A 110,954-nucleotide genomic window follows, 5' to 3' on the forward strand; every position below is an offset into this window, starting at 1 on the left:
CTGCCTAAAGTGGCGTTTCCGTCTTATACTAGCGGTCTTTGCGTCGAGCCCAGCGCTCGGCGACGGTACAGTCCAAGGAGTTTTTCTATGCGCTGGAGCAATCATCTAGCTCAGTTTTGTGTGTGCGCCAGCGCGATGCTGGTTCCGTTCGTTGCCCAGGCAGCGTCGGAAGATGACCCTTGGGAAAGCATCAACCGCCCGATCTATAAATTCAACGACGTGCTCGATACCTATGCTCTGAAGCCTTTGGCTCAGGGCTACCAGTTCGTGACGCCGCAGTTCCTTGAAGATGGCATCCACAACATGTTCCGCAACGTCGGCGATGTGACCAACCTCGCCAACGATATCCTGCAGGCCAAACCGGCAGCGGCTGGTGTCGACACTGCACGCTTGATCTTCAACACCACCTTCGGCCTGCTGGGTTTCTTCGACGTCGGCACCAAAATGGGTCTGCAACGCAATGACGAAGACTTCGGCCAGACCCTCGGTTATTGGGGCGTAGGCAGCGGTCCATACGTGATGCTGCCGCTGCTCGGCCCAAGCACCTTGCGTGATGCACCTTCGAAACTCGTCGACAGCTACACCGGCCCGTATCGCTATATCAACGATGTGCCGGTGCGCAATTCGGTCTTCGGCCTGAACATTGTCGATACCCGGGCGAACCTGCTGTCCTCCGAGAAACTGATCACTGGCGACAAGTACACCTTCATCCGTAACGCGTACTTGCAGAACCGTGAATTCAAGGTGAAAGACGGCCAGGTCGAAGACGATTTCTGATTTCTACCGGTAAAAAAGAAGGCGGCCATTGTGCCGCCTTCTGCATTTCTTGACCGCGAACGTCCTTACTTTGAGTTTCGGTTTTGGCTGTTCTTATAACTCCCGGTGATTTGACACAAGTGGATGTCAAGCGACCATCGGCGTGAGCTTGAAACGCCTCGCGGATGGGAGTACCGTCTGCGCCTTAGAAGGGCACCTCTGGTGAACCTGTGTGTAGGGCAAGTGCTCGAAAACAGTGCGACAGAGAGGCTAGAAAGCGAATCCAGTAGTTTGAGCCGGGCCAAAATCCCGAGCCGCTACGCCAACCTAATTCTGGCGCCGTTTGCCCACATGCCAAAAACCAGTGCCACGCTGCTGATAATCGATGATGACGAAGTAGTGCGCGCGAGCCTCGCCGCCTATTTGGAAGACAGTGGTTTCAGCGTCTTGCAGGCCAGCAATGGTCAGCAGGGTCTTCAGGTATTCGAGCAAGACAAGCCCGACTTGGTCATCTGCGATCTGCGCATGCCGCAGATGGGCGGGCTCGAACTCATTCGCCAGGTCACCGAACTTTCACCGCAAACCCCTGTGATCGTGGTGTCGGGTGCCGGCGTGATGAACGACGCGGTCGAGGCATTGCGCCTGGGCGCGGCGGATTACCTGATCAAGCCTCTCGAAGATCTGGCTGTGCTTGAGCACTCTGTGCGTCGGGCCCTGGATCGCGCGCGCCTGCTGCTGGAAAACCAGCGTTACCGCGAGAAGCTGGAAAAGGCCAACCGCGAGCTCGCCGCCAGCCTGAACCTGCTCCAGGAAGACCAGAACGCCGGTCGCCAGGTGCAGATGAACATGCTGCCGGTCAGCCCCTGGGCCATCGACGAGTTCAAGTTCGCTCACCAGATCATCCCGTCGCTGTACCTGTCGGGTGATTTTGTCGACTACTTCCGGGTCGATGAGCGTCGTGTCGCGTTCTATCTCGCGGACGTTTCCGGTCATGGCGCCTCTTCAGCCTTCGTCACCGTGCTGCTGAAGTTCATGACCACGCGCTTGCTGTTCGAGTCCAAGCGCAGCGGCACATTGCCGGAATTCAAGCCTTCAGAGGTTCTTGGTCATATCAACCGGGGCCTGATCAGTTGTAAGCTGGGTAAACACGTCACAATGGTCGGTGGAGTCATCGACGAGGAGACAGGTTTGTTGACCTATAGCATCGGTGGTCATTTGCCGTTGCCTGTGTTGTACACACCCGACAGTGTTCGTTATCTGGAAGGGCGTGGCTTGCCGGTGGGCCTCTTCAATGAAGCCACCTACGAAGACCACGTGCTGGAGCTGCCGCCGACGTTCAGCCTGACGCTGATGTCTGATGGCATTCTGGACCTTTTGCCAGAACCCACACTCAAAGAAAAAGAAGCTGCGTTGCCCCAACGGGTCAAGGCAGCGGGCGGCAGCCTGGATGGTCTGCGGCAGGTTTTTGGATTGGCCACGCTAGGGGAGATGCCGGATGATATCGCCCTGTTGGTGTTGAGCAGGAATCTTTAATGAGTACCGGTAGAATCCAGTTCGCCGAGCAGGACGGCACCTTCGTCCTGAAATTCGTCGGTGAAGTTCGCCTGACCCTGTGTTCGGCGTTGGATGCGACTATTGAGAAAATCTTCACCGCGATGAATTTCAACGCGATCGTGATCGATTTGACCGAAACCCGCAGCATCGACAGCACCACCCTTGGGCTGCTGGCCAAACTGTCGATCCTGTCGCGGCAGAAAGTCGGCTTGCTGCCGACGGTCGTCACCACCCACGAAGACATTACCCGTCTGTTGCAATCCATGGGCTTCGAGCAGGTATTCAACATCGTTGACAAGCCTGTGCCATGCCCGGAATGCCTGGACGACCTGCCAGACCAGGATCAGTCCGAAGAAGTGGTGCGGATCAAGGTGCTTGAAGCGCACAAGATCCTCATGGGCCTGAACGACTCCAATCGTGAAGCTTTCCATGATCTGGTGAATGCGCTGGAGCGGCACTGATCGCTTGGCCTCATCGCCAGCAGGCTGGCTCCCACAGTTAAGACGCTATCCCTTGTGGGAGCTAGCCTGCTAGCGATGGCGTCGGCAATGACAGCACATTACCCGGCAGCCACAAAAAAGGGCGAACCCACCAAGGTTCGCCCTTTTTGCATACCAACTCAGATCACAGCTTGGCCTGCAGCAACGCCTCCAACTTCTCCTGGTCGCGAGCGAACTGGCGAATACCTTCAGCCAGTTTCTCGGTCGCCATGGCGTCTTCGTTGGACAGCCAGCGGAACTGCACTTCATTGAGGTTCAGGCGCGCTTCACCGGCATGACCTGGTGCCAGTTTGCGCTCCAGTTTGCCGGTATCTGCCGCCAGCTTGTCGATCAGGTCCGGGCTGATGGTCAAGCGGTCGCAGCCGGCCAGTTGCTCGATCTGGCTCAGGTTGCGGAAACTCGCGCCCATGACCACGGTTTTGTAATCGTTGGCCTTGTAGTAGTTGTAGATGCGCGTCACCGACTGCACACCAGGGTCGTCCGCACCGGTGTACTCGTTTCCGGTGGCTTTCTTGTGCCAGTCATAGATACGACCCACGAACGGCGATATCAGGAACACCCCGGCGTCAGCGCAGGCGGCTGCCTGAGCGAAGGAGAACAGCAGGGTCAGATTGGTCTGGATGCCTTCCTTCTCCAGAATCTCGGCCGCGCGGATGCCTTCCCAGGTGGACGCGATCTTGATCAGTACGCGGTCGCGGCCAATACCGGCCTTTTCGTACAACTCGATCAGACGATGCGCACGCTTGAGCACGGCATCGGTGTCGAACGAGAGGCGCGCATCCACTTCGGTGGAGATACGGCCCGGGATCACTTTCAGAATTTCCTGACCCACTGCAACGCCAAAACGGTCACTGGCCAGGCCCACATCGCCCTTGCAGTCGCTGACGCTGGCGTTCAACAACTCGGCATAGGCGGGAATGGCCGCGGCTTTGAGCAGCAGGGAAGGGTTGGTGGTTGCGTCTACCGGTTTAACGCGAGCGATCGCTTCGAAGTCGCCGGTGTCGGCAACCACGGTGGTCATTTGTTTGAGTTGTTCCAGCTTGGAAGTCATGGGCGTGCTCTGTCCTATGGGTCTGATGACATTACCCGAGCGCTGACAGCCACTCAAGGGCGCGTACGTGTATCAATGGCCCCGATGGCGACAACCTGAAAACGGTTGTTTGAATGGTGGGGGCGAAGTACCGGTAAATACGATGCCAAAACGGCGCGCAGGTTCAAAGCAAATGACCGGTGACGCCGCTGCGGCAACTTTCTCTCACATGGGTCAAGTCGGTGACTCAGCGCCATTTGCCGTTCCAGGCGATATTGGGGCATGCGTAGTGGCATTAACCAACGCACTCAGTCGATGCAAGTTATAACGTTAAAATATGTCAAATAGTCAGGTTCAAATGCCATGTAATGTGAAGCTGATATGTATTTGTACTGGATGGGGTTATGACTTCACAGGGTAAGCGGGTGGCTGGCATTGTGGAGGCCTTCGATGATCTCGTTCTTGGTTATACCTTAAAGAAACTGACTGAGGTTTTTGAGCAGCTGATGGCTGTTTCGAGATGCAATCATCCGGACAATATGGCTGGAATACTTGGAATGGGCCAAGTCAAGGCCGCAAGGAAGATTCCCGTCTGGCTAAAACGTGTGGGATGTAACACGCCCCTCCATGTTACCCATGTGTTGATCAGGCAAATGAACGACTCGCGTAACTTCAAGCAAGATCAGCGCCTTGAGGCGCAAACGGTATTATTGGAAGCCTTGGTCGAGGCAGCATTGGCCATGGATGAGGCGAGTTATACGCAGGCCACTAACAAAGTTAGCGGCCCGTCAGCGGAAATTTGATTGGTTACTGGGGATTCAATATCGCTTGTACGGCAATTGCTGCAGGCTTGGGTTTACCATCCGACGTTACCAAACCAAAATTTCTCTCTCCATCGTTACTCCCTGAGTCGTTATTTTTCCATTCGTAGATTGAAAACAACGGTACGTTCAGCTTTTTAATCTCTGTAATGAAATTTGTGATTTTTGATGCTTGGCCGGCTGTTCCTCCGGTGCCGCTGACTGACGGCACTCCCCACTCGGAAGCGACACCCGGTAACTTGAAGGTGTCCAATATGAAAGTCTGGGTGCGGCTGATTTCTGCGGTCGACATTCCATAGGGGTGATACGAAATCGCGTTCAGGCATTTTGGGTGGTCAGTGAGAATCCTGGTCAGGGCAATCGTGCTCTTGGAGTCTTTGGTTGGTGCCTTTGCGAACCCGAAACCGATGACCGGGGTTGAGGCGGCGCGTTTGTTTAATGAGGTACAGACTGCGCTCATGAAAGGAACAAATGTGGTCTCGAAGTTGCCGGTTGGCCAGTAGGTCGGCAGGTCCGGTTCGTTCCAGATTTCAATAGCCAAAAGCTGAGAGTGATAGGTTTTCTCCAAATCAATGACTGACTGGGCGAAGGATTCTCCTGCAGTCGCGAGGTCGTGGCTGCCGTCGGTGGTGTTGCTGGTCAATGCTTTTAACGAGCGAACCGTCATCAGCACCGGCAAATTCGCGGAGCTTGCAGCGGTAAAGGCATTTTTTAGCTGGGTTTGATATGCAGTGCTTCCCAGGCTGTTGGACCATACATCAAGGCGCACAAACGCAAAGCCGGCGGCCTTGATCTGTTGAGCGTCGGAAGTGGTGAAATTTTGAATCTTTACTTGAATGCCGATCGTTTTGTTGTCTTGTGTAAGTGCGGGAAAGGTTTCACTGGCGAAGGCAGTGCAAACTGCGTTGAGCAAGACAAAGCTTGAGGTTGCGAGCAATCTGGATTTTGTCCATTTCATGTCTGACTCTCCTGGCAAATATATAAGCTTCTCTTTCATATGGGGTGGTAGGAGGATGTTTGCTGTTCGGTTCCCCATATCACTGATTGATTACGGCTAAAAGTAAAAGTTCTTCAATGTTATTTTTTGTCGGGTTTTTTGCTTTTGGGGCGTTCTGGTTATTTTTGGTCCAGATATTCTCTTTGGGCGTTTTTTATAGGTCGTGGTATTTAATGCACCAGCATTGGCAATATTGAGCCATCTCTGAATGCGGGACCGACTGTGTCGGTTCACTCATGTCCCCGAAATACATTGGCCGAATCGACACAGCACGGGAAGAGTAGCCTTGTTCAGAAATATTCTTATTGTTTGCGTTGGCAACATTTGTCGAAGCCCTACTGCCGAACTGTTGCTTCGCGACGCGCTGGAATCTTCAGATATCGTAGTGAGTTCCGCAGGTCTGGCCGCGCGGGTGGGCGAGCCTATGGAGCCCGACGCTCGGCGCGTTCTTGAAGAGAAGGAAGTCGTTGTTGACGGTTTTAAAGCGCGGCAGATTACTCCGGACATTATTGATGAGTCAGACCTCATTCTGGTGATGGAGAACAAGCATGTAAAAGACGTGCTAGGTATCGCATCGCACGCGAGAGGTAAAGTGTTTCTTCTGGGGAAGTGGCAGAGTGAACGCGAAATAAAGGACCCGTATCGTCAAGGAAAAGCTGCTTTTGTCCATGCCCATGCATTGATTGAAGATGCTGTTTGCGCATGGGCGCAGCGCCTTGGACGTTGATGGATGATTTTTCAGATTAGCATTAATGGTAAAGAATATAACTTATGCAGTTACCGTCAGTAGTCAGCGACCGAGATAAAGATAGAGACGAGATTGATCTTCTTGGTTTGCTTGGCACATTGATTGATCATAAGTGGTTAATAGGTGCCATTACCGGAGCATTCATGGTAACCGGTGCCGCCTACTCGATATTGTCGTCACCCGTGTATCTGGCAAACGCCTTGGTACAGGTCGAGCCGAAAAAGAACGACATGTTGGGCTTCTCGGATATCAGCAGCATGCTCGGTGGGCAATCCCCGGCGGCGACCGAGATTGGAATCATCAAGTCCCGTGCGGTCATTGGTAAAACCGTCGATGATCTGCGCCTGGATATTGTGACAACGCCCAAGACCTTTCCCATCGTGGGTGGTTTTATTGCCCGGCGCTATAAAAGTACCCCTGCGCAAAGTGTTTCGCCTCCGCTCTTCGGCATGAACAGCTTTGCCTGGGGTGGCGAGCGTCTTGAAATCGAAAAGCTCAAACTGCCTGATGAACTGTTGGGCGAAAAATTGACCCTGATTGCCGGAGAGCAGAACCGCTTCCAGCTCTACGATGACGATGGCGCTTTGTTGGCCGATGGCACCGCAGGCGCTACCGTCGTAGAGAACGGGGTCGAGGTGCTTGTCGCGCACATGGACGCTAATCCTGGCGCCAAGTTCGAAGTCGTTCGCAATCCACGAATTGTCACCATCCAGAATTACCAGGACATTCTTGAAGTGTCCGAGCAAGGCAAGGAGTCGGGCATTATCAGCCTGGCGCTGGCCAGCACTGACTACGCCCTGGCGGTAAAGATTCTGAACAAAATCTCGTCGCTTTATGTAGAGCAGAATGTGCAACGCACGTCTGCCGAGGCGGCCCAGAGTCTGGATTTCCTGCAGGCACAGCTGCCTCAAGTCAAAGAGGATCTGGCCAAAGCCAGCAATGCGCTAAACAGCTATCAAACCCACGGCAACACAGTAAATATCTCACTCGAAACCAAGTCTGTTCTTGAGCAGATGGTGGTTTTGGATACGCGTATTTCCGATTTGAAACTGCAGCAAGCGGACCTGGATCGCAAGTTCACCCGAGAGCATCCGGCCTACCGCGCCTTGATGGCCCAGCTGGGGGATTTGAACAAACAGCGCCACGGTTTGGAGAAGAAGGTCCAGGATCTTCCTGCAACACAACAGGAGCTTCTGAACCTCACTCGTGATGTGGAAGTGGCGACGCAGATATATACCCAACTACTGAATAAATCCCAGGAACTGGACATCGTCAGGGCAGGGGCGGTGGGCAATGCGCGATTGATCGATACGGCCGATGTCGACATTACCTCGCCGGTAAAACCACGCAAAGCCTTGATCATTCTTGCTGCAACTCTCCTGGGTGGATTTGTCGGTGTTGCCTTGGTGTTGGTGCGTAAATCGTTGGGTCGGGGTATCGAAGGGCCGGATGCTATCGAGAAACTCGGGCTGCCCGTCTATGCCTCCATTCCATACAGCGTCCTGCAGCAGGAAGAAGACAGTAAAAAACTTCGGTTGGCCAATGGCGTCAACAGTCAGTCTTTCCTGCTGGCGCAGCGTAATCCCACTGACCTCTCCATCGAATCGATACGCAGCTTGCGCACCTGTTTGCATTTTGCGGGGCTGGATGCGACCAATAACCGGATCATGATTTCCGGTCCTAGCCCGCAAGTGGGCAAGACGTTTGTTTCCTCTAACCTGGCCGCAGTCATTGCTCAAAGCGGGCAGAGGGTTGTATTGATCGATGCCGATATGCGCAAAGGTCATCTGCACAAGTCCCTCGCTACTCCAATCAGCCACGGTTTATCAGACCTTCTAACCAAGCGCTGCAGTATTGAGCAGGCAATCAATAAACTCGAGGTTGATAACCTGCATTTCATTAGCCGTGGACAGGTACCGCCTAATCCATCAGAACTGTTGATGCATGCCAACTTCAGAGAACTCCTGGCAGAGCTGAGTAAGCTCTACGATGTAGTCATCATCGATACGCCACCGCTCCTGGCAGTTACAGATGCTGCAATCGTTGGGCGTGAAGCTGCCATTAATTTGATAGTGACTCGCTTTGGTGTGAACCCCGCCAAAGAGATCGAATTGACAATTCGTCGGTTTGCGCAGAACGGTATCGAGTTGAAGGGCGCTATTTTTAATGGTGTCGAAAAGCGGGCGTCCAGCTACTACGGCAATGGCAGCTATGCCTATTACAACTATGAGTACGCCTCTGACAAGTCCTGATGTGAGCTCTATTTGCCAGTCAGTTTGATTGAGAGTGGGTTAGCGATAACTGCCCGCTCTCAGCGCTGTTTTGCCTGCGACTAAGTTCATGGAAAAGGTGGATTATGAAAAAAATACTACACGTGGCGGAAACCATTAAAGGTGGCGTTGCAACGGTCATTCGTACGATATCGAGATCCCCTCAAGATGACGCTTCGCAATACGAGTTAGTTTATCTGGTGCCGCTCGACCAGAAGAAAGAACTGCACGGCATTAATGAAGAAAACATCAGAACCTTCTCAAGAAAAAAACGGGATGTGATGTCCCTGTTGCGGTTTGCCTGGCAACTGACCCGTGTGATCTTCAAGGAAAAACCGGATGTCGTGCATCTGCACAGCACCTTTTCCGGTGTCATTGGCCGGTGCGTCTGTCTGGTCATGCGTCCTTGGCGGTCACCGAAAATTGTGTACTGCCCGCACGCTTTTTCTTTCTTGATGGAAGGTTCTCCAGTCAAGCAGAAAGTGTATTCGCTGGTTGAGCGGCTTTTGCAGAAAGTGACGGATGTCATTATTTGTGTCAGTCAGTACGAGCTGGATAAAGCAGCGTCATTTGGCATCGATCGTCACCGAATGAAGCTGATCTACAACGGCATTCATTACAAAAGTGACGAGGCCACATCAAGTGAGGGCGCGAATATTCAGCTCCTGTTTGTGGGGCGACTGGACTACCAGAAGGGCTTCGATGTGTTGCTGAAGGCATTCACGGAAGTCGAGCGAACTGACTTGAAACTCACTGTCGTCGGCAGTGCGGTCAATGATGACTCCGTCGAATGCCCTGATATTGACGCCGTGGAGTACTTGCCTTGGGTGACTCCCGCTGAAGTAAATGAATTGTACAAAACGGCGGATGCCCTGATTGTTCCAAGTCGGTGGGAGGGTTTTGCCATGGTTCCCCTCGAAGGGATGGCCATGGGCGTGCCGGTGATTGCAAGTGACTGCACATCGCTTCCCGAATTGGTGACGAACGACATCACCGGCTACCTGTTTTCGACGGGTGACTATCAGGCGCTTGCCAGCATATTACTGAGTCTCAGGAAACAAAGGTTGTTGGAACTCGGTACCGAAAGCCGCAATAAGGTGCGCGAACGCTTTAGCGCAACGTTGATGATTCGGCAAACCTATGACGCGTATTCTGTTTGAACTTGTTAAGTAGAAGCTCCGATATGAACGTAACTATTGTGCATGGCTACAGTGCGGCCGACTCGGGGGATGGTCTACTCGTGGATTTGGCAATAGACACGGTGCTGCGCAATTTTGGTGCTGCCTTCGATCACATTTTTCTGTCGAATGAAAATATCATCAAAGGGGTTGTTCGATGATATTTCGATTGTTGTTAAGAGGAACTGCACTAGGCGCAAAGTTTTTACTGGTGTTGGCCATCACTCATTATTTGGGTTATGAGGCATTGGGCTTCTACGGCGTCGTGATGGTCGCCCCTATACTGGCTTCAAAGTTTTATAGCGTCGGGTTCAGCTCTGAAATCAATCGGCTGATCAGTATCGGGGGTAGCTCCCGGGTCGTCGTTGATAAAGTATTGTCCTTGTACCTGGCCGTAGGCTTGTTGTTTTCGGTGGTGACGGTCGCACTTTACTCACACTTCAGCGATGTAGAGGCGAGTGCTGGATTGATCGCCTGCGTCATGTTGCTCCTGATTACGGAGCATCTGTCCTTCGAATTGAACTCGTTTGTTTTTTCGGCACAAAAAGCCAACTGGGGAGCGTTGCTGTTCTTTATAAAAACCGGGCTCTGGGCGCTCATTGCTGTTGGAGGGCTGATGACTGGCGTGGTGTCCAGCGTCGCCAGTGTTCTTTGGTTGTGGGTGATCAGCAACCTTCTGGTGATGGTGGCCGGGTACTTTATCGTGGTTGACGTGCATAAGGGGCGGGAGGTCAGGGTCGTTAACACGGCTTCAGTCTGGAGAGCCGGGCTGCCTTTTTATCTGGGTGACGGTTTGATCGCATTGTGTCAGTTCGCCGAGCGTTTTCTCATTGTGAAGCTTGAGCCCTACGACAGTCTTGGCAAGTATGTTTATTCCTGGTCCGCGGCTAACACCTTGCAAGCGCTGTCGTTTGCAGTGGTTGCCGTCATTGGCATTCCCGTTCTCGCCAAGCGTTACAAGAATCACCAACAGGCACTTACGGTTCGGGAGCTATTCTTCAATCAATGGGTGTTGCGATCCCTGGTAGTTTCCTTTGCGGTCGCTGTGCTGATTTATACCTTCTTCAATGTCGTGCTCGATTATGTGGACGTGGCGGTGCCGCGGCCGGATAACGGGATCTTGAGCATTCTGATTTTCTCGTTTGCCCTTCGAGCAGTCGGTGACATTGTCTGGGGAGGTCTTATCGCCTCTAAGAACAATCGGGTATCACTGGCCAGTGCGGTGATATGCCTGATGATTTCAATGCCTGTCAGCTATGTCCTGATTAAACATTATTCAATTTATGGGGCCGCCTGGGGGAATGTTTTCTCGATTGTGGTGCAGCTCCTCGTTATTGCTTTGCTGGCCAGGTTCGCCCGGGCGAAGGGGGCCTTGTAATGGCTTTATCTCTGCCATCCATAGAGTTTCGCGGAAGAAAACTGGATTCGTCGCTTTCATTCCTGATTTTGGCATGCGGTCTATTTCTGTCCGTAGCCATGCCGCTGCTGGTTCACCGAGAACCCGGCCCGGATGCGATGACACTGTGGGGTTCATACGCTCGTGCAGACTACTGCAATTTCTGGAATCCCTTTTCGCCAGACCGGTCTTCCTACGATTGCACCGCTTATGTGCTGCGTCCCACCGGCATTAACCTGGACAATGCGTGGGCTTACGGGATGCTGTGCAATTTTTTTCTCACGTCTATCCCGATTTTCATCTTCAGAAGAATTCCGCTGACGATTTTTCTGAGCTTGTGCCTGTGGGGCGTGGTCAGGTCGTTCTTTCTCGATAACCTGACCAAGGAAATCATTGTCTCGGTGGCGATGATTACGATCCTGCTGTCTTCATTTTCGAAAGGGTACAGAGCGGGCTTTTTTCTTTCGGCGCTGTTTTATGGCGTATTGGTTCGACCCTATTGGATATTGTTTTCACTGGTCTGGGTCGGCGTGTGCGTCATTAAAAAGCATGTGTCGCGTTTCAGCTTTTTCCTGATGTTGTTCATGTTCTATCTGGCGATTGCGACGGCGATTCAGTTAGTGGCTGGCTATTCGGTTTCGTCCATTCGAGCCAATAGCAATGAAGAGCGCACGTTGGGCGAGGAGGGCTCAAGGTCACTGATCATCTCTTGGATCAACGGCGGTGATTTCGTTTCGCAGGCCGTGGATTCGATGAGCATATTTTTCAGGTTGTCTTTCCCTGCTGAGTTGATTCTTCTTTCCGGCTTGGGGCAGATCATCTTTGTGGTCCTGATGATAATGACCTCTTTGCTGATGTTCAAAATGATGACGTCGAGTCACTACAAGGGCGCAATCATCGAGCACAAAGTCAAAGAGCTTGTCGCTATCCCGCTGTCCTTTTTGATGGTCCAGGGTTTGTTCGAGCCCGACTTCGGCTCGTTTGCCCGACATTTCTCCATGGTGGTGCCGGTTCTGTTTGTAGGGCTGGGGTTACAGCTGCGCTCAAAAAAACCTGAGTTGGTTGAATCACGTGTCTTGAACTGAGGTTTGTGGTCTATGCAAAGCAAGAACAAGTCGTTGGAAATAGAAACGCTCAGAGGTCTGGCATGTCTTCTGCTGGTGCTCTACCACGTGATAGGGCCACTGGGCGGTGGATTGAAAATCGACCTGGGCTCGCCTTATCGAGTCCTAGCCGACTCGATGGTGTACGTCAGGATGCCGTTGTTCACCTTTATATCCGGCTATATCTATTCCATTTACAAAATCAGGGGCAATGACTTTTCGGCTTACTGTGTCGGCAAGGTAAGAAGGTTGATCGTGCCGCTGTTTTTTGTCGGCATTCCCTTTTCGGTGCTGCAGGCCTTCGCGCCGGGCGTTAACAAGGATCTGAGTTTGATCGATGCCTTGTTGTCGTTTTATGTGCCGGTCAACCATTTCTGGTTTTTGCAGGCTGTTTTCATCATTTTCATGTTTGTCGGCTTTCTCCAGTGGCGCGGTCTGTTGCGCACACCCCTGCACCTGTATCTGCTGTTTTTGTTTTCGGCAGTCGTGTTTTTATTGCCGGAATTTCCCGTCGATGCGTTTGGCATCAATGGGGCCATCTATCTGCTGCCTTTCTTTGTCACGGGAATGATTTGCCAGGAGAACGTTGGCGCATTGAAACGAGCACTCGGAGTGATCGGGCCTGTCGTGTTCATCGTGATATCGATTGCCTTGCTCTACATCGCCACGGTGGATCGCGAACTCATCGTCGATCGCAGAAGCCTCGTCGGATTGATCGTCGGTTGTGTGTCGTGCATCGCATTGTTATCGAGTGACATGCGCTCAAGATTTCTGATCTGGCTTGGGGCGTATTCCTACGCAATATTCCTTTTCCACGTACTGTTTGCCGTCACGTGGCGGTTTGCCTTGGGCCGACTGGGGGTTACGGATCAAAGTGTCCTGGTCTTTGGCGGGCTGTTGTGCGGATTGTTGGGGCCGGTAGTGCTGGCGAATGTTTTCAGCCGCTTCACGGTGACGTCTGTCTTGTTTTTGGGCGAGCGTGCAGTTCGCAAGCCCATCGCACAACCGGTGTTGAAGGCCTCTCAATCCTGAGTTGCGTCTAGCGGGGAAAGCCATGGTGTCTGTCGATGAGGTACGTCCCGCTCCGATTCCGGTGATCGAAGTCAAAAGTGCGCGCCAACGGCTCGCACAATGGGATGAACACAAAGGCCAGGTATTGGCGATTTCGGTGATCGGCGACAGCTACAGCGCCGGCCAGGATTTTTATCTCAATCGGCTCACTCAGCGGTTGGCGAAAAATTTCGGCTTCGCCGGGCCGGGCTACATTGGTTTCAACCACGGTGCGGCACTGGGCAGTACCAACTACAAATACACCCGCAGCAGTGAAAAGTACTTCGGCGGAGATTGGGCCGTTTCCGCGCTCGGGCAAGCAAGTCCGGACAGTCGCACCCTTACCGGCAAAGCGGGGGCCTATCTTGAGGTCGATGCCAGCGCAACGCCTGCCATCAACACGTCCGTCGCCCAGGCCAGATTACTTTACCTGGGCAATGGAGAGGTCAATGAGCTGCGGTATCGGTGGACCGCGTCAGGTCCATGGCATGCGTTGGCGCTTACCGGTTCTGGCGTTCGAGCGGTGAACCTGAGCGACGTGCCGGCCAGCACTGATTGGGCGTTGAGATTCGAGGTCGTAAAAGGTGCGCCCACGTTGTTCGGCTTGTGGATGGCCAGCGATGGGGGCGGCGTCAGGGTCTCCAAGCTCGCCGCGTCCGGCGCTGCTTCCGCCGATTTTTTTCAGCGTGACAGCCAATGGCAGGTCCAGTGGAAAACGGCAGTTTCAAAGATTCCCGCGGACGTTTACCTGATTATGTTGGGTGGCAATGATCAGGGGTTCGGGGTGAGGCCCGAGGACTATCTGGAGAACATGAAAGGGTTGGTGCGGATGATTCGCGAGGTTCATCCGGTGGCCAGCATCAATGTCATCCTGCGTCAGGACACGACGCGATCCAGCGCCTATCCGATGTCGGACTATGCTCGCAAACTTGAACCCTGGGCACGCTCGCAGAGCATCGGGTACTGGAATCTGCAATGTGCGTTCGGCCCTGACTTCAAGCGCTATGCCAGCGATGGGCCGACACCAATGATCCGCCCCGATAAAATCCACCCCGTCCCAGGAACGGGAGGTCGGCTTATCGCGGATTTTTTCTATGACTTGATTGTGGGCGAGATCAAGGAGGGTTGCCCTGCAGCGATCCAGTGATTTTTCACCGTCGAAGCAGCGTCATGCCGTTCTCGAAGTGTTGCAAATGGCTCAGCAATTCCGCCGTTTTCAGCGGCATCAGATCGGGATCGCGACGTGTCTCGACATTGATGACGATCGCCGCGCCGCTACGGGGAAGGTGCACCCGGAATCGCCAATCATTGAAGATCACTTTGAGGCCGTCACGTTCGTCCACATCCAGGGATTGATGGGCGTACAGGTTTTTCAGGTAGGCCAGAAGCAGTCGCGGGTGGTTGATCCGGCAATGGATGTCGCCCGATGAAGGAAACACCCCGATACGTTCTACCAGCAGGGTCGTGCCTGCGCTGTCGGCAGCTTCGCAGGAAAGCGACGGACTTTTTGACCGCCACGCCATCACCCCGAAGTTGTTCGCTTTCAGTTCTATCTCTACCGAGCTTTTGACTGTGTTCATAGTGGTGGCCTGGATGAAAGAATTGGACGAAGGCTCCGGAGCGGGAGCGGGGAGTGCGTTGCACCGTTTAGGTTAAAGGCCCTTGAGATACAGCTGTTCATAACAAAAGTTGGTCGCGTCGATGTAGCCTTCGGCGCTACCGCAATCAAAGCGCAGGCCATTGAATTTGTAGGCCAGCACGCAGCCGTTTTTCGCCTGCTTCAGGAGCGCATCGGTGATCTGGATTTCTCCGCCTTTGCCGGGTTGCGTGTCTGCGATCAGATCAAAGATGTCGGGGGTCAGGATGTATCGACCGATGATCGCCATGTTGGACGGTGCGTCTTCGGGAGCAGGTTTTTCAACCATGTTGTTGACCCGGTAGATGCCTTCGGAAATCAAGTCGCCGGCAATCACACCGTACTTGTGCGTCTGATCTCGGGGGACTTCCTGGATGGCCACGATCGAGCAGCGGAATTTTTTGTAGAGCTGGATCATCTGCGCCAGCACGCCGTCGCCTTGCAGGTTCAGGCACAGGTCGTCGGCCAGTACCACGGCAAACGGTTCGTCACCGATCAAGGGACGGCCACTGAGAATGGCATGCCCCAGGCCTTTCATTTCGACCTGGCGGGTGTAGGCAAAGGTGCAGGTTTCGATCAGCTCCCGGGTGCTGGCGAGAAATTTTTCCTTCTCGGTACCGCGAATCTGATGCTCCAGTTCATAACTGATGTCGAAATGGTCTTCCAGTGCACGCTTGCCCCGACCGGTAACGATCGCCATATGCTGGAGGCCGGCGTCCCGTGCCTCTTCAACGCCATATTGAATCAAGGGTTTGTTGACGATCGGCAGCATTTCCTTGGGCATGGCTTTTGTCGCCGGCAGGAAACGCGTGCCGTAGCCAGCGGCAGGGAACAAACATTTACGAATCATGGATATATCCTGAAAGTTATTATTCACAGTCACGAATAGTCGCTGGGGACAGTGGTTGTGAATGTCGGGGGTATTACAGTGCTTGTGCTTTAATACATTAAATGTTTGTGTGGTCGCAATTGTTGGTTGTGCTAATGGGGGTGAATGTTATTAGTTGTCTGGATCTATATTGATTGGTTAGTTTTGGTCGGTGTCTGTTCGTAGTTTGGTGTTGGGTAAAGTGTTAATAAGTGCAAAGTTTCGGCGCGCTGATTGTAAGTTTAAGTAAGGCGTCTGATACACGTTATTTAACACTCCAAATACCTTGTATGGACCACTCTATGAAAATTCTGGTAACGGGTGGAACCGGTTATATCGGTTCGCACACAACGCTTGCACTGCTTGAAGCAGGTTATGAAGTGGTTGTGCTGGATAACCTCAGCAACAGTTCGGACGCCTCATTGCATGCGGTGGAGGCCATCTGCGGGAAAACCGCGCTGATGATCCATGGCGATGTCTGTGATCGAGCATTGCTGGACCGGATTTTTCAAGAGCATGCCATTGGTGCGGTCCTGCATTTCGCCGGACTCAAGGCCGTTGGCGAAAGCGTGCGCAAGCCGCTCGAGTATTACCAGGCGAATGTCAGCGGGAGCATTACGTTGTGCCAGGCGATGGCCGCGGCTGGAGTCTTTCGACTGGTGTTCAGCTCATCGGCGACGGTGTACGGCGCGCCTGAGCAGATGCCGATCCGTGAAGACTTCCCTACGGGTACGCCCACCAATCCTTATGGGCAATCCAAGCTGATCATTGAGAATGTCTTGCAAGACCTGTGTGCAGCAGAACCGCGCTGGAGCATTGCGCTGTTGCGCTATTTCAACCCGATCGGGGCTCATCCCAGCGGGCTGATGGGGGAGGATCCCCGCGGTATTCCGAACAACCTTGTGCCTTATATCAGCCAGGTGGCCGTTGGCAGCCTGCAAGAACTGTCGATTTTTGGTGACGATTACCCAACGGTCGATGGCACCGGCGTGCGCGATTACATCCATGTTGTGGACTTGGCTGACGGACATCTCAAAGCATTGCAGGCGATCTCCGGACGTACCGGGATCAATACCTGGAATCTGGGCACGGGAGATGGTTACAGCGTTTTGCAGGTGCTGCGGGCGTTTGAACAGGCGTCGGGTCGCCCGGTGCCTTATCGCGTGATGCCGCGACGTTCGGGCGATATTGCGGAGTGTTGGGCCGATCCATCCAAGGCTGCGCAGGAGTTGGGCTGGAAGGCTTCGCGGGATCTGCAGCAGATGATGATCGATACCTGGCGTTGGCAATCGAGTCATCCGGCGGGATATCAGGGCTAAGACTTCTTCAGCAACGATTCACACGTAGTTTTCGCCTCAATTGTTATATCCGAAGGCGATGTTAAAGAACGTCGGGAAAATTGACTGGTCATGCGTTGGACAAGTCCGTAGATATAAACACTGCCGTTCGACGTGTGTCAGTCATGCGGTGTTGGCGACGAATAACGGATTCGATTCGACACCCTGCGGCTTGATCATGTTCTGCAATTAACTGAGCACCTGGTATCAATCCAAAGAATCGAGCACCAGGGAGGAATTTGATATGAAAAGAATGATGGTAATAGCCTTATTGTCCATGATCAGCAGCTGGACATTCGCCGCAGAAGAACCACTCACGATGGATACCGCAGTGGTGGGTAGCGTGACTGCCACGGAGGCCGTCCTGGCGGGTACAGCGTTGGTTGCGGCTGCAGTTGCAGCATCCAACAGTGGCGGAAGTTCCAATGGTGGCACCGGAACTACCGGAACCACTGGCACTACCGGGACCACCGGTACAAGTAACTGATAAATCCCGCAGGTTTAATTCAAGGTTGCCCGGTCAAAGCCGGGTGATCTTGTTTTGGTTTGCCCTTGACTAGCGTAGTGCCATTATGAATCGCAGTTTTCCTTTTTTAATGCTGGCAAGTATTGCTTTGCAAGGTTGCATGTTTTCTCCAGGTCAACATCTGAGCACGAGTGATATTACTCGCGAGGGCTCCAGTGAAAGCAGCCGGGTTGAACTGATCCCGATTACCCCGAAACTCATCGCCATGGAAAGAGCCATCCCCAAGCGTGAGTCATTGCCCGCGGAACTGTTGAAGGCTCCCGGCGAGTACCTCATCGGTAACAACGATGTGTTGTACATCACGGTGTGGGATCACCCCGAACTCACGGCCCCTTCCGGAGCGCAGCAGCAGATCGACGCGAACGGCCGTCTGGTGCGTTCCGATGGCACGTTGTATTACCCGTATATCAAAGAAATCCAGGCCGCCGGCAAGACCATCCAGCAACTGCGTTCCGATATCGCCGGAAGGTTGTCGACGTTCATTTCCGACCCTCAAGTGGATGTTGCCGTGCTGCGCTTCGCCAGCCAGAAAGTCGTGGTGTCGGGCGCCGTATTGAAGGCCGGTCCGCAACCCATTTCCACCAATCCACTTACGGTGGTCGAAGCCTTGGGTTCCGCCGGCATTGACCCGCTCAACGCCGATCTGTCCGGGTTGCTGTTAACGCGCAACGGGCGGGTCTATACGCTCGATCTCGACGCGCTCAACCAACCGGACTCCGAGTTGCAGAAGGTCTACCTCCGGGGTGGTGACCAGTTGTACCTGCCGTACAACGACAACAAAAAGATTTATGTGATGGGGGAGGTCAACCAGCCGCGTGCGTTGACGTTCAAGACCCGGACCATGAATTTGTCCGATGTCATCGGCTCGGTGGGTGGACTGAATCAGACCACTTCGAACGGCAATGCGGTGTATGTCATCAGGGGTGTGGAAAACCTCGATGTCGAACCGGCGAAAATCTTTCAGCTGCAAGCTGAATCTCCTTCCGCGATGGCCCTCGCCACGCACTTCGATGTTCATCCCAAGGACATTGTTTACGTTGGGCCTGCCAACGTCACTCGCTGGAATCGCTTCATCAGTCAATTGGTGCCATCGGCTTCGATTCTCGGCATTGGCGCAGCCGCGCAAAACAACATGAGCGAAGCCAACAACCGATAAGGTCTGGTCCAACTGTGAGAACGTTGAATGTTAGCGTCTGCTTGATGGCGGCGTTGCTGTTGTGCGGATGCAATCCCCTGATGACGGCCACGCTGACCAACCTGAAAGGGGCGGTCAGCGGGCCCGACGAACTGGACGTGACACCAGACCAGGTGGCTGCGATCCGGTATCCCCAGATCAAGTTGAGCACCCCTTCCGGCGAAGGGGTGTTGGCAATGGTGCGCCAAAGAGGCGATTTGCAGTATTGGGTCGCCTCCGGCAAGCAGGTGCTGTTGTTGCGCGACGGGCTTGCGGTGCGCAGCGTCGGCCTTGGCTTGGGCGGCGACCTGGACGGCACTCGTTTTGCCGCCGTTTCCCCCTTCAAGCAAGGGCTCCACCGGTTGCCCGATGGCTACAGCAGCCAGCGCTTTATCGATCTGTATCAAGGCTATGAAACGGGTGTGGTGTTGAACAGTCGCTTTACGCGCCAGCCCATGGAAACCATCAGGATTCTGGACAAGGAATACGCTTTGCTGCGTGTCGATGAGCATATTGATGCACCGGCTATAGGCCTGCACGCGACCAATCATTACTGGGTCAATCCGGACAACGGTTTCATCCTGCAGAGTGAGCAACAGTTGACGAAGCAGCTGCGGGTGAAGATCGTTCGGTTAACCGCTGAGCGTGAGGTTGTCCGTTGAAGTTTTCCGCCGTGTTATGGACGAGCCTGCTGTTGATTAGCAGCAGTGTGAGTGCGGCAGCGGTGTCCGTCAGTGGTGATGTGCGCAACCCGGGGGCGGTCGACCTGCCATCCGGGGCGCGCGTGCTGGATGTGATCCGTTCCGCGCAACCCAATCCTGAAAGCTACTGGCTGGCCGCCGCCTGGCTACGCCAGCCATTGCTCGACGAGCAGACTCGGCTCAAGGCCGGTGTCCTGTTCGATTTGAAGGTACTGCAACGAACCGCTTTGCTCTTCGAACAAACCCAACGGGCTGCATTGGCGTTGAAGTTGTACGAGCAAGTCAGCCACATGCCGGTCACGGGACGCCAGGTTGCCATTCTGGACCCGGTCGCAATCGAGGTCGGGTTCGCGCGCAACTTCCGCCTCGATGACGGCGACAGCCTGATCTATCCGTCGCGACCCAGTGTGGTCGAGGTATTGGGCGCCGTGGCAGAACCGTGCCGGCTCGAACATCGCGCCATGCAACAGGCGCGGGAATACCTGCAGTCGTGTGCACCGCTGGCCGACGCGGATACCGATTACCTCTGGCTCATTCAGCCCGATGGCGTCACCCGACGTGTCGGCATTGCTCCTTGGAATCGCGAGAGCGGCCAGGTGCCTGCCGCCGGCAGCAAAATCCTGGTTCCCGTCAGAACCGATGATCTAAATCCGCCCATACCTGAACTGAATCAGCAGTTGGCTGAATTTCTTGCCACACAACTGGCTGAGGTGGTTCCTTGAGTTTACGTTTTGCAGCCGTGTTGTTATTGCCCTGTGGTCTGGCGCATGCCGAGCCACGCTTCACTCAAAATGATTTCGGCGGAGTGGGCCTGTTGCAGACGCCGACGGCGCGGATGGCCCCTGCGGGCGAGTTGAGCGTGAATGCCAGTCGCACAGACCCGTACAGTCGCTACAGCATTTCTCTGCAGCCATTCGATTGGCTCGAAGGCTCGTTTCGTTACACCGCGATCACCAATCGCAAGTACGGCCCCGAGTCGCTCAGTGGCGACCAGAGCTATAAAGACAAGGCCGTGGACGTCAAGGTACGCCTGTGGCAAGAAAGCCACTGGGCTCCCGAGCTGGCGTTGGGTTTCCGCGACGTGGGGGGGACCGGTCTGTTCTCCAGCGAATTCCTGGTTGCCAACAAACGCTATGACGACTTCGATTTCAGCGCCGGCGTGGCCTGGGGTTACCTGGGCAACCGGGGAGATTTCGATAACCCGGCCGGTTGGGTCGACGATCGTTTCAAGACCCGGCCAGACAGCGACGGAACCGGTGACGTCAATACCAATGCCTATTTTCGCGGACGACCTTCACTGTTTGGCGGCGTGAGCTACCAGACGCCGTGGGACCCGCTCAGCCTCAAACTCGAATATGAAGGCAACGATTACAAGAATGAGCCGAAGGATAATCAGATCAAGCAGGACTCGCCGATCAACATCGGCGCGGTTTTCAAGCTGACTGATTCGGTGGACCTCAGCGCAGGTTGGGAGCGCGGCAACACCGCGATGTTCGGCATCACGTTGCACACCAACTTCGTCAGCCGCAAGGCGCCGGCCAAGACCTACGACCCACCGGCAGAACGCCTTCCCGCACAGGCTCCCGCTACCGCGCCGGACCAGGTCAACTGGGCCGATGTATCCCGTCGCTTGCAGAAAAATGCCGGCTACAAAGTCGAGCGCATTACCCAGCGTGGCCCGGAGTTGTTTGTATATGGCGAGCAGACGAATTATTTCCACTCGGCAAAAGCCGTCGGTCGCGCCAGCCGGATTCTGGACAACAGCGTCAACGACGACATCGACTGGTTCACTTTGGTGAACAAGCGCTACGACATGCCTTTGGAAGAAACCAGCGTACCGCGCCAGACATTTCGCGAAGTGGTCAACAATGAGGAACCACTGCAAAGTCTGCACCGCACGACGGAGGTCAATGCCGCGATGCCGCACACGGAAACGACGCTATACACGCAGGCGCGCGATCCGTTCAACTATGGCATCGGGTTGGGCTACAAACAGAATATCGGTGGTCCTGACGGGTTGCTGTATCAATTGACTGCCGATGCGGATGCCGAGTATCGCTTCACGCGCAATACCTGGTGGAGCGGCCTGCTCAGTGTCAATCTGGTGAACAACTACGACCACTTTACCTACGACGCACCCAGTGGTTTGCCGCGAGTGCGCACTGACCTGCGCGAGTATCTGACGACGTCCGACGTGACCATGCCGACCTTCCAGTTAAACCATGCCAAACAGTTGGATAAGGATTTGTATGGGATGGTTTACGGCGGTTATCTGGAATCGATGTTTGCCGGTGTCGGTGGTGAAGTGTTGTTCCGTCCGGCGGGGCAGCGTTGGTCTGTCGGTGCGGACCTGAACTTTGTTCGCCAGCGCAATTTTGATCAGGGTTTCGGCCTGCGTGACTACTCGACCGTTACCGGCCACGTCACAGGCTATACCGACTTGCCTTTCGATACCCAAGCGGCTGTGAGCGTCGGGCGTTACCTGGCGCGGGACTGGGGAGGCACGGTCGACCTGTCACGGGAATTCGCCAATGGTGTGCGATTTGGCGCCTGGGTCACACTGACCACCGCGACCAGTGCGGAGTACGGCGAAGGCAGTTTCGACAAGGGTATTTACATGTCCATTCCGTTCGACGAGATGATGAGCATGTCGACCATGCGCCGCGCCAACATCGTCTGGTCGCCATTGACCCGCGATGGTGGTGCGAGACTCAATCGCAGTTACTCGTTGCAGGCGATGACCGACAGCCGTGACAGTGATCTGTTCTATCGCAACTTCGAGAAAATCACTGAGTGACCACAGGCGATCTGCAGGGCGACAAGCGCTGTAGATCGCTTCACGTTCTACCGCAAGCGAACGTGTGTTAGTGGTTGTACCGTGAGCAGCAAACATCGCAGCGTTCGTTGCGATTCCCACCCCTTGGAACACCCCTCGACCGACCGTGCCCGGAGCTGAAATGAGCTCCGGGGTGTTTTGACGCGACAGGTTGATGAGGGGCAGAACCCGAATCTTGCCCACGAAAAAGGGGACTTGCGTCCCCTTGATGTTTGCCTGCGCCTGACTATCCAGCCATCAATAGATGTCTTTAGACAGCAAGGTGAAGGGCGTCTTTACCAGGATCTTCAGATCCAGCCACAGCGACCAGTTGTTGATGTACTTGAGGTCGATCTCGACGCGTTTCTGCATCTTGTCGATGGTGTCGGTTTCGCCGCGGCAACCGTTGATTTGAGCCAGCCCGGTGATGCCCGGTTTGATTCGGTGGCGGGCCATATAGGCGAGAATTTTGCCGGAGTAGTAGTCATTGTGCGCAATGGCGTGCGGACGTGGCCCGACGAGGGCCATATGGCCTTGCAACACATTGAACAGTTGCGGCAACTCATCGATTGAGGTTCGACGGATAAAGCGCCCTACGGCTGTTATCCGTGAGTCATTTCGACTGGCCTGTTTGACTTCCGCATCATCGTGAACGCGCATCGAACGGAACTTCCAGACCTGGATAACCTTGCCGTTCCAGCCATGCCGATCCTGTTTGAAAAATACCGGCCCGTGAGAGGTGAGCTTGACGGCCAGACCGATGGCCAACAGTAGCGGGCTTAGAACGACAATCGCCATCAACGCCACGCATTTATCGAGCAGGCTTTTACTCAGTGCGGCGGTGGGTTGGCTGGTCAGCGGGCTTTCATTCAGATGTATTGCCGGAAGACCGTCCACATCGCTGACCGAGTGATTGAGCAGGGTCAGGCTGTTCAAGTCCGGGACCCACACCACATCTACGTGGGCATCCAGCAAATCGCCATACATGGCTTCGATTTGTACCGCTTCACTCAAGGGCAGTGTGATGTACAGGCGTCGAATGTCATGGGTTTTGATCAGCTCCAACAATTCCTCTTGCGGGCCTACGATGGGGGGGGCACCAACTTCCAATCGGGAAGTGGCATCGGAGCTCACCAGGCCGACCAGTGGGAAATGCTCAAGGGTACGAAGCTTGTTAGCCAGTCCCAGGGCAAGTTCACCCGTCCCGACGATCAACGTTCTGCGCTCTCGTTGAAGTGATCGTTGGTAGTACTTCGAAAAGCCCTGTAGGGGAACATACAACAGCGCTTGGCCAACATAACTGCCGATCGCCCAAACCAGAATGATCTGGCGGGAAAACAGTTCATTGGCCTTACAGAGGAAAGCAACAATAGCCAGTGCCGCCAACGTCATTGACCAACCCATCAACAGCCTGATCAGCCCCTCCAGGTAATTGTCTTTCTTTGCATAGACACCACACCATGTATAAGCGGGAACCGATGCAAGTACGGTCAGTGTTGCGCATACTCGATAATAAAATTCTACCGCTCCTGTTTGGTAATAAACCAATGAAAGTAACAGGGCAACAGCAAAGCCCTGGCCAACTACCCACTGTCCCCAGAAGGTCAATCCTTTGAGAGTGGTATTTCGATTGATACGAAGACTGTTAACCATGCGATATCCCCAAAATACGTCCATTTGCGTGTCGACAGACAAGAGCCAAGTTGATCTGGCAGCGTTATTATTCTTATAAGAGGGCCATGCGTTGACGAGCTGAAACGCCAAGGGGCGGCGCTGTCGTCAGTCAATAGATTAAGTTATCGATGCGAGGGCTGTCTGACGACTTCTAACGACGCGTTAGTGTCGAAGTCCAATATGGCGGGGAGGCAGGGTGTGTTAGAAAAGGTCGATAATTGTGATGGGTGGGGCGTGTCTTAAGGGAGGGAATGGTAGGTAACAAAGTTGGAGGGTGTGCTTTTTTTATTTTTATAGCGCACTGTCGTTGTGACCATGTTAATTGTTCAGGTCAGGCTTCTCCCGCGTACAATTTTTTGTATCAGGCAATACCCACGGTTTCTGACTGCACGGAAAAGCCGTTCGCCATTTGTGGCGCTTTTGAATTTCTCCTGTAGTCGGCTCAGACACATTTCGAGACCGCGATAGCTTTCCGGCTCTCTTCCGATACTGCGGATAAGATCGTCTTTGCTGACCACGCGATCATCATGGTGCAGCATCTTCTTGAGTAATGTGGCCTCCAGGCCAGTCAAGACAATCTCTATGTCATCCTTGATCAACGCGCCACTGCCATTACTAAATCGCCAGGTTTCAGCCAGAGGAATGCGCGGCTCGACCAGGTTGGAGGGGAATTCCCTGGTGGCGTCCTTGGGTTCAATTGCGATAGAGGTGATGTTGTTAATTAGAGGGCTGGGTTGAGCCGCTTGCCACTCGGACTTGAATGTCGAAAGAATGCGCTGTGTATCATGCTTGATAACAGGCGAGATCATTCTGTCCACGTGCGGGAAAATAAACTCCATAAGCTTAGGGGCGGAGGATGGTGGGGCCACGCCTTCTACAAACATCTTGGCTTGTGACGTACCGAACGAGTTATATCGCTTGCTGGAGAGTAGCGTCTCCAGTTCCAACTGTAGCGCGGGGCTATGAGTGACTACTACAAAGTATTTTCTCGGGAGGTTTGTACCGCTTTCCATGTCTCTCTCCTGAATTGCACGCCTGGGTATTGGTTTAAAGGTTGTCGGCAGGGGAGTAATGGCTCCCTTGGAAATAATCGAAGGGCAAGGCTCGCGCCAATACATGGCTTGCAGCATGCTCTACTCTGTCCGCTATAAAGCTGACTTTGGTATTGTGAGCCTGCAGGGTCATACGCTCGTAGAGTCGATTGAATAGTTCTGGGTTGCCCGTGAGTTTGAGGCTCAAGTCTAAGGTGGAAACAGAGATCTTTATATAGTCGAATAGATTCAGGGTTGTAAAGATCTCGATACTTTCGTCGTGAATGTTGAAACCGTCGAATGCGATTTCGATACCGTGATCTTTCAATAGATACACGTTATGGATGATTTTCTTTTTGTCGGTAAAGTTGACCGCTGGAAAAGGTAGCTCATTGAGTGCGACCACCAGTGTCTGACCAAAGCCGCGCAGGGCCTCGTTGCACTGGATCAGCTCTTCGGTGAGGGCAGCATTGATGAGCGCTGACTGTTCGATACAAACAAATCGGCGACTCAAATACTTGTTTTCGCTAGAGGCGTTGCGCTCTTTTAATGAGAAGGCAATCAGCCGAGTCTGCATCAGTGCTTCACTGTAGATGCTGCTCATCTGATGCGTTGCTGGTGCGTAAGATGCAAGAGTGGACAGGAACTGGCTGTCGTCGGTTTTTACTCTGATCTCGCTGCCAAATGGGCGGTCATCGCGTGTAAGAATCAGTTGTCGAGACAAATACTGATTCGCACGGTCGAAGCGAGGCACGCATTCGGTTGCGTTCATAATGCAATAACTCCGTTGCATAAATAATCAGGTGGAAGAAATCAAACCCCTGATTAAGCGATATCCATACCCGCGAATACTTTGAATGGCGTTGGTGCCATACATGCCTTTTATTTTGCCGCGAAGGCGGCTGATCGATTTTTCCAAGGCTCTCGGGTCATAAAAATTAATATTGAGGCCCATGGCTCTGGCGATTTCGTCATGGCTCAATATATGGTTTTTCGTTTCAGAAAAAGCTTCAAGAATTTTCATTTCTGCAAACGATACATCAAGTTTTTTATCATCTCCGATGAGGCACATACGCGTGGGGTCGAGAAGCAGGTTGTCCTTTGACTGCCATTCCTGACTACCAAAAAAATCGGAAAATACCTGGACGTTATCGTCAGGAGCGCTGCTGAATTTTACGCAGTAATCCGCACCGGCAAGATAGTACTTCATCTTGTTGTAAGTGCCTGATCCGGTGATCGCTGCAAAAATTATTGACGCCATATTGTTGGCGCGCAGGCCTTCGATCAATGCAATGCTTTCAATGAACGCCTGAGGGTTGTCAACGACGATAAAGACCGCTCGATACAACTCCGGGTGGATATTCCTATTGAATGAGTTGCTGTAGCACGTTGCATCGACGGGTACTTCATTGCCTGCGTGACTGGCGACTAACTCACGGAAATCCTCAGCTAACATATGGGTCCGCCCAATGGTGAGAATCCCTGTCTGCTCCCTTGCATGGTTGTGGTTTGAGGTGGTTTTGTTACCTGTAAGCATCATGCTTTGACTCGGCTGGGTGCTGACGTTTGGATGTTAAAGCACCGATTCTCATTTGTGACTGACAATTGGTAACATTTCACCGGAATTTGAAGTGGTCGACACGGTTTTTCTAACATTGTTGATGAATCTGACGTGATCGTTTGCTCTCCAGAGGAATGGAGCGGTCAATCATCTGAGACACTCCGGACGATATGATGGCATAGCATTATGCCATCTTTTTTCTCGATATCCCGGATTCACGAACCCATAAGCTGTACGTGTGGCTAGCGCTTCTATCGGTTTTTGTTTTCTGTCGAAAGTTCACCAGGCCTTGAAAATCTCATGTCGATGGAGGGGGCTCATGCAGTTTCGGAGAGCGATATACCCTTTAATAACTTGTATATAACTTCGTGATTACAGCTGCGGAGGCTGGACATTTAATAACAAGCGGTTCTAATGCGCGGCTTGATGCGTTTTACTATTTCTTTCGCCTAATGTTCGAATGGTCAACAGACCTTGCACGCGAGAGTCGCGAGGGTCTACACGGGGGGTTAATGGATTTTTGGACTACGGTAACGGTTTTGATTTTAGGGGCAGTCGAGGGACTCACGGAGTTTCTTCCCATATCAAGTACCGGGCACCAGATTATTGTCGCGGACTTTCTCGATTTCGGTGGTGAGCGAGCAATGGCGTTTAACATCATTATCCAACTAGGGGCGATCCTGGCCGTCGTCTGGGAGTTCCGGCGCAAGATCCTCGAAATCGTCAGTGGATTGCCGACCCAGCGGAATGCGCAACGTTTTACCTTGAATCTATTGATTGGATTTATGCCTGCCGTTGTTCTCGGGGTACTGTTCGCCGATAAAATTCACGAATACCTGTTCAACCCGATAACTGTAGCGGTGGCGCTGGTCTTGGGTGGCATCGTCATGTTGTGGGCTGAGCGCCGCGACCATGTGGTGTACGTCGACCACGTCGACGATATGCGCTGGACCGACGCCCTCAAAGTCGGTTTCGCGCAATGCCTGGCGATGATACCGGGCACTTCGCGCTCGGGATCGACCATTATCGGCGGGCTGCTGTTTGGTCTGTCACGCAAGGCTGCGACTGAGTTCTCGTTCTTTCTGGCGATGCCAACCATGGTCGGCGCCGCCGTTTATTCCGGGTATAAATACCGGGACCTGTTCCAGGCCGGCGACTTGCCGGTCTTCGCCTTGGGCTTCGTGACGGCGTTCGTGTTCGCCATGCTCGCGGTACGCGGTTTACTGAAGTTCATCGCCAGCCACAGCTACGCCGCATTCGCCTGGTATCGAATTGTTTTCGGCTTGCTGATTCTGGCGACGTGGGTATTCGGTTGGGTCAACTGGACTGAAGCGGCGGCGCTCTGAACACCGGCACCAGGTTGCGTGAGCTGCAACCTGGTGCTCAATCAGCGCTTAACGCCCTTCAAGCAACTGCGCCGCCTGATCCAGCAAGGCCAACGGATCTTTGGCCTTGTGGATATCCACCGACAACAGCTGCCGAAACTTGCGCGCCCCCGGAAAACCGGTGCCCAGCCCCAACACGTGTCGCGTGATGTGGTGCATCGAGCCGCCCGCAGCGATGTGCGCGGCGATGTAAGGCCGCAACTGCGCCAGTGCTTCGGCGCGAGTGATCACCGGCGCCGTGCTGCCGAACAACTGCTGATCCACTTCGGCCATCACATAAGGATTGTGATAAGCCTCGCGGCCGAGCATCACGCCGTCGAACGTCTGCAAATGCTCATGGCAGGCTTCCAGCGTCTTGATCCCGCCGTTGAGAATAATTTCCAGGTCCGGAAAATCCGCCTTCAACCGCGCCGCCACGTCATAACGCAGCGGTGGAATGTCACGGTTCTCCTTCGGCGACAACCCCTCCAGAATCGCGATCCGCGCATGCACGGTAAAACTCGTGCACCCGGCCTCGCGAACCGTGCCGACGAAATCACACAGCTCCTCGTAGCTGTCACGCCCATTGATGCCGATGCGGTGCTTCACCGTCACCGGAATCGACACCGCATCACGCATTGCCTTCACACAATCGGCCACCAACTGCGGATGCCCCATCAGGCACGCGCCGATCATGTTGTTCTGCACCCGATCACTCGGGCAACCGACATTCAGGTTCACCTCGTCGTAGCCGTGCTCCTGAGCCATGCGTGCACACGCGGCCAGGTCCAGAGGGACGCTACCACCAAGCTGCAAGGCGAGCGGGTGCTCGGCCTCGTCATGGCGCAGGAAACGCTCGTGATCGCCATTGAGCAGGGCACCGGTGGTGACCATTTCTGTGTAGAGCAGGGCGTTTTTCGACAGCAGGCGCAGGAAGAAGCGGCAATGGCGGTCGGTCCAATCCATCATCGGCGCCACACTGAAGCGGCGGAATGGCTCAGAACGGGCGGGGCTAGTGTTTACGGGCGCTTCAGGTTTTTCGAAGTTCATTGATACTGATCTTTTATACAGCGGTTTTTACCCATTTTTCCTTGTTTTCTGAAGCCGGTTGCTACAATGTAGCAAGCGAATTCGGCAATGTAGCAACTGGAAATGGGCACGATCACATCACGCAAGCGCAAGGACAACTCGACGGCCTACACGGCGCAGATTCGGATCAATCGGGATGGGAAGACAGTTTATCAGGAAAGCCAGACCTTCGACCGCAAGCAGGTGGCACAGGCCTGGATCAAGCGGCGCGAAACGGAGCTGGCGGAACCTGGTGCCATCGCGCGCGCGAACCGCAAGGGTGTGACGATCAAGAAGATGATCGAGCAGTACCTGGACGAGTACGAAAAGATTCGGCCATTGGGTAAAACCAAGAAGGCAACGCTGAACGCCATCAAGGACACTTGGCTGGGTGAGCTCGATGACTCGGCCCTGACCAGTCAGAAGCTGGTGGAGTTCGCGCAATGGCGAATGAGCAAGGCAGGTGGTGGTGTCCAGGCGCAAACGGTGGGGAACGACCTGTCGCACCTAGGGGCGGTGCTTTCGGTGGCGCGGCCGGCCTGGGGATATGAGGTGGATGCGCTGGCCATGTCGGATGCGCGCAAAGTATTGCGCAAGCTAGGCATGGTCAGCAAAAGCAAGGAGCGCAACCGCCGGCCGACCCTGGAGGAGCTGGACAAGCTGATGGCGCATTACTTTGAAATGCAGACGCGGCGTAAAGCCCAGATCGACATGCCAAAGCTGATCGCCTTTGCGCTCTTTTCGACGCGCCGGCAGGAAGAAATCACGCGGATTCGCTGGGAGGATCTCGACGAAACCCGGCAGGCGGTTTTAGTGCGGGACATGAAAAACCCCGGGCAGAAGATTGGCAATAACGTGTGGTGTCATCTGCCAGATGAGGCGTGGGCGATTCTTCAGTCGATGCCTAAGGTGGAGAGGGAGATCTTTCCCTACAATGCCAGATCAGTGTCAGCGTCCTTCACGCGGGCCTGCCCGATGCTAGGCATTGAAGACCTGCATTTCCATGACCTGCGACACGAAGGGGTCAGTCGACTGTTTGAGATGGACTGGGACATCCCGAGGGTGTCGAGTGTTTCGGGGCATCGTGATTGGAACTCATTGAGGCGATATACACACTTACGAGGGAGGGGTGATATCTACCTAAGTTGGAAATGGTTGTCTATATTGACTAGGTAATTGCAGATGTTAGCTGGTATTATGCCAGTAAAGTTGCTCGTTTACTTATAGGGGTTTGGGGTGAGTCTAATGAAATTGCTTAATACTCCGCGCTGGGAAACATACAAAAGTTTTTATCAGATTACGGTATTTCGATATTTGACAATGTGGTTTTCAATTGTTCCTATTTTGGCGGGGATTCTTAGTCAGCTGCCAGAGTATATTCCGATAAATATAAGTGGTGCGACTTATAATTTAGCGCTCAAGTTGCCATTTAATTGGCTGTTGTTGTGGGCTTCATCGTTTTTCTTTTTGATTTCTTTTGTTATCTATGTGGTGCGGTGCCCTGCGTTTATCAAGCAATATAACAAATTTTCAGATTACTCAAGCTATGGTCATGACAAGCGCTGGGTTTCTTGGTTGGCAAAGGATCTAGTTGAGGAGGGGGCAGAATTACAAAAATTTATTTCTAGGCTTAATAGTAAGCAGTATTTAACGAGGCACTCGAGAGATTTTGTCATTCCTCAGAATAATCCGGAGGTTGGTACGGAGCAAACGATTTATTATATGAGCGTAGAAGGGAAGATTTATTCACTTGGAATGCCAAGGTTGGGAGAGGGGGAGGCAGATAAAGATGCCGAGCGAGCCATATTTTGGGAGATTTTTGGGCGTTATTCTAACTCGAGAAAATGGGCGCGAAACTGTATTAGGTTTTTCCTGTTGTTAAGCCTTTTGGCGTTTATCGCTGTTTTTGTTCAGCATGTTGTTAGTGGCCTTGTTTATCTTGTGCCGTGGCTAGAAAAATATGCTCCATGGTTGGCAAATGCTATTATGTGGCTTGCGAATTTTGTGCGATGAGAAAAATTTATAAATATTCCGCCGCAATAACTAGTCAGTTGGCTTTTTGCGCTACTCCTTTGAGGCTTGATAGTTACAATCATTGTCAATTTAGTTGTGGGTATTGCTTTGCTCGTACTCGTGAAGGATATGGGCGTGATGAGAAATTACAAATAGCCAACCCAGAGCGGTTGAAAAAACGGCTCAAAAGAGTTGCTGATGGGGTAGTTCGTTCTGCGCTCGATGAGTTTATTCAAATGAGAATCCCCTTTCAGTTGGGAGGGATGGCTGACCCGTTTTCTCCAATTGAGCTGAAAGAGAGGCGCACGCTCCAATACATACGTATTCTCAATGAGTACGACTATCCATTTATAATCAGCACAAAAAGTAGCCTTCCGGGTACTATCGAGTACACGGATGCGCTAAGTGAATCTAATGGTTACGTTCGGTTTTCAACGACTGTGGTTTCTGAAAATTTAAGAGCGTCAATAGATAAAGGATGTCCACCTATTCGCGATATTGCGGAGGCTGCGGAGAGGTTGTCTGCGCTCAATGTTCCGGTTTGTTTTCGGATGCAACCAATAATACCAGGTCACGAAGATAATTTTGATGGGCTATTGGCCTTGGCCCGAAATGTAGGTGTCAAGCACATATCGGCAGAATATCTCAAGGTGCCTCTTGAGGGTAATGTTAACTTCAGTCCGTCGTTGTTAGAATTATTAGGTGGGCAGCCGGTTTCAACATATATAAAGTTGGGGTCTCGTAAGCAAGGTAGTGAATATGCGCTTCCGCTATCATATCGCGCTGCGCACCTAATCTACATGCGAGGAGAAGCTAAGGCAGCAGGTATTACGTTCGGTTTTGCTGATAACGAATTGTTACTGCACTCTGACGGAGGATCTTGTTGCAGTGCTTCTGATTTGTATTTGAGAAATGCGAGTTTCTTTTCCGCAAATATTGTGGCATTAGCAAAGAAAAAAATGATAGGTGAACTAATCACGTTTAACGATTTTATTGGGGAGTGGATGCCGCAAAGCTCAATTGCAACGTATTTAAATTCAAAATCCCGTCTGGAAAAAACTGACCTAGAATCAGCGAAGTGGATAACATACCTGCGTGCAATATGGAGTGGGAATTATGGCCTGTATTCACCAAGCTACTTTGATGGGGTTATAGACACCGGTAAAAACGATTTAGCTGGGCTGCCTATTTATATGAGAGCTCTTAGTGAATTCGAAATTTCGATGGGTTTCGCGTTACCTGTTAAATGTCTTGAGCATATTTCTATTTGAATATATAAAAATGTGCTCGGGAAGAGTTTTCCCGAGCACTTAATCATTATGCTCTTCCCATGAGTTTTTCTTGCTCTAAAACGGCTTTGCCTCGTTGATTGTCTATGTAGATCGCTAGATCTTTGATGTGTATTCCTAATGCAGCTTTTTGTGTGGCTGTGCCTAGTCTAACTATCGGGATGTCTATTTCTCCAAGCAGTTGTTTGCGCTTGAATTTTTCAATGGTTAAGTGCATATAATCAGTGCATACACGATCCAGCGGAATCACAGCCTGGCCGTCATATTGGGCCATGAGTAGAAAGAGAGTGTTCATGCTTCCTCCAGATACGTTTTCATGGCCAGATGGTCTTGCATAGATATCTTGGTATCCAAAACGGCGCGTTTCCAAGATCGACGCATCCATCCAGCAAAGCCTGCTCTATACGCGTAAAGCTCGCGGGCGAACGTATCGGATGTACCCGCGCCTGGTGAGCTAATGTACGTCCCGCGTTGTCGGCAGTACTGCACGCCTTCGGGGACTGGGAATTCTTTCTCGATCTCGGCGCGTTCATCAATTTGAGCGGCATTGACGGGTGCTTGCTTCGAAGCGTCTTGATCAAGCAGAAGGGCTTTATACCCCACGACAGGCTGCGCGGGCGGGCGAGTCTGAGCGATCAGCGTTGCATCAGGTGTGGCTGCCTCGCGCAGCTTTTCGTGGGGTATAAGCCCATCGGCGGTGGCGGTGAGAGGGGCAATAATGCCTGCTGCTGCGCAGCAGAGACTCTTTGTTTCTTGTGCGTCGGCACCATTCGCGTTGCAGAGCAAAGCGGTCGATGTTTGGGGGGTATGCAGGTCCTTCTTCATGCCGCTTTCCTCCGGTGTTCGATAGCGAGTTGGTCCATCAGGTGCTGGTGAAGCGTGAGCCGTGCTTCGGTGGTGGCGAGAATCTGGCTCATGCAGCCTCCTTGATCAGGTCCGCGAGTAACAGCGCGCTCTTGGTATCCTTGTGCAGTTTGCGCAGGGCGTCATTGCCGATCAGCACGGCCAGCTGGCGGTCGAATTCTTTGCGAAGTCGCGTTAGCTCCCATAGGTCGGTTGTCACCTTCGCGCATTGCTGCTGCAGCTCGCCGGCTGCCTGGGGTGTGAGGCGCAACATTGGGGGAAGGTGATTCATGCCGCGTTCTCCTGTACTTCTGGCTCCAGGAGAGCGGCTATGGCGAGTGCTTGCTCGCGGAGCGCAACGGTGTCGCTTTCGAGTTTTTTACCTGTGCGGAATGCGCTGAATGTCTCGGCCGCGATTCGCAGTTTTTCCGCAATTTCCAACAGGGTTAGGCGTGCTGGTTCTCCCAACTTTGAGGCGGCTAACGCACGCTCGTAGTGGGAGAACAATTGCTTGTGGTGATCACGGGACTGGTCAAGCGAGAGCCTCAGGTTTTGGATTGCCTCCGAGTTGTCAGACTGTTGAATGTCTTTGCCTTCGTCGATTCCTTCGAGGCGGCCATCGATCAGGCCGCCGCGATAGCCAGCCCAGTAGGTGAGGCCGACAAGTACGATTAGAACGATTAGTGCACAAATCTGAATTGCGGTCATGTGGAGTGCTCCTTGAAGCGTTGTTGGCTGGTGGTGGCAACCATTCAGTGGGTGGTGCTAGCTGGATTCGCTTTGTGGACGAGGCATGTCCTCGTCAGCCTTGTAGGCACGGATGTCGATCAGGGCGGCAACGTGCTTGATATGGGCATACCGCAGAGCCTTTACGCTTTCGTCGATGGTGGTCACCGGGAGCTGGATCCGCCCGCTGTTGATCGCCTCTGTAAACGTCTTTTCATTGAGGTTCTTGAAGTAGTGCACGCGCAGCTTTTCGAGGGGGATAAGCACGTCGCCGAAGAGCTGGTGCAGCATCTCAACAGTGGAGTTGTCCGGTGCGGGAAGTAGTCGTAGCGGTGTTTGGTTTACGTTACTCATGGTGGTGCTCGGCCTCCTTGCGTTTAAGTCTTGATGGGTGATTCCAAGCGTTCAGGCAGTGGCGTTTGGTCAACTCCCGCAGATGCTCTGGTACTTCGAGGAGCGCAGCGTTGCGCTCCTCGCGGGTACTCATTGCGATGATCTGGCGGGCGTACTCCCTAGGCCACGTCACGATGATCTGCCGGGATTGCTGGCAGGTTCAGCCCCAGCTGCTCGGCGAGCCATCGAATGCCGGCTTGCTTCACCCGGGTCGACTGGCTGTACTGCATGCCGAGTTTTTCGTGGTACCAGTTGCCGTTTTTGACGCCCAGATACTCGCGATCCCGGTTCGGAAAGGCTGGAAGGTTCTGCATATTGAGCAGCGACTTTTCTCGCATGAGGCTGATCAGCTTGGGGCGGGTGATGCCCAGGTGTTTGGCGGTTTGGGCGAGGGTGCGATCCACGGACCCTCCTTAGGCTGCATGCGCGGCGGGAGTCGCCACGGCAGCCAGGTGGTTGATGGATTCGGCAACCTTTTCGTAGATCTCGGCATCTGTACCGCACACGGTGAAGCACTTGGTGCGCGGGCGTTTTACGCCGATGCTCATGATGGTGGTGATGCCAGTGCGTGTTTGGGTTCGATGGATCGCTATATGGATTGGCAGCTCAAAGCCCATGTCGAGGCTCAGGGAACCACCGGTGCGAACTAACTCGAAGACTCGCTGCCTGTTCTCGACATCGAACCGGGCGTACTGCCGGCTCGCGTGGGGGAGCATCAGTAGCTCAGCCGAGCTACTGGCGTCGGCCGGACCGTTGGCGATTTCTTCAATGAAGTCGGCCAACTTGAGGTGCATCTTTTTTTCGTTCTTCAGGGTCAACGAGTGGCGTTCGCTGCCCAGCTCGATGGTGAAGTGGGTGGCGGTTGTGCTGCGCTCAACCTTCAGGCGGAACGCCAGAGCCTCTCGCTTGGGAGCCGACCTCAAGACGTGGTTGAACGTCTCGGTCAGGTTGACCTGGGCATTGAGCAGTTGGAGGGTGCGATTGTCGAGTTTGAACTTGCTCATGCTGCGTGCCCTCCGCTATTCGGATCAATCGGCGCGGGAGCTGCACGAGTGTTCAGCTTTGCTTTGGTGGCGACGAATGCGGAGCCGCATTCGCGGGCTAAGCGGCGAATCTCGAATATGCGGAAGGGGTCAGCAGCGGTCGGGTGGACGTGCAGGGTGGCTGTGGTGTGCATGGTGTTGCCTCGCTCTGTGGTGGAAGAGTGAGGGTAAAATTAACCCAAAAGGTATATTTGTCAATGAAATGATAATCCTTTTGGTGTTTTTTCTGTGCGGTGCGCTCCTGTTTTTTGTTTTCCTATGCTGGCATTATGATGGTTTAAATTTTCTATTCATCTCGTGTTTTGAGGAAAAAATGACAAATAAAGGCACAAGGATAAGTGAAGCGCGCTCGGTAGCTGTTTTGCTTCTAGAGGATCTAGAGACATCTTCTCATTCGATCGACAAAATTTTGATGCGAGCTAAGAGGTTGGCAAGACTGATGCGTGATACTGACGCTCAGCTCTGGCTGGACTGTGAAACCAAAGGATATCCAGCAGCATTCAACTTCAAGAGCCTCGGAAGTTGCAGGGTATATGCTGTTTCTTCAGGAAGGCTGAATGAGGTTGAAGGGACTTTTAGAGCGCAAAGTTTAACCGAGATAGAAGCTAGTGTTTATGGGGCGCAGATTAGTCTAGATAGTTTCTCGCCGGTTGCGGTTGGCGCAGTTGAAAGTTTTGGGGCGAAGAATGCTACTGAGATGATGTTAAATAATCAGCTAAAAATACAAAGAACAAACAAGGATACTTATTCGAATATTAAGGCTTTATTTGTTTCGTTGATCGCAGGTCTGCATAATTATGCAACTGATATGTATCTTGCTCTTGAGTTAGGTGATGCGGCGCAGGATATATTTGAAAGTGCTAGGCAAGAGATTGATGGGTTTGTACGGGCAAACTGTCCAAAGGCTGCTGAGAAGATAGTGGCTATTAATGAGCGTATCGCGGATAACTCGGTCGAGTCGCGTACAGCCGCACTCACCTCATGCCGACGTTTGCTGATGACTGTTGCTGATTCACTTTTTCCCGCATCTACTACCGATTGGGTCGATTCCAAGGGCAAACCTAGAAAGGTTGGTGAAGAACAATATAAGAATCGTCTTTTAGCGTATATGTCTGAACGCACGTCTAGCAGTAGTAATGAGGCGATATTAAGCTCAGAGCTAGAATTCATTGCTGCAAGGTTGGATGCCATTTATGAGAAGACATGTAAAGGGGTTCATGTTGATGTTACAACTCAAGAGGCGAGGTTGGCGGTGATACATACGTACCTTTTTCTCGGCGAAATAGCTCTGTTGCCTCGCGAGGTTGTTTCGAATGGTTAGTTAGAGAGTCAAGTATCGATATCAGGCATGTCGCGATATGAATGTAATGTGCCTGTTAAAGATCAGAAATTTTCCATCGGGCTCTTCCGCAGATTGTCCACTCTTCGGACATTCGTATGATTCTTTCGGGCCAGTCGGGGTTAATGGCGAACAAGTATTGTTCGTTACCCTCTTGTTTGAGCTGTTTAAGTGTTGCAGCTTGATCGCTTGAGCGCTTAGCTGCAACAAAGTGACCAGGTAGCGCGTCTAGAGATGGGTCAATAACTATCTTGTCTCCCTCGATAAATTTTGGCTCCATGCTGATCCCTTCGACTCGAAGAATAAATGCTCGTGGACCGACTGGTCCTGGTGCATCAATCCATTCCTCCGCTTCTATTGAGTCGAAACTTCCTTTTGATTCGCACCAAGCGCCTGCAGCAATTGATCCAATGACTGGCAGCTTACGTCCAGTGTGGCTGAGCATAGTGGCATTGTTGAACTCATTAAGCCCATAAGGCATATCGAGGTATCCACTGTAGAGGTCCAGCGCTTTCTCGATTTCCCTAGCAATTTGATCGCCTATCCCCTTCGTTGGGTTCTTACCCCCGAACGCACTGACCTGGGCAGGAGCTTTGCCTAGCATATCGGCGAGATCAGTCAGCCGTAGCTTTCGGTCAGCTATGACTCTTCGAAAATTTTGTAATCTGGTATCTGAGATTTTCATTCTGTGATTCTTGCGCGATTAACCCTTCAGGTGAATGTCCTTCTTGGTATTGCAAAAAATAACCTATGAGGTTATTTTTGTTGCTGGAGGTACATACCATGAAGCTGCGCGAATACATTCACCAAATGGAACCTAAGGCTGTCTCTGCCTATGCCGCACGCTGCAGGATTTCCACAAGCTATTTGCGACTGCACATCAAATATGCGAGCAAAGACCCTAGCGTTTCGTTGATCAAGTCTTTGGCACGGGAAAGTGAAGGCCGCGTTTCGCTTGCAGAAGTTTTGGAGCACTTCGGTGTCATTGACTCGAGTCAGACTGTTAACGCTGCATAAGTAGATAGAAAAAAGGCGGCCCAAGGGCCGCCCAGTTCCTCCCGGCACGCACCACCACAGCGCTGTCGGGACGCGATAAAGATAGGCGGGCACACCACATGCGAACCGTCGACCTTTACCGCGCTTTCCAAGGCACGGATGCCTTGGTGTTGCTGCCTTTTCCACCACAGATTGGGCAGCTGTTGCGCCAGAGGCGAACGACGGATCGTTTGCCTCGGCACGGTGCCGGTGTCGATCCTGAAGATCTAGCCGGCGTTTGGGCCCTTTCAAGCCACGCGGCAAATGTATCACCACTGCATGTCGCGCGGCACTGGCAACCTTAAGGATTAATGCCATGAGCCGAATCGCTCTGAGTTCTGTTGAACGAGCGCAGCGGGAAATTCTGCCGCTCGATTTAGCGCTTTACCATGCTGCGCGGGACTACCCCGGCGGCGCCGCTGCAATTGCCGCCACCACCGGCAGAAACGCCACCACGCTGCAGCACAAGCTGTCTCCCACCCATCCCAGCCATACGGTGAACATTCAGGAGTTCGGCGAGATCCTGGAGCTGACCAAGGACCGCCGCATTCTGGATGCTGTACACGCGTTGGTCGGGGATACGACCTGGCAGGAGTTGGCCGAGGCGTACACCAACGACATGCCTGAAACGTTGACCACTGGCATTGCTGAGTATTTTCGACAGGTCGCTGATTTGGCGGATACCTGGGCCAAGAGTATTGGCGACGGTGTGGTGACGGACCAAGAACTGGCCGCGATTCGCCTGCAGGTATTTCGCGGTATTCAAGGTTTGCTGGGGATGTTCAACCGCGCCACTTACGTCAACCAGACGACGCGGGGTGTTGAACGTGGCTGACATTGCAGATTTTGCTAATGACCTGGTGCAGGAACGACTTGATCAGGCACTTGCTGCGCGAAATGCCGCCAAGCCCGCTGCGGCGGCGCATTCTTTCCTTTTCTGCGAGGATTGCGGAGATCCTATCCCTGAAGCACGTCGACTCGCACTACCGGGCTGCACTCTGTGTGTGATCTGCCGGTCCATCGACGAATCGCGGGAGGCCCGCCATGCTCGATGAGGTTTTGGGGCAATTCGCAGACTATGGGCTTGAGCCTGAGCAGCCGCTGATTTTTGGCAAGTTGACCCGCTGCAAAACCACTCAGGACAAGGGCAAGGAAAAGAACGGTTGGTACGTTGTCCACGAGCATCGCACCGAGAAAAATGAAACGCTGATCTTCGGCAGCTTCGGTGACTGGCGTTCGGGCGAATCGCAAAAGATCAAGGTGAAAGCCGGGCGCATGAGTCCGGAAGAACGCGAAGTTATGCGTGCCCGTCAAGAAGAAGCCAAGCGTAAGGCCGCAGAGATCGCAGCCAACGCTGCACGGCGAGCGGCCAATCGTGCAGCCGGCCTGTTCAAACGTATGCCGGAAAAGGGCAAGAGCGCCTACCTGGATCGAAAACAGATTGTTGGATTCAAGGTTCGCTATGCGCCACGTACCGGCGCATTTTTGGTGCCTATGTGCAACGTGCGGGATCAGATCGTTGGCTTGCAGGTGATCTTCCCAGCAAAGCAAGAAGACACTGGCCGCGACAAAGCCTACTGGCCCTACGGCATGTCGAAAGAGGGCGCTTTCCATTTGATTGGCCCTCACCCGGAACCGGGCGAACCGGTGCTGGTATGTGAGGGATATGCCACGGGCGCTAGCCTGCACATGGCGACATCGCTCACCGTTGCTATTGCCTTTGACGCGGGCAACTTGCTGCCGGTCTCCAAGGCAATGCGCGAGCGATTTCCTGGCTGCCCGCTGATCCTCTGTCGGGATGATGACTGGAAAACCAAGCGTCCGAATAACGAGCCCTGGAACCCGGGTGAGGAAAAGGCCAACAACGCCGCGTTGATCGTCGGGGGCCAGGTGGTCGCGCCAGTCTTTTCGGGTGACCGCGAAATCAAGTGGACCGACTTCAACGACCTGCATATTGCCGAAGGCTTGGAGGCTGTCCGTCGCCAAGTATTGGCGGTGGTCAAACCTCCTGCAGCGGGTGGCTGGAAAGATCAATTGGCTCGCACTGAAAACGGCTCCCTGATCGCGCATATGCAGAACGTCGAGCTGATCCTGGGCAACGACGAACGCTGGGCCGGTGTCATCGGTTACAGCGTGTTCAGCTCCAAAATCGTCAAGCTGCGGTCCGCACCTTTTGGTGGCGGCGCTGGCGACTGGGCTGACATTGATGACATGCGGGTGATGAAGTGGCTCGCGCAGCAATACAACCTGCGGGTCAAGGCGTCCCATGTGATCGAGGCGGTCAGTGTGGTTGCTCACGACCATGCTTTTCACCCGGTGCGTGAATACCTGGAGAAGCTGGAATGGGATCGCGTACCTCGGCTGGAATCCTGGTTGACCGAAATACTGGGGGTTCAGGCCAGCGAGTACTCGGCCAAAGTTGGTAAGCGCTGGCCGATCTCGGCGGTGGCTCGGGTGATGCGCCCTGGTTGCAAGGCTGACTCGGTGATGATCCTCGAAGGTGGGCAGGGTGAGGGTAAGTCCACCGCCATGGGCATCCTTGGTGGCGAGTGGTTTATGGACACGCCTTTTGCCCTCGGCGACAAGGACAGCTTCCAGGCGATTCGTGGCAAATGGATCGTCGAACTGGGGGAGCTGGACAGCTTTAACAAGGCCGAAAGCACCAAGGCCAAACAGTTCTTCTCCGCGTCTACCGACACTTACCGTGAGAGCTACGGCCGCAGAACGAATGACGTGCCACGCCAGTGTGTATTCGTCGGTACCACCAACCAAGAGGAATACCTCAAGGACGCCACGGGTAACCGGCGGTATTGGCCGGTGTTCTGCAACAAGGTCGATCTGGAAAAGCTGCGTGAGATCCGCGACCAGTTGTGGGCAGAGGCGGTGTTCTGCTTCGAGGCCGGCGATATCTGGTGGGTGACGAAAGACGAATCCTGGATGTTCGCCGAAGCACAGGATGAGCGCTTCGTTGTGGACGAGTGGGAAGGGCCGATCCTGACCTGGCTGGAGGAGTCGCAGATAGGCGAAACCGCCACCGGTAACGAAATTCTGACTCAGGCGCTCAAGTTGGATGTCGGCCATTGGGGCAAGCCGGAGCAGATGCGAGTCGGTGCGATCATGCATCGATTGGGCTGGCGAAAGAAGCGCATGCCGGCTTTGGCAAAGAGCGGTATCCGGCAGTGGGCCTATCAGAAGCCTGGGACTTGGGGGCGTGCGTCTGTATTGCAGCCGACCCTGGTAGAGGAGCCGTGCTTTGATTAAACGCATTGATGAGATGCTCAAGCTCTGGGCGCAGGATCTGCATTCGCCGATGACTGAAACCTACGGCGGATCGACTGGCGGCAACATGATCGCCATGTTGATGGAGTGCAAAGGCGAGTTGATACGTGGTACTCGCGGCAGTCGGGTGCTTTTGGATGAATCGGCGGATATCGAACTGATCGTGAACAAGCATCTGCCGGCGCAGCTGTCGGTGGTGGTGTGGGAGCACTACTGCAACCACGAAAGCTTCCTGTCGCAGAAGTACACCCACTGCGGTTGCAGCCGCGATACCTACTACCAGCGTCTGCACGAAGCGCACCTGCACATTGCTGGCATGTTGATGGGGAAAGCTGCGTGACCCCCTGGTATCACTCCGCGTGCCTCTGTCCTACTGTCCGGCCTTGTCCGACTGCCATTTAGAGCAGTCGGACAAGTGCAGGCCGCGCCGTTGCTGGGCTGTCCTACTGTCCAACCTTTGCCCGCCCCATGCACACGTGAGCATAGCGGGCACGTAGTCGCGCCGATGGCGCGCACGCGTGCTTTTAGTTTTCTCTCTATACACAAGAGAAAGTTAAATAAGGTAGGACAGTAGGGCAGCGCCCCGAATTTAGGCGCCTGTAGCTGTCCTACTTCGACTCTGCATGGTGGGAAAGGTAGGACGGGGCACCAGAAGCAATAGCCGATTGAATGCGTTGTACCTCTGTTGTACCTGCGTCACACCCACGTTGCACCCGTATTGCTCCATGGCATTAAAACTCACTTGCTGCCACCGGAATCCACCTGTAAAAAGTACCCATCTTCGATAGGTGCGACCGCAGAGAGCGGCAGGTACCACACACCAAACCCGGCCATTGCGCCGGGTTTTTGCATTTATGGAGTAGGGCGATGACGAACGAGCAACAAGCACTGGCAGAGATGCCGATCTGGTTAGTGATCGTCCTGGCTCTGGTCGGCGGTGTGTCCGGTGAGATGTGGCGAGCCGACAAGGACGGGGCGCGGGGCTGGGCATTGTTGCGGCGCCTGGCACTGCGATCTGGTGCCTGCATTGTCTGCGGCGTGTCGGCGATGATGCTGATGATCGCCGCCGGCATGTCGATCTGGACGGCGGGCGCGTTGGGTTGCCTGACGGCGATGGCCGGCGCCGATGTTGCCATCGGCCTTTACGAACGTTGGGCCGCCAAGCGGCTGGGCGTCTGCGAAGTACCACCTGCCAGCGGCGAGCAGGGGTGACGAATCGCGCCGGGGGCGCCGAAAACTGCCGGGGACCCTGGGGTTATCCAAGGGGTACGGGGTCGGAAACCCGCGGGAAGTTGTTAGCGGCAGGGTCACCAGCTTATTGAAATTCAATCCATTGAAATTGAAAGGTTTCCATTGAAAAGCCGTTGAAAAGGAGGGCTTATGACAGAACCAATGTACCTGTCTAAAAGCGCCTTCGCGGCTCGAATCGGCAGGGCGCCCAGTTACATCACCTGGTTGAAAAACAACAACCGATTGGTGCTCACCGCTGACGGTAAACAGGTCGATGTCACGGCCAGCGAAGCATTGATTCGCGACACCGCTGACCCGAGCAAGGCCGCTGTCGCCGATCGCCATCACCAAGACCGGCTTCAGCGTGACGTTTACAGCCAGCTCGCCAGCCACGTCGAGCCGACTTCAACGGCTGCGCCGCCGCCCGCAATTATGCCTGCGGGGCAGTTGCCCGATTTTCAGAAGGCCCGGGCCCTGCGCGAACACAACCTGGCCCAGCTTGCCGAGATCGAGTTGCACAAAGCAAAGGGCTCGCTGGTCGCCCTGGCAACAGTCAAAACCGGTGCCTACAACGCCGGCCGCATGCTGCGCGACCAACTGCTTGGCATGCCTCCCCAGCTCGCTCCCGAGCTGGCGTCTATGACCGACCCTTGGGAAATCGAAAAGCATCTGACGGCGGCGATTCGTCGCTCCCTGGAAGACGCTGAACGCATGTCGTCGGCGGACCTTGAACACGCACTGACCACGAGTTAAGCCTATGTCCACGGAATTTCCTGACGGTGCAGAGGTGTATCGCGAGGAGTATTTCCGTGGGCTACGGCCCGACCCGGATGTCTGGATCGATCAGTGGGCCGACGAGTACATGCGGATCCCGCGTGACACCGGCGCCGCTGAGCCCGGCAAGTACCGCACCTCGCGCACGCCGTATGCCCGCGAGCCCATGCGTTGCCTGTCGCCGGCGCACCCTTGCAAACGCGTGGTCACCATGGTGGCCTCGCAGCTGATGAAAACGCAGATTGCCTTGAACTGGATTGGCGGCCTGATCCACATGGCGCCGTCCAACATCCTGACATTGTTGCCCAGTCTTGGCCTGGCCAAGCGGGTCTCGTCGCGGATCAGCAAGACGATCAAGGCCACGCCTGTACTGCGTGAGCGAGTAGCGTCCAGCCGATCCCGGGATTCGCGCAACACCATGGACACCAAGGAATTCGAAGGCGGTTCGCTGTACGTCACGACTGCCGGCTCGGCGGCCAACCTGGCCGAGCTCTCGGCGCGCTACGTGTATGGCGATGAGATCGATCGCTGGGAAGTGGACATCGGTGAAGAGGGTGACCCGATTGAACTGGCCGAAACCCGAGGCAGTACTTTTGGGCGCAACGCGAAGTTCTACTTTTCCAGCTCGCCGACCATCAAGGGCGCCTCACGGATCAACGATCTGTTCGACGGCAGCGACCAGCGTTACTACTACGTGCCGTGCCCGAGCTGTGGTCACATGCAGACCCTTGAATGGGAGCGCCTGCATTACTCGAAAGATTACAGCGTGGTGCATTACCAGTGCGCCGGCCCCGACTGCGACGTTCTGATAGAGGAATATCACAAGGGTGAAATGCTCGCACAGGGTGAATGGCGTGCCCATGCGGAAGGCGACGGTGAGACGATTGGCTTTCACCTCAACGCGCTCTATTCGCCGCTCGGCTGGATGGACTGGAAGTCGCTGGCCAAGCAATTCGAGAAGGCGAAAAAAGCGCAGGCGAAGGGCGATCTTGAACCGATGCAGGTGTTCTACAACACCCGTCTGGCCAAGGTTTGGGACGCAGCTCAAGAGCAAACCAAAGCCGATGTGCTGAGGCAGCGGGCGCGACTGGAAGACTTCACCCTCGGTTCGCTGCCAGCGGCCGTGTTGATGATCACAGGCTCCGTCGACGTCCAGGCCAACCGCCTGGAATTCATGGCGGTGGGTTGGGGCGTCGGCATGGAACGTTGGGTCGTCGACTATCAGATCGTTTCGGGCGATCCCGCTGACGAGCGCACCTGGGCGGCACTGGACGAATTGCTCAAAGCCAAATATCGCCATCCGTGTGGCGTGGGCTTGGGGATTCTCGCCGTCGCGGTCGACTCCGGTGGCCACCACACCGACGAGGTTTACCAGTTCTGCCGCGTGCGGCGCTGGCGCAATGTGTTCGCCATCAAGGGCGCGAGCAAACCGGGCAAGCCGGTGATCGCTCAGCGTCCTTCCATGGTCGACGTAACCTGGAAAGGCCAGACCGAACGCAATGGCGCCGAGCTTTGGTTCGTCGGTACCGACACGGCCAAGGACTGGATTTACAACCGCTATCCGTTCGACACAGGGCCAGGTGCACTGCACTTTGCCAATGACCTGCCCGACGATTTCTTCGACCAGTGCGTCGCGGAACGCAAGGTTGCGCGCTACATCCGTGGTCACAAGCGTATCGAATGGGTCAAGGGAAAAGCCGAACGAAACGAAGCCTTGGACCTGATGGTGTACTGCCTGGCCATGGCGCATTACCTCGGGCTCAACCGTTACAAGGAACACGACTGGGAGCGGGTGCGGCAGTCCTTGGCGCAGTCGGGTCTGTTCGACGACGCCTTGGGCATCAAACCGGTTCAAGGTGAACGCGTCACCGCTGTGAAAACACCAGCTGCTGCTCAACCGGCACCGCAATCCACTGTTGCGGTCGTGCAACCGCGACCGGCAGCACCACCCCCTCAACGCCGCAGCTCCACCAGCGGTTACCTGAAGAGACGCTGATATGTCCTTTACCCAAAAGCACCTCGACGCGGTTGAGGCGGCCATCGCTCGCGGTGAAAAAGTCGTTCGTTACACCGACCGCACCGTGGAATACCGAACCGTCGACGAACTGCTCAAGGCACGCGAGGAAATTCGCGCCTCGTTGATCAGTGCAGCCGGGCCACGCTCTCGGGTGGTTCGGTTGTACCACGGAGGCAAAGGACTCTAATGGCCCGCTATCCGACGCTCACCCGTAACGGATTCGTGTTGCCGTCGAACATCAAAGCCAGTTACGAAGGCGCCGGGGAGGGCCGACGTTCCACTGGCTGGGATGCTCCCGACAACGGAATCAACAGCATCAACACCCCGGCGTTGCGCAACCTGCGATCGCGTTCACGGGCAGCGGTTCGCAACGACCCCTATGCCTACAACGTAATCGACAAACGCGTCAGTAACCTGATCGGCACTGGTATCACGCCAAGGCCAAAAACCGACGACGAAGCCCTGCGCAAATTGCTGCAGGAACTCTGGGACGATTGGGTCGACGAGTCGGACGCCGATGAGCGCACCGACTTCAACGGCCAGCAGGCGTTGGTCGCGCGCACAGTGGAAACCTCGGGCGAATGTTTTATTCGGCTGCGCCCGCGTGGCCTGGACGAAGGTCTCGCGGTGCCGTTGCAGTTGCAGATCCTGGCCCCCGAGTTTGTCCCACACGACAAGTTCGAAACCACTCGCGACGGCAACTTCATCCGCGCCGGGATCGAATTCACCCCGGGTGGCAAGCGCGTGGCGTACTGGATGTACCTCTCGCACCCGCGTGATGCTTCTTCGCTGAATGCCGGTTACAACCAACTGGTGCGCGTGCCGGCCGCGCAGGTGCTGCATATTTTCGAACCGGTCGAGCCAGGTCAGTTGCGTGGCGTGCCGCGTTTGTCGCCGGTGTTGAAGCGCCTGCGCAGCCTCGACAACTACGACGATGCAGTGTTGTTTCGCCAGGAAGTCGCCAACCTGTTCGCCGGGTTTATCAGTCGACCGGCACCGGATTCCGGCCCCACGCCGAGGGATCCTGTCACCGGCCAACCGTTGAGCCTGGATCGCGACGGCTTCACGCCGATGGTGGCGCTGGAGCCCGGCACTATGCAGGAGCTCGGGCCGGGTGAAGAGGTAGAGTTCTCCAAACCGCCGGATGCGGGTAACAACTACCCCGACTTCATGCGACAGCAACTGATGGCAGCTGCTGCCGGTACCGGCACACCGTACGAGATCCTTACCGGCGACATGCGCGAGGTCAACGACCGGGCGCTGCGGGTGGTGCTCAACGAGTTCCGGCGTCGGTTGGAGCAACTGCAATTCGGCGTCTACGTGCATCAGCTTTGCCGACCGGTCCGTGCGGCCTGGATGGACATGGCAGTGTTATCGGGTGTTCTGGTGTTAGAGGACTACGCGCAACGGCGCCGTGAATACCTGCGCACACGTTGGGTCCCGCAAGGCTGGGCCTACATCCAGCCGGTACAGGACGTCCAGGCCCGGCGGATGGAAGTACAAGCCGGTTTCGCCTCGCGCAGTGAGATGGTCCTGCGCACCGGCTACGACGCGGAAACGGTCGACGCGGAAAACGCCGCCGATCTGGTCCGGGCCACCACCCTCGGCCTCAATTACACCACCCTCGACGCTTTCGTCCCGATCGACGACAAGGAGCAACCATGAGCAAGAAAACGCGACCGCGCGTTTACAACCGGGCGGGCAAGCGCGTGCCGGTGCAAGACAAAACCTGGTACGCGGTACACGCGAGCGGTGAAGCCGCCGAGCGGGTGATCGAAGTGTTCGTTTACGGCGAGATCGGTGGCTGGGGTATCACCGCCAATCAGTTTGTGCAGGATCTGCGCGCCATGGACGACGGCGTCTCGCCGGTGATTGCCGCCTTCAACAGCATCGGCGGCGACCTGTTCGACGGCCTGGCCATGCACAACGCGTTGTCGCGTTTGGGCGAGCGTTGCACTGGCCGTGTGGATGCTTTGGCCGCCAGTGCTGCCAGCGTGGCGGTGTGTGGGGCTCACCGGGTGGTGATTGCCTCCAACGCCATGCTGATGATTCACAACCCCTGGACTTACGCGGCAGGGGATGCCGAAGACTTCCGCAAGGTGGCCGATGTCCTGGATCAAACCATGGAGGCGATCATCGCGGCCTACAAGGCCAAGGCACCAGACATTGATGAGGTTGAGTTGCGGCGCCTGGTGGCCAATGAAACCTGGCTCACCGCCAATGAGGCGGTGGCCTTGGGGCTGGCGGACGAAGTGGGTGAAGGCGTCACGGTTAAGGCCTGCGTCGGCCAAGGCGCCGTGTTGCAGCGTTATCAGCACGCACCGGCCGAACTACTGGCCCAGCTCGACGAACCGCCAGAGCCTGATCCGGACTTGGAACCGGATGATCCGCCGCTGACGCCTCCCGTGGTCGACTCGACGAAGTTGGCCCTGATGATCACCCAGCGTTGTGCCGAATCGGGCATCAGCAATTTGGTTGAGCCACTGCTCAGCTCCACCAAACTCGAAAGCGAAGCCATCGTCCAGGCCGGTCTGACTCGGGCCAAAGCGGTGAACGATCTTTGCGTGGCTGCGCGGTTGCCCGAGTTCAGTGTCGAGTTCGTTGCCGCTGGCCTGGATGTCGCAGCGGTACGTGCGCGCCTGTTCGACAAGATCGTCGGCAGTGGCAAGGGTTTCGAAATCGACAACAGCTTGCCGCTGGACGATGACCCGGCACTGAAGGTACAGGCCAAAAAAATCGATCAACCTTCCATCTGGTCCGCACGCCAAGCTGCTCAGACCGGTAAATCCCAACCTGCTTCAGGAGTAAGACGATGACCATCCAACGTGAGCCAATGCATGCGGGCGAATTTCTCCTGTCTGAAGCGGCCGGTACAATTTCCCGCGAAGCGATCAACGTCGCCGCAGGCCCTGCACTGGAGCCTGGGCAGATCCTCGGTCTGGTCAGCCTGACCGGCGAGTTCGCCCCGTACAGCCCGACGGCCGAAGACGGCAGCGAAAACGCGATCGCCATCCTTTACGGCCCGCTCGGCGAATCGGATGTGGTGCGTCGGGGTCGTGCCGTGGTGCGTCTGGCTGAAGTCAGCGAAGCCCACCTCACGGGCCTGGACCCTGCTGCCGAGAAGGCGCTCGCCACCCACTTCCTGATCGTCCGCTAAGACGATCCCTGTTTTTCCAGCCCGCCGAGTGCGGGTTTTTTATTTTCTGGAGATTGCTTCATGGCTGATATTGAAATCTTTAACGATGACGCGTTTTCGGTCTCTTCGCTGACCGCCGCCATCAACGAACAGGAATACCTGCCGGGCCGCATTAGCAGCCTGGGTCTGTTCCAGGAAGAAGGCATCACCACCCTGACCGTGCAAATCGAAAAGGATGGCGACATCCTGGCTTTGGTACCAGCCGGTGAGCGCGGTACGTCTGGCCTGGTGGTCAGTGGCACGAAACGCAACCTGATTCCATTCAATACCGTGCACCTGCCGCAACGCTTTGCGATCAAGGCCGATGAGATTCAGGGTATCCGCGCGTTCGGAACGCGCTCCGAGTTGCAGGCGGTCCAGGACGTGGTGAATAAGCGCCTGGCCAAAGCGCGTCGGCAGCTGGATGCCACTCACGAATTTCAGCGTATGGGCGCGTTGAACGGACAGATTCTCGATGCCGACGGGTCGACGGTGCTGTTGGACATCTACAAAACCTTCGGCGTGACCCGCAAGAAAATGTCCATGGGGCTCGCCAATGCTGAGACCGAGCTGCGCGTCAAATGCGGTGAAGCGTTGGACCTGCAGGAAGATGCGCTGGGTAGCATCACCAGCAGTGGCTCGCGCGCCCTGTGTGGCAAAAACTTCTGGAACAAGCTGATCGTTCACAAGTCGGTGAAAGAGACCTTTCTCAACAGTCAGCAAGCCGCTGCGTTGCGCGGTGATGCCCGTGAAAGCTTCGAATTCGGTGGCATTGTCTGGGAGCGCTATCGCGGCAAAATCGCCGGCGTGACCTTCATCCATGACGACAAAGCGTTGCTGATTCCCGAAGGCGTACCGGACCTGTACATCTCGGTGTTTGCCCCGGCCGACTATATGGAAACGGTCAACACCGAGGGCGTGCCGTACTACAGCAAGATCGAGCCGATGCCGTTCAATAAAGGCATGGCTGGTGAAGCGCAGTCCAACCCGTTGCACCTCTGCACCCGGCCTCTGGCGCAGATTCTGCTGGAGCTCTGATCATGGGCTTTCGCGATCTGATCGCCGACATCGACGCGGTGGTGTTCGAAACCCTGGGCGACGGCGCGCGGATTGAGGGTCGCGAGGAGCCCGTGCTCGGCATGTTCTCGGCGCCTTGGCTGCAGCCAAAGATCGGCAAACTCAACACCGGCCTGCGTGAGCCTCGGTTCGAGATTCGCGTCAGCGATTCACAGGGGCTGGAGCAGGGCATGCTGGTAAGCATCGATCTGCCCGAGCTGGACGGTGGCGGCAACTACGACTTGCTGCAGCTCGAACCGAGCGGTGACGGTCTGGTCGCTTTGATCTTGAGGATGCGCGCATGAGTATCGGCAGCTTCTACAAACCCTCGGCCGACGGCGGGATGATCTCCATCCAGGCGTCGACCGCAGATCTGCAAGCCTTTGAAAACTTCGCCAGCCTGGTACCCAAAGCCGCCGCTTCGGCCCAGCGCCGAGCGATCAACAAAACGTTGGGCTGGCTGCGCACCCATATTGCCCGGGCGGTCAGTCGCCAGGAGCGGATCGCCGTCGCGGCAGTCCGTCAGCGTCTGCGGGCATACCCGGTCTCCGGCGGCGCAACCAGCGGCAAATTGTGGTTCGGTCTCAATGCCATCGAGTCCAGTCGCATTGGTCGTGCACGGCAGTCCGGCCGAGGTGTTTCGGTGGCGGGGCGGCGCTATCAGGGTGCCTTCCTCAAGCAGGTTTATGGCAACAAACCCGACATCTGGATTCGTACCGCGAGCAAGCATTTCAACGCCGACGATTACCCCGACAGCACCGTGTCAGGTGCTGCTGAAGCCAGCTCTGGCTGGGTGGCGGAAAACGGCAATCGCTTTCCGTTGGCAAAGGCCAAGGTGTCGCTGGAGCAAGCCCGGCCGCACTTTGACGAATGGATCAAAAAGGCCAATTCGCGCTTGCTGGAAATTCTGAAGCAAGAATTCAACTTTGAGCTGCAGAAGTACCTGAAGGGGACGGCGAATGCCTGATGAACCATTTAGCCTCGATCAGTTGTACAAGGCGATTGAACAACACCTGTTCAGCCAGTTACCCGGCATCAAAGCGGTCACGGCCTGGCCGAGCATCAAGGACCGCATCGCGTTGCCTGTTGTGTTCATCGAGATGGCCGAGATTGAACCGGGTAAGGATATTGGTACCGGTGAAACAACCCTGATTTGCCGTTTCGAAGCACGGATTATTGTTGATCCCATCCGCCCGCAACATTGCCAACAGGCCGCACAATTGGCGGCCCAACTGGCGGTATTGCTGCGCATGCAAAATTGGGGGCTCGCCGTCGAACCGGCCGAGTTTGTCCAGGCACTGCAGGACTGGACCAAACCGGAGCTCGATGGTTACACCGTCTGGCTGGTCGAATGGACGCACCAGATTTACCTGGGTGTTGAGGAGTGGCCGTGGCCAGATGAGCCGCCGGGCTCGCTGGTGTTCGATATCGAGCCCGGCGATGGCCCGGTGAGTCCGGAGGATCTATGAGCCACGCCCTGTCCGAACACGATCGGATGATTGCCGCCATGCTGATGCCGTGCGCGGTGGTCGGTGTGGATCTGCCAGCGGCGACGGTGCGCGTCTCCAATGGTGCATGGACCAGCGCCTGGGTGCGCTGGCACAGCCTGGCTGCTGGCAAGGCGCGGCACTGGCGGGTACCCAGCGTCGGCGAGCAAGGGGTGTTGTTCAACCCGAGCGGCCAGGCGGGTATGGGGACGTTTATCCCGGGGCTGTACGGCAACGCCGGGCCACCCCCTGATAACCGCGATCATGTCGAGGCCTGGCGCTTCGACGATGGCGGCTCCCTGGTCTACGACTGGGAAGCCAATAGCTACGCCATCACGCTGCCGACGGGGAAAGTAATCACCAAAGTGGGCGCGACCGAATCCATCACGACCGACACCAATATCACCGTGACGACGGCCAACATGAAGCTTGTCGCGGCCGTGGAAATTCAAGGGCCGTTACGCGTAACGGAAGGCGTTGAAATTGGCGGCACCTTGCACGCGGTGGGGAGCATCACCAGCGGCGCCGATATTCTCGCCACTGGCAATAGCGACAACCATCACACGCATTAACCCGCAATCATCCAGCCCGCCAAGTGCGGGCTATTTTATGCCCGGAGAAAACATGGCCAAGACCATCGACCAGCCTGCTGCCGAACAATCGCCGACGGCGGATCTGCTGCTTACTTTTCGCGACAAGGTGTACACCTCGCGCACCCTGATCATCCCCAAAAGCAAACGCACGCTGGCGGTGGCCAAGGGCTGCGTCGAGGTGTCGGCGTCCGATGAGCAGGCTGTGACCTACCTGAAAGCCAACGCTGAATTCCAGCCCGCGGAGTGACTTAGATGATCGGAATGGATCGCCACACCGGGCAGCCCATTTCCGGCATCGAGCATCTGCGACAGTCCATAGCCGACATCCTCGGCACGTCGCCGGGCGCCCGGCGGCAACGGCCGGACTATGGCAGCAAGCTGCGCGCCTATGTCGACCTGCCGGTTAACGAGGGTTGGAAAAGCTCCGTGCAAGCCGAGGCCGCCCGCGCGCTGATGGCTTGGGAGCCGCGGCTAAAACTGAAGAGCGTCCGCGTGTTGGCGGTGCTGGGTGGAAAGATCGATCTAAGCATTGCCGGCGACTACCTCGGCGACCGCTTTCTGGTAGAGGTGAGCGTATGAGTAGCATCGTGGATCTGTCGGAATTGCCGGCGCCGGATGTGCTGGAGCCGTTGGATTTTGAGGCGACATATGAGGAAGGGCTGGCCACCTTTCGCGGCTACATGGGCGACAACTGGAGCGCGCCGCTGGAGAGTGATCCGGTGGTGAAGCTGATCGAGGTCGGGGCCTATAACAAGGTGGGCAATCGGGCCCGGGTCAATGACGCCGCCAAGGCGCTGCTGTTGGCTCATGCCATCGGCCCGGATTTGGATCACCTGGGGGCCAACGTCAACCTGCCGCGGCTGGTGATCCAGGCCGAGGATCTGCTGGCCGTGCCGCCGGTGGCGAAGGTCATGGAGCTGGACGACCCTTACCGCGAGCGCATCCAGCTGGCCTTTGAGGGATTGACCACGGCCGGCCCGCGTAACAGCTACATCCTGCATGCGCGCAATGCCTCGGGCCTGGTCATGGATGCCTCGGCGGAAAGCCCATCGCCCGCGTGTGTAACGGTCACGGTGTTGAGTACCGAAGGCAAAGGCGCGGCCGGTCCCGAGCTGCTGGCGATCGTCACCGACGCATTGAATGACGATGATGTCAGGCCGGTGGGCGATCGGGTGACGGTGCAAAGCGCTGAGATTATCGACTATCGCATTGAAGCCATTTTGCACATGAGCAGCGCCGGGCCGGAGGGTGACGCTAGCCTGGCCGAAGCCAAAAAACGCCTGGGGTCCTGGGTCAATCCACGCAAGCGCTTGGGCGTCGAGGTGGCGCGCTCGGCGGTGGATGCGCAATTGCACGTTGCTGGCGTGTCCCGGGTTGAGCTGGTCGGGTGGGTTGATCTGGCTCCGACCAAGGCACAGGCGGCGTATTGCACCGAGTGGAGCGTGGTGCTGGCGGGGGCAACATGAGAAGCCTACTGCCGAGCAATAGCACGCCACTGGAGCGCGCCCTGGAGGCGTCGTTCTACGACAAAACCATTGTGCCGTTGCGCACCTTGTACAACGCCGATACTTGTCCGGTGCATTTGCTGCCCCACCTGGCTTGGGCCTGGTCGGTAGATCGTTGGGATTATCGTTGGTCGGAAGCGACCAAGCGCGCGGCCATCAAGGCGTCGTATTACATCCATGCCCACAAGGGCACGATCGGCGCCCTGCGTCGCGTGGTCGAGCCACTGGGCTACCTGATCGAAATCATCGAATGGTTCAACACGGTGCCCGAAGGCGAGCCGGGCACCTTTGCGCTGAAGGTTGGCGTGCTGGACACCGGGATCACCGAGGAAATGTATCAGGAGCTTGAGCGCCTGATCGACGACGCGAAACCTGTCAGCCGCAAGCTGACCGGGCTGGCGATCAGCCTGGAAACGCAAGGCCATTTGAATATCGCGGCCTGCCTCTATGAAGGCGACGAAATCGACGTATACCCGCCGGTGATGCGTGACATCGAGGTCACGGGCAGCTTTGCCGTGCTCGGCCGTGAACACACCATAGACACCCTGGACGTTTATTATGATTGACGCGAATTCGCAGTTTTTCGCCATCCTTACCAACGTGGGGCTGGCCAAACAGGCGAACGCCGACGCGCTCGGCATTCCCTGGAAGATCACCGATATGGGCCTGGGGGATGCCAACCTTGCCGGGGTGGCTGATCCACCTAACCCGGTCCCGTCTTCCACGCAAACCAAGCTAATCAATGAGTGGCGGCGCCGACCGCTGAATCAGCTCAAGATCGACCCAGCCAACCCGGCAATCATCATCGCCGAGCAGATTATCCCGGCCGATGAGGGCGGGCGCTGGATTCGTGAAATCGGTCTGTATGACGAGGCCGGCGATCTAGTGGCGGTGGCCAACTGCGCGCCGAGCTACAAGCCGCTGTTGTCGCAAGGCTCGGGCCGCACGCAAGTGGTGCGGATGAATTTCATCGTCAACAACGCCGGCAATATCACGCTGAAGATTGATCCGGCGGTGGTGCTGGCTTCACGCGCCTACGTCGATGCGGCCATTCTGGAAGTCCTGCCGGCGAACAAAACCGCCGGTGAGTTCACTCGGGTCAAGGTCAATAATCGCGGGGTGGTGGTGTCGGGGGATAACCCGAATACGTTGGCCGGAATGGGCATCAGTGACAGTTACACCAAGACCGAAATCGAGGCGATGATTGCCCAGGCCTCGGCGCTGCCGGTCGGGGCGCAAGTGTCTTTCCCGGTAAATAAGGTGCCGCCGGGCTTTCTGGAGCGTGACGGATCGGTCAAGAGCATCACAGCTTTTCCAGATTTGGCGACGTTCCTGGGCGGCGCGTTCAACCGTGGCGACGAGGGCGCGGGTAACTTCCGTCTGCCGGAGTCGCGCGGCGAATTCGAGCGGGGCTGGGACCATGGGCGCGGGGTGGATGCTGGGCGGGCGGTTGGTAGCGGGCAAAAGGGCAGCGTTCATTCGTTCGATATTGGTGGTGGAGTTGGCACTGTAGGGGATCGCTCCGGGGTTGTACCGATCACCGCGGCGAATGCTCGGGCCGATTTGGGTTACGACGCTGGTAGCGCTGCCGACTATCCATCAGGGCAGATGGTGACGCAATCCGCTGGTTTGACAAGCGTGCTAGTCGATACTGCGGAGGTCGCGTTTGGCGTGGGACGCCCGCGCAACGTTGCGGTTGTGATGTGTATCAAGGCTTGGAACGCGCCGATCAATCAAGGAAACATTGATATTGCGGCATTGGTCGTGCTGGCTTCACAAGCCACGGAAATTAATCAGGGCACAGCCAAGATCGCCACGCAGGCGCTGACCGATGCCGGCATGGATGACGCCACAATCGTGACGCCGAAGAAAATGCGCTTTGGTTTTCAGTTCATTAAGGGCGTAAACGGCGCCATCGTTCTGCCGACGTGGCTGGGTGGTTTTATCATCCAGTGGGGGACCACTCCCGATATTGCTAACTCAGCTTCGGGGACATTCAACTATACGATTCCCTTCCCTACGGCGGCTGTATGCGCTGGGGCGATCAGGCGCGGAACGGGTAATAACTCGGCGACGGTTGGAACGACCCTAAGCCAAATCTCGATCGGAAATCGGCCGCATTACACGCCGGATGTTTCTGGTACTGCCAATGCTTACTTTTTCTTTTGCTTCGGTTACTAAGGGGGCGCTGTGCGCAAATATCTGCTTGTGAATGACGCTAGTGAAGTTGTCGCGCAGTTGATCGAGGGTATACATGACATCCCTGAAAACGCGGTTTTGATTGATGGTGGTCGCTGGTATGAGGTGACGCAGGATATCGGCTGCACTTGGCTTTTGAGTGAGAGCGGGGAGCTATCCAAGCGGCCAAGGCTGGCGGTTGTGGACGATACTGCAGGGCTTGAGCGCGAATGGCGCAATCAGGTGCTGGCGGCCACCGAATGGCTGGTCACGCGGCATCGTGACGAGCAAGAGCTTGCCCGCGAAACTACGTTAACGACTGAGCAATATGCGCAGTTGCTCGCGTATCGCCAGGATCTGCGCGACTGGCCGCAAGCGCCCGAGTTTCCGGATGGCCAGCGGCGGCCGAACCCGCCGGCCTGGCTTGCTGAGCAAACCCAATAAACGCCCCGCACTGACGGGGCGTTTTCTTTTCCGTTATGCGTAACGCCAACACCCTCACGGCCTCGCTCTCGCGGGGCTTTTTCGTTTCTGGAGATCAATCTATGGCTGGCTTTTTTCACGGCGTCACTACGACGCTGATCGACACCGGCGCGCGCACCATTTCGTTGCCGTCGTCGTCGATCATTGGTCTGTGCGACACCTTCACCCCGGGCCTTCTGGCCACGGCCAAGGCCGGCGAATTGGTGCTGATTACGACTGAGCGCGAGGCCATTGCCGCGTTCGGCGCCGATTCGGCGATCACCCGGGCCTGTCAGGCGATCTATGTCCGCGCCAAAGCGGTGATCGTCGCCATCGGCGTGCCCAAGCTGGAAGACGAGGCGCTGCAAACCTCGGCCATCATCGGCGGCGTTCTCGCCAATGGCCAGCGTACCGGCCTGCAAGCGCTGCTGGACGGCAAGAGCAAACACAACGCCCAGCCGAAACTGTTGATCGCCCCGGGGCATTCCGCCACGCAAGCGGTGGCCACCGCCATGGATGCCCTGGCCGGCAAGTTACGCGCGATAGCCATTGTCGACGGCCCGAACACCACTGACGAGGAAGCGCTGGCCTACGCCGAAAACTTCGGCAGTAAGCGGGTGTATCTGGTCGATCCTGGCGTGCAGTACTGGGATACGGGCAAAAGTGAGACGGTCGACGCGCCAGGCTCGGCGTGGGTCGCTGGCCTGTTCGCCTGGACCGATGCCAATTACGGCTATTGGGCATCGCCGTCGAACAAAGAGTTTGTCGGCATCACCGGTACCAGTCGCCCGATCGAGTACCTGGATGGCGACGACACCTGTCGGGCCAACCTGCTGAACAACGCCAATATCACCACGATCATTCGTGACGGCGGGTATCGCCTGTGGGGCAACCGTACTTGCTCCGCTGATGCGAAGTGGGCGTTTGTCACCCGTGTGCGTACCTGCGACATCCTCATGGATGCGATCCAGGCCGGGCACAAGTGGGCGGTGGACCGCTCGATCACCAAGACCTACGTGCAAGACGTCACCGAAGGTCTGCAAGCGTTCATGCGCGATCAGAAAAACGCCGGCGCAGTGATCAATTTCGAAGTCTACGCGGACAAGGAAATGAACACGGCCAGCCAAATCGAGCAGGGCAAAATTTACTGGCGCATTCGCTTCACCGACGTGCCGCCGGCGGAAAACCCGAATTTCCTTATCGAAGTCACCAACGAGTGGCTGACCGAAGTTCTCGAAACAGCCTAAGGGGGCCGTTCAATGATTCCTCAAGTTCTGACCAACTGCGTCGCATTTATCGACGGCGTGAGCCTGTCCGGCGAAGTGCCAAGCCTGACTCTGCCGAAGTTGACGCAAAAGACCCTCGACTATCAGGGCGGCGGCATGTCGGCGCCGATTGAGTTCGCTGTCGGCATGGAAAAGCTGGAGTCCGCGTTTACCACCAACGGCGTGCGCCGCGAGACGCTGAAGTATTTGGGTCTGTCCGATCAGACCGCCTGCAATCTGGTGTTTCGCGGCGCGTACAAAGGCCTCAAGGGCGCGGTCACGCCGGTCGTCGTCACCATGCGTGGCGGTGTGAAAGAGGTCGACATGGGCGATTGGAAGCCGGGCGATCAGGCCGAAATCAAACACGCGGTGAAGCTCGTTTACTACAAGCTCGAAATCGACGGGCGTGTGATGTACGAAATCGATCCGCTCAACATGATTCAGCTGATCGACGGTGTTGATCAACTCGCTGCCGAACGCTCGGCCGTTGGCCTTTAAGGATAAAACCCCATGACCCTGATTGCTCAAACACTGCCGGCCTGGCTCGCTGTCACGGATGAAGGCGTTACCGTAACGCTGCGTTATCAGGCCAGCTTCAACGGCGTGCTGGTCGACAAGTTGACCATGCGCGCGCCCAGCGTGAAGGAATTCAACGCGGCGAAAATGATCGCCGCCGGCGACATGGAAAAGATGGAGCTGCACCTGTTTTGCTCCTTGCTTTCGGTCGCCGAGGCGGACCTGTTAGCGCTGAAACTCAAGGACTATAACCGCTTGCAGGCCGGCTATTTTCGCTTGGTCGAAGAGGACGACGTGTAACGCAACCACGCTCAAGATCGCGGCGAAACGCTTGGCCAAAGAGACGGGGTTCTCGGCGGCCGAGATCGAGGCCATGACTTTTGATCGGATGGTGTGGTGGCTCACGGATTGAGCCGCCTTCGATCAACTCGACGACGCATAGGGCACGCACATGGCGAACAAACTCGCGCTCGGTTTAGTCATTGGTGGGGCGGTCAGCTCCACCGTGGGCAACGCTTTTAAGGATGTCACCGGGCGCATCAAGAAACTGGAAGCCGAAGGCAACAAAGCCCGGGTGCTGGAGAAAACCATCGGCGACACCATCCGCTTGCGTGATGAGTGGCGTAAGGCGCACCTGGCCGGTGAGCAGGGAGCAGGCGCACTGCTGAAACGGCTTGAATCCAATCTCAGTAGCCTGAAAAAACAGGGTGTTGAAGTCCGCAATCTGACCAAGGCTTACACCAGCATGGGCGCCGTGGCGGCCAAGGCCGAACTGAAAGCCAAAGGTCACATGCAGCTCGATGAGGGCAAGCAGAACCTGAAAAGCAGCGTCGGCCAGGCCGCGGCGGCCACGCTGGCGATGGCGGTCCCGACCAAGGTCAGCGCAGATTATGGCGCGATCATTCGGGACATTGCGATCAAGTCCGGTATTGCCAACAAGCCGGAAGAGGCGCAGCTGTCCAAGACGATTATCGGCACCTCACGCGATACCGGCATGGCGCGCAATCAGGTGGCCGAGGTGGTCAATGCCCTGGTCGGTGCCGGCATGGAGCTGGACAAGGCGCTGCAATACGCCCCGACCGCGGCCAAGTTTGCCGTGGGCCAGGGTTCGGACGGCACCGAAACGGCGCGCATGATCAATGCCCTGGGGCAGAACGCCAAGATCACCGACCCGGCGCAGATGCAAAAGGCCCTGGAGGCGATCGCCTACCAAGGCCAGGCGGGCAGCTTTGAGGCGGCCGACATGGCCCGTTGGTTCCCCGAATTGCTCGCGGGCATGGGCAAGCTGGGCATCACCGGCATGGATTCGGTGTCGCAACTGGGCGCCATGCTTCAGGTGCAAATGAAGACCGCCGGCGGTTCCGATGAGGCGGCGAACAACCTCAAGAACTGGATGGAAAAAATCGGTTCGGGCGACACGGTCGAGGCCTATAAAAAAGCTGGGATCGACTATCAGGCGTCGATGAACACCGGCCTGCAAAATGGCAAGTCGACCTTGGAATCCAGCTTTGAATTGGCGCAGAAATACATTGCCGCGACCGATCCGAAGAAGGCCGCCGCGATGGCCGAAGCCACGGCCAAGATCAGCAAGGAAGCCGATCCGGAAAAGGCCAAGGCCATGATTGCGTCCCTGGAACAAGCCCTGCGCACCGGCGACCTGTTCGCCGACATGCAGGTCAAGGGCGCGCTGACGGCGTACATGCAGAACAAGGATCTGTACGACAAGCTGAAAAAAGATTCGGCCAATGCCAGCGGCATCTTGGATCGGAACCTGGAAGAGCGTCGCCAGTCCTCGGCGCAGAAATGGGCAGAAATGGCCCAGGGCATGGATGACGCCATGCGCGCGATCGGCGATGCCTTTCGCCCGGTGACGGATGCCGTGGCCGGTGGTTTGACCTACGTCGCCCAGGGACTGAGCAAACTGTCGGATGAATCGCCACGCTTGGTGACGGGGATCGGCGCGGCGGTAGCGGCGGTGATCGCTGCGCAAACCGCGTTTAGCAGCTTCAAAATCGCCAAGGGTTTGATGAACATCGGGCGCGGCTCGCTGATGGGCAATCCCAACATCCCGCAAAAGGTCATTGTGGTGGGTGGCGGCGGTGGTGGGGATGGCCTGGACGTCGGCGATCTGGACGAGGACGGCAAGCGCGACAAGAAAGGCAAGAAGGGTGGTAAGGGCGGTAAGGGCGGCCTGGCGTCGACGGCTGAAAAAGCCGCGGTTTCGACCGGTGGTCGTGCGCCCGGCGGTGGGCTCGGCGTCGGTAGCGTGGTGAAAGGGGCGACTGTGTTCGCCGTCGCTGAGGCCGGGTTGAAGGCCGTCGACACCTATCAAAACGCCGTCACGAAAGATGAAAAGGCCGAAGGGTACGGCGCCGCCGCGGGTGGGCTGGCGGGCACGCTGGGCGGTGCGGCGGCGGGGGCGGCCTTGGGTTCGCTGATTCTTCCGGTCGTCGGCACGGCGATTGGTGGATTGATCGGCGGCGCCCTGGGCAGCATGGGCGGCGATGCCTTGGGCGGGTTCTTGGGTAAGACGATGTTTGGCGGCGACGATCCCCAAAAGACTATGCCGGTGGCCGGGCCGCTGATGATGGCCAATGCCGGCAAGGACATTCCACCGGTACTGGGCAACATAGCGCAGTCGTTCGCCAAGCCTGGCGATGCGGCGCAGGCCATGATGTTGCCGCCGGCCAGTGCCGACGCGGCGGCGAAGTTGGCCGCACCCTCGCCGGCCAAGGCCGAGGCCGCGGGCATCAAGGTCGATTCCAAGGTGGATATTCAGGCGCCGTTTACCTTGACCGTGCAGGGCGAAGTCAAAGACGGCGCGCAGTTGTATGCGCAGATAAAGCCGTATCTGGACCAACACCAGCGCGAATTTGCCCAGCAACTGGAAAGCCGCAAGTTGTACGACACGCCGAATATTTAACGCGGAGGGCTTATGCCTGCATTGGACCAATTACAGTCGGGGCTGAAATACCTGGCCTCGGCGGGGGAAACCGGACGGCGCAGCCTGGACGGCATGCTGGGGCCGATGAATGGCGCGATCAGCGAAATCACCGGTGCCGCGTCCGAGCTGGAGGATCTGCCCTTTGTCGGCCCGGTGGTCGGCGCCAAGCTTCAGCGGGTCATGCGCGGGGTGAATGCCGCGCAGGCCAAAGTCGGCGCGGTGGTGGCCACCTACAACAAGGCCACCCGGGCACTGTCGGGGATGGACGAACGCCTGGGTACGCTCAAGGAACAGGCCGGGAAAGCAGCGACGGCGATTAACAAGATTGCCGGCAAGGCCAGCCCGGCGTTGGCCAACATCGTGCCCACGGGCGCCTTTGCCACCGATCAGACGCCGGCGCCGGAGGCGGTTAAGCCGTTTCCGCACCTGCTGATCATCCAGCCGCAAGACCCCAAGGCGCCGCCGTATTTCTTCAATCTCGACACGGCCGCCTTTGATGAGTTGCGCCGCTCGACTGAATTCCGTTGGGCCTCGCAAGAGCGCCTATCACGGCGTCCGGCCCAGCAAGCGGTCGGCATGGGCGACGAGAAAATCACCCTCAAGGGCGCGATCATTCCCGGCCTCAAGGGCGGCTTGAAACAGCTCGACACGCTGCGCACGCTCGGCGCCCAGCTTCAGCCGCTGACCCTGACCACTGGTTATGGCGACGTGCTGGGCACCTGGTGCCTGAAAAGTCTTGACGAAGAGCAAAGCGCGCTGATGCAGGGCGGCATCCCACGTAAACAAGGGTTCACATTGGAGTTTGTGCGCTATGGCGACGACATGCAGAACGTCTGACGGGGACCTGTTGGACACGATTTGTCATAACTTTTATGGCCATCTGGTCGGCAGCGTGGAGGCAGTCCTGAACGCCAATCAGGGCCTGGCCGATGAGGCGCAACCGTACCGCGCCGGCGTGCTAATCGTGCTGCCGGATCTGTCCAAGCCGATCGAAGAGCAGGTCACGCTCTGGGATTGATGGTCTACAATCGCCTCGCTTAATTTATTAAGCTCCTTACTTTCTGGCCCGCCTTGTGCGGGCTTTTTTTTGGAAAAAATCCATGACGCCTGTATTTCGCATCGTGGCCGACGGGGCCGATATCACCAGCCTGATCAATGATCGGCTGATTCAGCTTCGTACCACCGACAAGACCGGCATGGAGTCAGACGAGTTCGAGTTGCGCATTGACGACCGCGATGGCCTGGTGACGCTGCCGAGCCGTGGCGCGGGGATCGAGATCTACCTGGGCTACGCCGAGACGTCCCTGGCCCGCATGGGCCGTTACGTGGTGGACGAAATCACCGTGTCAGGTCCACCCGACACGATCGTGATTCAGGGCAAGGCCAGCGACATGCGCGGCACTGGCAAGACCATTCGCAGCGGTAGCTGGGAAAACGTGCCACTGTCGAAGATCGTCGCCGATATCGCCGCGCGTAACGGCTGGCAGCCGGTGTGCCCAGTGGCCACCAAGGTCGAGCGCGTTGATCAAATCAGCGAGTCCGACTTTAATTTCATCACGCGCCTGGCCAAGCAATACGACTGCACGGCGAAGGTCGCCGACGGCAAGTTGTTGGTGATGCCGCGCCAGGGTGGCGAGAGTGCAAGCGGCAAAGCCTTCGGGGTGATCACCCTCACGCGTAGCGACGTCAGCCGCTGGCAATTTCGCCTCGGCGATCGCAACGCGCACAGGTCGGTGGCCGCCACGCATCAGGACAAGAAGACCGGCCAGCTCGCCGTGGTGTCCTTGGACAACGACGACGTGCCGGACGGCCTGCCGGCGGTGCATACCGATCGACACATTCACCCGAACAAGACTGCCGCCGAGGCAGCGGCCAAGGCACGCCTGGCCGCGTTCAACCGCTCGACCGCCGGCGTACGGTTTGAAATGCCCGGGCGAACCGACATTTTTGCCGAGCGCTCAATCAATGCCCAGGGCTTCAAGGTCGGGCTCGATGGCGAGTACCTGGCCGACTCGGTAGAGCAGGTTTACACCCAAGCGGGCTGGTCGACCACAGTCGAGTGCAACGGCGGCAAAAAAGGTAAGGCCAAAGCCAAGGGCAAGAAAAAGAAAGCCGACAAACCGGTCAAGGTGGTCAGCCTGGCGTAACGCAACAAAACATTCATCGCCGCCCTGTGCGGTTTTTTTCTGTCTGGAGTTTGTATGCCCTTAACCGAGCAACATCTGCAACGCATCATGCCCAACGCCCGCCGCCAAGCGGGCGTTTTTGTATCCGCACTGAATGCCGCGATGGCACATCGGCAGATCAATACACCGAAACGCCAAGCGGCGTTCCTCGCCCAAGTGGGCCATGAATCCGGTCAACTGCAATACGTTCGCGAACTGGGCGGCGAGCAGTACCTCAGCAAGTACGACATCGGGTCGCTGGCTGCCAGATTGGGTAATACGCCAGAGGTGGATGGCGATGGTCAGCGTTATCGCGGTCGAGGGCTGATTCAAATCACCGGCTACAGTAATTACCTGCGCTGCAGCCTGGCGCTGTTTGGTGACGAACGTTTGCTGCGCACCCCCGAGCTGCTGGAGCTACCGCAGTGGGCCGCTGAATCGGCCGCGTGGTTCTGGTGGGTACGTGAGCTGAATGCCCTGGCGGATCGGGATGAATTCGAATCGATTACCCGCAAGATCAACGGCGGTCTCAATGGCCTGCCGGATCGGTTGCAACTGTGGGAGCGGGCGAGGGCGGTGTTATGCGTATCGGCGAATTGATCCCGGCGCCATATCGGCTGTTTGCACTCGGCGTATCGCTGGCCGCATTGGCCGCTGGCTCTGCTGCTTTGGCCTGGCAGGTTCAAGACTGGCGCTACGGTCAACAGCTCGCCGAACAGGCCCGACTGCATACCGACACACTCAACCAGTTGGCTCTGGCCTCGTCCACGCAACAGCGCGCCGAGCAGGACAAACGTCTAGTCCTGGAGCAGAAGCTTTCAGCCAGCGAACAAATCCATTACCGAGTCTTAAGCGATGTCCAACGTGATCAAGGTCGCTTACGCGATCGCCTTGCCACTGCTGATGTGCGCCTGTCAGTCCTACTCGACACCGCCGATACAGCCAGCGGCTGCGCAGTGTCAGCCGGCACCGCCACCAGCGGGGTGGTTCATGGTCCCACAAGAGCCGAACTTGACCCGGCGCATGCTCAACGAATTATCGGCATCACCGATGCCGGCGACCAAGGATTGATCGCCCTGGCGGCCTGTCAGGCCTACGCCAAACAAATCTCAACACCGAAGTGAAAAAGAGCGACCGGACTGGATGCGTCAACATCCCGCCCGGCCGCCGTCCATGCAGATTGTCCCTGCAAGTCCAGCCAAGGCTCTTGCTCCGTGCACAAAGCGCAGCGAGCCTAGCACCTGTTTATCCATACAGTAAAGGTCTTGCTATCTATGTCCACACCCATCATCCCTTGGATGGGCGGCAAACGCCGCCTGGCCGATCGCCTCATTCCGCTTTTTCCACCACACGAATGTTACGTCGAAGTCTTTGCCGGCGGTGCCGCGCTCTACTTCATGCGGCCCCAGGCGGCGCCCGTCGAAGTCCTCAACGACATCAACGGAGACCTGGTGACGCTGTACCGCGTCGTACAGAACCACCTCGAAGAGTTTGTGCGCCAGTTCAAATGGGCGCTCAGTTCGCGCCAGGTGTTCGAGTGGCAGAAGATGACCCGCCCCGAAACCCTCACCGACATTCAGCGCGCCGCCCGATTCTTTTACCTGCAGCACCATGCCTTCGCCGGCAAGGTCACCGGGCAAACCTTCGGAACCGCGACCACCGGCCCAGCCATCAATCTGTTGCGGATTGAGGAGAATCTCTCGGCCGCCTGGCAGCGTTTGTCCGGCACTTACGTCGAAAACCTACCTTGGCTGGACTGCGCCGAACGCTACGACCGTGCCCATACCTTCCACTACATGGACCCGCCTTATTGGCAGACCGCCGGCTACGGCGTGGACTTCCCGTTCGAAAACTACGAGCGGATGGCCGACTTTATGCGGCGTTGCAAAGGCAAGGTGATGGTCAGTATCAATGACCACCCGGACATTCGCCGGGTGTTCGAAGGCTTTCACTTTGAAAATTTGGACATCCGTTACAGCAACACCAATCAGCGCCAAGGCAAAGCCGAGATCAGCGGTGAGCTGGTGATCATGAACTGGGAGCCTTCGGCGTTGGGCGGATTATTTTGAGGCGAAGAATGCTTGAGGAATGCTTGGCGGTTGAGGTGTCGAGGTCCATCATATCGGTTCCATCCACGCAGAATCGGCCATGGACAAGCAGCTTGTGGGCCTATCCATTGTGATGGCGATCATTTGGATCGCTGCGGTTTTGCTGGTCATGCATTGGATGACGCAGTGAAGATAATCCGGATCCATCAGCCGTCGTTTTTGTTGCTACTTTCGATGTCTTCCATCGGCTCGATCATAGACCGACCCTGATTTCGGACGTTGCCTACCGCGCGATTCACCTTGAACCATTCAAAGGTCTTTGTCGGCTCACCCTGAAGAAGCACCATTTGTTCGGCGCGTTCGCTTGTGGTGGCGGGGTCGAGCCATTCTTGGGCTAAAATTGGCGATAGCGTAACTGGACGACGATCGTGAATGTCGACCATGCCGCCGGCGCTATCGGCGGTGATGATCACGAATCCATCGTGCTCGTTGGGTTCATGCTCAGCGTTTGGGTACTGACCGATCGCAGCACAAAGAATGGGTGTTTGATCACGATGACGAATCAGGTAGGGCTGTTTTTTTGGCCCGCCTTCATCGACCCATTCAAACCAGTTGTCGATGGCAATGATGGCCCGGTGTGACCAGATCGCCCGGAAGAAAGGTCCATGAGCTACTTTCTCGACCCGCGCGTTGATTGGAGCGGCACGGTCTTTGGCCCAGTGCGGTCGCCATCCCCAGCGAATCATGTCGGCGCGCAGAACTTGACCTTCCTGGTGGAAGAGGGCGAGTTGCGTCGACGGCGCAGCGTTATAGCGCTCGAGCGGTTGGTCACCAACATAATTGATCAGTGCATTGGGAATACTGAGTGCCGCAACGAAATCATGAATACCACGATACTGTGAAAGTCGGCCGCACATGGTCGGTCCCTCATGGTTTTATTTCAGGGTAGACCCGCTGAGCGCTGCTTTGTGACGAATCCTTGGCCAGAGCAATTGGGGCAGTCATCTCTCCGGGCAAAGTGATCAAGGCAGTCTGAGCAAATGCAGAACCTGGCCAGATCAATCAGCGGTCTGACCTTTTCAAATAAACGTAAATCGCGGGACTCCTGAGCAACCTGGGCAATATCGACCAGCGAACGATAGAGGTCCGGTTCCTCCATCGGTTGGTAAGTCACACCTTCGATTGTCCGACCGGTTTCAATGAGATGGTACTGCTCGCCCTTGGCAAGTGTCAGCGTCAGTCCGCTGATTCTTCCGATGGCTCCAGAGAGACTGAGCACTAGGTTTGCGCCCGTCGCATCGCTATAGATTTTTCCGTCATATGACGACCGCTCCCTTCGAGCTGGCGTACTCGCATAAAAGATAGAACGTCTGATGGTGCCGAACAGCTCGTTGGTCTCGCTTCGAATAACATCATACGAAGAAGCCCCGCAGTAAAAGGCTGGGTGAGTTTGCAATTCTTCTACGGCGTGCCAGTAAGCCGCGTTTGCCAATTCGTTCATGTCAAACTGCTGCAGCTGATCAATCAACCCTTCAGCGACCAATGTGGCGCTCATGGAGTGAAGGGTCTGTCGATGAGCCTCGGGGTTCTGCATTCGAAAGTCGTGATCGTCGAGGGTCGAGCGCCACTGCTGAAGTCTCAGCGCTTTAGCCTGGTCGAAATTCATGAGCGTGTTTCACTGTACAGGTACTGGTTTTATGTACAGTAATCGAGTCTCTTGCGATGGGCGAGTAAGAGCCGACGGGCAGTAGTTTTTTTTGGACGGCAGTCGCAGGCTAACGAGTGACCAGGCCTGATGGTCCAAGCATGAATCATGATCTGCACACAAAAGGCCGGAAAGCAATTCCGGTGGCGGACGGCTTAACGGCTCATGGGATCTAGCCTTTACTGCGGCGCGGATCCTCGCTACGGGGATATGTGCGCTCCTCTTCGATCTCTCCAGTTTCGGTGTGGATTTTCACCGAGCCGGTGCGACCCGCCATATAACTTGGCAACTGTTCGAGCAGATCGGTTTTGGTCAGCGTGCTGAGCAAGGCTTTATCCGCTCCTTGGGTATGCAGCTTCCAGCCTGAGCCATCCGCAACGACGTGGTAAATGTTCATGGAATGCTCCTCTACTTAGGGATTCTCTTAAGGCTGCTCGCATGGCCCGAGAGTTCCGGCAATTTCGTTGCACTTCCACCATGGTCCCCGCTCAAAAGAGTATGCGTCATGAGGTTACGGAGGGCGCCATGATCTATGAAGTGAACCTGGATCAATATGCCTTGCAGTGCGAAGTCACCGAACTGCTCGATGTGCCGCCCGACCCCTGGGCCACAACAAGCGACTGGGAGGCTCGCGGCTACCGCGAACTGGAATTTCGAATTTTGTCCGCCCAGGCATTTGACGAAAACGGGAACGCGTCGAAGCTTGGCCCTAGTGATTGCGCGGCATTGACTGAGCAATATAGTGAGCTGATCGAGGAGGAGCTGTGGCGGCGGATTGAAGCCGCGCGACGGGAGGAGGTTGCTTGAAGCATTCGCTAGTTGGTTTCTGTCTGAAAGAAAGTCTGCAATCGACCCAAAGCTGACGGTGACGACAGGCAGCAACCGACCCAAAGCAGCCCTTCGAGTCGAGGCTCTAATACGGCCGAGTCTTGCAAGCCTCATCAATGATATCGATGAAGTCATCATGGGCAACCGGCTTGCTCACGTGGTAATTGAACCCCGATTGCCTGGTTTTTTTCTGGTCGCTGCTGGTGGCGTAACCAGTAAGCGCAATGGCCGGCGTGTATTTGTGATGGACGATCTGGCGAATAGCCTGGATCAAGGCGTGGCCATCCATGATGGGCATGCCGATGTCGGAAATGATCACGTCGTAGTTGCCTTCTTTCGCGGCCTTCAGCGCCAGTAACGGGTCGCTGAACGCTTCCACGTGGGCGTCCTCCATTTCAAGCAACATCTGCAACACTTCCATCACGTCTCGGGAGTCATCCACTAGCAATACTTTCTGACCAAACAATCGTCCTGATTCACCGGAAGCCTGCACTTGATCCGCCGCCTGCTGGTGGGGACGGCACAGCGGCAGACGAATGGTAAAAGTGCAGCCTCGACCAATTCCTTCGGAGCGGACATCCACCGAGCCACCGTGGGCTTCGACCAGTTGCCGCACCAGTGACAGGCCAATGCCTAGGCCTTCGCGCTGGTGGGTGGCGTGCTGGTTTTCTGCTTGGGTAAACAGGTCGAACACCTTGTGCAGGTTGTCCTGTTCAAGGCCAATGCCGCTGTCGACGACGTCCAATTGCGCCATGTCCTCGACGCGGTGGGCGATCAGCTCAACGCGGCCATCTTTGGGGGTGAACTTCAGGGCATTGTTCACAAGATTCCAGATGATCTGTTCCAGACGCGTGCTATCAGCGTCGACGACCAGCGCTGGCTCCGGCGCTTGTGGTACCTGCAGAGTGATTTCGCACGGATGCTGGTCGTTGACCACCACCGTGTGGATGTCCTGCAGAATCCGTCCCAGATCCACCGCCTGTTTTTTCAGCTTGAGTTTGCCAGTGCGCACCCGGGCTACATCCAACAGGTCATCGATGATCCGCGCCTGGCTCGATACCGCGTCGCAAATGGTATTGACCGCCTTCATCGCCGGGCTGACGCTTTTGGTCATCGGCAAGCGACGCAGCAGTTCGGCGTTGAGTTGAATGAGGTTAAGCGGGTGCTTGAGCTCATGGGACATCACCGCGAAAAATTCGTCTTTGAGGTGGCTGCTGGTCTGAGTTTCGGCCAGCTGTTGGCTTTGCTCTTCGTGCAGGCGCTTGTGACCGGTAAGGTCGCGAGCGATCTTCACATAACCTTTGAGGCTCTCGCCTTCAAGTCGAATAACTTCACCGCTGCAGTAGAAACGGCTGCCGTCCTTGCGCAAGTGCCAGCGTTCATCTTCGCCCCGACCATGCTCGCGAGCTGCACGCAGTTCAATTTCTGGTGCACCTGAGCTGCGTTCTTCCGGTGTGAAGATCAAGTCATAATAGGCGCCGAGAACTTCCTCCTTGGCGTAACCAAAAATCAACTTGGCCCCGGTGTTCCAGTCGGTGATCGCGCCGTGATCATCGAGGATAATAATGGCGAAGTCATGGGTGCTCTCGGCCACCAGGCGCATACGCTCTTCACTGATGCGCAATTCAGCCTCGGCGGTGCGACGCTTGGAGATATCGATAAAGGTCAGCACCGTGCCGTCGATGTGATCCTCGCTGGAGCGGTAAGGCAGCAAGCGGGCAATGTACCAGTGCTGGTCGCTGCTGCAGACCTCCCGCTCGATCATGTTCAGTGACTCGAACACCGTCGCCGCATCCTCGGCCATCTCCGGATAGTCCAGGCGATGCGTGATGTCCATCAGCGAACGCCCCGTATCGACCGGCAGCATGCTGAAAATCTCGGTGGCCCGTGGGGTAAACCAGCGGATCCGCATGTTGCGATCGACGAACACGGTGGCAATGTCGGTGGAGGCAATCAGGTTGGTCAGGTAGTCGTTAACCTTGTCGGTTTCTTCGACCTTGGCCTTGAGTTCGGCATTGACGGTCAGCAGCTCTTCGTTGATCGACTGCAGTTCCTCCTTGCTGGTTTCCAGCTCTTCGGTGGCCGAGCGCAGTTCTTCGTTAATCGCATGCATTTCTTCATTGGAAGCCTTGAGCTCTTCACTGGAGACTTCCGACTGTTCGACGGTCTCCTGCAACTGCAGCTTGGTGCGCTGCAATTCATGCTCCAGGTTGGCCAACATCTGGTTTTCGGTCTGGCTGACAATGCCATCAAGCTGCGCTTGAGGATCGACCTCGTGTTCCTCGAAGATCACCAGGGTGTATTCGCTGTCAGTCTCGTCATCCTTGTAGGGATGGACGTTCAGGTCGACCAGGTAACTGCGCTGCTCACGCTCGATGCGGACTTTGCGCGAGGTGACCGGTAGCCCGCTCTGATGTACTTGGTACAGCGTGGTGCGAATGTCCAGGCGCAGATCCGGGTGGGCCAGGGTCAACAGGTTGCGTGATAGCTCACCGGCCACGTAGCGCAGAAAACGCCCGGCGCCTTCACTCATGTGCAGTATGTTGGCGCTGGCGTCGACGATGATGCTCGGCGGCGCAGCCTTCTCCAGTGCACGCAGGTGAATGTCGGCAAACGACACCTTGCGAGCAACCGCTGGCTCCAAAGGCCGTAGGGCGGCCGTAGTACGTGCATAACCGCCGCGCGGCAGGGTGGGGGCGCGGCGGGGACTGCTGGACACGCTCTTGGCGCGGAAGATGCGGTTGCGTTTGTCCACCGGCGTAAACAGATCCAGGCAACCATCGGCGGATTCCGAGGAACCGAGAAACAGGTAACCGCCGGGGCGCAAGGCAAAGTGGAACATCTGCATGATGTCGCGCTGCACTTCGCGGTCGAGGTAGATCAGCAGGTTACGACAGACGATCAAGTCGAGTTGCGAGAAGGGCGGGTCGAGCAACAGGCTGTGCTTGGCGAACAGCACTTTCTCGCGAATTTCCTTGCGCACGCGGTAGGAATGGTTCTCCAGGGTGAAATATTGGCGCATGCGCGGCGGCGGAACGTCGGTAATGATTGCCTCGGGATAGACGCCACTTCGACCAAAGGCAATCGCGCGATGATCGATGTCGGTGGCAAACACCTGCAGCTTGGCCTGGCTGGCCTCCAAGGCCATTTGCTCGGTCAGCAAAATGGCCAAACTGTAGGCCTCTTCGCCGGTAGAGCAGCCCGCTGACCAGACACGGATTTCATCCCGATGCGGCAAAGTATCTTGCAGCGCTTTAACCAGATCGGGGATGACATCGCGTTCCAATGCCTCGAAGGCCTCGCGGTCGCGAAAGAAATTGGTCACACCGATCAGCATGTCCCCCAGCAACGCCTTGGTTTCTTCGGGGTGGGCTTGCAGATAATCGTAATAGGTGCCGAGATCCGGCTGTGCGGTCACTTGCAGGCGACGCTCGATGCGGCGCAGCACGGTGGCCCGCTTGTAGTGTTTGAAATCGTGACCGGTTCCATTGCGCAGCTGGATCAAGATGTCTTGCAGCTGCTGCTCGGCGATGGCGGCATCGCGTTCGGAAGCAGGAGGGGTGGTCTTGATTTCCGGGTCGTTGGCGGTGGGCAAAGTGATAGACTTCGAATTACGCCAGAGCTCCAGCAGCTTTTGCGGCATCTCCACCACGGGCAATACCAGATCGACCATCCGCGTATTAATTGCAGCACGCGGCATACCGTCGTATTCGGCATCTTCCGGTGTCTGGACCAGAGTGATGCCGCCTTGCTCCTTAATTCGTGAAAGCCCAACCGCCCCATCGGAACCAGTGCCCGAGAGTATCAGGCAGAAGGCGCGCTCCTTGTGCACATCCGCCAGGTCTCGGAAGAACAGGTCGATGGCAACATGCATGCCAGGTGGCCGATCCGATGGCGTTACCGAAAGATAACCATCGTTCATTATCAAGTTGTGCGCCGGCGAGATGACATACACGGTGTTCTTTTCGATGGAGAGGGTCTCGGTCACCTGCCGCACTGGCATTTTGGTGACTTCCTGAATGATCCGATCGACTTGGCTTGGATAATCGGGCGACAGGTGAAAGATAATGACAAAGGCCATGCCGTTGTCATTGGGCATGTGCTCGAAAAAAGATTTCACCGCCTGGAGGCCGCCAGCGGAAGCGCCAATGCCGACCACAGGGAAGGGCAGGGTGCTGGGTACCAGCTCCTTGCGCTGTGGGACGTTGGTGGAGCGCTTCACGTTAGACGGCATAAGTTTTGGCCTTAATCGGCTTTAGAAAAGGTCAACATAAGTTTAATCATACTCTCCCTGATTGGTCGATTTGGCAGAGTTTAGACAATGGGGAAATAATGCTCTCGACCTATACCGGGCGCACAGAATTAACTGATTGCTTCACATCAAATTTTCGTCATGCGCTTGATACGCTCCCAATCTTTTTGAGCTAACGCTCGCTTGGCGTCCGCTAATGCTTTGGCCTCAGTGAATTGGGCCAGAACCTCGGTGTTTCCGCCGTAGTACTGGATGATTTGGTATGCCGCTTCGTCAAGACGATCGGCTTCTCGGAAGAGTTCGATGTTTGCCGCAATGTCATCGTCCACGGCCGTTTCTTGATGTGATTTCGTTTTGCGTTCAGTCATTTTCTAGTCCTTCCGGTCGAAGGGCATGCGCCAGTTTCACTTACCGAACCGCCCTGTTATCGGCTTCGATTCGAGGATGCGTTTTGGTCGCGGCGACCAGTTATGGGAGAAAGTCAAAACTGCATCGCATAACGCGTGATTAGTGCTGCCTCAGCTTCCTGACGACTTCTCCTCGCTTATGAATTAGTGAGTTGTCAGCCGCGACAAAAATTCCGAGAAAGTGACGGCCCGCCACAATGCATAAGCCGAGACGGTTCAAATCGACGCCGTACGTCGAGACCAATGAACATGCGGATGCTGTCGTCCTCTATCGAATAAAGGCGATGGAGCTTTCGACCATGTATAGCGAAGCGAAAATGTTGGCGTTCGCAAAATGGCAAGACTTATTGACGGATTCAGAAATCTTGATGGGTGCAGATGAAAGGTATGACGAGTTGCTGAAGCTCGCCGATGATTTTCGAAGTCGAGGAGTTATCGATACGTCGGAGCGCAACACGTTGATAGAAATTGCGACGGCGGCGTACACACGATCAGTAGCCAACCTCCTTCTGTAGGACAGTTTTTCAACGGGACATACTGTCTGTGTGAATGTCTGCTTCTGGCCGATTTCTGCCTGTTCCGAGGGACTGAGTCGCAAGAATCGTTGCAATAACGACTCAGAAATCTCAACGGATAGTCAGCTTGGCAGAGCTACTATTCGCCAGGAAGGCCTTGCGCTTGTTCGATGTTCATCCCGGTATCGACAGCCGAGCTTGCCGACTAATGGCGTGGAAGTTTCACACCGCCTGTGCCTTACTCGAACGCCAAGTCGAGGAGGGCAGTGCATGCGTCGTAGAGGACCGCAGTTCTGGCTTTGGGTGAACAAACAATTCCCTACAAGGATCCATGAAGAACGGCTCAAGGATGGGCGGCGCGTGGAAATACAAGCACGCGTTACGCACAACAAACAAGTGCAAATATTTGTCGGTCTCTATCACGAAAATGGCGCCCCGATGCACGAGGAGTTCCATGACCGACCATCTTTAGAGAGGCTCAATAGCGCACTGAGTTGGGGGCTTCAGCGTGCACGGACGATTCTCGTAGAGAGCGAGCCCTTCTGCGCGCCCCATCGTCCGCAGTTGACTCTGGGACCAGTGATTACCGACGACGCAGTGCTTGCACTCAGGCGTATGGAGATGACAAAGGAAGAACAGCGCAAGCTCGATATGCTTGATGCGAATGCGGAATACGCTGCTGCCACCTTGGCAATGTTGACCCTGATGCGCTCTGCCTCTGTCGACTTCGACGTTTGGGAAGCGCATCGTGTTCGTTTACAGCAGGCTATAGACCGCAGAGTTAACCTGCTGCGCACTTATCTGCTTTAGGTGTTGCAATCATTGAGATTCCTGTGATGCAGAAGGCACCGCGGGGCAATTTGCGAGTTAAGGAAAAGATTTGAACGACTGTTATGGGCAGGCTGTTGCCAGTCAGCATTCCCAGTGGTGGAAAAGATTTAGGGCATATTTAGGGCAATATCAGGGCCGCTGTGCGCCGTAGCATGCCGGCGCAAATTGCTAAAACACAGTTTTCTACGGGCTATGGCGGACTGGAGGGTAGCTTGAAGGGGTTCGAATCCCTATCCAGTTGCCGCGTGTTAAACCTTACCTGAAGGGCTGCTGGCGACGATTTGCAGTCAGGGCAACGTCGGTCTCATCCTTGGGTAGCGCATTACTTGTCGAACTTGAAACGTGCTCGATGGCGAGCTAGGTACTGTAGAATACCCTTCGGAACATCAGCGAGCTGCTGATACTGCGCCAGACCGAACACCTGTTGAGCATGAGGGCCGAGCTGATCACTGATCAGTAATTTTCCTTGTTTGCAGAATGAGATCAGTCCACTGTCGAATAAGCGATCGATATGAGTAGCGAGCAGCAGGCCGTTATCTGTATCAAGGCGCTCATCATTGTCCGACACGTTCCAAGGTACGATGTGGGAGGCAATGAGAAGGTCAGGGTTCTGTAGGCCAGTCAGGGCGCAGCGGCAATTCCAACGCTTCATCAGCTTAGTGCGGAAAAACCCCTGGCCGACCCGAGCGAGAATGATTGCTTCGCGGGTGGTCTTGCTGATCTTTCGCTTCGAACCTTCTTCAACAATGCGGTCCGCAAAGGCACTGATTAACCCCGCTTTCTCCAGCAGGTAGAGGCCTGCGTCCGGACCGATGTGAGACATGTAAATCTCATTGATCGTCCCGTGCTTGGTAAAAACAGCAGGGTTGCAGTGCTCATTGAAACGACTCAAAAACTCTTCAGCAATTTCGTCGCGATGTACCGGGCGCATAGTAGAGTGCAGCGTCACATCGACGCGGCGTCCTTCTTTATTCCACTGATGAAAGCCACGGCTGAGCGGCCGTTCGGCGTTATAGGCGTCGGCCTTCGCTTCTGCGACTCGGGTGATCTGCTTGTCTTTCACGCAGAAAATGATGTCCCCGTCGAGCACCTCGTCGACCACATCCCAGTGCCGGTTGGTGCGGGTTCTCAGCGTGCCATCCTTCCCCTCAATTGATGAGTAGAGGGGAGCCCAAAGGAACTCGCCCTGATTGACTTCGTTGAAGGTGGCGCCAAGGTTCACCCAGAAAAAATTCATAGCTCTTCCTTGTGTTTAGGCTCAGACGTGAACCATATCGCCATCATCGAAACATCGAAAGCACGATTTGGGCAAGATTGTCTGACTGGGTAGACGAACCCAGTCACAGGGAATCTAGGCATAGGAATGGTGAGCGACGGTAATCACCCCACCGATGCGGCAGATGATTCGTGAAGCTGTTCATCAAATGAACGGGAATGTACTCGCCACTGATCAACAGTTGAAACGGGCTTCCGATAGCGGGCTGCCTGCTTCTCAGCCAAGCCTTGGATTTATGGCTGCTGAGTCAGAACATCTGGGGTGTTTGAGCCAATCGAACTAAGAGAGCCGATAGCCACAACTGCAATACGAAGGGCATCCCCGTGCGAAAAAACTAAATACAGAATCGTCCCAAATTCCGTAGATGCATTTGCACGTCCGCCGTTGGCCGATAAAGGTCACTCCGGCGTCATCATCATTGCGAGCGTCATCTTGATGAATTCTTCATTGCGGTCGATCGTGACCAACGCACCGCGAACATTGTCGGCAACATCGGCAGAACCGCGCTGCTGGACCCAATTTGTCAATTCCATGATGGCGGCTTCCAGGGCGAGCTGGTTTTCGTTGAGTTTGAACAGTAGGGAAGGGAGCAGGTCAGAATCTGGCATCGCGAATCCTCCGTGAAGCATTCAGCGTAGCAGTCGACGGGTGAGTGGGTGACCTTCTGCCCCATTCTTAAGCAAGGATGCGTGAAAGGCCTGTCTTCCAGACCGCTTAAAAATTGCTACAAAGAACAACTATAAAATGGGATGGGCTAGGCGGGCCGGGGTTGTGGCGGTTGGCTACATCCAATCCATCATGGGCGCGACGGAGAACCGACGGGACAGCAGGGCAGGTGTTGCGGTAGCTACGGACATTGGGGATCTGGAATCGGTGAGGCTGGGAGGTGGGGGAGTTTAACAGGATTGGACTTTTGGGGTTTGGGCGGGTCCAGTGACATTGATCGCGTGATGGATTTCAGAGGCCTTCCTACCTGAACCAACGCTGTCGCCCTGCAAAATTTCATAATCCCCGCCTGACCAGAGGCCTACGATGAGTGCACAGGATCAAGCCACCGCGCCCCCACCCACAGGAACAATAAAAATGCTCTCAAACCTCATCAAAGTCGCGTTGATCGCCGGTGCTGTGCTGTTGAGTGCCTGTTCGGGTGTGAGTGCCGATCACCATTATGCGGATGACGCCCAATTGTCGAATGGATTCGGACCGGGGCCGACCAATAACAACCCCAATAAACTGAATTTCCATGGCAGTGCGCTCGGCAACAGCTTCGGTGAGTACAGTTCCGGCCTGTTGCACGACGACTGACCGAGCCGAAAAAAAGGCGCTCCTGAAGAGGGGCGCCTTTTTGCTGCTCGCAACAATGTCTCGTTATTTAGCTTCAGGCACCGCCAACCACTGCCCCAGCACTTTCTGGTAGTTACCCGTCACTTTGGCCAAGTGCAGCCACTGATCGACATACAACTTCCAGGTCATGTCATCCCGAGGCAGCAGATAGGCCTTCTCGCCGTATTGCATGTATTGCGTCGGATTGACTGCGCACAGCCCGGGTTTTTGCTTCTGCTGGTACAGCGCTTCCGACGCATCCGTGATCATCACGTCTGCTTTCTTGTCCAGCAGCTCCTGAAAAATGGTCACGTTGTCGTGCAGTTGCAATTGCGCCTTGGGCAGGAAGGCGTGGACGAAGGCTTCATTGGTGCCGCCGGCCGGTTCGACCAGGCGTACCGAGGGTTGGTTGATCTGGTCGATGGTCTGGTACAGCGCCTGGTTTTCGCAACGCACCAGCGGAATTTTGCCGTCTACGTCCAGGGTGGTGCTGAAGAACGCCTTTTTCTGCCGTTCCAGAGTGACCGAGATGCCGCCCATAGCGATGTCACACTTGCCCGCGAGCATGTCGGGCATCAGGGTTTTCCAGGTGGTCGGCACCCATTCCACCTTGACGCCCAGACTGTCGGCCAAGGCGCGGGCCATCGAGATATCGATGCCGGAATATTCGCCGTCTTCGGCTTTGAAGGTGTAGGGCTTGTAGTCACCCGTGGTGCAAACGCGCAGTTGACCTTGTTGAATGACACTGTCCAGATGCGAAAGGCTTTCCTGAGCCTGGGCGCCAAACGACAGGGCGAGCAGGCCGCCGAGCATCAATGTGCTTCTGATTTTTTTCATTGTTATCGGGCTTTTGTGATGGAGTGGCTTGGAGGAGGGAGTGTAGTGAAAACTTTCAGGGACTCAAAAGAGAGCGAGCACTACTGTCCGTCCATCTCCGGACTTAGTGTCCCCAGCCACGCCACCAATCCGACAATCAAAACCGCTGCAACCAGTTCCATCATCACGCTGCGACGTAACGCATTTGCCGCGACTCGGTGTTGACCATCGCGCAATGATCGCTCCAGAAACGGTCCCAAGTGGAAGCGATTCAGCGCGGCGAGTACGAGCATGCCGGCAAACAGCGCGACTTTGATAAATAGCAAGATGCCGTAGGAACTGAGAAAGACTTCGTCGACTTTCGGCCCGGCGATGAAGAGGTAGTTCACAACTCCGGTCACTGCGATGACCGCCACAATCAGTGCGCCCACTGTTTCAAACCGGCTGGCGGCACGGGCCAACAGACGGATGTGCTTTTCGGTTTGCAAGACGTTGGTTTGTGACATCAAGGCAAACGCGACCAGCGCACCCAGCCAGGCGCCCGCGGCCAGCAGGTGCAAAATGTCCGCGGTGAAATGCCAGATGCCTTCATCCATTGCACCATGGCCAGTCCACGCCAGAGAGGCGAGGGCGACACCGCCTGCAAGCACCGTCAGCGCCAAACCAGCAGTCGGTGCGCGAGGGTGCATCAGCATCGCCAGACCGGCGACGAGCAGCGCGATGATCCGAATCGTCCAGGCCGAGCCTGCGTCCGTTTCCGACACCATCATTTCAATATGCGGACCCAGCTCGGCAAGGTTCGACTCGCCGCTCATGTTGCTGACCATCAGCAGCATGCCAACGACGGAAAGCACCGTTGCGAGCACGGTCATCGCCACCAGCAATGATCGAAACGGCAGCACCACCCCTGAAACCCGCTCCTGCCCTCTGAGGCTGTACAGCCCAAACAACGCCACGCCAAACAACAGCATCAAATCCACATACAACGCAAATCGCAGGACGATGTTGGCCGAGTCGCTCATCACTCACTTCACTTTGAAAGTAACGTTGCCGGTGATCGGGTGGGTGTCCGACGACACGGCGCGCCACTCCACTTTGTAGGTGCCGGCGGGCAGAGGCGATAGCGGGGTGATGAGCATGGTTTTCGGGTCGCTGCCGCCGCTGACTTTGGCTTTCATGGGCATGGGCGAGTGGGCCATGCCGGGCATTTCGGTCATGACCAGTTTTGCGCCGGAAAATTGCGTCACCAGGTTTTCGGAAAAGTGCAGTTCGATGGTGCCCGGTGCTGCACCCTGCGCACCTTCGGTGGGGTTGGAGGACAGCAGCTTCGGATGGGCTTGAGCGAGACCGCTCAGCAGCAGCCCGGTAGACAACAACACAGCTATAACCGTGATTTTGATGGTGCGCATGCAAGACCTCTTGCCGCTCAATGCGGCTGTTTTTTAGTGTTTGGGTTAGCGGGTTCAGAACCACATTCGCACGCCGAGAACCAGGCGCGCTTCGCTGCGGTCCTCGCCTTCTGCGGCGGCGTAATCGGCGGTTTTGCCGTAGGTGCGGTTCCAGGTCACGCCAATGTACGGCGCAAATTCCCGGCGGATTTCGTAGCGCAGGCGCAGGCCGGCTTCGCTGTTGGACAGGCCGGAGCCGATCCCCCGTTGTGGATCGTTTTTGCCGTAGAAGTTGAGCTCGGCGGTGGGCTGCAGGATGAGTCGGTTGGTCAGCAGGATGTCGTAGTCACCCTCCAGTCGCGCAGCGCTCTGGCCCCCTTCGCCGATGAAGGCCGTGGCCTCGGCTTCGAAGTTGTACAGCGCCATGCCTTGCACGCCGAGCGCCGCCCAGGTTTGCGGTGCGCCGGGTTTGAAGTCCTGACGTATGCCGCTGACCACGTCCCACCATGGGCTGATTGCGTGGCCCCACAGAGCCTGGATTTCGGCGTCTTCAGTCTTGCCGTTGGTGCGCTCGCCTTCGGAGCGCATCCACAGGCGATCGATGTCGCCGCCGATCCAGCCGGACAAATCCCAGGCCAGGGTGCTGCCGTCGTCGGCGTCCTGCCATTCGAGTTTGTCGGCGAGGAAGAATGAGTTGAGTGCGCTGTCATGCACACGATGCCCGGCCGGGTCGACATACACCGCGGCTCGGTCCGCATGGGTCAATGGGGGAATTGGCGTACGACTTTCAGTCGGCGCCGCGGGCTGCATCTGGCCTTCGTCCATGCTTTGCATCTGGCCATGGTCCATTCCAGTCATCTGGCTGTGATCCATGCCCTGCATGTCGTCAGTGGCTGCGATGGCGAAAGAAAACGGCAGGCCGGTGAGGAGGGCCATGGCAAAAGGGGTGAGTCTGATCATGGTTGGCGCCTCATTCTTCCACGCGAACTTCACGGAACATGCCCATTTCCATGTGGTACAGGAGATGGCAGTGATAGGCCCAGCGACCGAGCGCGTCGGCGGTAACCCGATAACTGCGGCGCGAGCCCGGTGGCATGTCGATGGTGTGTTTGCGCACCATGAAGTCGCCGTTCTCGTCTTCGAGATCGCTCCACATGCCGTGCAGATGAATGGGGTGCGTCATCATCGTGTCGTTCACCAGCACCACGCGGACGCGCTCGCCATACTTGAGGCGCAGCGGCTCGGCGTCGGAGAACTTAATGCCGTTGAACGACCAGGCGAATTTCTCCATGTGGCCGGTGAGGTGCAGTTCGAGTGTGCGGCCCGGTTCGCGACCGTCCGGGTCGTCGAAGGTGCTGCGCAGGTCGGAGTAGGTCAGAACTCGGCGGCCGTTGTTGCGCAGGCCGAGGCCGGGGTCGTCGAGTTTGGGTGAGGTGGACATGGCTTGCATGTCTACCAGCGGGTTGTCGTTTTCCGAATCGGGATGGGACTGCATGCCGGGCATGGTCATGTTGCTATGGTCCATGCCGGCCATGCTGCCGTGATCCATGCCGCCCATACCCATGTCATCCATGGTGACCAGCGGACGCGGGTCCAGCGGTGGCACTGGCGCCGACAATCCGGATCCCAACGCGAGAGTGCCGCGGGCATAACCGGTGCGGTCCATCGTTTGGGCGAACAGGGTGTAAGCCGCTTCACTAGGCTCGACAATCACGTCGAAGGTTTCCGCCACGGCGATTCGGAATTCGTCGACGCTCACCGGTTTGACGTGCAGGCCATCGGCGGCGACCACGGTCATTTTCAGGCCCGGAATGCGCACATCGAAGTAAGTCATGGCCGAGCCGTTGATGAAGCGCAGACGCAGCTTTTCACCGGGGCGGAACACGCCGGTCCAGTTGGCGTCCGGCGCCTGGCCGTTCATCAAGTAGGTGTAGGTGGCGCCGCTGACATCGGCCAGGTCGGTGGGATTCATCTTCATTTCTGCCCACATCTTGCGATCAGCCACTGTCGCGCCCCAGCCTTTCTCGCTGACGTCGTCGATGAAATCGCCCACGGTGCGCTTGTTGTAGTTGTAGTAATCGGACTGTTTTTTCAGGGTCTTCATCAGGCTGGCCGGATCTTCGTCGGTCCAGTCGGTGAGCATCACCACGTACTCGCGGTCGTACTGGAACGGCTCCGGTTCCCTGGCGTCGATCACCAGCGGCCCGTAGACGCCGGCCTGTTCCTGCAACCCCGAATGGCTGTGATACCAGTAGGTGCCGTTTTGCCGGACCTTGAATTGGTAGACGTACTGGCCGCCCGGCTCGATGCCTTGGAAACTCAAGCCCGGAACACCGTCCATGTTTGCCGGCAGCAGAATGCCGTGCCAGTGAATGGAGGTGCTGTCCTTGAGTGCGTTCTTTACCCGCAGCGTGACGGTGTCACCTTCGCGCCAGCGCAGGAGCGGGCCGGGAAGGCTGCCATTGATGGTCATCGCAGTGCGTGGTTTACCGGTGAAGTTGACCGGGGTTTCACCGATGAACAGCTCGAAGTCGCTGCCCGTCAGCACTTGCGGTTGGCCGGGGCTGTTGACGGCCCAGACCGGCGGTCGCCATAACCCGAGGCCGCCCAGCAAGCCGCCGGCGGCCAGGCCTTTGACGAAGGTGCGTCGTGAAGTGTTGGAGTGCATGCCGATTATCCCGTCCGTCAGCCTGGTGAACTTGTCGACGAGGCTAACGGGCGGTGGCTTTCAGCAGGCTGAGGCGGGGATTACAGTTTTGACAGGTAGGGCGGTGATTACTGGCGTTTAGTAGGCTTATCGGACGACGCCACGGTGCCGCCACCGCAATTAATGTACGAAGACGACTTCAGCCAGCGCTGATCCGGATAGTAGGAAAACAGCAGTTGGCCATCCTTCATCGAGTCGATCAGGCGATGAGCAATCGCCGGCCGGACCGCCGGGCAGCCGAGGCTTCTGCCGATACGGCCGTTGGCGCGGGCGAGGACGGGACTGACGTACGGTGCACCGTGAATGACGATTGCCCGGTCAAAAGCGTTATCGTTGAAGCCCGGCTCCAGGCCTTCCATGCGCAATGAATAGCCGTTCTGGCCGCGGTAGCTTTCTTGCGTGCGGAACAAACCGATACTGGTGGCGAAACTTTCGTTCTGGTTGGAGAACCAGGTGGCCATGTTTTCGCCGCTGTTGCGGCCATGGGCGACGAGTTCGTGAAAGAGCAATTTGCGCTTTTTCAGGTCGAAAACCCACAGCCGTTGTTCAGTCGAGGGCAGGGAATAATCGATCACTGCTAGTCTCTGTGCCGGGACTGCGCCTTGGGCGCGAGTGCACTGGGTGGCGCGTACAGCCAGGGCGATGACTTTTGCATTGGCTTTTGGAGCGGCTTTGGCCAGCGCGACTTCCAGCGAATCGGCGTACGCTGCGGGTATGCAGACCGACGTCAACAGCAGCGCTGTAAGTAGAAAGCCAAAGCGTTGTAACGGCATAAGGTAAGTCTCATCAGGAATATATCGAGTCTAGCAGCGAGTGGAACGCTAGCCTTTTGATTTGCGGGAGATTAAGGATTATCCATGGGGCAATTAACAAGGTTATTCGTCATAAGCCGCGTATTTTTTATGGTCTTTCTGATCAGCGGCACTGCTTTTGGTGAAAGTTCGCCGATTGTGCCGGTATCTCCTGAAACGACCGTTTTGTCGGCAGCGCCAGATGATGTCGTGGGCCAGGCGATCCAGGCAGTACTGGAACCGCTGAAATCGGCGTTTCCACCGTTGCTCACTGCGCGCAAGCATCAGCGGGTGGATATCAGCCGGGTGGTCATGGATTTTTACTCGCACCGTAATTATCGCGCGGCGTGGACCAACGGACGCGATGTCACCCAGTTGCTCAAAAGCCTGAATGACACGCAAATCGATGGCCTGATCCCTGAGGACTATCGGATTGACGAACTGGCCCAGGCGCAATTGGCGATGCAGGCCACCGCGCCGACACCGACGCAATCGGCAGCCTTCGATATCGCGCTGACCCGCACCTACATCACTGCGCTGCTGCAATTAAGACGCGGCAAAGTCGATCCGTCGCGACTGGATTTTCATTGGAATTTCGACCCGGTCGGCGTTGACCCCCGTGAGGACGTGAACAGTTTCTTTACCGCGCTCGACGATCACGACGTGGCACGCGGGTTCGCTCAGGCACCGCCGCAGGAAGCGGTTTACCGCAGCATGCGAGAGGCTTTGGCGCAGTTGCGTCAGGTGCGCGATGCCGGCGGTTGGCCGAAAGTTACCGAAGGGCAGTCGCTCAAGCCGGGAATGACCGGGACGGCGGTTGTGCAATTGCGTGCCCGTTTGACGGCCGGTGGCTATCTGGTCACTTCAAATAGCAAACGAAACGATTACGACGACAGTGTCATCGCGGCAGTGAAGAAGTATCAGACCGAGCAATACCTTGGCGCGGATGGCGTGGCGGGCGCGGCTACTCTGGCGGCGTTGAATGTGCCCGTTGAAGCGCGGATCGACCAGGTCCGGGTGAACATGGAGCGGGCGCGTTGGCTGCTTTACAAACTCCAGGGCACTTTTGTCGTGGTCGACATCGCCGGGTACAAGGTTGCGCTGTATCGCGACGGTCAGCCGATCTGGCGTTCCCGGGTGCAGGTCGGCAAGCCGTTTCGCAGTACGCCGGTGTTTCAGTCCGAAATTACCTACATCACCTTCAACCCCACCTGGACCGTGCCGCCGACGATTCTGGTCAAGGACATGCTGCCCAAGATTCAACAGAACCCGGACTACCTGGCCGCCAACCGGATCAGAGCCCTGGACCGCGAAGGACATGTGCTCGATCCATCGGGCATCGACTGGTACAACGCGCGCGGCATCACGCTGCGTCAGGATGCCGGCCCCGAGAACTCGTTAGGTCAGGTGGTCATTCGTTTCCCCAACGACTATGCGATTTATCTGCACGACACGCCGCACCGCGAGTTGTTCGCCAAGTCCATGCGCGCCACCAGTTCCGGGTGCATCCGGGTAGAAAATCCGCTGCAGTTAGTCGAGCTGTTGTTCAACGACCCGGTGCGCTGGAACAGCGAGGGCATTCAAAAGCAGTTGGCCAATGGCAAGACCGAAAACATCAAACTTCCGGTCAAGATTCCGGTGCTGCTGGCATACTGGACAGTCGACTTGAGCAAAGAGGGGCGGGTGACGTTCAAGCCTGACGTTTACGGCTACGATTCTCCGGTACTGCGACAGTTGAACTTGCCTTCAAAACTGCCCGCATTGGAATTGCCGGGGGGAGAAAGCACGCTGGTCGTAACAGGACAGAGCAAACCATAGCAAGGGAGAGGCGGAATGCGTTTTCAGAGCAAAACTATTGTTCTGGAAACGGGTCAGAGATCATCGATCGACCGACATGGATAGGGAATTCATTAATGGATGTTGCGCAGAGAAAAGCACCACTCACTACCGGGCCACTTCAAGTGCGAGACCTGGATGATTGTCGCAACTCTCAAAAAGGTTCAGTGCTGATCATTGCCTCGGGGGCTTCCGCCAAAGACTTTCCGCTGCACAAGTACGCAGACGTTCCAATGATTACCATGAACGGTGCCATTTCGAAATTTATCGGGACAGGCATCAGTCCGTTTTTTTATGTGTGCACCGATCAGGGTTTTTCCGAGCAGCAACCCGAACTCTTTACAAGAGCCATGCACCTGAGTGAGCGAGTGGCGTTGTGGGAAAATCATATCTGGCACACTTCGTTCAAGCCTCAGGGGGATCTGTATTTTTTGAGGCGAGCACCCAGACTTTCCTGGCGTGACCTGTTCAGGACGGATAAAGAACTGGTGAGAAATCGCAAGATCGGCAATGGTCGCAACAAAACCCTTGGCTTCAGCAAGAACCTCAAACGCGGCTTTTTTGATGCGCGCACGGTGGCCTACCTGGCCATACAGCTTGCCTATCACTTGGGGTTTACCAAGGTGTTTCTGGTCGGTGTCGATCTGGACCCATCGGTGAGTCGCTTTTACGAAACACCCGGGACGTTCATTTCTCCCTGCGTACTCGACGATCATTTTCAAACGAGAATCCTGCCGTCTTTCGCGATCCTGGCGAAAAGCGTCGTGAATGCGGATTTTCGGGTTTACAACGTGTCCCATACTTCGAAGATTCCTGTCGAACTCGTCCCACGCGTGACGCTGGATGAACTCGAGCGGCTGATCTGACAATCAATCCTGGCTCAACTCCACCCGCAGAAACTCCACCAACGCCCGTTGCAACCCGCTCAGTGCGCCCTCGCGGCTGATCAGTGCCACCTCTGTGGGTGGCAATGGCGGCAGGTCGGTACAAATGCGGTGCTCGGGCAGCACCGCCGAAGCAGGTAACACCGAAACGCCCAGTCCGCAGGCCACCGCCGCTTGAATGCCGGTCAGGCTGTGACTGCCAAACGCGACCCGCCACGGCCTTTGCGCCACGTCCAGCAGGCGGATGGCCCTTTGTCGATAAATGCAGCCTTGAGGAAACAGCGCCAGCGGCAACACGCCGTTGGCCGGGGCGGTCTGTGCACCTTTGACCCACACCAGCGCTTCCGGCCATGCGGCCCAACACGGGCCGCTGTCCGGCTCGCGTTTGACCAGCGCAATGTCGATGTCACCGCTGGCGAGTTTCTGCTTGAGGTCGGTACTCATGCCGCTGACGGTCTCCAGGCGTGCCTGGGGTTTTTCGCGGTTGAAGCCGGCGAGGATCATCGCCATGCGCCGGGCGTCGAAATCTTCCGGCACGCCGATGCGCAGAATTTCCAGGTCGACGTCGCTGGCCAGCGCTTCTACGGCCTCCGAGGACAACGCCAGCAAGCGACGCGCATAGTGAATCAGCATTTCGCCGTGCTCGGTGAGGCTGATGTTTTGCCCCGTGCGATCGCGCATCAGCAATGAATGCCCGACCAGTTCTTCGAGTTTGCGCACCTGTTGGCTCACGGTGGATTGAGTCCGGTGCACGCGCTCGGCCGCGCGGGTAAAGCTGCCTTCATCGACCACACAGACGAAGGTTTTGAGCAGTTCGAGATCGAGCATCGCGGGCACCTTTGATATTCGTTTTGCAACTGACGATTCTGTACTAATTTAATTTCACACTATCACTGTTGAGGCTTAACCTGAAAGCCACCCTTCAGAGGATTCCGCCATGACCCTTAAAAACACCCCGCGCCCCGAATGGCTGACCTTCGATTGCTACGGCACGCTGATTCAATGGGATGAAGGTTTGAAAGCCGTGGTGGCCGAGATTTTGCGCGAAAAGGGCGAGCACAGCGTGGAGGTCGAGCGCCTGATCGAGGTCTACGACCGGCACGAGCATCGGCTGGAGCAGATTCCGCCGCATCGCTCGTTCCGTCAGTTGAGCACCCTGGGTTTGCATCTGGCTCTGGAAGAGCTTGGCCTGGCCAGCGCGCCTGAAGACAGTCAGCGCCTGGCCGCGGCGATTCCGCGGATGCCGCCGTTTCCCGAAGTAATCGCGACCCTCGCGCAACTCAAGGAAATGGGCTTCAAGCTGTGCATCGTCTCCAACACCGATGACGACATCATTGCCGGCAATGTCGCGCAACTGGGCGGGCATATCGACCGGGTCATCACGGCCCAACAGGCCGGCGCCTACAAACCCGATCCGCGATTGTTCGACTATGCGCACGAACAACTCGGCGTCACCCGCGACCAAGTGGTGCATATCTGCGCCAGCCCGACACTGGACCACACCGCCGCCCGGGACATGCACTTTCGTTGTGTATGGATCGACCGTGGCACCGGTCGGCAATTGCTGCCGGATTACCGGCCCGATGCGATATTGAACACACTGGATCAGGTCGTGCCCTTGTTCACGTCCCTTGGCTGGTAAACCCCGGAGGCATCGCCATGGCTCACACCCTTGCAGGCAGTTCCCGTCCCTCGATTTATTCCGGTCTCGACCTGGATTCGCCTGATGTCATCACCGCTCGCACGGAGTTGGCGGCGTGTTTTCAACTCGCGGCGCTTCATGGTCTGGAGGAAGGCATCTGCAATCATTTTTCGGCCATGGTGCCGGGGCGCGATGATCTGTTTTTTGTGAACCCCTACGGCTACGCCTTCGAAGAGGTCACGGCTGACAAGCTGCTGGTCTGCGATTTCCACGGCCATGTGGTCCAGGGCGAAGGTCGGCCGGAAGCGACGGCGTTCTATATTCACGCGCGGCTTCATAAACAGTTGCCGCGCGTGAAAGTGGCGTTCCACACGCACATGCCGCACGCCACTGCGCTTTGCCTGCTGCAAGGTCCACCGCTGTTGTGGCTGGGGCAGACGGCGTTCAAGTTTTACGGTCGCACGGCGGTGGACGAACACTACAACGGCCTGGCGCTGGATGAGTCCGAAGGCGATCGTATTGCCAGTGTAATGGGCAACGCCGACATCCTGTTCTTGAAGAATCACGGGGTGATCGTGGCCGGTCCCACCATCGCCGAAGCCTGGGACGATCTGTATTACCTGGAGCGTGCCGCCCAGGTCCAGTTGATGGCAATGGCGACCCAGCGGGAGCTTCTGCCCGTGCCCCATGACATCGCCCAGCGCGCCTATGAGCAAATGCGCCTGGGTGATGCCGAAAGTGCACGGGCGCATCTGCACAGTGCGATGCGGCGGTTGCAGCGTTCTGACGGGTGAGGCGGATGGCGACCACGTGACATATGGCTGCCATTTGTTGGTAGTAACCCCGTAGACTTGGCGCACAAAACCAGGGGATTTGGGCCGCCGCCCATGCCTTGCCCTTTCAGGACGCGCTTTTTGCCAACACGCCAGTACGACCCCCACCACGCCCCAGGCGTCGCATTGAAACGCATACCGTTGCGCAAGGCAGCGGTATTGTTCATTGCCACGGTGTGCTTGTGCCTGTGCGCGTTGCTTTATCTGCAACTGGAGCAATCCCGGCGGCATGCCTTGAGCCAGGCCCAGGTCGCCTCGTCGAACCTGACGCGGGCCATGGCGCAGCAAGCCGAAGACACGTTCATGCAGGCCGATCTGGTGCTGACCAGTCTGGTGGACTGGATTCAGGTCGATGGATTCGCTCCCTCCCTGAGAGCTCGCTTGCAGAGTACTTTCGCCCGACGGGTGCAGGCGCTGAGTCAATTGCACGGCATCCTGCTGTTCGACCAGAAAGGCCAGTGGGTCGTGACCTCATTCGAGAATCTGCCTCGGGGACCGGGCGTGGCAGACCGCGAGTACTTCAAGTTTCACCAGCAAAACGTGTCGTCCGTGGCGCACATCGGCCCGGCGATTCGCAGCCGGGAAAATGGCGAGTGGATCATTCCGGTTTCCAAACGGGTGAACGACAAGAACGGCCAGTTCCAGGGCGTGTTGCTGGCCGGGATCAAAATGTCTTACTTCGACCAATTCTTTAAAAGCTTCGACATCGACGACAACGGCTCGATGTTCCTTGGCTTGACCGATGGAACGCTCCTGGCGCGCCGGCCATTCATGGAGTCGCAGATCGGCACGTCGTTGGCCCAGGGCGAAATCTTTCAGAACCTGCTGCCGCGAGCGCCATCGGGCAACGCGATCTTCACCTCGGTGGTCGATGGCGTTGTCCGTTTGTATGGCTACCGGCAGCTGGAAGCTTACCCGCTGGTGGTCTCGGCGGCATCGTCCCGGGATTCGATTCTGGCGCAATGGTACGACACGGCGTTTCGTTCCAGTGCCATCGTCGCGCTGGTGATGCTCGGCGTGGGCCTGTTCGGCTGGGTATTCATCCGACAGGTGCGCGTTGGCGAACGGGTCGAGGCGGATCTGCGCAAGGCCCAGGAAGCGCTGGAGCTGATCGCCACCCACGACAGCCTGACCGGTCTGGCCAACCGGCGATTGTTCGAGCGGGCGCTGGATGTCGAGTTCGGACGTGGCGCACGCCAGCACAGTGCGCTGAGCCTGATCATGCTCGATATCGATTATTTCAAGTGCTACAACGACACGTATGGCCATGTCGTGGGGGATCACTGCCTGGCTGAGGTGGCGCGGGCGGTAAAAGCTTGCTGCCATCGCAAGGCCGACCTGGCGGTGCGTTACGGCGGCGAAGAGTTTGCGGTGTTGCTGCCCGATACCGACATTCACGGCGCCATGACGATCGCCGAACATATCCGCCGCAGCGTCATGGACAAGAACATCAGCCACAGCGGTTCGCCCACCGGATACGTCACGGTCAGCCTCGGCTGTTATTCGTTTATACCGACGGGGCGCGACAGCATGGAAGTGTTTATCCAGCGTGCGGACGCGGCGCTGTACCAGGCCAAGCATTCGGGGCGCAATCGCTCGGCCGTGCTGTCGATGGAGGGCGGCGTCCCGGCGCTAATGCGCTCGGATCGTTGAAGCGTTTCGCCCCGGTTGTATAACCCTCGAAACATCACAAACGGCCCGGCCGTCCGCCTGTCAAAAGTTGTCCTCACGCCTGCGGTCAAACAGATGTAAAACTCAGGCAGTGGAAGGCAGCCAACGATGCTCACCATCGGCTGCCTTTACGCGTTCAGCTGCCCGTCCCGCCGCCAGCGCCGCCGGTTCCACCACCCGCCGAACCGGTGCCGCCACCCGCGCCCGAGCCACTGTTGCCGCCTGCACCACCCGCGCTGCCGCTTGAAGATCCCGTCGCGCCGCCATCCCCGGCATTTCCGCCTGAAGGCGCAGCGGGGGTATTGTCGGGCGGCATGACAGGGCCGCTGGTTGCACCGGATTTGGTGCCCGTCGCATCAGCGCCATCGTTGGAGGCTGCGTAGGTGGCTAACGACGCCGTAGACAGCAATCCCGCCATCAGCAGTGAGGTAATTTTGATGTTCATCATGGTACGTCTCCAAAGGTGAGTCGTTACCTGATGTTGGTGTGAAGGGCGGGGTGGTTGGTGCCGGTTGGATGACGAGCGGTATATTTGCGGCAACCCATAAAACCCTGTGGCCGACGCAACCACGGGCGGGCACTGAGGTCACAGTTTTTACACGTCGCCAAACGGAACGGTGGTCATGAAAAAGCTGCGAATTGCGACCTTCAACGTCAACGGGATGCGTGCCCGGTTGCCGAACCTGCTGGCCTGGCTTGAACGCGAGAAACCGGACATCGCCTGTCTGCAGGAACTCAAATCGGTGGACAGCGCCTTTCCCGCCGCCGAGCTTGAGGCCATCGGCTACGGCGCGATCTGGCAGGGGCAGGCGTCGTGGAACGGGGTGGCGATTCTGGCGCGGGATGCGCAGCCACTGGAGAGTCGGCGAGGGTTGCCGGGGGATGAGGGCGACAGCCACAGTCGCTACATCGAAGCCGCCGTGCATGGCGTGCTGGTGGGTTGCCTGTACCTGCCCAATGGCAACCCGCAGCCGGGGCCGAAATTCGACTACAAACTGGCCTGGTTCGAGCGGCTGATCCGCCATGCGCAGACGTTGCAGGACAGCGATCACCCGGTGGTGCTGGCCGGCGATTACAATGTGGTTCCTACCGACCTGGACATCTACAACCCGCGCTCCTGGCTCAAGGACGCCTTGCTGCAACCCGAGAGCCGCGCGTGTTATCAACGTTTGCTGGATCAGGGCTGGACCGACTCACTGCGCCACTTGCATCCCGAGGATCGGCTCTACACCTTCTGGGATTATTTTCGTCAGCACTGGCAGAAAAATTCCGGGTTGCGCATCGATCACCTGTTGCTCAATCCGGCCTTGAGCCCTTACTTGCAGGACGCTGGTGTCGACGCCTGGGTGCGCAACGAACCGCATGCCAGCGACCATGCGCCAACCTGGATTCAACTGGATTCGCGCAAACGCCGTTGATTGTTTTCGCTGGGCCATTGGCTAAATCAATTGTCGTGCGCAACGGTTCATCCCTTATACATAGCGGCCATTGGCGGAACGATCCGCAGCCGCCGTGCAAAAGGACTGAACGATGAGCGAGCCACGCCTGACCGACCGTGCGCTGTACCTGCGGCGCCTGGGCTTCGATGCGCCTCCGGCGCCGACCCTGGAAACCTTGCAGCAGCTTCAATTGCGCCACACCGGTGCTTTCCCGTTTGAAAACCTCACCACACTGTCGGGCGAACCCGTGCTGATCGACTTGCCGTCGATCGAGCAGAAAGTCCTGCACAACGGGCGAGGCGGGTACTGCTACGAACTCAACTATCTGTACCTGATTTTGCTTCAGGAATTGGGATTCGACGCGCGTGGCATCAGCGGTCGCGTGGTCATGGGCCAGCCCGAAGGCGCATGGACCGCTCGCACCCATCGCTTGAGCCTGGTGACACTGGACGGCGTGCGCTACATCACCGACGTCGGCTTCGGCGGTATGGTGCCCACCGCGCCGCTGTTGCTCGACAGTCCTGCCGAGCAATTCACACCCCACGAACCCTATCGCATCGAACAGCACACGGACGGCTACACCCTCCGCGCCAGGGTCGGCGACGAGTGGCGAGCGATGTACATCTTCGATCTGCAACGCCAGGAAGACATCGATTACAGCGTCGGCAACTGGTACGTCTCGACTCATCCGGAATCATCGTTCGCCAAGCAGCTGATGGTGGCGCGGACCGGGGAAGGGTGGCGCCGTACGCTCAATAACGGCAGTTTTGCGATCCATCGCATAGGCCATGAGAGCGAACGCCGGCAGGTGGACGATGTGCCGCAATTGAGCGCCTTGCTGGAAAGCGAGTTCGGCATTCGGGTGCCGCCCCATGCGACCTTGATGCACACACTTGAACGCTTGATCAAACCGCAATAGAAACAGCATCGTGCACACAAAAAAGGGGCAGATTGAATCAATCTGCCCCTTTTTGCGTCAGTTCAGGGTTGTGCATCGGGTTCCATCACACGTTGAATTTCCCTGAGGGCCTCCAACAATTTTTTCTCCAGGTTTCTCAGTTCGGGAACCGTGACCCCCTTTTTGAGGTGCGCAGCGGAATTAGCCTCGGCGGCTTTGCCTTGGTCGGCCAGCAACGCCCGGCGCAGGGTGTTGTTGATTGCAGTCTGGTAGCCGTAGCCCTCACTTTCGGCCAGTGAGCGTGCCGCCTCGATGACGACATCATCGAGCATGATGGTGATGCGGGTCTTGCCTTTGCTGGAGGCCACCGCCCCGCGCTTGGCGTTACTGAAGTCGTACTCGTCTTTCATGGGTCAAGCCTCCAGATACTGGCGCCGCTCGTTTTTGCTGGCGAGGCGCGCTGAAATGATTCGAACGAAATTCGGGTCACGGTAGGTGTACGCGACGACCAGCAAACGCCCTTTGCCATCCAGCCCCAAGGTAATCCAGCGTTGTTCATCATGGTGATCGTCCTGAAAGGTCAGGGCGCGTTCGTCATGGAACACCGGTTCTGTCTCGGCGAAGCTGATCCCTTGGTGCTTGAGTTTGTTGGCTGCGTTCTTTGCCTTGTGATACTGAATTTCGAATGGCTTCATTATGCATACTTTATATGTATATGGAAGATGGCGATTTCGACCGATGGTCGCCAGGAATTCAAAAGACTAGCGGGCGGGGGAGAATGGCTCGCGAGGATGTATTTCAAGGTTTTAGGTGAGATTGCGCACGATGGCAGACGGTTTGCATGACCAACCGTTCATAATTTGACGAGCAAGTTGTATACAACTCTATAGACATTTGTCCTGAGTCTTGCATACAGTGTGCGCATAACAAAAACCAGGGAACCCCCTAACATGAAAACGCCCCATGTTTCACACCAACGGCCAGAAGATGAAAATCTTGGTATCGGCGCGAATATGGCTTACGGCCTGCAACATGTTCTGACCATGTACGGTGGCATCGTCGCGGTGCCTTTGATTATTGGTCAGGCGGCCGGCCTCTCGCCGGCGGACATTGGATTGTTGATTGCTGCTTCATTGTTTGCGGGGGGGCTGGCGACGTTGCTGCAAACCCTGGGTCTACCGTTTTTCGGTTGTCAGTTGCCGCTGGTACAGGGCGTGTCGTTTTCCGGCGTCGCGACCATGGTGGCGATTGTCAGTAGCGGTGGTGAGGGAGGGTTCCAGTCGATTCTGGGGGCGGTGATTGCGGCGTCCCTGATTGGATTGCTGATCACGCCGGTGTTCTCTCGAATCACCAAGTTCTTCCCACCGCTGGTCACGGGCATCGTGATCACCACCATCGGCCTGACGTTGATGCCGGTGGCCGCACGCTGGGCCATGGGCGGTAACAGCCATTCTCCAGAGTTCGGCAGCATGGCCAATATCGGCCTGGCCGCAATGACGCTGGTGCTGGTGCTGTTGCTGAGCAAGATCGGCAGCGCGACCATCTCGCGTCTATCGATCCTGCTGGCAATGGTCATCGGCACGATCGTCGCGGTGTTCCTGGGCATGGCGGACTTCTCATCCGTCAGCGAAGGTCCAATGTTCGGCTTCCCGACCCCGTTCCATTTCGGCATGCCGACCTTCCACTTCGCGGCAATCCTGTCGATGTGCATCGTGGTCATGGTGACGCTGGTGGAAACCTCGGCGGATATCCTGGCGGTCGGTGAAATCATCGAGACCAAGGTTGACTCCAAACGTCTGGGCAATGGCCTGCGCGCCGACATGCTGTCGAGCATGATCGCGCCGATCTTCGGCTCCTTTACCCAGAGTGCCTTCGCCCAGAACGTAGGGCTGGTGGCGGTAACCGGGATCAAGAGCCGTTACGTGGTTGCTACCGGCGGTCTGTTCCTGGTGCTCCTCGGCTTGCTGCCGTTCATGGGCCGGGTCATCGCGGCCGTGCCGACCTCCGTTCTCGGTGGCGCCGGTATCGTGTTGTTCGGCACCGTCGCGGCCAGCGGCATTCGTACGCTGTCGAAGGTCGACTACCGCAACAACGTCAACCTGATCATCGTGGCGACCTCGATCGGCTTCGGCATGATCCCGATCGCAGCGCCGAACTTCTACGATCACTTCCCAAGCTGGTTCGCCACGATTTTCCATTCCGGGATCAGTTCGTCGGCGATCATGGCGATCGTGCTCAACCTGACCTTCAACCACCTCACGGCCGGTAACTCCGACCAGCAGTCGGTGTTTGCGGCGGGCACCGAGCGGGTTCTGCGTTATCAGGATCTGGCAGCGCTGCGCGAAGGGGATTACTTCAGCGACGGCAAACTGCATGACTGTGATGGCAAGGAAATTCCGGTGGTTGAGGTGGACCACGGGCATGGCGAGCCACGGGCGGTGCATGCGAAAAGCAGTGAGCATGTCTGACGTTTAGATGAATGAAAAAAGGCCGATCTGTTGAATGACAGATCGGCCTTTTTGCATTCATGCAATCTCTATTGTTCGCTTTGCGTCCAGCGCCCCATCAACGTGTTGGACGGCAGTTGTTCATCCAACAGCTTTCTCGCCGTTTCCACGCCAGCCACCGGCAGCCCTTCAGGGTTCAACAAGCCAATCTGCACCAGCACACTGGCCTGATCCCAGTAGATATGTTCGTGGTACAGCTTGTCCCCCCGGAACTTGATCACGCCCAGCATCGGAATCTCGACGTATTTTCCGGTGGGAGCGACGTTGGGCAGCATCCAGTCGATTTCGGTGCTGTGGGTGAAGCACATGATGAATTCGTCGACGATCTGCAATGCGCCGATGGTGCGCGAGATCGGGATGAGCTTCATGTCCGGCGGGTTGCCGTGGACGAAATGGTGTTGGTAGAAGCGGCTGAGTTGCTTGGCGCCGACGCCGCCGGTCATGGTGGGAATATGGTTGACGTAGGGCTCGGCGACCATGGTCGCCATGGTGGCCGGTACGTCGCGGGTCTCGAACTCGTGGCGGATATGGTCTTCCCACAGGGCTGACAGGTTGAAGTGGGGGCCGATCTCGCGCTTGAGGGCGGCGATGCTGCGTTCATGGGCCATCAGCGAGGCCGGTTTGTCGTAGTGTGAACTCCCGGCCCGGGCGAAGGCGTGGTCGACGCCTGGGTACACGTAGATTTCGGCCTTGTCGTTGCCGGCCAGGTGTTGGCTGATCTGGGCGCGGGCACTGGCGTCGCAGTAACCATCGTTTTCGGCAAAATGCAGGACCAGGCGGCCCTTGAGGTTTTCCGATTCGTGCAGCAAATGTTCGATGCCCATGCCGTAGTAGCCGACGGCGCAGGCCACATCGGTGCGCGTGGCGGTCAGCCAGGCCAGCTTGCCGCCCATGCAGAAGCCGACATAACCCAGGCCCGCGCCTTCGACTTCAGGCAGTGCACGCAGGGCGTTGAAACTGGCGTCGATATCAGTGACGGCCTTGTCCACATCCAGGCGCTGGAACAGGTCGATGGCCGTCGCAAAATCGGCTTCGGTGTAGCCCAGATCAATGCCCGGCTGCAGGCGCCAGAACAGGTCAGGCACCAACGCCACATAGCCTTCCTCGGCATAGAAATCGGCCACGGCGCGCATGTTGGCGTTGATCCCGAAAATCTCCTGGCCGATCACTACCCCGGGGCCCTTGCCGCTGGCCGGCAGGGCCAGGTAACCGCTGAACGTGGCGTTGCTGTCCGTTGCCCGGATCTCAATCATCTTGCCCATGTCATCTACCTCATTCGGTTATCAGATTTATTGGCTGTCACGGTGTTGCTGGAACCACACCCGCGGCGACACACCGCGGTCTGGCCCGAGAATCGAAAAGCCGCCATCCACCGGCACGTCGACACCGGTCATCCAGCCGGCACCGGCACTGCACAGAAACGCCACCACGCTGCCGACCTCATGGCCCCGGCCGATGCGCCCGAGCGGATGAAAAGGCGCCCCGACCCGATCGGCCAGCTGCGGATCGTTGTCGCTGAACTCGGCGACGCTGGGTGACCAGGTCCAGGCCGGGGAAACGCTCAGCACTCGGACTTGCGCCGGAGCCAGGGTCATGGCCAGGTTTTTCGTCAGTTGCAGGATGCCGGCCTTGGACGCAGGGTAGAGCGCGCGCCCGGCCGCACCGAATTTGCCGCCGGTACTGCCGATGTTGATCACCACGCCACCGCTGGGCAGATGCACGGCGGCCTTCTGGGTAAAGATCGCCGCCGATACCAGATTGACGTTGAGGGTCTTCAGCCACTGCGCGCGATCCGACGCCAGTCCCTGATCGGCGTACAGGCACGCGTTGTTGACCAGAATGTCGAGCCTGCCGAAGCGGGCCAGCGTGGCAGCAATGCACGCGTCGATGTCTTCGTCGCGCTCCACATCGCAGGCGCAAAATCCGCAGTCCAGCGCTTGCGCCAACGCCTGGCCACTGTCGGCGTTGCGCCCCACCAGCATCACGCGGGCACCCTCAGCCAACAGCTGCCGAGCGATGTCCAGCCCCAGCCCTTGCGTGCTGCCAGTCACAATCGCCACTTTGCCTTCGAGCATCATGCCAAGTCCTCCAGAGCTTCGTTGACGTGACTGATACGGGCGATCAGCGCCATGCTCGCCAGCGAGGCCGCGTGTACGCCGCTGTCCGCGCTGGCGCAGGCATCGGCCGCAACCGTCACCTCGAAACCGCAATCCACCGCATGGCGCACGGTGCTTTCCACCACCGAATGAGTCGCTACGCCGGCGATCAACAAGTGCGAGGGATTGAATCGGCGCACCACGGTTTCCAGTGGTGAGCCATAAAACGCATTGATCCGGTTGTGGGTGACGACGAACTCGCGGCGGTTGTTCAGTGGCGTTAGGGCGCTGAAAAACTCCGCGCCCCAACTGCCTTCCCGGACCGCGCCAAGGGTGGCGACCGTGCGCAGGATCGGCGCGTTCTGGATCAGGTCGGCGTAGTCCGGTCGGAACGCCACTCGCACGTGGACGATCGGCCAGCCCTTGGCGCGTGCGCCGGCGAGCAATCGGCCGGCCGCATCAAGCAGCGCCGCACGCACGCTGTCATCAGCCCCCAGCCCGACCCGAATCTTGCCCTCGGGGTGCAACACGTCGTTCTGATAGTGCAGGGCGATCACCAGCGGCGTGTTCATCACACGAACACCTCAAGGTTGGCGAACACATCGTTGCAGTTGATGAGGTCCACGCGCTTGAGCTGGATCTGCCAGCCACCACCCTCCTGAGCGGCCAACTTATAGGTGTAGCGACCGGCGAGCTGGCGTTGTTCCAGGCGCCATTCGCTGTACTGGAAGCTCGCGCTGATCACCAGCAAGCCCTGGGCGTCGAGACCTTCGACCATGACGTTGCCGACCAGGTGCGCGGTTTGGGTCTGCGGTTGCTGCGACCAGTTGCGGGCGTTTTCCACCCGCCGGATCCGCACTTCGCGCAGCATGCGGTTTTCCCAGAACAGCGAGATATGGTCGAACGGGTTGGCTTGCTCGTGCTTGTGCGGCACCCAATACATGCCGGTGTCGGTGAACAGCTTGTCCCACTCCCAGAAACGCCGCTCATCCAGCAGTCGCGCTTCCTGATAAAGAAACTGTTCGATCTGGCGCAGGGTCTCGGCTGGCACCTGAGCGGGTGTTAACTGGCGGGTGTCGACGTCGATTCGGCGGTCAAGCAGCATGGGTGCTCTCCTTGGCAATCAGGGTGGCAGTCATGAACTGTTTCCAGGCGGCGAACTGGTTGCGCATCGGCAGTTCGCTGGTGCCGTTGGTGGAGACTGCGCCGTCTTCCAGCGGCGTATCGGTGCCGGCGTAGCGGTGCATGCTGATCCACTCGCCACCGCGGGTCATGTTGCCTTCCTGACAGCGAGCATAGACTTCGACGTCGTCGGGCATCACGTTCGAGGAGGGCGAATTGATGACGTTGGCGTAAGTCAGTGCGCGGTCGAACACGGCATCCGGAGCCCCCTTGCAGCGGAAGGTCTGGATCTCGACCATGGTCTGGTCCACGGCGATGGGGCGGATGACCCGGAATTGCATGAACACCGTGTGTGGCGAGCCGCTGCCGTAAATCACCGTGTTGTGGCGATTCATGCCCAGAATCTCCTTGGCACGCTGCTCGCCATAGGCCTGGCTCAGGCATTCGAAGTGGGCGCGGGAGACTTCGTCGCGCTCGGCGGCGGCCGGGTCGAAGATCGCTTCCATGTAGCCGTGGCCGTTGTGGTAAGCGCGCAGTTCGAGTTTTTCCCAGAAGTCGTAGGGTTCGCCGTTACCGTCCATGATCAGCAGTTCGAAGGGCATTTCACCGATGGCTTCGGCTTCGCCACGCGCCGCGTCAACCGACGATTCGTGGGTCACGCGGGCGTGCATGGTGTCGTGCAGGTTCTCGTAGAACACTTTCCAGTTCGAGCGTTGCTGCACACGGAAGATGCCGCCGGCCACCTCGACCTCGCCGACCGGCGAGCGGTCACAGAGGTTGTCGATGGAGGTGATGACGCCGCCCAAAAATGTTTTCAGATCCGGTCCGAACGCCGCCTGGCTGGCGAACACGAAGCCGCGATAGGTCTCAACGCGGGCGACGCTGACCATGGAAAAATCCGGGTGCTTGGGGTCATAGCAAGTGCCTTCGAAACCGCTCTTGAGCGGCGCCGACAGATGCTGGCCGTCGAGTTTGAAGGTCCAGGCGTGGTACGGGCAGCGGAAGAACTTGCCGACACTGCCGTCACCGTCGGCCACCAGTTTGGCGCCTTTGTGCGGGCAGCGGTTGTACAGCACGCTGACCTGCTGGTTGGCGCCGCGCACCATGATCACGTCCTGATCGCCAATGCGCGTGGTGTGATAGTCGCCGGGGTTCTTCACCTGGCTTTCATGGCCGACGTAGATCCAGGCGTTGCCGTAGATGCGCTCCATTTCCAGCTTGAACAGGGTCGGGTCGGTGTAGACGCTCTTGTGTACGCTGTCCTCGCGGATCAAGGCAGCGATTTGTTCGTTGGTCGGTATCACGGAATGTCCTCGGCTTGTCACAGATCGAGCACCAGCAGCGCGCTGCTGGCACGGGAGACACAGGTGCAGAAACTGCCGCTGGCGCGGTCGCGCTCCGACAGGCAGATGTCGCGGTGATCGGGCTGGCCGTCGATGACTTGGGCGACGCACACCCCGCAGTCACCCCGTCGGCAGTCGAACATCGGGTCCAGGCCGGCCTCGAGCATGGCCTCTAGCACGCTTTGCGCGGCGGCCACTTGCAGGTTCACGCCGCTTTCGCGCAGGTGCACCTCAAAGCCTTTGTCGCCAGCCACTTCCAGGGCGCCGCTGAACAGTTCGTAATGCAGGTGATCTTCTGCCCAACCCTGTTCGCGAGCGCAGGTCAGCACGCTGTTGAGCATGGCGGTCGGGCCGCAGATGTAGAGGTGCAGGCCGGGTCTTGGCGTGGCCAGGATCGCAGCGGCAGGAAAGCGTTTTTGCGGGTCGCCGCCGCTGATCCAGCAATGGTTGTCCAGGCAGGCGCGGGCCTCAGGCAGATAGGCCATCTGCGCTTCATCGCGACCGGCGTAGTGCAGGGTGAACGGCTTGCCCGCCGCGTGCAGCGACCGGGCCATGCCAAGCATCGGCGTGATGCCGATACCACCGGCGATCAGCAGGGCATGTTCGGTGTTTTCACGCAGTGGAAAGTGGTTGCGTGGCGCATCGGCCAGCAGTTCATCGCCGACCTTGAGTGAGTGCACCCAGCGCGATCCACCGCTACTTGCTTCTTCTAGCTGGACGGCGATTTCGTAGTGTTCACTGTCGGGCAGGTTGACCAGCGAATAGGCCCGGCGTTGAGCGCGACTGCCGGGAACATGCAGCTCGAGATGGGCTCCGGCAGTGAAGTCCGGCAGTGGCTGGGCATCGCTGGACACCAGCAGCACGCGGCGGATTCTGGGGGTCAGAGGATCAATTTGTTGGACCCTGAGCGAGAGGCTGGACATACGCAATTCCTGTCTGAATTCGTAGTCACTGTATGAAGCTTGAGAGGGTCAAAAAAGCCGCAAACGGCAAACCGGTATCCACTTCTGGCGAGAGTTATTTTTTAGCTGCGATGCGTGCTACTGGCGGTTCAGGTGCTCAAGCAAGGCCCCCACGTGTTCGCCATCAACCCTGGCCAGATCGTCCAGCACCGCGAAGTGATGACACCCGGCAAGCTCGACAAGGCTCACAGTCTGGCCGGCCTCAAGGCAGGCACTGGCGTAATCGCGCGAATGTCGTATCAACTCCGGCAATTCATCCCCGCCCACGGTCACCAGCAACGGTGCGCCATCGCCGATCAGCCTTTGCGGGCTAAAACGGCGGACCTCTTCTTCGCTCAGTTGCAGCTTGTCGTTGAGCCAGCAGCGGCTGATGGGTTCAAGCTCCATCAGGCCGCTGATCGGCATGGCCAGGGTCACCAGCGGATGCCGACGATACAGCGCGGTCAGGTGGCCACCCGCCGAGTGCCCGCACAGCACCACCTGCTGACCAATGTTCAAGGCTTCGCGATGCGCCAAAAGATAGTCCAGTGCCTTGCCGATCTGGCCGACGATGGTGCTCATGCTCGCTTCGGGTGCGAGGGTGTATTCCAGCAAACCGACATTGAACCCTGCCTCAATCAAGCCCTCGGCGATAAAGGCGTAGTCGTCCTTGTCCGAGGCTTGCCAGTAACCGCCATGAATGAACAGCAGTGTTGGCGCCCCGGCATTCGCCTGGGCATACCAGTCGAAACGCTCGCGCATGGCATTGCCATACGGCACATCACGCTGCCAGGCGTGGCTCGCATAAGTCTCGGCGCTGCGCTGGCGAAAACGTTGCATGATCTGCGGAAAATTACCCACGGCGGCGACGTTGTTATAAGCCTGATCGAGGTCCATGGCTGCTCACACTCCCAGGTAGCGTTGCGACAATTCGGGTTGGGCCGCCAGCTCCTGCGGTGTGCCATCCCAGACCTGTCGACCCTTCTCGATGATGTGATGGCGGTCGACCACCCGCGCCATTTCCTTGAGGTTTTTATCGATCACCAGAATCGTCTCGCCCTCGGCCTTGAGGGTGGCCAGGCAACTCCAGATCTGCTCGCGAATGATCGGCGCCAAACCTTCAGTGGCTTCATCGAGAATCAGCAGGCTGGGGTTGGTCAGCAGTGCGCGGCCGACCACCAGCATCTGCTGTTCACCACCCGACAGCGTGCGTGACAGTTGGTCCTGACGCTCCAGCAGGCGCGGGAACAGTTCATAGACCCGCACCAGGTCCCATTTGCCCCGCGTGGCGGTGGCCAGCAGATTTTCCCGCACGCTCAAGGTGCCGAAGGTGCGGCGGCCTTCCGGCACAAGACCAAGGCCAGCCTTGGCGATGCGATAGGGCGCGGCACCGCGCATTTCCGTGCCGTTGATACGGATGCTGCCGGCACTGGGCTTGAGCAATCCCATGATCGATTTGACCGTGGTGGTCTTGCCCATGCCGTTGCGGCCGATCAGCGACACCACTTGGCCCTGCTCGATGCTCAGGTGCATGTCGAACAACACCTGGCTCAAGCCATAACCCGCTTTCAAACCCTGAACTTCAAGCATGTTCTTCTCCCAGGTAAGCGGCCCGTACTTGCGGGTCGTTGCGCACTTGTTCGACGCTGCCGGTCAGTACTGTCTGGCCGTACACCAGCACCGTGATGCGGTCGGCGAGGGCGAATACCGCATCCATGTCGTGCTCGACCAGCAGGATTGCGTAGCGGCCCTTGAGGCTGTGCAGCAGCTCGGTCATGCGCGCGGATTCGTCGGCCCCCATACCGGCCATCGGCTCATCGAGCAACAGCACCGACGCTTCCTGGGCCAGCGCCAGGGCAATCTCCAGTTGCCGCCGTTCGCCGTGGGACAGCGCCTGCACCGAGTCTTGCGCGCGAAGGCCCAGGCCCACCTGCTGCAAGTAGCCCCGTGCCGGTTCCAGCAGGCGGGTGTCGCGGCTCAACGGGCGCCACATGCCGAATGCCTTGCCCTCGCGGGCGGCAATGGCCAGGGCGACGTTCTCCAGCAGGGTGAACTCGGTGTAAAGCTGGCTGACCTGGAAAGCCCGCGCCAGCCCCAGGCGCGGACGCTGCCAGGCCGGCACGCGGGTGATGTCCTGGCCGTTGAGATGGATTTGGCCCTGGTCGGGGAAAATTTCGCCGGCAATCTGCGCGATCAAAGTGGACTTGCCGGCGCCGTTGGGGCCGATGATGGCGTGCAGTTCGCCCTTGAGCAGTTCAAGGCTGGCGCCGTTGGTGGCTTTCACGGCACCGAAGGCTTTGTGCAGATCACGAATCGACAGTTGTGCGCTCATGGGCGTGCCTCCACGGCGGCGTTCGGTTTGACGGCAACCACCTTCGGCTTGCGCTGCAACAGGCTCAGCAGCAAACCGTAAACGCCTTTCTTGCCGAACAGCACCACCAGCAACAGCAATGGCCCGAAGATCAGCATCCAGTGCTCGGTCCACTGGCTCAGCACCTGTTCAAGACCCAGGTAGGTAGCGGCGCCCAGCAGAGGGCCGAGCAGGGTGCCGACGCCACCGAGAATCACCATCGCCATCAACTCGCCGGACTTGTGCCAGGCGCCCATGTCGGGGCTGACGAACAACGCGTAGTTGGCCCACAGAATCCCCGCCAGGCCACCGCCGGTGCCGGCGATCACAAACGCCGTCAGGCGATAGCGCAAGGGTTTTAGGCCCAGGCTGACGGTGCGCTGCTCGCTCTGCTTGAGCCCGCGCAAGACAAAACCAAAATGCGAATTGACCAGTCGCCGACACAGCAGCAACCAGCCGGCCAGCAAGGCCACGCACAGGTAGTAGAAGTGGTTGGCCTCAGCCAGATCCAGTGCGCCGAGGGTATTGCGCTCGTTGAGCAGAATGCCGTCGTCGCCGCCGTACAACGACAGCGAGCCGAGCACGAAATAAAGCATCTGGCCGAACGCCAGGGTGATCATGATGAACTGCACGCCGCTGGTGCGCAGCGACAGATAACCCACCAGCAGCGAGAACAGTGCGCACACCATCAGGGCCAGCGGCCACACCACCAGCGCACTGTTGCTGCCTTCCCAGCCCCACAACGGCAGGCCTTGGGACGTGTGAAAGGCAATGACGCCGACGATGTAACCGCCCAGGCCGAAGAACGCGGCATGGCCGAAGCTGACCATGGCGCCGTAGCCGATCAGCAAGTCCAGGCTGATGGCCGCCATGCCGTAGATTGCGAGGCGGGTGAAGAAACTGACCAGGTAAGGCTCGTGCAGCCAGTGGGCCAGCAGCGGCATGCAGGCGAAGGTCGCCAGGCACGCAAGGTCAATGATGAGGCGTGGTGACATAGCGTTCTCCTCAGGCGCGGGCCGGCAGCAGGCCGCGCGGGCGCACCAGCAGCACCAGGGCCATGACGATGTAGGCGCTGGCGGAAATCAGCCCGGCGCTCAGGGTGCCGCTGGTTTCGCTGGGCAACAGTTGGTCCAGCAGCGGCGGAATGTAGGCACGACCGAGGCTATCAACCATGCCGATCAGCAAGGCCCCCACCAACGCACCGCGCACCGAGCCGACACCGCCGACGACGATGACCACGAAGGTGGTGATCAGGATCTTCTCGCCCATGCCTATTTCCACCGACAGCAGCGGTGCGGCCATGAAACCGGCCAGGCCGCACAGCACGCAGCCGAATACGAACACCAGGGTGTACAGCCGGGCGATGTTGACGCCCAGGGCGCCGACCATTTCGTGATCGTCGGCACCGGCGCGAATCAACATGCCCAAGCGTGTGTGGTTGATCAGCAGCCACATGCCGACCGCCACGATCAGTCCGGCGGCGATGAACAGCAGCCGGCTGACCGGGTACATCAATCCCGGCAGCACTTCGACGAAACTGGAATACCACTCGGGCGTGGGCATCGCTGGTGGGCTGCGGCCGAAGATCAGGGTCAGCAATTCGTTGCTGAAAAACACCACGGCCAATGTCGCCAGCACCTGATCCAAATGATCGCGATTGTAGAGGCGGCGCATGATCGAGGTTTCGATCAGCGCGCCGTAACAGGCCGAGCCGATCAGCGCGGCCAGGCCGCCAAGCCAGAACGAACCGGTGGCCATGGCGGTATAGGCGGCGCAGAAAGCCCCGACCATGTAAAAGGCGCCGTGGGCCAGGTTGATCACGCCCATAATGCCGAAAATCAGGGTCAGGCCTGAGGCCAGCAGAAACAGCAAGGCGCTGTATTGCAGGCCGTTGAGAATCTGTTCGAGCAATAGCATTGCTGCGTTCCTCATGAAAACGCCCCGCAGTTGTGCTGCAGGGCGAGGACGGGAGTCAGGTGCCGGTCAGATCGCGCATTGAGCGGCGTAGCTGTCGACGTGGCGGGTCGCCAGGGTCTTGATCGGCACTTCGATCAGCTTGCCGTCGGCGCCGGCCTGCACTTGCAGCAGGTACCAGTCGATCACCGGGTGTTGGTTCTGGGCGAAGCTGAAGTCACCGCGAATGGAATCGAACTTGACGTTCTTCATCGCCGACCGGAAGGCTGGCTGGTCTTTGAGATTGCCCTGGGAGGTTTTCAGGGCGGCGCCGATCAGCCGGGCCGTGTCGTAAGTCTGGGCGGCATACACCGTCGGCACGCGCTTGTATTTCTCGGTGAACGCCTTGACGAAGGCCTGGTTGGCCGGGTTGTCCGATTGCGGGTTCCACAGGGTGACGATGTTGGTGCCCTTGGCCACGTCGCCGGTGGCGGCGAGCATGCGTTCATCCATGGAGAACACCGGCACCACCATCGGGATTTGCGCTGACAGGCCCGAGCCGCCGTATTGCTTGGCGAAGTTGATGCCGCCACCGCCCGGGTGAAACTGGAAGATCGCATCCGGCGCCAGCGCACGCACGCGCGCCAATTCCACCGAGAAATCCAGCTGGTTGAGCTTGGTGTAGATCTCGGTCACTTCGCCCTTGAAGGTGCGCTTGAAGCCGGCCAGTGCATCGCGGCCGCCCTGATAGTTGGGCGCCAGGATCACCATCTTCTTGTAGCCCAGTTCATTGGCGGCGACACCGGCCATTTCGTGCGGGGTGTCGTTCTGGTAGGAGCCGACGAAGTAGTTGGCCATGCACTTTTCACCGGCAAGGGTCGACGGCGCGGTGTTGTTGCTGACGTAGAAACCGTCCTTGGTGGCGGTGTTGATCACGGCCGCCAGCACGTTGGAAAAAATCACCCCGGTGTACAGCGAGATGCCGTCAAGGCTCATGCGGTCGGCGATCTGCTTGGCCTTGGCCGGTTGCAGGCCATCATCTTCGACGATGAGTTGCACCGGCACGCCGCCGAGCTTGCCGCCTTCCTGATCGATCGCCAGCTGAAAGCCATCTCGCGAGTCTTCGCCCAGGTAGCCGGCGGGGGTGGAGAGGGTGGTGATGAAACCGATTCGGACAGGCTCCACGGCCTGGGCAGCCGTCGCTGCGCAGAGGGAGGTTGCCAGACATGCACGCAATACCAGGTTTTTCATGAGGCGGCCTATGAAGTAGGTCGTGCCAACGCACGGTAGATGTCGATGAGGGCAGTGATTCAGTGTTCGGTCGGGCCGATTGATTGTTGTTATGGGTCGCTGTGTCAGCTGTTGCTCTCGGTGAACTTCTCCAGGTAAAGGCGGCTTTGATCCAGGCCTTGCTGCTGACGCCAGTCCTTGATCGACTCGACCATCGGCGGCGGGCCGCACAGGTACAGGTCGAACGGCTGGTCACGCAGCTCGGCCAACTCCAGATGTTCGGCGATGTAGCCGGTCTTGCCCGGCCAGTCGGGGTTGGGGTTGCTGACCACGGGCGTGAATCGGAACCCCGGGACCCTGGCGGCATAGGCCTCGATGCGTGAGATCTCGCACAAATCCTCGGCCTCGCGCACGCCGTAGTAGAGGTGTACCGGGTGACCGCAGCCTTGCTGCTCGGCGATTTGATCGAGCATGCCGAGGAACGCCGACAGCCCGGTGCCGCCGGCCACCATCACCAGCGGGCGGTCGATATGGCGCAAGTAAAAGGCACCCAGTGGCGCTTCCATGTGAATCACGTCACCGACCTGGCAGCGATCGCGCACGTAGTCGGTCATCACGCCGCTGGGCAGCAGGCGAATGAGGAACTGCAGGTTGCTGCTGCCCGGTGCGCAGGCAAAGGAATACGAGCGCCGATGTTCGGTACCGGGTACTTGCAGGCGTGCGTACTGGCCCGGCAGATAGTCCAGCGCCGCACCCGCAGCGCCGACTTCCACGTGCACGATGGCGGTGGTCGGGGAGACCTGGCGCACCTCGCTTACGGTGCCTTGCAAGCTGCTCGGGCCGTTGCTGCCGCAGAGGCTGGAATCGAAGTCGAAGTAGAACGCGGCATCCGACTGCACCCGCGTCTGGCAGCTCAGCACCTTGCGTTCAGCCAGGTCGCAGGCCGACAGCGCTTCATCGTCCACGTAGTCCTGGGTGTATTGCCCGGATTCACAGCGGCCCTGGCAGGTCGCGCAAACCCCTTCGCGACAGTCCAACGGAATCTTGATCCCGCTGCGCAGGGCCGCGTCGAGCAGGATTTCATTGTTCTGCACGTTGCAGAAGAGTGTTTTGCCGTCGGCGAAACTGAAGGCGACCTTGTACGTCATGAGCGTTAATCCGCAGGGTTCAGAGATGGTAGAAATCGAGTACGGAGTTGATCGTGTCGTTGAGCAGCACCACGTGCTTGCGGGCGATCTTCCAACTCTCGCCGTCGGGGCGCAGGCGGTAGGTGGCGCGGCCGAAGAATTGCTCGGCGGTCTGCATGCGGTAATACAGGGTGCTCCAGTTGACGCGCACCTCCAGCTCATCGTCTTGCAGCGGCGCGATGCGCACGTTGCTGATCAGATGCAAGGTGCGCGGCATCGGAATGGTCGACGCGGCCTTGCCGGTGCGAATGCGGAACACCCGGTCTTCCAGGCCGCCCCGGTTGGGGTAATAGATCAGCGACATGCCTTTTTTTGGGTCGGTGGTGTAGACGTGCTCCGAATCCCATTGCGGCAGATGGAATTCGCTGTCGTCGCTGAACATGTCCAGGTAGGTGTCCCAGTCCTGGGCATCGCAGGCCTCGGCGTTGCGGTAAAGAAATTGCTCGATGCGGTATTGCAGTTGCGAATTCATGTTCACACCTCACGCAGTTTCAACGGTTGTTGTTCGGCCGCCTTGCGCGCCAGGCCTTCGAGCAAAAAGCGCTGCCAGTTGGCGTGCTGGTTGACGTACAGGCCTTCATGGGTGAACTCGGTGCCGGTCAGTGCCGGCGCGATGCCAATGGCTTCGCTGTTGCGGGTGGCGCCTTTGACCCACTTGCCTTCGCCACGGGAAATATCGCTCCAGCGTTCCAGGCGGGCCTGGAAGCCACGTTGGGCTTCACGAAATTCCACCAGGTCATCCGGGGTGCCCATGCCAGACACGTTGAAGAAGTCTTCGAATTGGCGAATGCGGTTTTCCCGATCGGCATCCGACTCGCCGACCACGCCCAGGCAGAAGCTGTTGATCTCGGTTTTGTTCCAGGCCAGCGGGCGGATGATCCGCAGTTGCGAGCTGATCTGGTCGAGGAAGAACATGCTCGGGTAGACGTTCAGGTTGCGCAGGCGATGCATCATCCACTCGGCCTTGCCCTGGCCGTGTTCCTTGACCAGGCGTGGCATGATGCTGGCGTAGCCGGGGCGCACGGCCGGGTTCGGCATGTCGCTGAACAGCACGCTGTGGCCGTTGTGGAACGCGAACCAGCCGTCGTCGGTTTCCTTGTCGCCGGCCCCCAGCTTGCTGTAGTCCAGGGTGTCGCCGGCGCTCAGGCCTTTTTCGGCGTTGACCTGCTGGCGGTGCTGCACGGTGGCCACGTAGTTGTAGTGGACAGTGCTGACGTGATAACCGTCCAGGCCGTTCTCGTTCTGCAATTTCCAGTTGCCGTCGTAGGTGTAGGTCGACTTGCCCGGCAGCACTTCGAGCTGACCGGTAGGCGACTGCGCCACCATCATGTCGAAGAACACTTTGGCGTCACCGAGGAAGTCTTCCAGGGTGTCGGTGCCCTCCACATTGAGGCTGACGAACACAAAGCCGTTGTAGCTTTCGATGCGGGCCTTTTTCAGGCCACGGGTGGCCTTGTCGAAGCCTTCGGAGTATTCGCCCGGCGCCTTGACCTTCACCAGTCGGCCGTCGCTTTTGTAGCACCAGGCGTGGAAGGGGCAGGTGAAGGTCGACTGATTGCCCTTGCCAACGCGGGTGAGGGTGGTGCCGCGGTGCTGGCAGGCGTTGATCAGTGCGTTGAGACGACCTTCACCGTCGCGGGTGATGATCAATGGTTGGCGTCCGGCGCGCATCGTCATGAAGTCGTGATTATTGGCGATCTCGCTTTCGTGGCAGGCGTAGATCCAGTTCTTCTCGAAAATCAGTTCCATTTCCAGATCGAACAATTCCGGGTCGGTAAACATGTCGCGGGCAATACGATAAACACCGTCTTCCGGGCGGAAGTCCAGGCAACTTTCTATATAACTTTTCCACTGTTCGACACTTCGTGCGGTTGTCATTTCCCAGTCCTCGGCCAATGGGCTAATTCATGGGTTCATTTAATGCCTTGGTGGCTGGCAGGGTCTATCCGCTTAATAGTGGAAACCCATCCGGAAAATAAGCCCTGTAATTCGGCTATTACCGGTTTATCCCAGTAAACACTGGCTTCTGTCGCGCTTTTCGGCTGAGCAAGTGGCTATTTGTCGTTCAGTAACGGGATAGCCGCTGACGAACTTGTTACGGCTTAATTTCAATCGAAGCACCATCAGAGTGTCTCGCTGCAGGTCGCTGGAAACTGCCATTGCTCATGGCCTTGGGTTCCGTACCAAAAGTGCCTTCTATTCATGTGTTGCTAAATAAGCAGCAGGGGAAGAAATAATATGTTGCATAAAACTTGGTTAGTTCGGGGGGTTCAAACAGTTGGCTTGTTGACGCCATTGTTGGCACAAGCAGATGTGGTCAATGACAGCAAGCTGACGCTGGGTACGCGCAACTTTTACATCGATCGGGATTACAAAGAAAACGACCCGCCCCATTCGCGAGTAGGCAGCTGGACCCAGGGTTTCGACCTGCGTTTCGCCTCCGGCTATACCGAAGGCCCGGTGCAGTTCGGCCTCGATGCAGAGGCGCAATATGCCTTTCGCCTGGACGGCGGTGGCGGGCGCGGCGATGACACGATCATCCCTTACAGCCAGAGCCGCCAGGAGCAGGCCGATGAATACAGCCGCGGCGGTGTGACGTTGAAAATGCGCTACTCGAAAACCGAGCTGAAAGTCGGTGAGTTGCGGCCGTTTCTGCCCGTGGTGATCATTGACGATTCGCGCCAACTGGTCACGACCTACCGCGGTGCCTTGCTCGAATCCAAGGAAGTCGACCGTCTGACATTGACCGCCGGACGGCTGACGGAGATCGGCGCGCGTAACTCGTCCAACTACGAAAAGCTGTATTTGCAGACCGGCTCCGGCGTGCGCCATGGCAGCGACGGCCTTAACCTCGCCGGCGCCAGTTACGCCTTCACCCCATCGCTGACCGGCACCTACTTCTACGCGCAACTGGAAGATATCTACCAGCAGCACTACCTGGGTATCACTCATCTGGCGGATCTGGGTGACGGTTATGGGCTGAAGACCGACCTGCGTTACTTCAATAACAGCGAAGACGGTGAAGCCCTCTACGGCGATATCGACAACCGCTCCTACGGCGCCATGACCTCGCTGAAAAAGGGCGGGCACCGGTTCGGCGTGGGCTACCAGCGCATGCTCGGTGATAGCAACTTCCCGACCCTGGGCGGTTATGTCCCGCAGCCGTTTCTGGTGAACTGGTCGCGGGTGGGATTCATCAAGCCCAACGAAAAATCCTGGCAACTGCGTTATGACTACGACTTTGCCGCCCTCGGCGTGCCGGGTCTGAACTTCATGACCCGCTACTTCAAGGGCACGTCGGTGGACCGTGGCGACAACCTCAGTCAGGCAGCGGAGCAGGAGCGAAACCTGGTGCTGTCTTACGTGGTGCAAAGCGGCCCGCTCAAAGGCGTGGGCTTGGAGGCGGGCAATGTCGTCGCCAAATTCAGCCACGGCAATGACTGGGTGGAGAACCGCCTGATCACCACTTACACCTGGAAATTTTGGTAACGTCCTGCCCTCTAATCGAACGCGGTTGTGCGCTGAAGTGACGCCTTGGGTAGCGGATTACCCAAGGTGCTGATCATGACCGGCACCGTTGCTGTGCGTGCCAACGCCGCACAGCGCGTTCGATATCCAGATAGTTTCCGATTACTAGCCAAAAAATGCGGATATCGCCTGTTCGCACCGGCTGGGCATAGCCCTTGCAAACGTAATGAGAATACGCGCCGAAGAGCGTGTCGATGTCCATTGCCGTGGGTGTACTGAGATGACCGAACCAAATGTTGCCCAGTTTCGAGATATCCGCATAGATCGCTACGACCTGGCTGGTGCCCGTGCGTGGATGGCCGGTATTTGCGGGCCACACGAACTGCAGACCAGCCAGCCAAACCGGATTCAGTTTCACCACAAGGCCAATGTGTTCAAGTCCATGTCCACGACCTTGGGCCGGATGGAATACGGCACCGACGTGACCATCGGCGTCGAAGATGCCGAACACCTCAATTGCTACAGCCTGAGCCTGCCGATTCGCGGCGAACAGGAGTTGCTCAAGGACGGTCGCCGGCTGCATTCCAGCCAGGATCAGGGCCTGATCGTAACCCCGCACGAAACCCAGGCACTGACCATGGCCGGCGACTGCCACAAGATTTCCGTGGTGATCACCCGCATGGCCATGCGCCAAACCCTGGAAGGCATGCTCCAGCGCCCGTTGGAAATGCCGGTGAAATTCGAGCCGGTGATGGACGCGGTCAACGGTGCCTCGGCCTCCTGGTGGCGGCTGGCCCGTTACTACATCGATGAGCTGGAGCGCGGTCAGGATCTGTTCAATCAAGTGTTCTTCACCCGCGATATCGAAAGCGCGCTGATCAAGGGCCTGATCCTTTCCCAGCCCAACAACTACAGCGCCGAACTGCGTGACCAATTGGGCGCCAAGTTGCCGTACTACCTGGTGCGCGCCAAGGACTTCATCGAAAGCAATGCCCGCGAAGACATGCACCTGGAAGACATCGAGGCGGCAGCAGGGGTGTCGCGCTTCAAACTGTTCGAAGGCTTTCGCAAGCACTTCGGCGTCTCGCCCATGGCTTACCTGAAAAAGTATCGCCTCGGCGCCGTACGCCAGGAAATCCTCGAAGACGCTTCGGTGCGCAACATCTCGGTGATCGCGATGTGCTGGGGGTTCTCGCATCTGGGCCGGTTCGCCAGCGAGTACCGCAAGCTGTTCAACGAAACCCCCAGCGCCACTCTGCAACGCAGCGAAGCCCGTCGCAATCGGTCGCTTTGAGATGACGACCTTACAAGCCGCCACCGCCAACAGCGTGGGCCTGAACTTGTCGCTGATGTGCCGCGAGCCGGTCTTCACCAGCCGCTCGGCGCAGGAAACCCAGCGCTTGATGGGGCAAGCGCTGGTGGAACATGAGCTGGATTGGCCACGGGGTGGCGTCGACACGGCGTTCTATCGCGGCCAGGTTGCCAGCTGCGAACTGTATGCGCTGCGTTACGGCGGCCAGGTAGAAATTCGGCCGCAGCCTTTCGAAGATTTCGTGCTGGTACAAATGCCGCTGCGCGGCAATGCCACCCTTGAGTCCGACGGCATGGGCTATGGCGTCAGCCCTGGAGAAGTGGCGATTCTGTCCCCGCGTGAACACGCGCGAGTGGTGTGGGAGGAGGGCTGTGAGCAACTGATCCTCAAACTGCCTCGGGCACTGATCGAGGCGAGCCAGCAAGTGCTGGCCGATGACTTGCCGTCAGGCTTCACGTTGGCGCCGGTCAGTCGCCTGCAACGGCCACTGGCGATGCGCTGGTTTCGTCTGGTCAGCGAGTTGCTGGAGCACTTGCCCGGGGGCGAGGCGAGCGCAACGCCTTCGCGCTGGCTGCAGCATCTGGAGCAAAGCCTGCCGCTGTTTCTGCTCAGCCATTGTGGCGTTGCGCAGCAAGACTCGCCTTCGCCGCGCCAGCCCACCCGCCAACTGCAAAAAATCGACAGCTGTATGCGCGAGCACCTTGCGCAGGGCATCAGCCTGGCTGAACTGGCGGTTGCCGCCGGGGTGAGCATTCGCAGCCTTAACACCTTATGCCAGCGCGAATACGGTCAAAGCCCGATGGACCGTTTGCGCGGATTACGGCTTGAAGCCGCGCGGGAATACTTGCTGGCGCGACCGCAGGCCAGCGTGACTGAGGTGGCGCTGGAGTTCGGGTTTGGGCATGTGGGGCGATTTGCCAATTACTATCG

General features: G+C 57.3%; 120 protein-coding genes (1 of these 120 cut by a window edge). 71 read left to right on the top strand and 49 right to left on the bottom strand.

Annotated features, from left to right (window positions below; all coding sequences use genetic code 11):
* The first annotated feature begins 87 nt into the window (after positions 1-87).
* The 3 genes from V6Z53_RS11740 to rssC all read left to right on the top strand — a co-directional run bounded on the left by V6Z53_RS11740 (position 88) and on the right by rssC (position 2,771).
* Positions 88-777 (top strand): VacJ family lipoprotein, encoded by a 690-nt coding sequence (locus V6Z53_RS11740; protein ID WP_338585663.1) that lies wholly within the window; start codon positions 88-90, stop codon positions 775-777.
* A gap of 330 nt (positions 778-1,107) precedes the next feature.
* Positions 1,108-2,289 carry a two-component system response regulator RssB gene (rssB, locus tag V6Z53_RS11745; protein ID WP_095196980.1) on the top strand — a complete coding sequence of 394 codons (1,182 nt, stop codon included), beginning with the start codon at positions 1,108-1,110 and terminating at the stop codon, positions 2,287-2,289.
* Positions 2,289-2,771 carry an anti-sigma factor antagonist RssC gene (gene rssC / locus V6Z53_RS11750; protein ID WP_095196979.1) on the top strand — a complete coding sequence of 161 codons (483 nt, stop codon included), beginning with the start codon at positions 2,289-2,291 and terminating at the stop codon, positions 2,769-2,771. The genes rssB and rssC overlap by 1 nt, the downstream gene beginning before the upstream one ends.
* A 163-nt stretch (positions 2,772-2,934) precedes the next feature.
* Here rssC and tal read toward each other — a convergent pair whose 3' ends face one another.
* A complete protein-coding gene (gene tal, locus V6Z53_RS11755) occupies positions 2,935-3,861 on the bottom strand; it encodes a transaldolase (protein ID WP_338585664.1) in 927 nt (308 codons plus the stop codon).
* Between the two features lie 383 nt (positions 3,862-4,244).
* On the opposite strand from tal, the gene V6Z53_RS11760 reads away from it, so the two are divergent.
* On the top strand, positions 4,245-4,643 hold the full coding sequence (locus tag V6Z53_RS11760; RefSeq protein WP_338585665.1) for a hypothetical protein: 399 nt from the start codon (positions 4,245-4,247) through the stop codon (positions 4,641-4,643).
* Positions 4,644-4,647: 4 nt separating this feature from the next.
* On the opposite strand, the gene V6Z53_RS11765 is transcribed toward V6Z53_RS11760, so the two are convergent.
* Entirely contained in the window at positions 4,648-5,619 is a 972-nt protein-coding gene (locus V6Z53_RS11765) for a glycosyl hydrolase family 5 (RefSeq protein ID WP_338585666.1), read from the bottom strand.
* 325 nt (positions 5,620-5,944) lie between these two features.
* On the opposite strand from V6Z53_RS11765, the gene V6Z53_RS11770 reads away from it, so the two are divergent.
* From V6Z53_RS11770 to V6Z53_RS11805, 8 genes are all read left to right on the top strand, one after another.
* Positions 5,945-6,385: a low molecular weight protein-tyrosine-phosphatase gene (locus tag V6Z53_RS11770; RefSeq protein ID WP_338585667.1), complete on the top strand. Its 441-nt coding sequence runs from the start codon at positions 5,945-5,947 to the stop codon at positions 6,383-6,385.
* Between the two features lie 44 nt (positions 6,386-6,429).
* Positions 6,430-8,658, top strand: a complete 2,229-nt coding sequence (locus V6Z53_RS11775; protein WP_338585668.1) for a polysaccharide biosynthesis tyrosine autokinase — start codon at positions 6,430-6,432, stop codon at positions 8,656-8,658.
* 104 nt (positions 8,659-8,762) lie between these two features.
* The gene (locus V6Z53_RS11780; protein WP_338585669.1) at positions 8,763-9,836 is read left to right on the top strand and encodes a glycosyltransferase; all 1,074 of its coding nucleotides are present in this window, start codon (positions 8,763-8,765) and stop codon (positions 9,834-9,836) included.
* Between the two features lie 23 nt (positions 9,837-9,859).
* Positions 9,860-10,015 carry a hypothetical protein gene (locus V6Z53_RS11785; protein WP_338585670.1) on the top strand — a complete coding sequence of 52 codons (156 nt, stop codon included), beginning with the start codon at positions 9,860-9,862 and terminating at the stop codon, positions 10,013-10,015.
* On the top strand, positions 10,012-11,232 hold the full coding sequence (locus V6Z53_RS11790) for a polysaccharide biosynthesis C-terminal domain-containing protein (protein WP_338585671.1): 1,221 nt from the start codon (positions 10,012-10,014) through the stop codon (positions 11,230-11,232). Before V6Z53_RS11785 ends, V6Z53_RS11790 begins: the two co-directional genes overlap by 4 nt.
* Positions 11,232-12,335 carry a hypothetical protein gene (locus V6Z53_RS11795; protein ID WP_338585672.1) on the top strand — a complete coding sequence of 368 codons (1,104 nt, stop codon included), beginning with the start codon at positions 11,232-11,234 and terminating at the stop codon, positions 12,333-12,335. The genes V6Z53_RS11790 and V6Z53_RS11795 overlap by 1 nt, the downstream gene beginning before the upstream one ends.
* Positions 12,336-12,347: 12 nt before the next feature.
* Positions 12,348-13,385 carry an acyltransferase gene (locus tag V6Z53_RS11800; RefSeq protein ID WP_338585673.1) on the top strand — a complete coding sequence of 346 codons (1,038 nt, stop codon included), beginning with the start codon at positions 12,348-12,350 and terminating at the stop codon, positions 13,383-13,385.
* A gap of 22 nt (positions 13,386-13,407) precedes the next feature.
* Positions 13,408-14,550 (top strand): SGNH/GDSL hydrolase family protein, encoded by a 1,143-nt coding sequence (locus tag V6Z53_RS11805; protein WP_338585674.1) that lies wholly within the window; start codon positions 13,408-13,410, stop codon positions 14,548-14,550.
* Between the two features lie 4 nt (positions 14,551-14,554).
* On the opposite strand, the gene V6Z53_RS11810 is transcribed toward V6Z53_RS11805, so the two are convergent.
* Together V6Z53_RS11810 and galU are read right to left on the bottom strand one after the other, a co-directional pair.
* Positions 14,555-14,983: a mannose-1-phosphate guanylyltransferase gene (locus tag V6Z53_RS11810; protein WP_338585675.1), complete on the bottom strand. Its 429-nt coding sequence runs from the start codon at positions 14,981-14,983 to the stop codon at positions 14,555-14,557.
* A gap of 72 nt (positions 14,984-15,055) precedes the next feature.
* Positions 15,056-15,889, bottom strand: a complete 834-nt coding sequence (gene galU / locus V6Z53_RS11815; RefSeq protein WP_338585676.1) for a UTP--glucose-1-phosphate uridylyltransferase GalU — start codon at positions 15,887-15,889, stop codon at positions 15,056-15,058.
* A gap of 320 nt (positions 15,890-16,209) precedes the next feature.
* Between galU and galE the strand changes: the two genes are divergently transcribed.
* The 6 genes from galE to V6Z53_RS11845 all read left to right on the top strand — a co-directional run bounded on the left by galE (position 16,210) and on the right by V6Z53_RS11845 (position 22,442).
* Positions 16,210-17,226, top strand: coding sequence for a UDP-glucose 4-epimerase GalE (gene galE, locus V6Z53_RS11820; RefSeq protein WP_338586485.1), 1,017 nt, complete (start codon positions 16,210-16,212; stop codon positions 17,224-17,226).
* A 262-nt stretch (positions 17,227-17,488) separates the two neighbouring features.
* Complete coding sequence (locus V6Z53_RS11825; protein WP_338585677.1) at positions 17,489-17,731, top strand: hypothetical protein; 243 nt, start codon at positions 17,489-17,491, stop codon at positions 17,729-17,731.
* A 139-nt stretch (positions 17,732-17,870) separates the two neighbouring features.
* Positions 17,871-18,926, top strand: coding sequence for a polysaccharide biosynthesis/export family protein (locus tag V6Z53_RS11830; protein WP_338585678.1), 1,056 nt, complete (start codon positions 17,871-17,873; stop codon positions 18,924-18,926).
* Positions 18,927-18,940: 14 nt separating this feature from the next.
* On the top strand, positions 18,941-19,606 hold the full coding sequence (locus V6Z53_RS11835) for a YjbF family lipoprotein (protein ID WP_338585679.1): 666 nt from the start codon (positions 18,941-18,943) through the stop codon (positions 19,604-19,606).
* The gene (locus tag V6Z53_RS11840) at positions 19,603-20,367 is read left to right on the top strand and encodes a capsule biosynthesis GfcC family protein (RefSeq protein WP_338585680.1); all 765 of its coding nucleotides are present in this window, start codon (positions 19,603-19,605) and stop codon (positions 20,365-20,367) included. The genes V6Z53_RS11835 and V6Z53_RS11840 overlap by 4 nt, the downstream gene beginning before the upstream one ends.
* Positions 20,364-22,442, top strand: a complete 2,079-nt coding sequence (locus tag V6Z53_RS11845; RefSeq protein ID WP_338585681.1) for a YjbH domain-containing protein — start codon at positions 20,364-20,366, stop codon at positions 22,440-22,442. The genes V6Z53_RS11840 and V6Z53_RS11845 overlap by 4 nt, the downstream gene beginning before the upstream one ends.
* 276 nt (positions 22,443-22,718) lie before the next feature.
* Here V6Z53_RS11845 and V6Z53_RS11850 read toward each other — a convergent pair whose 3' ends face one another.
* From V6Z53_RS11850 to V6Z53_RS11865, 4 genes are all read right to left on the bottom strand, one after another.
* Positions 22,719-24,113, bottom strand: a complete 1,395-nt coding sequence (locus V6Z53_RS11850; protein WP_338585682.1) for an undecaprenyl-phosphate glucose phosphotransferase — start codon at positions 24,111-24,113, stop codon at positions 22,719-22,721.
* 347 nt (positions 24,114-24,460) lie between these two features.
* Positions 24,461-25,147 (bottom strand): helix-turn-helix domain-containing protein, encoded by a 687-nt coding sequence (locus tag V6Z53_RS11855; protein WP_338585683.1) that lies wholly within the window; start codon positions 25,145-25,147, stop codon positions 24,461-24,463.
* 34 nt (positions 25,148-25,181) lie between these two features.
* On the bottom strand, positions 25,182-25,937 hold the full coding sequence (locus V6Z53_RS11860) for an EAL domain-containing protein (RefSeq protein ID WP_338585684.1): 756 nt from the start codon (positions 25,935-25,937) through the stop codon (positions 25,182-25,184).
* A 27-nt stretch (positions 25,938-25,964) separates the two neighbouring features.
* A complete protein-coding gene (locus V6Z53_RS11865) occupies positions 25,965-26,705 on the bottom strand; it encodes a winged helix-turn-helix domain-containing protein (RefSeq protein ID WP_338585685.1) in 741 nt (246 codons plus the stop codon).
* Positions 26,706-27,238: 533 nt separating this feature from the next.
* On the opposite strand from V6Z53_RS11865, the gene V6Z53_RS11870 reads away from it, so the two are divergent.
* A complete protein-coding gene (locus tag V6Z53_RS11870) occupies positions 27,239-28,072 on the top strand; it encodes an undecaprenyl-diphosphate phosphatase (RefSeq protein ID WP_338585686.1) in 834 nt (277 codons plus the stop codon).
* 48 nt (positions 28,073-28,120) lie between these two features.
* Here the strand turns inward: V6Z53_RS11870 and dusA are convergent, their stop codons facing one another.
* Complete coding sequence (gene dusA, locus V6Z53_RS11875) at positions 28,121-29,140, bottom strand: tRNA dihydrouridine(20/20a) synthase DusA (protein ID WP_338585687.1); 1,020 nt, start codon at positions 29,138-29,140, stop codon at positions 28,121-28,123.
* Positions 29,141-29,242: 102 nt separating this feature from the next.
* Between dusA and V6Z53_RS11880 the strand changes: the two genes are divergently transcribed.
* The 3 genes from V6Z53_RS11880 to V6Z53_RS11890 all read left to right on the top strand — a co-directional run bounded on the left by V6Z53_RS11880 (position 29,243) and on the right by V6Z53_RS11890 (position 32,442).
* Positions 29,243-30,334: a site-specific integrase gene (locus V6Z53_RS11880; protein WP_338585688.1), complete on the top strand. Its 1,092-nt coding sequence runs from the start codon at positions 29,243-29,245 to the stop codon at positions 30,332-30,334.
* 69 nt (positions 30,335-30,403) lie between these two features.
* Positions 30,404-31,171: a hypothetical protein gene (locus V6Z53_RS11885; RefSeq protein ID WP_338585689.1), complete on the top strand. Its 768-nt coding sequence runs from the start codon at positions 30,404-30,406 to the stop codon at positions 31,169-31,171.
* The gene (locus V6Z53_RS11890) at positions 31,168-32,442 is read left to right on the top strand and encodes a radical SAM protein (RefSeq protein WP_338585690.1); all 1,275 of its coding nucleotides are present in this window, start codon (positions 31,168-31,170) and stop codon (positions 32,440-32,442) included. The genes V6Z53_RS11885 and V6Z53_RS11890 overlap by 4 nt, the downstream gene beginning before the upstream one ends.
* A gap of 46 nt (positions 32,443-32,488) precedes the next feature.
* Here the strand turns inward: V6Z53_RS11890 and V6Z53_RS11895 are convergent, their stop codons facing one another.
* From V6Z53_RS11895 to V6Z53_RS11925, 7 genes are all read right to left on the bottom strand, one after another.
* The gene (locus V6Z53_RS11895) at positions 32,489-32,755 is read right to left on the bottom strand and encodes a pyocin activator PrtN family protein (protein WP_338585691.1); all 267 of its coding nucleotides are present in this window, start codon (positions 32,753-32,755) and stop codon (positions 32,489-32,491) included.
* A complete protein-coding gene (locus V6Z53_RS11900; protein ID WP_338585692.1) occupies positions 32,752-33,285 on the bottom strand; it encodes a hypothetical protein in 534 nt (177 codons plus the stop codon). Before V6Z53_RS11900 ends, V6Z53_RS11895 begins: the two co-directional genes overlap by 4 nt.
* 88 nt (positions 33,286-33,373) lie before the next feature.
* Positions 33,374-33,595, bottom strand: a complete 222-nt coding sequence (locus tag V6Z53_RS11905) for a hypothetical protein (protein ID WP_338585693.1) — start codon at positions 33,593-33,595, stop codon at positions 33,374-33,376.
* Complete coding sequence (locus V6Z53_RS11910) at positions 33,592-34,011, bottom strand: hypothetical protein (RefSeq protein ID WP_338585694.1); 420 nt, start codon at positions 34,009-34,011, stop codon at positions 33,592-33,594. The genes V6Z53_RS11905 and V6Z53_RS11910 overlap by 4 nt, the downstream gene beginning before the upstream one ends.
* Before the next feature lie 57 nt (positions 34,012-34,068).
* Positions 34,069-34,383, bottom strand: a complete 315-nt coding sequence (locus tag V6Z53_RS11915) for a pyocin activator PrtN family protein (protein ID WP_338585695.1) — start codon at positions 34,381-34,383, stop codon at positions 34,069-34,071.
* Positions 34,384-34,541: 158 nt separating this feature from the next.
* On the bottom strand, positions 34,542-34,826 hold the full coding sequence (locus V6Z53_RS11920; protein WP_338585696.1) for a phage antirepressor KilAC domain-containing protein: 285 nt from the start codon (positions 34,824-34,826) through the stop codon (positions 34,542-34,544).
* A 9-nt stretch (positions 34,827-34,835) separates the two neighbouring features.
* A complete protein-coding gene (locus V6Z53_RS11925) occupies positions 34,836-35,426 on the bottom strand; it encodes a hypothetical protein (RefSeq protein WP_338585697.1) in 591 nt (196 codons plus the stop codon).
* 352 nt (positions 35,427-35,778) lie between these two features.
* Here V6Z53_RS11925 and V6Z53_RS11930 point away from each other — a divergent pair, with 352 nt between their 5' ends.
* Entirely contained in the window at positions 35,779-36,786 is a 1,008-nt protein-coding gene (locus tag V6Z53_RS11930; RefSeq protein ID WP_338585698.1) for a hypothetical protein, read from the top strand.
* A gap of 55 nt (positions 36,787-36,841) precedes the next feature.
* On the opposite strand, the gene V6Z53_RS11935 is transcribed toward V6Z53_RS11930, so the two are convergent.
* The gene (locus tag V6Z53_RS11935; RefSeq protein WP_338585699.1) at positions 36,842-37,489 is read right to left on the bottom strand and encodes a S24 family peptidase; all 648 of its coding nucleotides are present in this window, start codon (positions 37,487-37,489) and stop codon (positions 36,842-36,844) included.
* 98 nt (positions 37,490-37,587) lie between these two features.
* Between V6Z53_RS11935 and V6Z53_RS11940 the strand changes: the two genes are divergently transcribed.
* The 33 genes from V6Z53_RS11940 to V6Z53_RS12100 all read left to right on the top strand — a co-directional run bounded on the left by V6Z53_RS11940 (position 37,588) and on the right by V6Z53_RS12100 (position 64,554).
* On the top strand, positions 37,588-37,821 hold the full coding sequence (locus V6Z53_RS11940; protein WP_338585700.1) for a hypothetical protein: 234 nt from the start codon (positions 37,588-37,590) through the stop codon (positions 37,819-37,821).
* Between the two features lie 334 nt (positions 37,822-38,155).
* Positions 38,156-38,674: a phage regulatory CII family protein gene (locus tag V6Z53_RS11945; protein ID WP_338585701.1), complete on the top strand. Its 519-nt coding sequence runs from the start codon at positions 38,156-38,158 to the stop codon at positions 38,672-38,674.
* Positions 38,667-38,894 carry a TraR/DksA family transcriptional regulator gene (locus V6Z53_RS11950; protein ID WP_338585702.1) on the top strand — a complete coding sequence of 76 codons (228 nt, stop codon included), beginning with the start codon at positions 38,667-38,669 and terminating at the stop codon, positions 38,892-38,894. The genes V6Z53_RS11945 and V6Z53_RS11950 overlap by 8 nt, the downstream gene beginning before the upstream one ends.
* The gene (locus V6Z53_RS11955) at positions 38,884-41,100 is read left to right on the top strand and encodes a VapE domain-containing protein (RefSeq protein WP_338585703.1); all 2,217 of its coding nucleotides are present in this window, start codon (positions 38,884-38,886) and stop codon (positions 41,098-41,100) included. Before V6Z53_RS11950 ends, V6Z53_RS11955 begins: the two co-directional genes overlap by 11 nt.
* Positions 41,093-41,458, top strand: coding sequence for a hypothetical protein (locus tag V6Z53_RS11960; protein WP_338585704.1), 366 nt, complete (start codon positions 41,093-41,095; stop codon positions 41,456-41,458). Before V6Z53_RS11955 ends, V6Z53_RS11960 begins: the two co-directional genes overlap by 8 nt.
* Positions 41,459-41,985: 527 nt before the next feature.
* The gene (locus V6Z53_RS11965) at positions 41,986-42,330 is read left to right on the top strand and encodes a phage holin family protein (RefSeq protein WP_338585705.1); all 345 of its coding nucleotides are present in this window, start codon (positions 41,986-41,988) and stop codon (positions 42,328-42,330) included.
* Positions 42,331-42,498: 168 nt separating this feature from the next.
* Complete coding sequence (locus tag V6Z53_RS11970) at positions 42,499-43,101, top strand: terminase small subunit (protein WP_338585706.1); 603 nt, start codon at positions 42,499-42,501, stop codon at positions 43,099-43,101.
* 4 nt (positions 43,102-43,105) lie between these two features.
* Positions 43,106-45,118 carry a phage terminase large subunit family protein gene (locus tag V6Z53_RS11975; RefSeq protein WP_338585707.1) on the top strand — a complete coding sequence of 671 codons (2,013 nt, stop codon included), beginning with the start codon at positions 43,106-43,108 and terminating at the stop codon, positions 45,116-45,118.
* Position 45,119: 1 nt separating this feature from the next.
* A complete protein-coding gene (locus V6Z53_RS11980; protein WP_338585708.1) occupies positions 45,120-45,326 on the top strand; it encodes a hypothetical protein in 207 nt (68 codons plus the stop codon).
* Positions 45,326-46,804 carry a phage portal protein gene (locus tag V6Z53_RS11985; protein WP_338585709.1) on the top strand — a complete coding sequence of 493 codons (1,479 nt, stop codon included), beginning with the start codon at positions 45,326-45,328 and terminating at the stop codon, positions 46,802-46,804. Before V6Z53_RS11980 ends, V6Z53_RS11985 begins: the two co-directional genes overlap by 1 nt.
* On the top strand, positions 46,801-47,955 hold the full coding sequence (locus V6Z53_RS11990; RefSeq protein ID WP_338585710.1) for a head maturation protease, ClpP-related: 1,155 nt from the start codon (positions 46,801-46,803) through the stop codon (positions 47,953-47,955). Before V6Z53_RS11985 ends, V6Z53_RS11990 begins: the two co-directional genes overlap by 4 nt.
* Positions 47,952-48,296: a head decoration protein gene (locus tag V6Z53_RS11995; RefSeq protein ID WP_338585711.1), complete on the top strand. Its 345-nt coding sequence runs from the start codon at positions 47,952-47,954 to the stop codon at positions 48,294-48,296. Before V6Z53_RS11990 ends, V6Z53_RS11995 begins: the two co-directional genes overlap by 4 nt.
* 60 nt (positions 48,297-48,356) lie before the next feature.
* On the top strand, positions 48,357-49,352 hold the full coding sequence (locus tag V6Z53_RS12000; RefSeq protein ID WP_074877060.1) for a major capsid protein: 996 nt from the start codon (positions 48,357-48,359) through the stop codon (positions 49,350-49,352).
* Between the two features lie 2 nt (positions 49,353-49,354).
* Entirely contained in the window at positions 49,355-49,675 is a 321-nt protein-coding gene (locus V6Z53_RS12005) for a hypothetical protein (RefSeq protein WP_338585712.1), read from the top strand.
* A complete protein-coding gene (locus tag V6Z53_RS12010) occupies positions 49,672-50,337 on the top strand; it encodes a hypothetical protein (RefSeq protein ID WP_338585713.1) in 666 nt (221 codons plus the stop codon). The genes V6Z53_RS12005 and V6Z53_RS12010 overlap by 4 nt, the downstream gene beginning before the upstream one ends.
* Entirely contained in the window at positions 50,330-50,839 is a 510-nt protein-coding gene (locus tag V6Z53_RS12015; RefSeq protein WP_338585714.1) for a hypothetical protein, read from the top strand. Before V6Z53_RS12010 ends, V6Z53_RS12015 begins: the two co-directional genes overlap by 8 nt.
* Entirely contained in the window at positions 50,836-51,429 is a 594-nt protein-coding gene (locus tag V6Z53_RS12020) for a phage baseplate assembly protein V (protein WP_338585715.1), read from the top strand. Before V6Z53_RS12015 ends, V6Z53_RS12020 begins: the two co-directional genes overlap by 4 nt.
* 52 nt (positions 51,430-51,481) lie before the next feature.
* A complete protein-coding gene (locus V6Z53_RS12025; RefSeq protein ID WP_338585716.1) occupies positions 51,482-51,697 on the top strand; it encodes a hypothetical protein in 216 nt (71 codons plus the stop codon).
* A gap of 5 nt (positions 51,698-51,702) precedes the next feature.
* A complete protein-coding gene (locus tag V6Z53_RS12030; protein ID WP_338585717.1) occupies positions 51,703-52,029 on the top strand; it encodes a GPW/gp25 family protein in 327 nt (108 codons plus the stop codon).
* Positions 52,026-52,916, top strand: coding sequence for a baseplate J/gp47 family protein (locus tag V6Z53_RS12035; RefSeq protein WP_338585718.1), 891 nt, complete (start codon positions 52,026-52,028; stop codon positions 52,914-52,916). The genes V6Z53_RS12030 and V6Z53_RS12035 overlap by 4 nt, the downstream gene beginning before the upstream one ends.
* Positions 52,913-53,521: a phage tail protein I gene (locus tag V6Z53_RS12040; protein ID WP_338585719.1), complete on the top strand. Its 609-nt coding sequence runs from the start codon at positions 52,913-52,915 to the stop codon at positions 53,519-53,521. The genes V6Z53_RS12035 and V6Z53_RS12040 overlap by 4 nt, the downstream gene beginning before the upstream one ends.
* Complete coding sequence (locus V6Z53_RS12045; protein ID WP_338585720.1) at positions 53,514-55,136, top strand: phage tail protein; 1,623 nt, start codon at positions 53,514-53,516, stop codon at positions 55,134-55,136. The genes V6Z53_RS12040 and V6Z53_RS12045 overlap by 8 nt, the downstream gene beginning before the upstream one ends.
* Positions 55,137-55,145: 9 nt before the next feature.
* Positions 55,146-55,577: a phage tail assembly chaperone gene (locus V6Z53_RS12050; RefSeq protein WP_338585721.1), complete on the top strand. Its 432-nt coding sequence runs from the start codon at positions 55,146-55,148 to the stop codon at positions 55,575-55,577.
* A gap of 101 nt (positions 55,578-55,678) precedes the next feature.
* Positions 55,679-56,842 carry a phage tail sheath family protein gene (locus V6Z53_RS12055; RefSeq protein ID WP_338585723.1) on the top strand — a complete coding sequence of 388 codons (1,164 nt, stop codon included), beginning with the start codon at positions 55,679-55,681 and terminating at the stop codon, positions 56,840-56,842.
* Between the two features lie 12 nt (positions 56,843-56,854).
* A complete protein-coding gene (locus V6Z53_RS12060) occupies positions 56,855-57,358 on the top strand; it encodes a phage major tail tube protein (RefSeq protein WP_338585724.1) in 504 nt (167 codons plus the stop codon).
* 12 nt (positions 57,359-57,370) lie between these two features.
* Positions 57,371-57,676: a phage tail assembly protein gene (locus tag V6Z53_RS12065; protein ID WP_338585725.1), complete on the top strand. Its 306-nt coding sequence runs from the start codon at positions 57,371-57,373 to the stop codon at positions 57,674-57,676.
* Between the two features lie 151 nt (positions 57,677-57,827).
* Complete coding sequence (locus V6Z53_RS12070) at positions 57,828-60,299, top strand: phage tail tape measure protein (RefSeq protein WP_338585726.1); 2,472 nt, start codon at positions 57,828-57,830, stop codon at positions 60,297-60,299.
* A 12-nt stretch (positions 60,300-60,311) separates the two neighbouring features.
* The gene (locus V6Z53_RS12075) at positions 60,312-61,157 is read left to right on the top strand and encodes a phage tail protein (protein WP_338585727.1); all 846 of its coding nucleotides are present in this window, start codon (positions 60,312-60,314) and stop codon (positions 61,155-61,157) included.
* Complete coding sequence (locus V6Z53_RS12080; RefSeq protein ID WP_338585728.1) at positions 61,132-61,338, top strand: tail protein X; 207 nt, start codon at positions 61,132-61,134, stop codon at positions 61,336-61,338. Before V6Z53_RS12075 ends, V6Z53_RS12080 begins: the two co-directional genes overlap by 26 nt.
* Before the next feature lie 82 nt (positions 61,339-61,420).
* Complete coding sequence (locus V6Z53_RS12085; RefSeq protein WP_338585730.1) at positions 61,421-62,467, top strand: contractile injection system protein, VgrG/Pvc8 family; 1,047 nt, start codon at positions 61,421-61,423, stop codon at positions 62,465-62,467.
* Between the two features lie 54 nt (positions 62,468-62,521).
* Positions 62,522-63,085: a glycoside hydrolase family 19 protein gene (locus V6Z53_RS12090; protein ID WP_338585731.1), complete on the top strand. Its 564-nt coding sequence runs from the start codon at positions 62,522-62,524 to the stop codon at positions 63,083-63,085.
* The gene (locus tag V6Z53_RS12095) at positions 63,067-63,609 is read left to right on the top strand and encodes a lysis protein (protein WP_338585733.1); all 543 of its coding nucleotides are present in this window, start codon (positions 63,067-63,069) and stop codon (positions 63,607-63,609) included. Before V6Z53_RS12090 ends, V6Z53_RS12095 begins: the two co-directional genes overlap by 19 nt.
* A 150-nt stretch (positions 63,610-63,759) precedes the next feature.
* Complete coding sequence (locus V6Z53_RS12100; RefSeq protein ID WP_338585735.1) at positions 63,760-64,554, top strand: DNA adenine methylase; 795 nt, start codon at positions 63,760-63,762, stop codon at positions 64,552-64,554.
* 185 nt (positions 64,555-64,739) lie between these two features.
* Here V6Z53_RS12100 and V6Z53_RS12105 read toward each other — a convergent pair whose 3' ends face one another.
* The 3 genes from V6Z53_RS12105 to V6Z53_RS12115 form a co-directional block, all read right to left on the bottom strand.
* The gene (locus V6Z53_RS12105) at positions 64,740-65,450 is read right to left on the bottom strand and encodes an SOS response-associated peptidase family protein (RefSeq protein WP_338585737.1); all 711 of its coding nucleotides are present in this window, start codon (positions 65,448-65,450) and stop codon (positions 64,740-64,742) included.
* A gap of 23 nt (positions 65,451-65,473) precedes the next feature.
* Positions 65,474-66,199, bottom strand: coding sequence for a hypothetical protein (locus V6Z53_RS12110; protein WP_338585738.1), 726 nt, complete (start codon positions 66,197-66,199; stop codon positions 65,474-65,476).
* A gap of 211 nt (positions 66,200-66,410) precedes the next feature.
* Complete coding sequence (locus tag V6Z53_RS12115) at positions 66,411-66,635, bottom strand: DUF2188 domain-containing protein (RefSeq protein WP_338585739.1); 225 nt, start codon at positions 66,633-66,635, stop codon at positions 66,411-66,413.
* A 128-nt stretch (positions 66,636-66,763) separates the two neighbouring features.
* Between V6Z53_RS12115 and V6Z53_RS12120 the strand changes: the two genes are divergently transcribed.
* Positions 66,764-67,045 carry a hypothetical protein gene (locus V6Z53_RS12120; RefSeq protein WP_338585740.1) on the top strand — a complete coding sequence of 94 codons (282 nt, stop codon included), beginning with the start codon at positions 66,764-66,766 and terminating at the stop codon, positions 67,043-67,045.
* Positions 67,046-67,151: 106 nt separating this feature from the next.
* Here V6Z53_RS12120 and V6Z53_RS12125 read toward each other — a convergent pair whose 3' ends face one another.
* Both V6Z53_RS12125 and V6Z53_RS12130 read right to left on the bottom strand, forming a co-directional pair.
* Complete coding sequence (locus V6Z53_RS12125) at positions 67,152-71,300, bottom strand: CheR family methyltransferase (protein ID WP_338585741.1); 4,149 nt, start codon at positions 71,298-71,300, stop codon at positions 67,152-67,154.
* Positions 71,301-71,446: 146 nt separating this feature from the next.
* Positions 71,447-71,686 (bottom strand): hypothetical protein, encoded by a 240-nt coding sequence (locus V6Z53_RS12130; RefSeq protein ID WP_338585742.1) that lies wholly within the window; start codon positions 71,684-71,686, stop codon positions 71,447-71,449.
* Between the two features lie 338 nt (positions 71,687-72,024).
* On the opposite strand from V6Z53_RS12130, the gene V6Z53_RS12135 reads away from it, so the two are divergent.
* Positions 72,025-72,240 carry a hypothetical protein gene (locus tag V6Z53_RS12135; RefSeq protein WP_338585743.1) on the top strand — a complete coding sequence of 72 codons (216 nt, stop codon included), beginning with the start codon at positions 72,025-72,027 and terminating at the stop codon, positions 72,238-72,240.
* Positions 72,241-72,510: 270 nt separating this feature from the next.
* The gene (locus V6Z53_RS12140; protein ID WP_338585744.1) at positions 72,511-73,050 is read left to right on the top strand and encodes a hypothetical protein; all 540 of its coding nucleotides are present in this window, start codon (positions 72,511-72,513) and stop codon (positions 73,048-73,050) included.
* 343 nt (positions 73,051-73,393) lie between these two features.
* Here V6Z53_RS12140 and V6Z53_RS12145 read toward each other — a convergent pair whose 3' ends face one another.
* Positions 73,394-74,308: an HNH endonuclease gene (locus V6Z53_RS12145; RefSeq protein ID WP_338585745.1), complete on the bottom strand. Its 915-nt coding sequence runs from the start codon at positions 74,306-74,308 to the stop codon at positions 73,394-73,396.
* Between the two features lie 437 nt (positions 74,309-74,745).
* On the bottom strand, positions 74,746-74,955 hold the full coding sequence (locus V6Z53_RS12150; protein ID WP_338585746.1) for a hypothetical protein: 210 nt from the start codon (positions 74,953-74,955) through the stop codon (positions 74,746-74,748).
* 475 nt (positions 74,956-75,430) lie between these two features.
* On the opposite strand from V6Z53_RS12150, the gene V6Z53_RS12155 reads away from it, so the two are divergent.
* Positions 75,431-75,652, top strand: coding sequence for a hypothetical protein (locus V6Z53_RS12155; protein ID WP_338585747.1), 222 nt, complete (start codon positions 75,431-75,433; stop codon positions 75,650-75,652).
* A 63-nt stretch (positions 75,653-75,715) separates the two neighbouring features.
* On the opposite strand, the gene V6Z53_RS12160 is transcribed toward V6Z53_RS12155, so the two are convergent.
* The 6 genes from V6Z53_RS12160 to V6Z53_RS12185 form a co-directional block, all read right to left on the bottom strand.
* The gene (locus V6Z53_RS12160) at positions 75,716-76,507 is read right to left on the bottom strand and encodes a transporter substrate-binding domain-containing protein (protein WP_338585748.1); all 792 of its coding nucleotides are present in this window, start codon (positions 76,505-76,507) and stop codon (positions 75,716-75,718) included.
* An 80-nt stretch (positions 76,508-76,587) separates the two neighbouring features.
* Positions 76,588-77,508, bottom strand: coding sequence for a copper homeostasis membrane protein CopD (gene copD, locus V6Z53_RS12165; protein WP_338585749.1), 921 nt, complete (start codon positions 77,506-77,508; stop codon positions 76,588-76,590).
* Positions 77,509-77,511: 3 nt separating this feature from the next.
* A complete protein-coding gene (gene copC, locus V6Z53_RS12170) occupies positions 77,512-77,895 on the bottom strand; it encodes a copper homeostasis periplasmic binding protein CopC (protein WP_338585750.1) in 384 nt (127 codons plus the stop codon).
* Between the two features lie 54 nt (positions 77,896-77,949).
* Positions 77,950-78,834, bottom strand: a complete 885-nt coding sequence (locus V6Z53_RS12175) for a copper resistance protein B (RefSeq protein WP_338585751.1) — start codon at positions 78,832-78,834, stop codon at positions 77,950-77,952.
* 10 nt (positions 78,835-78,844) lie between these two features.
* On the bottom strand, positions 78,845-80,542 hold the full coding sequence (locus tag V6Z53_RS12180) for a copper resistance system multicopper oxidase (RefSeq protein ID WP_338585752.1): 1,698 nt from the start codon (positions 80,540-80,542) through the stop codon (positions 78,845-78,847).
* 107 nt (positions 80,543-80,649) lie between these two features.
* A complete protein-coding gene (locus V6Z53_RS12185; protein ID WP_338585754.1) occupies positions 80,650-81,354 on the bottom strand; it encodes a murein L,D-transpeptidase catalytic domain family protein in 705 nt (234 codons plus the stop codon).
* 84 nt (positions 81,355-81,438) lie between these two features.
* Here V6Z53_RS12185 and V6Z53_RS12190 point away from each other — a divergent pair, with 84 nt between their 5' ends.
* Entirely contained in the window at positions 81,439-83,190 is a 1,752-nt protein-coding gene (locus tag V6Z53_RS12190) for a L,D-transpeptidase family protein (protein WP_338585755.1), read from the top strand.
* A gap of 95 nt (positions 83,191-83,285) precedes the next feature.
* Positions 83,286-84,074, top strand: coding sequence for a lipopolysaccharide biosynthesis protein (locus tag V6Z53_RS12195; protein ID WP_338585756.1), 789 nt, complete (start codon positions 83,286-83,288; stop codon positions 84,072-84,074).
* 3 nt (positions 84,075-84,077) lie between these two features.
* Here V6Z53_RS12195 and V6Z53_RS12200 read toward each other — a convergent pair whose 3' ends face one another.
* Positions 84,078-84,920, bottom strand: a complete 843-nt coding sequence (locus V6Z53_RS12200; RefSeq protein ID WP_338585757.1) for a LysR substrate-binding domain-containing protein — start codon at positions 84,918-84,920, stop codon at positions 84,078-84,080.
* Between the two features lie 109 nt (positions 84,921-85,029).
* On the opposite strand from V6Z53_RS12200, the gene V6Z53_RS12205 reads away from it, so the two are divergent.
* The 3 genes from V6Z53_RS12205 to V6Z53_RS12215 all read left to right on the top strand — a co-directional run bounded on the left by V6Z53_RS12205 (position 85,030) and on the right by V6Z53_RS12215 (position 88,220).
* Positions 85,030-85,734, top strand: coding sequence for a haloacid dehalogenase type II (locus V6Z53_RS12205; RefSeq protein ID WP_338585759.1), 705 nt, complete (start codon positions 85,030-85,032; stop codon positions 85,732-85,734).
* Positions 85,735-85,751: 17 nt separating this feature from the next.
* On the top strand, positions 85,752-86,528 hold the full coding sequence (locus V6Z53_RS12210) for an aldolase (RefSeq protein ID WP_338585760.1): 777 nt from the start codon (positions 85,752-85,754) through the stop codon (positions 86,526-86,528).
* A 120-nt stretch (positions 86,529-86,648) separates the two neighbouring features.
* Positions 86,649-88,220 carry a diguanylate cyclase gene (locus V6Z53_RS12215; protein ID WP_338585761.1) on the top strand — a complete coding sequence of 524 codons (1,572 nt, stop codon included), beginning with the start codon at positions 86,649-86,651 and terminating at the stop codon, positions 88,218-88,220.
* A 154-nt stretch (positions 88,221-88,374) separates the two neighbouring features.
* Here the strand turns inward: V6Z53_RS12215 and V6Z53_RS12220 are convergent, their stop codons facing one another.
* Entirely contained in the window at positions 88,375-88,686 is a 312-nt protein-coding gene (locus tag V6Z53_RS12220; RefSeq protein WP_338585762.1) for a hypothetical protein, read from the bottom strand.
* 175 nt (positions 88,687-88,861) lie between these two features.
* Between V6Z53_RS12220 and V6Z53_RS12225 the strand changes: the two genes are divergently transcribed.
* Positions 88,862-89,656: an exodeoxyribonuclease III gene (locus V6Z53_RS12225; RefSeq protein ID WP_338585763.1), complete on the top strand. Its 795-nt coding sequence runs from the start codon at positions 88,862-88,864 to the stop codon at positions 89,654-89,656.
* A 112-nt stretch (positions 89,657-89,768) separates the two neighbouring features.
* The gene (locus V6Z53_RS12230; RefSeq protein WP_338585764.1) at positions 89,769-90,596 is read left to right on the top strand and encodes an arylamine N-acetyltransferase; all 828 of its coding nucleotides are present in this window, start codon (positions 89,769-89,771) and stop codon (positions 90,594-90,596) included.
* Between the two features lie 62 nt (positions 90,597-90,658).
* Here the strand turns inward: V6Z53_RS12230 and V6Z53_RS12235 are convergent, their stop codons facing one another.
* Both V6Z53_RS12235 and V6Z53_RS12240 read right to left on the bottom strand, forming a co-directional pair.
* Positions 90,659-90,985: a BrnA antitoxin family protein gene (locus V6Z53_RS12235; protein WP_338585765.1), complete on the bottom strand. Its 327-nt coding sequence runs from the start codon at positions 90,983-90,985 to the stop codon at positions 90,659-90,661.
* 3 nt (positions 90,986-90,988) lie between these two features.
* The gene (locus tag V6Z53_RS12240; RefSeq protein ID WP_338585766.1) at positions 90,989-91,270 is read right to left on the bottom strand and encodes a BrnT family toxin; all 282 of its coding nucleotides are present in this window, start codon (positions 91,268-91,270) and stop codon (positions 90,989-90,991) included.
* A gap of 255 nt (positions 91,271-91,525) precedes the next feature.
* Here V6Z53_RS12240 and V6Z53_RS12245 point away from each other — a divergent pair, with 255 nt between their 5' ends.
* A complete protein-coding gene (locus tag V6Z53_RS12245; protein ID WP_338585767.1) occupies positions 91,526-93,043 on the top strand; it encodes a nucleobase:cation symporter-2 family protein in 1,518 nt (505 codons plus the stop codon).
* Between the two features lie 68 nt (positions 93,044-93,111).
* Here V6Z53_RS12245 and V6Z53_RS12250 read toward each other — a convergent pair whose 3' ends face one another.
* The 15 genes from V6Z53_RS12250 to antA form a co-directional block, all read right to left on the bottom strand.
* Positions 93,112-94,344: a dienelactone hydrolase family protein gene (locus V6Z53_RS12250; RefSeq protein ID WP_338585768.1), complete on the bottom strand. Its 1,233-nt coding sequence runs from the start codon at positions 94,342-94,344 to the stop codon at positions 93,112-93,114.
* A 27-nt stretch (positions 94,345-94,371) separates the two neighbouring features.
* On the bottom strand, positions 94,372-95,160 hold the full coding sequence (locus V6Z53_RS12255) for an SDR family oxidoreductase (protein WP_338585769.1): 789 nt from the start codon (positions 95,158-95,160) through the stop codon (positions 94,372-94,374).
* Positions 95,157-95,750 (bottom strand): cysteine hydrolase, encoded by a 594-nt coding sequence (locus V6Z53_RS12260; RefSeq protein ID WP_338585771.1) that lies wholly within the window; start codon positions 95,748-95,750, stop codon positions 95,157-95,159. Before V6Z53_RS12260 ends, V6Z53_RS12255 begins: the two co-directional genes overlap by 4 nt.
* The gene (locus V6Z53_RS12265) at positions 95,750-96,283 is read right to left on the bottom strand and encodes an aromatic-ring-hydroxylating dioxygenase subunit beta (RefSeq protein ID WP_338585772.1); all 534 of its coding nucleotides are present in this window, start codon (positions 96,281-96,283) and stop codon (positions 95,750-95,752) included. Before V6Z53_RS12265 ends, V6Z53_RS12260 begins: the two co-directional genes overlap by 1 nt.
* Positions 96,273-97,604 (bottom strand): aromatic ring-hydroxylating dioxygenase subunit alpha, encoded by a 1,332-nt coding sequence (locus tag V6Z53_RS12270; RefSeq protein ID WP_338585774.1) that lies wholly within the window; start codon positions 97,602-97,604, stop codon positions 96,273-96,275. The genes V6Z53_RS12265 and V6Z53_RS12270 overlap by 11 nt, the downstream gene beginning before the upstream one ends.
* A gap of 17 nt (positions 97,605-97,621) precedes the next feature.
* Positions 97,622-98,566 (bottom strand): PDR/VanB family oxidoreductase, encoded by a 945-nt coding sequence (locus V6Z53_RS12275; RefSeq protein ID WP_338585775.1) that lies wholly within the window; start codon positions 98,564-98,566, stop codon positions 97,622-97,624.
* Positions 98,567-98,683: 117 nt separating this feature from the next.
* Entirely contained in the window at positions 98,684-99,481 is a 798-nt protein-coding gene (locus V6Z53_RS12280; RefSeq protein ID WP_338585776.1) for an alpha/beta hydrolase, read from the bottom strand.
* A 6-nt stretch (positions 99,482-99,487) separates the two neighbouring features.
* Positions 99,488-100,174 carry an ABC transporter ATP-binding protein gene (locus V6Z53_RS12285; RefSeq protein WP_338585777.1) on the bottom strand — a complete coding sequence of 229 codons (687 nt, stop codon included), beginning with the start codon at positions 100,172-100,174 and terminating at the stop codon, positions 99,488-99,490.
* Entirely contained in the window at positions 100,167-100,916 is a 750-nt protein-coding gene (locus tag V6Z53_RS12290; RefSeq protein WP_338585778.1) for an ABC transporter ATP-binding protein, read from the bottom strand. The genes V6Z53_RS12285 and V6Z53_RS12290 overlap by 8 nt, the downstream gene beginning before the upstream one ends.
* Complete coding sequence (locus V6Z53_RS12295; RefSeq protein ID WP_338585779.1) at positions 100,913-101,929, bottom strand: branched-chain amino acid ABC transporter permease; 1,017 nt, start codon at positions 101,927-101,929, stop codon at positions 100,913-100,915. The genes V6Z53_RS12290 and V6Z53_RS12295 overlap by 4 nt, the downstream gene beginning before the upstream one ends.
* A 10-nt stretch (positions 101,930-101,939) precedes the next feature.
* Positions 101,940-102,851 (bottom strand): branched-chain amino acid ABC transporter permease, encoded by a 912-nt coding sequence (locus V6Z53_RS12300; protein WP_151213217.1) that lies wholly within the window; start codon positions 102,849-102,851, stop codon positions 101,940-101,942.
* A gap of 66 nt (positions 102,852-102,917) precedes the next feature.
* Positions 102,918-104,078, bottom strand: a complete 1,161-nt coding sequence (locus V6Z53_RS12305) for an ABC transporter substrate-binding protein (protein WP_338585780.1) — start codon at positions 104,076-104,078, stop codon at positions 102,918-102,920.
* Between the two features lie 104 nt (positions 104,079-104,182).
* Entirely contained in the window at positions 104,183-105,205 is a 1,023-nt protein-coding gene (gene antC, locus V6Z53_RS12310; RefSeq protein WP_338585781.1) for an anthranilate 1,2-dioxygenase electron transfer component AntC, read from the bottom strand.
* Between the two features lie 19 nt (positions 105,206-105,224).
* Complete coding sequence (gene antB / locus V6Z53_RS12315) at positions 105,225-105,716, bottom strand: anthranilate 1,2-dioxygenase small subunit (RefSeq protein ID WP_338585782.1); 492 nt, start codon at positions 105,714-105,716, stop codon at positions 105,225-105,227.
* Positions 105,717-105,718: 2 nt separating this feature from the next.
* Positions 105,719-107,122, bottom strand: coding sequence for an anthranilate 1,2-dioxygenase large subunit (gene antA / locus V6Z53_RS12320; protein ID WP_338585783.1), 1,404 nt, complete (start codon positions 107,120-107,122; stop codon positions 105,719-105,721).
* A gap of 360 nt (positions 107,123-107,482) precedes the next feature.
* Between antA and V6Z53_RS12325 the strand changes: the two genes are divergently transcribed.
* The 3 genes from V6Z53_RS12325 to V6Z53_RS12335 form a co-directional block, all read left to right on the top strand.
* Positions 107,483-108,733 (top strand): OprD family porin, encoded by a 1,251-nt coding sequence (locus V6Z53_RS12325; protein WP_338585784.1) that lies wholly within the window; start codon positions 107,483-107,485, stop codon positions 108,731-108,733.
* A 259-nt stretch (positions 108,734-108,992) separates the two neighbouring features.
* The gene (locus tag V6Z53_RS12330; RefSeq protein WP_248691348.1) at positions 108,993-110,006 is read left to right on the top strand and encodes an AraC family transcriptional regulator; all 1,014 of its coding nucleotides are present in this window, start codon (positions 108,993-108,995) and stop codon (positions 110,004-110,006) included.
* A gap of 1 nt (position 110,007) precedes the next feature.
* Positions 110,008-110,954, top strand: the 5' portion of a protein-coding gene (locus V6Z53_RS12335) for an AraC family transcriptional regulator (RefSeq protein ID WP_338585785.1). It continues 49 nt past the right edge of the window; the window shows 947 of its 996 coding nt (coding positions 1-947); its start codon is at positions 110,008-110,010; the stop codon falls past the right edge of the window.

Source organism: Pseudomonas sp. MAG733B (assembly GCF_036884845.1).
Lineage (GTDB): Bacteria > Pseudomonadota > Gammaproteobacteria > Pseudomonadales > Pseudomonadaceae > Aquipseudomonas.

Excerpts from the sequence above, each read along its gene's own strand:
- V6Z53_RS11740 (WP_338585663.1), top strand. The coding sequence starts at position 88 with ATGCGCTGGAGCAATCATCTAGCTCAGTTTTGTGTGTGCGCCAGCGCG.
- rssB (WP_095196980.1), top strand. The coding sequence starts at position 1,108 with ATGCCAAAAACCAGTGCCACGCTGCTGATAATCGATGATGACGAAGTA.
- rssC (WP_095196979.1), top strand. The coding sequence starts at position 2,289 with ATGAGTACCGGTAGAATCCAGTTCGCCGAGCAGGACGGCACCTTCGTC.
- tal (WP_338585664.1), bottom strand. The coding sequence starts at position 3,861 with ATGACTTCCAAGCTGGAACAACTCAAACAAATGACCACCGTGGTTGCC.
- V6Z53_RS11760 (WP_338585665.1), top strand. The coding sequence starts at position 4,245 with ATGACTTCACAGGGTAAGCGGGTGGCTGGCATTGTGGAGGCCTTCGAT.
- V6Z53_RS11765 (WP_338585666.1), bottom strand. The coding sequence starts at position 5,619 with ATGAAATGGACAAAATCCAGATTGCTCGCAACCTCAAGCTTTGTCTTG.
- V6Z53_RS11775 (WP_338585668.1), top strand. The coding sequence starts at position 6,430 with ATGCAGTTACCGTCAGTAGTCAGCGACCGAGATAAAGATAGAGACGAG.
- V6Z53_RS11780 (WP_338585669.1), top strand. The coding sequence starts at position 8,763 with ATGAAAAAAATACTACACGTGGCGGAAACCATTAAAGGTGGCGTTGCA.
- V6Z53_RS11785 (WP_338585670.1), top strand. The coding sequence starts at position 9,860 with ATGAACGTAACTATTGTGCATGGCTACAGTGCGGCCGACTCGGGGGAT.
- V6Z53_RS11790 (WP_338585671.1), top strand. The coding sequence starts at position 10,012 with ATGATATTTCGATTGTTGTTAAGAGGAACTGCACTAGGCGCAAAGTTT.
- V6Z53_RS11795 (WP_338585672.1), top strand. The coding sequence starts at position 11,232 with ATGGCTTTATCTCTGCCATCCATAGAGTTTCGCGGAAGAAAACTGGAT.
- V6Z53_RS11800 (WP_338585673.1), top strand. The coding sequence starts at position 12,348 with ATGCAAAGCAAGAACAAGTCGTTGGAAATAGAAACGCTCAGAGGTCTG.
- V6Z53_RS11805 (WP_338585674.1), top strand. The coding sequence starts at position 13,408 with ATGGTGTCTGTCGATGAGGTACGTCCCGCTCCGATTCCGGTGATCGAA.
- V6Z53_RS11810 (WP_338585675.1), bottom strand. The coding sequence starts at position 14,983 with ATGAACACAGTCAAAAGCTCGGTAGAGATAGAACTGAAAGCGAACAAC.
- galU (WP_338585676.1), bottom strand. The coding sequence starts at position 15,889 with ATGATTCGTAAATGTTTGTTCCCTGCCGCTGGCTACGGCACGCGTTTC.
- galE (WP_338586485.1), top strand. The coding sequence starts at position 16,210 with ATGAAAATTCTGGTAACGGGTGGAACCGGTTATATCGGTTCGCACACA.
- V6Z53_RS11825 (WP_338585677.1), top strand. The coding sequence starts at position 17,489 with ATGAAAAGAATGATGGTAATAGCCTTATTGTCCATGATCAGCAGCTGG.
- V6Z53_RS11830 (WP_338585678.1), top strand. The coding sequence starts at position 17,871 with ATGTTTTCTCCAGGTCAACATCTGAGCACGAGTGATATTACTCGCGAG.
- V6Z53_RS11850 (WP_338585682.1), bottom strand. The coding sequence starts at position 24,113 with ATGGTTAACAGTCTTCGTATCAATCGAAATACCACTCTCAAAGGATTG.
- V6Z53_RS11855 (WP_338585683.1), bottom strand. The coding sequence starts at position 25,147 with ATGGAAAGCGGTACAAACCTCCCGAGAAAATACTTTGTAGTAGTCACT.
- V6Z53_RS11860 (WP_338585684.1), bottom strand. The coding sequence starts at position 25,937 with ATGAACGCAACCGAATGCGTGCCTCGCTTCGACCGTGCGAATCAGTAT.
- V6Z53_RS11865 (WP_338585685.1), bottom strand. The coding sequence starts at position 26,705 with ATGATGCTTACAGGTAACAAAACCACCTCAAACCACAACCATGCAAGG.
- V6Z53_RS11870 (WP_338585686.1), top strand. The coding sequence starts at position 27,239 with ATGGATTTTTGGACTACGGTAACGGTTTTGATTTTAGGGGCAGTCGAG.
- dusA (WP_338585687.1), bottom strand. The coding sequence starts at position 29,140 with ATGAACTTCGAAAAACCTGAAGCGCCCGTAAACACTAGCCCCGCCCGT.
- V6Z53_RS11880 (WP_338585688.1), top strand. The coding sequence starts at position 29,243 with ATGGGCACGATCACATCACGCAAGCGCAAGGACAACTCGACGGCCTAC.
- V6Z53_RS11885 (WP_338585689.1), top strand. The coding sequence starts at position 30,404 with ATGAAATTGCTTAATACTCCGCGCTGGGAAACATACAAAAGTTTTTAT.
- V6Z53_RS11890 (WP_338585690.1), top strand. The coding sequence starts at position 31,168 with ATGAGAAAAATTTATAAATATTCCGCCGCAATAACTAGTCAGTTGGCT.
- V6Z53_RS11895 (WP_338585691.1), bottom strand. The coding sequence starts at position 32,755 with ATGAACACTCTCTTTCTACTCATGGCCCAATATGACGGCCAGGCTGTG.
- V6Z53_RS11900 (WP_338585692.1), bottom strand. The coding sequence starts at position 33,285 with ATGAAGAAGGACCTGCATACCCCCCAAACATCGACCGCTTTGCTCTGC.
- V6Z53_RS11905 (WP_338585693.1), bottom strand. The coding sequence starts at position 33,595 with ATGAATCACCTTCCCCCAATGTTGCGCCTCACACCCCAGGCAGCCGGC.
- V6Z53_RS11910 (WP_338585694.1), bottom strand. The coding sequence starts at position 34,011 with ATGACCGCAATTCAGATTTGTGCACTAATCGTTCTAATCGTACTTGTC.
- V6Z53_RS11915 (WP_338585695.1), bottom strand. The coding sequence starts at position 34,383 with ATGAGTAACGTAAACCAAACACCGCTACGACTACTTCCCGCACCGGAC.
- V6Z53_RS11925 (WP_338585697.1), bottom strand. The coding sequence starts at position 35,426 with ATGAGCAAGTTCAAACTCGACAATCGCACCCTCCAACTGCTCAATGCC.
- V6Z53_RS11930 (WP_338585698.1), top strand. The coding sequence starts at position 35,779 with ATGACAAATAAAGGCACAAGGATAAGTGAAGCGCGCTCGGTAGCTGTT.
- V6Z53_RS11935 (WP_338585699.1), bottom strand. The coding sequence starts at position 37,489 with ATGAAAATCTCAGATACCAGATTACAAAATTTTCGAAGAGTCATAGCT.
- V6Z53_RS11940 (WP_338585700.1), top strand. The coding sequence starts at position 37,588 with ATGAAGCTGCGCGAATACATTCACCAAATGGAACCTAAGGCTGTCTCT.
- V6Z53_RS11945 (WP_338585701.1), top strand. The coding sequence starts at position 38,156 with ATGAGCCGAATCGCTCTGAGTTCTGTTGAACGAGCGCAGCGGGAAATT.
- V6Z53_RS11955 (WP_338585703.1), top strand. The coding sequence starts at position 38,884 with ATGCTCGATGAGGTTTTGGGGCAATTCGCAGACTATGGGCTTGAGCCT.
- V6Z53_RS11965 (WP_338585705.1), top strand. The coding sequence starts at position 41,986 with ATGACGAACGAGCAACAAGCACTGGCAGAGATGCCGATCTGGTTAGTG.
- V6Z53_RS11970 (WP_338585706.1), top strand. The coding sequence starts at position 42,499 with ATGACAGAACCAATGTACCTGTCTAAAAGCGCCTTCGCGGCTCGAATC.
- V6Z53_RS11975 (WP_338585707.1), top strand. The coding sequence starts at position 43,106 with ATGTCCACGGAATTTCCTGACGGTGCAGAGGTGTATCGCGAGGAGTAT.
- V6Z53_RS11980 (WP_338585708.1), top strand. The coding sequence starts at position 45,120 with ATGTCCTTTACCCAAAAGCACCTCGACGCGGTTGAGGCGGCCATCGCT.
- V6Z53_RS11985 (WP_338585709.1), top strand. The coding sequence starts at position 45,326 with ATGGCCCGCTATCCGACGCTCACCCGTAACGGATTCGTGTTGCCGTCG.
- V6Z53_RS11990 (WP_338585710.1), top strand. The coding sequence starts at position 46,801 with ATGAGCAAGAAAACGCGACCGCGCGTTTACAACCGGGCGGGCAAGCGC.
- V6Z53_RS11995 (WP_338585711.1), top strand. The coding sequence starts at position 47,952 with ATGACCATCCAACGTGAGCCAATGCATGCGGGCGAATTTCTCCTGTCT.
- V6Z53_RS12000 (WP_074877060.1), top strand. The coding sequence starts at position 48,357 with ATGGCTGATATTGAAATCTTTAACGATGACGCGTTTTCGGTCTCTTCG.
- V6Z53_RS12005 (WP_338585712.1), top strand. The coding sequence starts at position 49,355 with ATGGGCTTTCGCGATCTGATCGCCGACATCGACGCGGTGGTGTTCGAA.
- V6Z53_RS12010 (WP_338585713.1), top strand. The coding sequence starts at position 49,672 with ATGAGTATCGGCAGCTTCTACAAACCCTCGGCCGACGGCGGGATGATC.
- V6Z53_RS12015 (WP_338585714.1), top strand. The coding sequence starts at position 50,330 with ATGCCTGATGAACCATTTAGCCTCGATCAGTTGTACAAGGCGATTGAA.
- V6Z53_RS12020 (WP_338585715.1), top strand. The coding sequence starts at position 50,836 with ATGAGCCACGCCCTGTCCGAACACGATCGGATGATTGCCGCCATGCTG.
- V6Z53_RS12025 (WP_338585716.1), top strand. The coding sequence starts at position 51,482 with ATGGCCAAGACCATCGACCAGCCTGCTGCCGAACAATCGCCGACGGCG.
- V6Z53_RS12030 (WP_338585717.1), top strand. The coding sequence starts at position 51,703 with ATGATCGGAATGGATCGCCACACCGGGCAGCCCATTTCCGGCATCGAG.
- V6Z53_RS12035 (WP_338585718.1), top strand. The coding sequence starts at position 52,026 with ATGAGTAGCATCGTGGATCTGTCGGAATTGCCGGCGCCGGATGTGCTG.
- V6Z53_RS12040 (WP_338585719.1), top strand. The coding sequence starts at position 52,913 with ATGAGAAGCCTACTGCCGAGCAATAGCACGCCACTGGAGCGCGCCCTG.
- V6Z53_RS12045 (WP_338585720.1), top strand. The coding sequence starts at position 53,514 with ATGATTGACGCGAATTCGCAGTTTTTCGCCATCCTTACCAACGTGGGG.
- V6Z53_RS12055 (WP_338585723.1), top strand. The coding sequence starts at position 55,679 with ATGGCTGGCTTTTTTCACGGCGTCACTACGACGCTGATCGACACCGGC.
- V6Z53_RS12060 (WP_338585724.1), top strand. The coding sequence starts at position 56,855 with ATGATTCCTCAAGTTCTGACCAACTGCGTCGCATTTATCGACGGCGTG.
- V6Z53_RS12065 (WP_338585725.1), top strand. The coding sequence starts at position 57,371 with ATGACCCTGATTGCTCAAACACTGCCGGCCTGGCTCGCTGTCACGGAT.
- V6Z53_RS12070 (WP_338585726.1), top strand. The coding sequence starts at position 57,828 with ATGGCGAACAAACTCGCGCTCGGTTTAGTCATTGGTGGGGCGGTCAGC.
- V6Z53_RS12075 (WP_338585727.1), top strand. The coding sequence starts at position 60,312 with ATGCCTGCATTGGACCAATTACAGTCGGGGCTGAAATACCTGGCCTCG.
- V6Z53_RS12080 (WP_338585728.1), top strand. The coding sequence starts at position 61,132 with ATGGCGACGACATGCAGAACGTCTGACGGGGACCTGTTGGACACGATT.
- V6Z53_RS12085 (WP_338585730.1), top strand. The coding sequence starts at position 61,421 with ATGACGCCTGTATTTCGCATCGTGGCCGACGGGGCCGATATCACCAGC.
- V6Z53_RS12090 (WP_338585731.1), top strand. The coding sequence starts at position 62,522 with ATGCCCTTAACCGAGCAACATCTGCAACGCATCATGCCCAACGCCCGC.
- V6Z53_RS12095 (WP_338585733.1), top strand. The coding sequence starts at position 63,067 with ATGCGTATCGGCGAATTGATCCCGGCGCCATATCGGCTGTTTGCACTC.
- V6Z53_RS12100 (WP_338585735.1), top strand. The coding sequence starts at position 63,760 with ATGTCCACACCCATCATCCCTTGGATGGGCGGCAAACGCCGCCTGGCC.
- V6Z53_RS12105 (WP_338585737.1), bottom strand. The coding sequence starts at position 65,450 with ATGTGCGGCCGACTTTCACAGTATCGTGGTATTCATGATTTCGTTGCG.
- V6Z53_RS12110 (WP_338585738.1), bottom strand. The coding sequence starts at position 66,199 with ATGAATTTCGACCAGGCTAAAGCGCTGAGACTTCAGCAGTGGCGCTCG.
- V6Z53_RS12115 (WP_338585739.1), bottom strand. The coding sequence starts at position 66,635 with ATGAACATTTACCACGTCGTTGCGGATGGCTCAGGCTGGAAGCTGCAT.
- V6Z53_RS12120 (WP_338585740.1), top strand. The coding sequence starts at position 66,764 with ATGATCTATGAAGTGAACCTGGATCAATATGCCTTGCAGTGCGAAGTC.
- V6Z53_RS12125 (WP_338585741.1), bottom strand. The coding sequence starts at position 71,300 with ATGCCGTCTAACGTGAAGCGCTCCACCAACGTCCCACAGCGCAAGGAG.
- V6Z53_RS12130 (WP_338585742.1), bottom strand. The coding sequence starts at position 71,686 with ATGACTGAACGCAAAACGAAATCACATCAAGAAACGGCCGTGGACGAT.
- V6Z53_RS12135 (WP_338585743.1), top strand. The coding sequence starts at position 72,025 with ATGTATAGCGAAGCGAAAATGTTGGCGTTCGCAAAATGGCAAGACTTA.
- V6Z53_RS12140 (WP_338585744.1), top strand. The coding sequence starts at position 72,511 with ATGCGTCGTAGAGGACCGCAGTTCTGGCTTTGGGTGAACAAACAATTC.
- V6Z53_RS12145 (WP_338585745.1), bottom strand. The coding sequence starts at position 74,308 with ATGAATTTTTTCTGGGTGAACCTTGGCGCCACCTTCAACGAAGTCAAT.
- V6Z53_RS12150 (WP_338585746.1), bottom strand. The coding sequence starts at position 74,955 with ATGCCAGATTCTGACCTGCTCCCTTCCCTACTGTTCAAACTCAACGAA.
- V6Z53_RS12155 (WP_338585747.1), top strand. The coding sequence starts at position 75,431 with ATGCTCTCAAACCTCATCAAAGTCGCGTTGATCGCCGGTGCTGTGCTG.
- V6Z53_RS12160 (WP_338585748.1), bottom strand. The coding sequence starts at position 76,507 with ATGAAAAAAATCAGAAGCACATTGATGCTCGGCGGCCTGCTCGCCCTG.
- copD (WP_338585749.1), bottom strand. The coding sequence starts at position 77,508 with ATGAGCGACTCGGCCAACATCGTCCTGCGATTTGCGTTGTATGTGGAT.
- copC (WP_338585750.1), bottom strand. The coding sequence starts at position 77,895 with ATGCGCACCATCAAAATCACGGTTATAGCTGTGTTGTTGTCTACCGGG.
- V6Z53_RS12175 (WP_338585751.1), bottom strand. The coding sequence starts at position 78,834 with ATGATCAGACTCACCCCTTTTGCCATGGCCCTCCTCACCGGCCTGCCG.
- V6Z53_RS12180 (WP_338585752.1), bottom strand. The coding sequence starts at position 80,542 with ATGCACTCCAACACTTCACGACGCACCTTCGTCAAAGGCCTGGCCGCC.
- V6Z53_RS12185 (WP_338585754.1), bottom strand. The coding sequence starts at position 81,354 with ATGCCGTTACAACGCTTTGGCTTTCTACTTACAGCGCTGCTGTTGACG.
- V6Z53_RS12190 (WP_338585755.1), top strand. The coding sequence starts at position 81,439 with ATGGGGCAATTAACAAGGTTATTCGTCATAAGCCGCGTATTTTTTATG.
- V6Z53_RS12195 (WP_338585756.1), top strand. The coding sequence starts at position 83,286 with ATGGATGTTGCGCAGAGAAAAGCACCACTCACTACCGGGCCACTTCAA.
- V6Z53_RS12200 (WP_338585757.1), bottom strand. The coding sequence starts at position 84,920 with ATGCTCGATCTCGAACTGCTCAAAACCTTCGTCTGTGTGGTCGATGAA.
- V6Z53_RS12205 (WP_338585759.1), top strand. The coding sequence starts at position 85,030 with ATGACCCTTAAAAACACCCCGCGCCCCGAATGGCTGACCTTCGATTGC.
- V6Z53_RS12210 (WP_338585760.1), top strand. The coding sequence starts at position 85,752 with ATGGCTCACACCCTTGCAGGCAGTTCCCGTCCCTCGATTTATTCCGGT.
- V6Z53_RS12220 (WP_338585762.1), bottom strand. The coding sequence starts at position 88,686 with ATGATGAACATCAAAATTACCTCACTGCTGATGGCGGGATTGCTGTCT.
- V6Z53_RS12225 (WP_338585763.1), top strand. The coding sequence starts at position 88,862 with ATGAAAAAGCTGCGAATTGCGACCTTCAACGTCAACGGGATGCGTGCC.
- V6Z53_RS12230 (WP_338585764.1), top strand. The coding sequence starts at position 89,769 with ATGAGCGAGCCACGCCTGACCGACCGTGCGCTGTACCTGCGGCGCCTG.
- V6Z53_RS12235 (WP_338585765.1), bottom strand. The coding sequence starts at position 90,985 with ATGAAAGACGAGTACGACTTCAGTAACGCCAAGCGCGGGGCGGTGGCC.
- V6Z53_RS12240 (WP_338585766.1), bottom strand. The coding sequence starts at position 91,270 with ATGAAGCCATTCGAAATTCAGTATCACAAGGCAAAGAACGCAGCCAAC.
- V6Z53_RS12245 (WP_338585767.1), top strand. The coding sequence starts at position 91,526 with ATGAAAACGCCCCATGTTTCACACCAACGGCCAGAAGATGAAAATCTT.
- V6Z53_RS12250 (WP_338585768.1), bottom strand. The coding sequence starts at position 94,344 with ATGGGCAAGATGATTGAGATCCGGGCAACGGACAGCAACGCCACGTTC.
- V6Z53_RS12255 (WP_338585769.1), bottom strand. The coding sequence starts at position 95,160 with ATGATGCTCGAAGGCAAAGTGGCGATTGTGACTGGCAGCACGCAAGGG.
- V6Z53_RS12260 (WP_338585771.1), bottom strand. The coding sequence starts at position 95,750 with ATGAACACGCCGCTGGTGATCGCCCTGCACTATCAGAACGACGTGTTG.
- V6Z53_RS12265 (WP_338585772.1), bottom strand. The coding sequence starts at position 96,283 with ATGCTGCTTGACCGCCGAATCGACGTCGACACCCGCCAGTTAACACCC.
- V6Z53_RS12275 (WP_338585775.1), bottom strand. The coding sequence starts at position 98,566 with ATGTCCAGCCTCTCGCTCAGGGTCCAACAAATTGATCCTCTGACCCCC.
- V6Z53_RS12280 (WP_338585776.1), bottom strand. The coding sequence starts at position 99,481 with ATGGACCTCGATCAGGCTTATAACAACGTCGCCGCCGTGGGTAATTTT.
- V6Z53_RS12285 (WP_338585777.1), bottom strand. The coding sequence starts at position 100,174 with ATGCTTGAAGTTCAGGGTTTGAAAGCGGGTTATGGCTTGAGCCAGGTG.
- V6Z53_RS12290 (WP_338585778.1), bottom strand. The coding sequence starts at position 100,916 with ATGAGCGCACAACTGTCGATTCGTGATCTGCACAAAGCCTTCGGTGCC.
- V6Z53_RS12295 (WP_338585779.1), bottom strand. The coding sequence starts at position 101,929 with ATGTCACCACGCCTCATCATTGACCTTGCGTGCCTGGCGACCTTCGCC.
- V6Z53_RS12300 (WP_151213217.1), bottom strand. The coding sequence starts at position 102,851 with ATGCTATTGCTCGAACAGATTCTCAACGGCCTGCAATACAGCGCCTTG.
- V6Z53_RS12305 (WP_338585780.1), bottom strand. The coding sequence starts at position 104,078 with ATGAAAAACCTGGTATTGCGTGCATGTCTGGCAACCTCCCTCTGCGCA.
- antC (WP_338585781.1), bottom strand. The coding sequence starts at position 105,205 with ATGACGTACAAGGTCGCCTTCAGTTTCGCCGACGGCAAAACACTCTTC.
- antB (WP_338585782.1), bottom strand. The coding sequence starts at position 105,716 with ATGAATTCGCAACTGCAATACCGCATCGAGCAATTTCTTTACCGCAAC.
- antA (WP_338585783.1), bottom strand. The coding sequence starts at position 107,122 with ATGACAACCGCACGAAGTGTCGAACAGTGGAAAAGTTATATAGAAAGT.
- V6Z53_RS12325 (WP_338585784.1), top strand. The coding sequence starts at position 107,483 with ATGTTGCATAAAACTTGGTTAGTTCGGGGGGTTCAAACAGTTGGCTTG.
- V6Z53_RS12330 (WP_248691348.1), top strand. The coding sequence starts at position 108,993 with ATGACCGAACCAAATGTTGCCCAGTTTCGAGATATCCGCATAGATCGC.